Origin of the sequence: Nonomuraea rosea, from assembly GCF_039539705.1 — a bacterium.
Classification (GTDB): Bacteria; Actinomycetota; Actinomycetes; order Streptosporangiales; family Streptosporangiaceae; genus Nonomuraea; species Nonomuraea rosea.
In genome coordinates this window covers 169,635-282,561 of record NZ_BAABDQ010000008.1, presented here as the reverse complement: position 1 = coordinate 282,561, position 112,927 = coordinate 169,635, and the positions used below count along the sequence as shown (strand labels likewise).

Sequence of the window (112,927 nt, the reverse complement as noted above, 5' to 3'; positions counted from 1 at the left end):
CGCGCTGCCCGTCTTGTAGTCGACCACCCGGACCTCGCCGGTCGGCGCCACGTCGAGCCGGTCGACGTAGCCCCGCAGCATCAGCCCGCCGTCGAGGACCGCCTCGACGTAGAGCTCGCGCTCGGCGGGCTCCAGCCGCGTCGGATCCTCCAGCGTGAAGTAGCGCTCCAGCATGCCGCGCGCCTGCGTCAGCCACTCCGCCTGCTCGGCGTCGTCGGCGAACATCGCCGCGTATTGCGGATCGCCGGCCAGCAGCCGCTCCCACTGCGGCTCCAGCAGCTCCAGCGCCGCCCGCACGTCACGCCGCGGCGCCGGCAGGTCGTAGAGTCGCTCCAGGACCGCGTGCACCACCGTGCCCCGCACCGCCGCCTGCGACGGCTTCTCGGGCAGCTGGTCGATCACGCGGAAGCGGTAGAGCAGCGGACATGTCATGAAGTCGCCCGCCCGGGACGGGGAAAGTGCTCCGATGATCACCGGTTCGGTCAACGTCATGCACCGCACTCTAGGTCAAGACCCCGACAGAATAACGCCCGCGGAACGAGGATCGGGTGATCGGGCGCGTAGCATCAAGGCAGCAACAGCACGTAATGGACGTTCAAGGAGTGCGGTGAGCGAGCAGAGCCCGCGGCGTGAGTCCCCCGGTCTGAAAATGGGGAAGCCGTTCGGCATTCCGGTGTACGTCTCGTGGACCTGGTTCATCGTGGCGGGCTTCATCACGATGATGTTCGGGCCGCGGGTGCGCCAGATGCTGCCCGAGCTCGACAGCACGGCCGCGTACGCGGTGGCGTTCGCGTTCGCGGTGCTGCTCTACGTCTCGGTGCTGCTGCACGAGCTGGCGCACAGCGTGCTCGCCAAGTGGTACGGCCTGCCGGTGCGCAGGATCACCCTCTACCTGCTCGGCGGCGTGTCGGAGATCGAGAAGGAGCCGCCCACGCCGGGCAAGGAGTTCATGGTGGCCGCGGCGGGCCCCGCGCTCTCGCTCGGGCTGGCCGGGCTCGGCCTGCTCGCCGACATCTACGTGATCAACGACGGCGGCATCCCCGAGGTGCTCGTCTGGCAGCTCTGGGTCGCCAACCTCATCGTCGGCGTGTTCAACCTGCTTCCCGGGCTGCCGCTGGACGGCGGCCGGATGCTGCGCGCGGGCGTGTGGAAGCTCACCAAGAGCCCCGGCTCCGGCACGATCGTGGCGGCCTGGGGCGGCCGCGTCCTGGCCGTCCTCCTGGTGGTCTCGCCGATCGTGATGTCGCTGTCCGGCGGGCAGGAGCTCGACTTCACCGACCTGGTGTGGCCGCTGGTGCTGGCCTCGTTCATCTGGATCGGCGCCTCGCAGTCGCTGCGCGTGGCCAAGATCCGGGCCAGGATCCCGCAGGTCAACGCGCGCGCCCTGGCGCGCAGGGCGATCCCGGTGACCGCCGAGACGCCGCTGGCCGAGGCGCTGCGGCAGGCCACGGAGCGGCGCGCGGGCGCGCTCGTCGTGGTCGACCACGACGGGGCGCCGGTCGCGATCGTCAACGAAACCGCCGTCCAGGCCACCCCCGAGCACCGCCGCCCCTGGATCAACGTCGGCTCCGTCGCCAAGTCCATCGAGCCCTCCATGGTGCTCGAGGCCGGCCTGGAGGGCGAGCCGCTCATCGACAAGATGCGCGAGGCTCCCGGCAGCGAATACCTGCTCGTGGAGGACGGCGGCGAGATCTTCGGCGTCCTCGCGACCGCGGATGTGAACCGGGTTTTCACCGGCGTCTGAAATGTCCCACTCGTTTATGCGGCGGCCCCCGGATAGGGTCGTGTCCAGCAGTTTCGGGTGGCCGGATCCGACTCCGGCGATTTCTGCGATGCGAGGACTGGCCGATAGTGTGCTGTTTGGCCAGACTTGCACAGTTGCGGGGTTTGTTGCGGTCCACCGGTTCACCGAATCGAGACGGGGCGGCCGCGACATGGCCTCGCCGTCTGGGTATGCGTATGGCTGGGGGCCAGCACGGCAGTGCGGGTGCCGTAACATCGCCGGCTTCCGGGGAGGAGAGTTGAGTGACCGAGCGCAGCGAGGCCACCAATGAGCGCAGCACGGTCGTCATGAGGGAGGACGCATGACCGACCACGGCTTCGGAATGGTGCGTCCGCTTCCCGGAGACGGGCTGGTCGCCTATGTGGGCGGGCTGCTGCTGGTGTGCGACGCCAAGGAGTCCGCCGCCGAGGATCTGCTCAACGCGCTGCGCGAGACGGCCGCCTCCGGCGGCGACGGACGGGCGCTGGCCCGCCGCGCCGCGCAGGTGCTGGCGGCCAACATGGCGGGCGACCCGGCCACGTGCGCCGTCGCCGGTCCCGTCGGAGCCGGCGTGGCCGTGCTGGTCAGCGGCGCCGCCGCGGCCACGATCGGCACGTCGGGTGGCGAGACGCGGCTGGCCGGCAGCGACTCGCTGACGTGGGCCGACCGGCTCGTCACCGGCCCGGTCGAGCGGGTCGAGCTGAGCCTGCCCGGCGCCGGCACCCCGCATCCCGCGGTCCGCTTCGACGGCGGCGTGGTGCACGGCGGCGGCCTCATCGGCGACCTCACCGACCAGCCTTCCGCCCCCGCCGCCCCGTCCAGGCCGCTGACCAGCGAGATGCCCCACACCGCCTTCCACATGGAAGCCGACCTGATCCAGCCGCAGGCCCAGCAGCCGGTCGAGCGCCCGCCCTACCCGCTGGCCGATCAGCCGCCGGTCGTCCAGAGCGCACCCTCGGGTCCCCAGTCCGGCCCTCCCTCTCTGGACCAGCCGCCCTACCTGCCGCCGCAGGAGCCGGCCTACCTCCCGCCGCACGAGCAGCCCTCCTACCACCAGGAGCAGCCGCCCTACCAGCAGGAGCAGCCCCCGTACGGTCAGGAGCAGCCGCCCTACGGCCAGGAGCAGCCCCCGTACGGGCAGGACCAGCCCTATGGGCAGGAGCAGCCCCACTACGGCCAGGAGCAGCCGCCGCCGCTGCCCGAGCAGCAGCAGTTCCCCTCCTACGACGAGCCGCCGCCCTCCGGCAACGGCCTGGCCGACCAGCAGATCCCGCAGCACATGGGCCCGCCCGACCACTACGACCAGCCGGGGCCGCCCGTGCTCGGCCCGCCCGACCACTACGACCACCCCGGCCCGCCGCAGCAGGAGCAGCAGCAGGCCGACCACGGGGACCGGCCGCTGGTCTACGGGGTCGACTGCAAGAACGACCACTTCAACGACCCCCGCGTGCCCTACTGCGCCGTCTGCGGGATCGCGCTGGTCCAGCGGACCCTCGTCCCCTACAAGGGGCCGCGCCCCTCGCTCGGCGTCCTCGTCCTCGACGACGGGACGGCGCTGCCGCTGGAGAGCGACTACCTGCTGGGCCGCGACCCGGAGCGGGCGCCCGAGGTGGCCGGCGGCACGGCAAGGCCCGCCAAGGTGACGAGCCCGGACGGGTCGGTCTCGCGCCGGCACCTGCGGGTGGCGCTGGACGGGTGGGACGTCAACCTGGTGGACCTGGGGTCGGTCAACGGCACCCAGATCCAGCCGCCTGGCGACCCCAACTTCTACGACATCCCGCCGAACGAGCCCGTCACCATCGCACCGGGCACCACGGTGCGGGTGGGCGTCTCCCGCACGCTCCGCTTCGAGGCACACCGGGGATAGACCGTCCCCGCGCGCCCCGCACCCGTTTCCGGGGTGCGGGGCGCGTTCGGATTTGTGCCCGGGTCAGGCGTCGGCTCCCGCGCGTCCCCAGCCCGTCCGGAGGTTCGCCGCGCCCGTTCACCGGCCGTCCTGGTGTGCGGTGGTTCGGGCGGGTCAGGAGGTGGGCGGGGTGAGGAAGTCGCGGGCGCCGCGCAGCCGGGTCCTGAGGCGGCTCTGGGTGGCGGAGCAGTCGAGCCGCACCTCGTACGGCCCGGGAAGGCCGGCGTCGGCGCGGCGGCCGGAGGGCACGCGGGCCGGATCGATCCCGTCCCTGCGGGCGATGAGGAGGCCGAGCTCGTACCGGGTCACGGCATCGGAGCCCGCCACGTGCAGGACGCCGGACAGCCCGCGTACCGCCGTCTCCATGAGCGCCGACGCGAGGTCGCTGACGTGCACCGGGCACTTCACGTCGTCCGTGAACAGCATCCCCTCGCGCCGCCCCATCGCCAGCGCATGCACGAGCGCCTCGTGGGACGACCGGCCGTAGCCGATGATCAGGGACGTTCTGGCGATCGCCGCCCCGGGCGCCACGGCACGCACCGCCGTCTCGGCCGCCGCCTTCGCCGCCCCGTACGGGCTGACGGGGTCGGGCGGCTGCCCTTCGTCGTAACGAGGGGCGGCACCGGAGAAGACGACGTCGCTGGAGACGTGCACCAGATGACCGGACGTGGCGGAGGCGGCCAGGGCCACGTGCGCGGCACCGTCGGCCGTGGTCGTCCAGTCCGCCTGCCGGTAGGCGGCGTTGATCGTCACCTCCGGCCGGAACGCCTCGAAGACGGCCGCCACGTCCGCGCGCGCACGCACGTCCAGCGGCAGCCAGCGGATCCCCGGATGTTCCCCTGGCCCGGTCAGATAGGTCGCGGCCACGTCATGACCCGCTTCGGCGCAGAGTCGTACGAGCTCCATGCCCAGGAACCCGCTTCCACCCACGATGAGAACCCGCACGCCGCGCCACGCTACCCCCTCGGCAGGCCCCCGTGCGGACGAGCGGCGGCGTCAAAGGGGGTGGGGACGCCACCTGAGGGGCCTACCGCCGGAGCTCGCCCGCGCCTGGACCCGCACCTCGGCCGCGAACAGCCGCAGGCCCACACCGTCGAAGCCCGCCGCCGTCGCGAGCAGCGCCGCCAGATCCGCCTCCGCCAGGGCGCGGGCGTGGCGGGCGGCCAGCCGTACGCGGGAGCCGTCCTGAATCCCGGCCAGCTCCGCCAGACGGGGGAGTGCGGCGGCCGGGCGCCCAAGGCGTGCAGCGGCACGGACGTACCTGCCGCTCCGCCGCTCCTCGGGGCAGCGATCCCTGGTCGACTCCCCGTGCAGCGGATGCGCCGGCCGGACGATCTCGCGCCGCCCCTCGGCCGCCACCGTGATCAGCTCCCGCCCCGCCGCCTCCGAGCACAACACCGCCAGCGTCCGAGCGCCCACCGGCTCGCCGAACGCCGCGTACTCCAGCACCTCCGCCACCGGCCCCGGCAACGCCCCCACGCGGGCGCCGATCAGCTCCTCCGGCCCGGACGCGGCGGGCGGGTCCCCGGAGAGCCGCCACACCCCGCCGACCGGCTGGAGCGCTCCAGAGGCGCGCGCGGCCATGACGGCCTCACGCAGCCACAGCGCGTTCCCGCCGGTGATCTCGCCCAGCCGCGCGGCCAGCCGGCTCGTCCCTGCCCCAGGCGGGCCCGCGACGAGCACCCCCTGGGCGGTCGGGTCGCGGGTGAGCCGCAGCAGATGCCCGAGCTCCTCCTCGCGCCCCGGCGAACGGCCAGGTCCCCATAAGGGGAGGTTACGCCCGAGACGCGGAAAGGTGATCGCTTATCTCCCCATTCCATAGGCCATGTGGGCATGAACAAGACATAGCGCCAAGACGGCGGTGAAGAGGATGGTTCTGTCAAGCCTGAGTCAAGGCCATGACAGACCGGTGGAAGGGACAAGAGGGGCGCGGGGGGAGGCGGGCGGCGAGGGCAGGGGCGGGCCGGGAAGGGGCCGGAAACGAGGGCGGGAACGGCTTGCGGTCCGGCAGGGAAGGGGTCGTGCAGGTTGTATTACGCGTAATGCCGAAATATCGCGATTTCGCGTGAATGGCACGGAATAAGCGAAAAATCTTCGGAATTGACTGCCAGAGAAACAGCCGCCGGTAAGGATTCTCCGCGAAATTCGACCCCGGATCCGGCCGGCCGTATTCGGCCGATCCGGCCCGTCTCCTTCGTTGATCCCACGGCTAGACCGGTCGGAAAGCCCGTACGCCCCGTAACAGACGCACCGCCGCCTCCAGCCCGCTAGCCGCCTCCATCGCCCGCCCCGCCGCGGTGGCGAACCGGCTCAGCAGATGCTCGTCCCCGTCACAGAACGCCCTCCCCGCCACCCACACGTACAGGTGGTCCCGCGTCGCCGCCGGCACGGGAGTGGCCAGGAAGCCCGGCTCGCCCACGGACATGTCGGGCGCCAGCCGTACCGTCGCCGGAGATGCCGCCAATTCCTTCAGCACCCCCGATTCGGTCAGCCACCGGCGCACGCGCAGCGGATCGCCCGGCGGCGCGTGCACGTGGACCGGGCACGCCTCCTGGCGCAGCGCGTCCACCCGGACGAACCCGGAGTAGCCGGTGCCGGCGACGGCCGCGGCCGTACGCACGAGTCGGTCGGTCAGGTCCGCGGCCTGCAGGCTGGAGAACGAGGCGATGAGTTCGCGCATGGCGATATCGACACGGTTGTATGGCATCGCGGTGATCCCTCGCCGGAGGGGGTGAGATCGCGCAGCCCGATCGCGCGATACTCAAGTGTGGGTGCCCTGACTATCGCCCCCGACGCGGCCCTTGACTACCCCTCAACTGGAAATCGGGATTTTTGCTCATTTCGGACAGGGCTCGCGTCGTCTCCGCAACGCCCGGCCCACGACCCGCGCGACAAGTCACGTCCTCACACGCCGCGGCGCTACGACGACCGCAGCCGCACCCACTCCACGTCGTCGGCCCGCGTGCCGTCCGCCTTCGGGAACAGCTCCCTGTGCACCCCTTCCCGGGCGAACCCGGCCCGCTCCAGCACCGCGTGCGACGCCGTGTTCGACGCGTCGGTCCCGGCCACGACCCTGTGCAGGGCCGTACGCGCGAACGCCCAGTCCACCAGCAGGCGCACCGCCCGCGTCATGAACCCCTTGCCCCGGTACGCCGGCACCAGCGAATAGCCGATCATCGCCTGCCCGAGCGGCGGGATCACCTGGGTCAGCTGCAGGTGCCCCGCGAACGCCCCCGACGCGGCGTCCCTGATCGCCAGCTCGATCCGCTGCCCCGACATCCACCAGTAGCCCGTGTACCTGCACCGCTGCAGGTCGTCCTCCAGCGAGCTCCCCGGCCCCACCGAGTAGGCGGTCACGCTCGGGTCGGTCATCATCTGGTGGTAGTCGCCCGCGTCCTCCGGCGTCATCGGCACCAGCCGCACCACCCCGTCGCCGAGCTCGCCGCCCTCGAAGAACGGCAGGTACGGCTCCGCCACCGCGGCCGGCTCGCCCGTCAGCCTGGCGAAGGTGACGAAGTCGACGCACCGCCCGTCACGCAGCCGCTTGGCCTCCCGCCTGCGCCCCTCCTCGCGGAAGCCCGCCTTGTACGCCACCCGCAGGCTCGCCACGTTCTCCACCTCGGCCTGCACCTCGACCCGGCGCACCCCATGGTCGAACAGCCAGTCGGTCACCGCCCGGGCGGCGGTCCCCGCCACGTTCTTGCCCCGGGCCCACGGCGCCACCAGGTAGCCGAGCTCCGCCACGTCCCAATGGTCGGGCGGCCGGACCCCGATCGAGCCGACGTACTGGCCGTGCTCGGTGATCGCGAACTCCGCCCCGCCGTCCGCCCAGCTCGCCGCGCAGCGCTTCAGGTAGGCGCGCGCGTGCTCAAGCTTGTACGGGGACGGCAGCAGCGGCATGAACCTGGCCGTCACCGGGTCGTCGCACATCCGCACGATCGCCTCGGCGTCCGCCTTCGCGGGGGGACGCAAGATCAGGGAACCGGTGGAGATCACATCGCGCGGGAGCATCTCCCATAGATATCGTGCGTCCGGACCTGCTCGAAAGCCCTATAACCTTGCCGCCATGGGTTTCCGCAGGCATGGGCCTTTCCAGGCGGGGGATCAGGTGCAGCTCACCGACCCCAAGAACAAGCGCCACACGATCACGCTCAAGGAGAACGGCGAATTCCACACCCACAAGGGCGCCATCCCGCACAGTGAGCTGATCGGGCAGCCTGAAGGCTCCGTGGTGCGTTCCTCTGGCGGTACCCAATATCTGGCCTTCCGTCACCTGCTGCAGGACTACACGCTCGCCATGCCGCGCGGTGCGGCCGTGATCTACCCGAAGGACGCCTCGATGATCGTCGGCATGGCCGACGTCTTCCCCGGCGCCCGGGTGATCGAGGCCGGAGTGGGCTCGGGCGCGCTCACCTGCTTCCTGCTGCGCGCCGTCGGCCCTGAGGGACGCGTCACCTCCTACGAGCGCCGCGAGGACTTCGCCGACGTCGCGCGCAAGAACGTGGAGAAGTTCTACGGCGGGCCCATGGACGACAACTGGCGCCTGGTCGTGGGCGACCTGGTCGCCTCCATCGACGAGGCCGACGCCGACCGGGTCATCCTCGACATGCTCGCCCCCTGGGAGTGCGTCGACGCCGCCGCCAAGGCCCTCACGCCGGGCGGCGTGATCTGCTGTTACGTGGCCACGACGACCCAGATGTCCAAGACGGTCGAAGCGATTCGCGATCACGGGTGTTTCACCGAGCCACATGCGTGGGAGACCCTGGTTCGCGACTGGCATGTCGAAGGACTCGCAGTAAGACCCGATCATCGGATGATCGGCCACACGGGGTTCCTCGTCTCCGCCCGCCGCATGGCCGACGGTGTGACACCGCCGCCGCGCCGTCGACGACCGAAGGGGACGACCGAAGAACTATGACAATTTGGCCACGAGGGTGCGTTGGTGCGTGACACGGGAACAGATCGCCGTGTTCATATGCTGGGAGTATTAAACGCACCATTGGGGATTATTCAACGAATACTGAATGTCACTCGACGAACACTGCCCGGCCAGGTTACGGAGGGGCCCGAGATAGGTAAGGTCCTAAGTAGTCGCCCTCGACTGGGAAGGAGGTGACGGGGCGTGGCAGCTCGCGATGATGCTGAGGCTCGAGCCGCGCAGCGCGAACGGGAGGTCGCTGATCTTTCAACACAGGTCTCCTTCCTCCAGGAGGAGATCACCGCGCTGAGGCGGAAACTGGCCGAGTCACCCCGTCAGGCCAGGGTCCTCGAAGAACGTCTTCATGAGGCACAGGCGAATCTCGCGGCCGTTACCGGCCAGAACGAGCGTCTGGTGGCAACCCTCAAGGAGGCCAGGGACCAGATCGTCGCCCTCAAGGAGGAAGTCGACCGGCTGGCGCAGCCGCCATCCGGCTTCGGCACCTTCCTGGAGGCCAGAGAAGACGGCACGATCGAGGTGTTCACCGGTGGCCGCAAGCTCCGGGTGAACGTGAGCCCTGCCGTCGACGTCGACTCGCTGGCGCGTGGCCAGGAGGTCATGCTCAACGAGGCGCTCAACGTGGTCGAAGCACTCGGCTACGAAGAGGTCGGCGAGATCGTGATGCTCAAAGAACTGCTCGACGAGGGCAAGCGGGCCCTGGTCATCTCGCACGCCGACGAAGAACGCGTCGTGCGACTGGCCGAGTCGCTGGTCGGCCAGCCCATCAGGGCCGGCGACTCGCTTCTGCTCGAACCTCGCTCCGGCTACGTCTACGAGCGCATACCCAAGTCCGAAGTCGAAGAGCTCGTGCTCGAAGAGGTCCCCGACATCTCCTACGAGGAGATCGGCGGCCTCATGCGGCAGATCGAGCAGATCAGGGACGCCATCGAGCTGCCCTATCTGCACGCCGACCTGTTCCGCGAGCACAAGCTGCGGCCACCCAAGGGCGTGCTCCTTTACGGCCCGCCTGGTTGTGGCAAGACGCTCATCGCCAAGGCCGTCGCCAACTCCCTGGCCAAGCAGGTCGCGGAGAAGACCGGCCAGTCCGGCAAGAGCTTCTTCCTCAACATCAAGGGACCGGAGCTGCTCAACAAGTACGTCGGTGAGACCGAGCGGCACATCCGCCTGGTCTTCCAGCGGGCCCGCGAGAAGGCCTCAGAGGGCACCCCGGTGATCGTGTTCTTCGACGAGATGGACTCGATCTTCCGGACCCGAGGCTCAGGCGTGTCCTCCGACGTCGAGAACACCATCGTCCCTCAGCTGCTGTCGGAGATCGACGGCGTCGAGGGGCTGGAGAACGTCATCGTGATCGGCGCCTCCAACCGCGAGGACATGATCGACCCGGCGATCCTGCGGCCCGGCCGTCTGGACGTCAAGATCAAGATCGAGCGGCCGGACGCCGAAGCGGCGAAGGACATCTTCTCCAAATACCTCATTTCCGAGCTGCCCCTGCACCCCGATGACCTGACGGAGCACTCCGACTCCCGCGAGGCCACGATCCAGGGCATGATCCAGAGTGTCGTCGAGCGGATGTACACCGAGAGCGAGGAAAATCGCTTCCTCGAGGTGACCTACGCCAACGGCGACAAGGAAGTCCTCTACTTCAAGGACTTCAACTCCGGCGCGATGATCCAGAACATCGTCGACCGGGGCAAGAAGATGGCCATCAAGCAGTTCCTCGAAAGCGGCCAGAAGGGCCTGCGGGTGCAACACCTGCTCGCGGCCTGCGTGGACGAGTTCTCCGAGAACGAGGACCTGCCCAACACCACCAACCCCGACGACTGGGCCCGCATCTCCGGCAAGAAGGGCGAGCGGATCGTCTACATCCGCACGCTCGTCTCCGGCAAGCAGGGCACCGAGGCCGGCCGTTCCATCGACACCGTCGCGAACACCGGTCAATACCTGTAGATCCCCGAGACGGGAGGGCCGCCCGGCCCTCCCGTTTCGCTGCCCCCACCTGCGGCGGGACACTTTCTCCAGCCGGCGCGCGCCGACACGGCCGATACGCATGCGCGCCACCCCGATGAGGCGCACACTAGGCCAATGACCGCGCTCAAACGGATAGACGTGCACGTCGAAGGCATCGTCCAAGGCGTGGGCTTCCGCCCGTTCGTCTACACCCTCGCCAACCGGCTGGGCCTGGCGGGGCGGGTGCGCAACGACGTCGACGGCGTGTTCATCGAGGTCGAAGGCGCGCTGTCCGGAGTCGAGGAGTTCCTCACCGCGCTCGAACGCGACGCGCCCGCACTCTCCGAGATCGAACGCGTCACCGTCGTCAACGGCGAGCCCGCCGGGCACAGCGGCTTCACCATCGCCGCCAGCGATCCTTCGGGGCTGCGTCGCGCCCTGGTCTCGGCCGACAGCGCCACGTGCGACGACTGCCTGCGCGAGCTCGCCGACCCGGCCGACCGCAGGCACCGCTACCCGTTCATCAACTGCGCCAACTGCGGGCCCCGCTTCACCATCGTGCGCGGCGTCCCCTACGACCGGCTGCTGACCACGATGGCCGGCTTCGGCATGTGCGCCGCGTGCGCCGCCGAATACCACGACCCCGGCAACCGGCGCTTCCACGCCCAGCCCGCCTGCTGCCCGGTCTGCGGGCCGCGGCTGCGGCTGCACGACGCCCGCGGCACCGAGCTGTGCGGCGACCCGATCGCCGGCTGCGCCACCCTGCTCCGCGCCGGCCGCGTCGTCGCCGTCAAGGGGCTCGGCGGCTTCCACCTCGCCGTGCCGGCCGCCCACGAGCAGGCCGCCGCCACCCTGCGCGGGCGCAAGCACCGCGAGGACAAGCCGTTCGCGGTCATGGTGGCCGACCTGGCGCAGGCGCGGCGGCTGTGCGAGATCGACGACGTCGCCGCCGAGCTGCTGACCAGCCGCGCCCGGCCCATCGTGGTGCTGCCCCGGCTGGCCGGCGCCCCCGTCGCGGCGTCCGTCGCGCCCGGCAACCGCGACCTCGGCCTGATGCTGCCCTACACGCCGCTGCACCACCTCCTGCTCGGGGAGCTGGCCGAGCCGATGGTCCTGACCAGCGGGAACGTCTGCGACGAGCCGATCGCTTACGAGGACGCCGACGCGCTGACCCGGCTCGGCGGCATCGCCGACGCCTTCCTCCTGCACGATCGCGCCATCCACGTACGCACCGACGACTCCGTCCTGCGCCCTGAGCCGGGCACCGTCGCGCTGGGCCCTGTCACGGCGGGCGCTGTCACGGCGGGTCCTGTCACGGCGGACAGGAGCGTTGCGGGAAGGCCCGCGCCAGAGAAGGCCAAGGCGAAGAAGACCGGGGCAGAGAAGGGGACGTCAGAGAGGGCGACGGTAGAGAAGGCGCCGGGTGAGAAAGCGACGGGGGAGAAAGCGACAGGTGAGACGGCGGCTGTTGGCGGGACGGCGGTGGACGTGACGTCGGGCGTGGTCGCCGCAGACGGAGGGACGGTCGCCGTGGCCGGGATGGTGGCGTCCGCGGGGACCGTGACCGTGCTGCGCCGCGCCCGCGGGTACGCGCCCGAGCCGCTCGCGCTGCGCAGGCCCGCGCCCCGGCCCGTGCTCGCCTGCGGCGCCGAGCTGAAGAGCACGTTCTGCCTGGCGAAGGGCTGGCGGGCGTTCGTCTCCCAGCACATCGGCGACCTGGAGAACCACGAGACGCTCCGGTCGTTCGTCGAAGGCATCGACCACTACTGCGGGCTGTTCGACATCCGGCCGGAGGTGGTGGCGCACGACCTGGACCCCGGCTACCTGTCCACCCGGCACGCCCTGGAGCTCCCCGACGTCGAGCTGGTCGGCGTACAGCATCACCACGCCCACATCGCCTCCTGCCTGGCCGACAACGGCGACCCTGGACCGGTGCTCGGCGTCGCCCTCGACGGCCCGGGCCACGGCACGGACGGCACCGTGTGGGGCGGCGAGTTCCTCCGCGCCGACCTGACCTCCTTCGAACGCCTCGGCCACCTCGCCGCCGTCCCCATGCCGGGCGGGACCGTCGCGACCCGGCAACCCTGGCGCATGGCCGCCGCCTACCTGGGCGACGAGCATCCCGGCCTGGACGTCGTCCGCCGCAACGCCGAACGCTGGGCCGACGTGCTCGCCGCCGCCCAACGGCCGGGGTCACTGCGGACGTCCAGCGCGGGCGGCCTGTTCGACGCCGTCGCCGCGCTGCTCGGCGTGCGGGACACGATCACGTACGCGGGGCAGGCGGCGATCGAGCTCGAACAGCACGCCGACCCCGCCGAGCCCGGCGCCTACCCCGCCGCCGTGACCGCCGGGGATCTGCTCGTGGTGGACGGCGCCGACCTGGTGCGCGCGGCCGCCGGGGACCTGGCGGTCGGGGTGGACTCCCGCGTGATCGCGGGCCGCTTCCACAACGGGGTGGCCGACGCCGTCGCCCGTTCCTGCGTCACGCTCAGGCAGGCCACCGGCCTGTCGGCGGTGGCACTGTCCGGGTCGCTCTTCCAGAACGCGCTGCTGCTGGAACGTACGGGGACGCGGCTGCGGGCGGCCGGGTTCCGGGTGCTCACGCACGTACGCGTGCCGCCGAACGACGGCGGCATCAGCCTCGGTCAGGCCGCCGTCGCCGCCGCCCAGGACCGAGCCCGCCACACCGGCTGACCCACGCCACGCCCGCGCCCGGGATCGCTCCCACGTGAGCGCCATGTCCGCGCCGGGGCGCTAGGTCGACGTCCTGGGCCACGCCCACGTCTGCGCCTGGGATCGCGCCCAGGTCCGCGCCAGGTCCGCGCCTGGGGCCGCGATCCCCAGCGCCCGGGGTCGCGCTGCGGATCGCGTCCGGGGCCGAGCTCCGGATCGAGCGCAGGATCCATTCCGGGCGCTCGTGGATGACGAGGGTCGTTCACACCGGCTCGCCGCGCGGCGGAAGGCGCTTCAGAGCGTTCGGCACACCGCTCGCCGCACCCCGGGCACCGGCGGGAGCGGCGAGCCGCGTACGGTGGCGCTCACCGCTGGGGGCGGGGCTCTCTCCGGCCCGGCGCGCCGGGCGAGGGCGGTTCGCAGTCCTAGCATGGCGATCATGGACTACCTCAACCCCGCCCGCACGCCCTACACCGCGGCGGACCGGGCGCTCATCGGGACCGAGCACGCCCGCCGTGCCCGCGCTCGCTTCGCCGGGCAGCCCGCCTACCGGCCCACGCCCCTGCACGCCATCCCGGAGCTGGCCGGGACCGGAGTCGTCCAGGTCAAGGACGAGAGCGGGCGCATGGGGCTGGGCAGCTTCAAGGCGCTCGGCGGCGCCTACGCCGTGCACCTGCTCGATGAACGCGAGCCCGGCGGCCCGCCGTTCGTCTGCGCCAGCGCGGGCAACCACGGGATCTCCGTCGCCTCAGGCGCCGCCGAGGCCGGCGTGCCCTGCGTCGTGTACCTCAGCGACGGCGTTCCCGAGCCCTTCGCGGAACGGCTGCGCGCGCTCGGCGCGGACGTGCGGCGCGCGGGGGAGGACTACGACACCAGCATGGCCGCGGCGCAGCAGGCCGCGCAGGAGCACGGCTGGCGGCTCGTCGCCGACAGCTCCTGGGACGGCTACACCACCATCCCGCTGGACGTCATGCGCGGATACACCGTCCTGTTCGACGAGGTCGCGAACCAGATCGCCGGCCGGCCCGAAGCCGGATCGGGCGAGACCGGATCGGGTGGGGTGCCGACCCATGTGTTCGTGCAGGCGGGCGTCGGAGGGCTGGCCGCGGCGGCGGCCGGGTACGTGCGCGACCGCTGGGGCGAGCAGCCCAGGATCGTCGTCGTCGAGCCCGAGGCCGCCCCCTGCCTGCTGGAGAGCGCACGCGCGGGCGAGCCCGTCCGCGTACCCGGCGGCCGCACCACGCTCGGCCGGCTCGACTGCCGCGAGCCCTCCCTCCTCGCCTACCGCCTGCTCGGCCACCTCACCGACCTGTTCATGACGATCACCGACGACCAGGCGGACGCCGCCGCCGAGCTGCTGGCCGGGCACGGCGTCGCGCTGTCCGCCTGCGGCGCCGCCGGAGCCGCGGGCCTGCTCGCCCTCGGCCCGGCCGCCCGCGACGCGCTGGGACTCGACGACGGATCACGCGTGTTGCTCGTGGGAACAGAAGGACCAGTGGAACCAAAGTGATCAGAGTGACGTCTAAGGGCCGTGCATCAACCCAACCGGCCGAAGCATGCTCGGGGTGACGGCCGGTTGGCCGAACTCGACCTCCTGCGATTCATCGCCGCCCTGGCCGTGGTCGCCTTCCACTACCTGGTCGCGTACGCGTCGGTCTGGGGAGACCGGCCCGCCGAGCTGTTCCCCGCGTTAGCCCCCATCGCCGGACTGGGCATCCTGGGCGTCGAGCTGTTCTTCATCATCAGCGGATTCGTCATCCTCATGACCGTCTGGGGGCGCGGGCTGGGCGGGTTCGCCCGGTCGCGGCTGGTCCGGCTCTACCCCGCGTACTGGCTCAGCCTCGCCGCCATCGCCGCCGTCTACGGGCTCACCGGAGCCAAAGCGCTCGATCCAAAACTTTCCCCAGGCGGATACCTGCTGAACGCCACCATGTTCCAGCGGCTGTTCAAGGAGCGGTTCGGGGTCGCCGACGCGAGTGGCGTCTACTGGTCGCTGTGGGCCGAGCTGCGCTTCTACCTCCTGATCTCCATCCTCGTGATCGTCGGCGTCACCTACCGGCGCGTCCTGGTGTTCGCGGGCGTCTGGCTGGTCGCCGCCGTCGGCGCCGAACTGCTCGGGAACGAGGTCGTCAACGAGATCGTGATGCCCCGCTACGCGCCCTACTTCGTCGCCGGAATGGCCCTCTACCTGATCCACAAGTACGGGAGCGCCTGGCTGCCGTGGCTGTACGTGGTGGCCGGGTACGGCATCTCGATCCACTCCGCGCTCGAACGCGTGCACGACCGCATCGACCTCGCCGGGTTCAAGAACATGCCCGTCACCGACCTCAGCGTGATCATCGCCATCACCGTGATCTTCGGTGTGACGGCGATCGGCGCGCTCGGGCTGCTCAGGCTGAAACCCTCCAGGACGCTCACCGCGCTCGGGGGCATCACATACCCGCTTTACCTGTTCCATGGCGTCGTCGCGGTGCTCCTCATCCCGGCGCTCACCGGCGAACTGCCCCCCTGGGCGGTCGCCACCGTCACCTTCCTGGCCGCCGTGGTGCTGTCCTATCTCGTGTACTCCTTTGCCGAACGCCCCATCCAGCGGCTACTCAAGCCCCGCAGATCAACACAAACCACATCAGCTCCCGCCGTACAGGTTGAAAAGGCGTCGGTGCCATAACTCTGTGGCCTTGGGGCACTGTGAAGGGCATAGGCTCGGGCATATAAACGGCGGATAGACAGACCCGGACGAACAGAGGGTGTTGCATGACGGTGCGTCGGGTGATGGGCATCGAGACCGAGTACGGCATCTCCGTACCAGGTCAGCCAGGCGCCAACGCGATGGTGACCTCCTCACAGGTCGTGAACGCCTACCTGGCCGCCTCGGCGGCTCGCGCGCGCAGAGCACGGTGGGACTTCGAGGAGGAAAACCCGCTCCGCGACGCGCGCGGCTTCGACCTGGCCAGAGAGGTGGCCGATCCCAGCGCGCTCACCGACGAGGACCTCGGCCTCGCCAACGTCATTCTGACCAACGGCGCCCGGCTCTACGTCGACCACGCCCACCCCGAATACTCCGCGCCCGAATGCACCAACCCCCGGGCCGCCGTCATCTGGGACAAGGCAGGCGAGCGGGTCATGTACGACGCCGCCACCCGGGCCTCCGCGATTCCCTCCAACGCGCCCATCCAGCTCTACAAGAACAACACCGACGCCAAGGGCGCCTCCTACGGCTGCCACGAGAACTACCTGATGCGGCGCGCCACCCCGTTCGCCGACATCGTCAGGCACCTGACACCGTTCTTCGTCTCCCGCCAGGTCGTCGTCGGCGCCGGCAAGGTCGGCATCGGCCAGGACTCACGCGGCGAAGGCTTCCAGATCAGCCAGCGGGCCGACTTCTTCGAGGTCGAGGTCGGCCTCGAGACCACGCTGAAGCGCCCCATCATCAACACCAGGGACGAGCCGCACGCCGACCCGGAGAAGTACCGGCGGCTGCACGTGATCATCGGCGACGCCAACATGTCGGAGATCTCGACCTATCTGAAACTGGGCTCCACCGCCCTCGTCCTCGCCATGATCGAGGAAGGCTTCCTCAGCCGCGACCTCGCCGTCGACAACCCCGTACAGTCACTCAGGGCCGTCTCGCACGACCCCACCTGCCGCTACGAGATCCCCATGCGCGACGGCCGCAAGCTCACCGCCGTTCAGCTCCAGATGGAATACCTGGAGCAGGCCCGCAAATACGTCGAAGAACGCGGCACCGCCCAGGACGAGATGAACAAGGACGTCCTCGACCGGTGGGAATCCGTTCTCACCCGGCTCGCGGAAGACCCCATGCAGCTCGCCCGCGAGCTCGACTGGGTCGCCAAGCTCGAGCTCCTCGAGGGCTACCGCACCCGCGACGGCCTCGCCTGGTCCCACCCGCGGCTCCAGCTCGTCGACCTGCAATACTCCGACATCCGGCCCGACCGCGGCCTGTACAACCGGCTCGTCGCCCGCGGCCGCATGCAGCGCCTCGTCACCGAGGAAGACGTGCAGCGCGCCGTCGAGAGCCCCCCGACCGACACCCGCGCCTACTTCCGCGGCCGCTGCCTGAGCCAGTACAGCGAATCGGTCGCCGCCGCCTCCTGGGACTCCGTCATCTTCGACATCCCCGGCAGGGAGTCGCTCCAGCGCGTACCCACCCTTGAGCCGCTGCGCGGCACCAAGGCCCACGTGGGCGAGCTTTTCGACCGCTGCCGCACCGCCGCCGACCTCGTCGCCGCCCTCACCGGCGGCGACTAACCGCCCGGGCCCTTTCACCGCGGCTAACCGCCCTGGGGCAGGCCTTCCACCGGCGGCGCCTGCCCGCTCGCGCGCTCACCGGCGGGCGCTCGACCGACCGTGCGGCCGCTCAGACGGTCACCAGGCCGATGCCCAGCGTCAGCGTGCCCACGGCCAGGCACACGCCGCCCGCCACCGTCAGCCAGATCAGCCGGCTCGGCTTGGTGTCGCTCGGGCGCACCACCGACAGGAAGAACCCCAGCGGCATCAGGATCGGGGCGGCCACGATCAGCGTGCGCGCCAGGCCCCTCATGCCGTCCGACAGGTTCGCCTGGTCCACGTAGAGCATCGCCACCAGGCCGAACAGCACCAGCACGCCCGCATGCGCGTGACCGGCCCGCCACAGTCCGCGACGAACCGGGTTGTCCAGGTAACCGGGGACGTTCTTCATCAGGAACGAGAGCAGCGAGACGCCGCCGAAGGCCACCAGCGGGACTGTGATGAGGAGCACACCTGCCGTGCTCAGGGACGATGGGGACATCTGGACCTCCTGTGTGTAGGGAGTTCCATTATTGGATAGGAGCACTATCTAGTCAACCCGGCAAGATCACTGGTCGATCGGCGCGAAATGTCGCCCGGTTCGGGGAAGATATGCCTAGAGGCAGTCCCCCAAGCGGAGGTAGGACATGGCAACCAAGGACACCGGCGGGCAGAAGCAGGCCGGTAAGCGCGAGTCCGAAGTCGAGGAGACCGAGGCCTCGGCGCAGCCCGACGTCCAGGAGCGGCAGGAGAAGCTCACGGACGATGTCGACGCGATTCTGGACGAAATCGACGAAGTTCTCGAAGAGAATGCAGAGGAATTCGTGCGGTCGTATGTACAGAAAGGCGGACAATAGGGGATAAATCAGGACATCGTAGGGGGTTGTGGTGGAGGGGCCGGGAGATCTCAAGCGGTGCCCGGACTGCGGAGAGGAGAAAGCGGCCTCCGAGTTCGGGCGTAATAAGCGCATGGCCGACGGGCTGGCGCGCTATTGCAAGGCCTGCTTCCGGCGGCGGTCCACTGAGAGTTATCGCAAGCGCAAGGCCGAGCAGGGCAAGACCGTGCGTGAAGCGATCTTCGTTCCTGAGGGGCACAAGTATTGCCCTCGGTGCGAGGAGATCAAGCTCGTCGAGGAGTTCGGGGGTAATCGGGCCAAGAAGTCCGGCCTGACCGACTACTGCAAGCCGTGCCACAACACTGTGATGCGCGAGGAACGAGTCAAGGGTCACGGCAGTACTCGCAACTACCATCTGAAGCGCCGCTACGGCATCACCGAGGACGACTTCGAGCGCATGCTCGCCCGGCAGGGCGGGCTCTGCGCCATCTGCAGGAAGGTGCCGGGCACGTTCGTCGATCACTGCCATCGGAGCGGGCAGGTCCGGGGCGTGCTCTGCTTCAACTGCAACAACGGGCTGGGCCACTTCGGTGACAACCTGGTGCTGCTGGAGCTGGCCGCGCTCTATCTGGACGGGGATGTTCTCTGGCCGGAGTTCGTGGTTCTTCCTGAGCGCCGCGATGCCGGGAAGGTGGCGCGTACGCGGGCTCATCACCTGGCGCAGCGTTATCGGGTGCGGCATGAGGATGTCGAGCGGATGATCTCGGCTCAGCACGGGTTGTGCGTGGTGTGCTGGGATCGGCCGCCCGAGCATGTCGATCATTGTCATCGCTCGGGTGATGTGCGGTTTGTGTTGTGCCTGCCGTGCAACACGGGGATCGGGCAGTTCCGGGATGATCCGGCGGTGGTGTGGCGGGCGCTTTCGTACGTGGGGGTGAGCGTGGGGGAGTGTGACGAGGTGGAGGTTTCCGAGGAGGAGCTGGCGGAGCTGGTCCGGGCGGAGTTCTACGGCACGGTCTCGAGGGTCGCCTGAGATCTTCCTGATCGGCGCCCCCTATGCGTCGGGCCCTATTGGTCGGGCCCTATTGGTCGGGCCCTATTGGTCGGGCCCTATTGGTCGGGCAGGGTGTAGTCGACGGCGACGCCGAGCAGGCGTACGGGGCGGTCGAGGTCGAAGCGGCCGAGGACGGAGAGGGCCGCGGCGGACAGGACGCCGGCGTCGGTGGTGGGCGCGGGGAGCTTCGACTGGCGGGTCCGGGTGAGGAACGGGGCGAAGCGGACCTTGACCGAGACGCGGATGACCTCGCGTCCCGCCGCGGCGGCGTCCTGGGCGACGTGTCCGGCGAGCCCCGCGACGTGGCGGGCGATCTCGTCCCGGTCGGTGAGGTCGTGCGGGAAGGTGGTCTCGCGGCTGTGGCCGCGGGCGATCCACGGGGTGGTGACGACCTCGGCCTCGCCTTTGCCGAGCGCGAGATAGCGGTACCAGGGGCCGTTGGTTGGGCCGAAGTGGCCGGCCAGCTCGGCGGGGTCGGCGGCGGCGAGCTGGGCGACGGTGTGGAGGCCGAGCGCGGCCAGTCTCTTGGAGATCCTGGCGCCGATGCCCCAGAGGGCGTCGGTGGGGCGGTCGTTCATGACCTCGGCCCAGTTCGCGCCGGTGAGGCGATAGATCCCGGCGGGTTTGGCGAAGGCGGAGGCGAGCTTGGCCTGGTGCTTGTTCTCGCCGATGCCGACGGAGCAGGACAGCTCGGTGCGGTCGTGCACGGCCTGCTGGAGGGCGGCGGCGAGGGCTTCCGGGTCGTCGATGGCGGCCCCGACGAAGGCTTCGTCCCAGCCCCACACCTCGACGCGGACGGGGAAGTCGCGCAGGACGGCCATGACGCGCTCCGAGGCGGCCTCGTAGGCGGGTGGGTCGCTGGGCAGGAACACGGCCTCTGGGCAGCGTCTGAGGGCGGTGCGGAGGGGCATGCCGGAGTGGACGCCGTGTTCGCGGGCCTCGTAGGTGGCGGTGGCGGCGACGGTGCGCGGCTGCGCGGGGTCGCCGGAGCCGCCGACGACGACGGGTTTGCCGCGCAGCTCTGGGTGGCGCAGGATCTCCACGGCGGCGATGAACTGGTCGAGGTCGACGTGCAGGATCCAGTCCCTGGTGGACATGCCGTCCAGTATGCCCGTCAGGTCAGGAGGGCGCCGTCGCGGTAGAGGAGGGCGCGGCGGGGGACGGCCCAGGCGTGCGTGCCGAGCTCGGGCTCTTCGCCTTCCTGGACGACGAGCTGGACGATGCCGCCGGGGGATTCGAGGGTGACCAGGGTGTGGGTGCCGAGGTTCTCCAGGACGGAGACGACGCCGGGGATGGCGTCGGGGCGCTCGGTGGTGGACAGGTCCAGGTATTCGGGGCGTACGCCGTAGGTGAGGTCGCCGTCGCCAGTGAAGTCACCCGTGAGGTCGCGGTGGGCGGGGAAGGTGGCGCCGGCGACGCGCAGGCCGGCGGCGGTGGCGTGGGCGGGCAGCAGGTTCATGGGGGTGGAGCCGATGAACGAGGCCACGAACGTGGTGGCGGGCCGGTGGAAGATCTCGGCGGGGGTGGCGACCTGGATCATGCGGCCGTCGGACATGACGGCGATGCGGTCGGCGAGCGCGAGGGCTTCGGCCTGGTCGTGGGTGACGAAGACGGTGGTGACGGCGAGCTCGCGCTGCAGGCGTTTGAGGAAGGTACGGGCTTCGAGGCGGAGGCGGGCGTCGAGGTTGGACAGGGGTTCGTCGAAGAGGAACGCGGCCGGGTGGCAGGCGATGGCGCGGGCGAGCGCGACGCGTTGCTGCTGGCCGCCGGAGAGCTCGGCGGGGCGGCGGCGGAGGAGCTCGGTGAGGCTGAGCCGGGCGGCGACCTCGGCGGCCTTGGCGGTGCGCCGCTCGCGGGGGACCTTCTTGATGCGCAGCGGGTAGGCGATGTTGGCGGTGACGTCCATGTGGGGGAAGATCGCGTAGTCCTGGAAGACCATGGCGACGTCGCGGTCGCCGGGCGGCAGCCGGGTGACGTCGGTCCCGTCGAAGCGGATGTGCCCGCCGGTGGGGGTCTCCAGGCCGGCGATGGTGCGCAGGAGTGTGGTCTTGCCGCAGCCGGAGGGGCCGAGCAGGGCGAAGAACTCGCCGTCGGCCACGGTGAGGTCGATGCCGTCGAGGGCGCGGACGCCGCCGGGGAACACCTTGGTCAGGCCGTGCAGGCTGATCACCGTTTGATCCCTCCGTGGAAGCGGAAGCCGTACCGGTGGGAGACGAACAGGTACATCGCCACCACCGGCAGCGAGTACAGCAGCGAGAACGTGGAGATCAGGTCGAGCCTGGGCGCGCCGCCCTCGGTGTAGAGGGTGTAGAGGATGACGGAGCCGGGCGCTTTGCCGGGGTCGCGCAGCAGGATGAACTGGAACAGGAATCCGCCCCAGACGCTGGCCAGCGCCCACACGGCGATGGTGGCCAGCCCCGGGCGCACGAGGGGGACCACGATGTGGCGCAGGATCTGCAGGGGTGAGGCGCCGAAGACGCGGGCGGACTCCTCGTACGAGGTGGGGGTCTCGTCCATGAAGTCCTTCAGGATGAAGATCGCGGCGGGCAGGAGGCCGCCGGAGACGACGAGGATGACCCCGAGGTGGGTGTCGATGAGGTCGAGCCGGGTGGCCAGTTCGAAGATCGGCACCATCGCGGCCGTGCCCGTGACGACGGACGACAGCAGGAGCAGCAGGTACAGGAGCGCGTCGCGGCCCGGCACCCGGACCCTGGACAGGGCGTAGGCGGCCAGCGCGGCCAGGACGACGACGAGCGCGGCGCCGCCGCCGCCCTGGATGAGGGAGTTGCGGATGGAGCCGAGCGCGTACGGGTTGTCGAGGATGGCGGCGAAGTTGCGCAGCGTGAACTCGGGGATGGACGTGGTGATCGACGGGGTGTCGTCGAAGGGGGCGCTGGCGAGCCAGAGCATGGGGAGCGTGAAGAAGGCCAGCACGACGGCGATGACGATCGTGGCGGCGAGCCGGCCGAGTGCGTGACGGATCATGCGGGCGGCCCTCCGGCGGCCGCGATCTCGCGCTCGCGGCGCCGGCCGCGCAGCAGCCGCAGGTACGCCAGCGCGAAGAGCAGGTTGATCAGCAGGATCAGGAAGGAGATGGCGGCTCCGACGCCGAGCTGGCCGTCGCGGAGCGCGACGCGGTAGACGTACACGGGCAGGATCTCCGAGCGGCCTTCCGGGCCGCCGCCGGTGAGGACGAACGGCGTGAAGTCGTTGAACGTCCACAGGCTGATCAGCAGCAGGTTCGTCAGGATGTGGCGCCTGATGGCGGGCAGGACGACGTCGCGCAGCTGCTGCCACACCCCGGCCCCGGCCAGGCGCGCGGTCTCCAGGTGGGAGGGCGGCACGTTCTCCAGGGCCGCCGAGTAGAGCATCATGCTGAACGCGGTGCCGCGCCACACGTTGAACACGATGATCGACAGCAGCGGATAGTCGAGCAGCCAGGCGAACCCGGGGGTGTGCAGCAGGGCGTTCAGGGTGCCGTCGTCGCGGTCGAGCAGCGCGAACCACAGGAAGCCGACCACGGTGCCCGGCAGGATCCACGACAGGAGCACGACGCCTTCGACGACGCGGCGCACGGGGCCCGCGCGGGTGCGCAGGATCCAGGCGAGGGCGAAGCCGAGGCCGGCCTGGCCGATGATGGCGGACCCGCCGACGTAGAGCAGGGTGAGCCAGAGCGAGGACAGGAAGCGGGGGTCGCGGAGCGCGGCGGTGTAGTTGCCGAGCCCGACGAACGCGGGGTCGGCGGCGGCCAGGCCGGTGAGCCGGTAGTCGGTGAGCCCGAGGTAGACGGTCCACAGGGCGGGGAAGATCAGGAAGACGGCGATGAGGACGAGGGCGGGCAGGACGAACGCGACCGCCCTTCCCCTGCCGAGTCCCGCGGCGTCAGCCGCCGACGTTGGCCGCGCCACCGACCAGTCCCTCCAGCTTCGCCTGGTAGGCGGCGGCCGCCTCGTCGGCGCTCTTGCCGCTGACGACGGCCGCGGTGGCCTCCTGCAGCGCCGTGGAGACCTGCGGGTAGACGGCCAGCCCCGGGCGGTAGGCGGTGATCGGCAGGACCTCGTCGGCGATGTACTTGAGCATGGGGTCGGCGGTGAGCACCTCGGCGTTGACGTCGCTGCGGGCGCTGATCCGCGCCTGCCCGGCGAGCTGCGACTTCGTCGCCGCCGCCGAGTGCATGAAGGCGAGCAGGTCCCAGGCGAGCTTCGGGTTCTTGGAGAACGGGTTGAGGACGCGTACGGCGCCGCCGGACATGCTGACGAAGTCCTGGCCGCGCAGCCCGCCGCCGGCCTGCTTGGCGGGGATCCTGGCGTAGCCGACGACCTGGTCGCGGTCCTTCATGGGGGCGACGCCCGCGGTGGGCTCGACGACCGAGCGCCAGAAGTAGTCGCTCTCCGCGAGGACGCCGATCTTGCCCTGGGCGAACTGGGCGAACGACTTGTCGCGGCCCTTGGCCTCCTGCTGCAGCCGGGGGTCGCCGAGTCCGCTGCCGCCGTAGATCTGCTGGTAGAAGCCGAGCGCGTCCTTCAGTGCCTGGGAGGCGCCGGTCCACTTGCCGGCCGTGTAGATCTCGGATCCAGCGCCGGCGAGCAGCGGCAGCATGCCCTGCATGGTGGTGGCCTCGCCCATGGCGGTGCCGGCGTTGATCTGGATGGGGGTGGGCACGCCGGCGGACTTGAGCTTGGCGCCGGCGTCGATGATCTCCTGCCAGCTCGCTGGCGCCCAGGTCTCGGGCAGCCCGGCCTTCTTGAACAGCGTCTTGTTGTAGAACAGGACGCGGCCGTCGGTGCCCTGGGGCAGGCCGTACTTCTTGCCGTCGAAGATCCCGAGGCCCTGCACGGCCTGCGGGATCTGAGCCCAGCCCTCCCACTGCTCCACGGTCGCGCCGCCGACCTCGGTCAGCGGCTTGATGTAGCCGGCCTGGGCGAACTCGCCGACCCAGATGCCGTCCAGGTCGATGACGTCGGCCCCGGTCCTGGACTTGAGGTCGAGGGCGATCTTCGTCTTGTACTGCTCGTCGTCCACGCCGCTGGGCTGGAACAGGACCTTGACGTTCTGGTGCGTCTTCTCGAACTCGGGGATCACCCACTGCTTGATCCAGTCGGCCGACTCGGCGTTCTTGCCGCCGGAGATGCTGTTGGCCGCGATGGTGAGGGTGACGCTGCCACCGCCGGACTCCGTACCGGTTCCGCAGGCGGTGAGCGCGAGGACGGTGATCGCCCCGATCACCGCAGGTCGGCTGGGGAGTCTCATGTCGGCCTCCTGTTCAGGACGTGCAGACATACCGACAATCGCATGGGTGGTGGCGGGCGTAAAGAAACGATCTGAACACGGAAGCACGGGGGTGCCCGCGTCAACGTGTGGGGTTCTGGGGCCAAGCGGGGCCCGGGTCTTGTGGGTGGGATTCTGGAGGTTTCAGGGGAAGACGGGGGTGAAGCTCTCGCCGGGGTGGTTCGCCGTGAGCTGATCGTGGGAAGTGCAGACAGCAACGCAACATGAGTAGGGTCGCCCTAGGAACACTGATGTTTGGAGGGAGTCGCGTGGCATCGCACAGGGATCTGCCCGTCGGCTTGGTGAACCAGTTTTTCCGCAACACCGGAAATTCCTCGTTCACGGAGTTTGTCAGCTCGTATGCGCCTGAGTTGCTGCCCCAGCGGGATGAGGTTCTGGCCACCCCGATCGGCGACCAGGTTCCGCACGCGACCACGATCGTGGCCGCCACCTACGCCGGTGGCGTGATCATGGCGGGTGACCGGCGGGCGACATCGGGCAACATCATCTCGCAGCGTGACGTGGAGAAGGTGTTCCGCGCTGACGACTATTCGTGCATGGGCATCGCGGGCACGGCCAGCACCGGGATCGAGATGGCCCGCCTCTACCGCGTCGAGCTCGAGCATTACGAGAAGCTCGAGGGCCGCACGATGTCGGTCGCGGGCAAGGCCAACCGGCTGGCGACGATGATCAGGGGCAATCTGGCCATGGCGATGCAGGGGCTCGTGGTGGTGCCCCTGTTCGCCGCGTACGACCCGGGCAAGGACGAGGGACGCATCTTCAGCTACGACGTGGCGGGCGGGCCCTACGAGCGGGACCGCTACGACGCGATCGGGTCCGGCTCGATCTTCGCCCGCGGGTCGCTGAAGAAGCTCTACCGGGACGGCGCCTCGGCGGACGACATGGTGATGACGCTGATCCAGTCGCTCTATGACGCGGCCGACGACGACTCGGCGACCGGTGGTCCCGACGTGACCAGGAAGATCTGGCCGATCGTGTCGGTGATCGACGCCGACGGTTTCCGCCGCCTGCCCGACGAGCAGATCGCCGGATACGTCGAGCAGATGCTCGCAGCCCGCCTGATCTCGCCCGACGGCCCCATCGCCCCGCTGCGCTAGAAAGGACCACCGCACGTGTCCATGCCTTTTGGATATGCGTCCCCTGAGCAGATCATGCGGGACAAGGCCGACTATGCGCGCAAGGGCATCGCGCGGGGCCGGTCGGTCGTCGTGTTGCAGTACGTCGACGGCATCTTGTTCGTCGCGCCCAACCCGTCGCGGGCGTTGCACAAGATCAGCGAGATCTACGACCGCATCGGCTTCGCCGCCGTGGGCCGCTACAACGAGTTCGAAGAGCTGCGGCTGGGCGGCATCCGCTACGCCGACATCAATGGCTACACCTACGACCGCTCCGACGTGACCGGTCGTGGCCTGGCCAACCTCTACGCCTCCAACCTGGGCCGCATCTTCACCGAGTCGATCAAGTCGCTCGAGGTCGAGGTCGTGGTGGCCGAGGTCGGCGAGAGCCGTGACGGCGACGCGATCTACCGGCTGACGTTCGACGGGTCGGTGTTCGACGAGCACGGCTTCGCGGCCATGGGCGGTCAGGCGGAGGCGGTGTCCGGGCGGCTGAAGGAGCGCTACCGGGAGTCGATGTCGCTGGCGGACGCGCTGGAGGTGGCGCTGACGGCGCTGACCGAGCCGGGTGGTGAGCGGCCGCCGGTGGGGCAGCTCGAAGTGGCCGTGCTCGACCGCAACCGGGAGCACCGCAAGTTCCTGCGGCTGACGGGCGCGCGGCTGGAGCGGCTGCTCGGGCAGACCTCCAGCCCGCCGCCCGCGGCCACGCCGCCGTCGGAGGCGTCCTCGTCCGCCGACGACGCGCCCACGGGGCCGCCGCCGCCGACGGGCCCGGCGGGCGACGGCGACGTGGACGACGGAACCTCGCCTCCCCTGTAGAACGGGCCCTGTAGGAAGGCGCTGTAGAAAGCAGGGGTTTGACGGCGTTGTAGACGGTGACGGCCTTTCGGGCTGCGCATCCGGGCGGGGGCTGCTCTCGGGCGGCCCCCGCCGGCGTTTCCCGGCTCGCGTGGGGCTTTTGCCGGGCGGCCTCGCCGGCGTTTCCCCGGTTTACCTGGGGGCTGTCCTCAGGCGACCCCACTGGTGTTCTCCGGCTGCCGTCGGGCGGCCCCGCCGGCTTCCCGTATGGCCTGGGACTGCTGTCGGGCGGGCTTTCGCCGGCTCGCGTGGGGCTGGGAGTGTGACCTGTTTCACTCTGGTTCGTACGAACTCGGGTGGGTGATCGTGGATCTTACAACCCGTGAACACACCCATGCGTGGCCTCCTGGCCGGCGGTGCCGCCGTCGCCGTGATGCTGACGTCCGGCGTGGCCGCTCAGGCCGCCACCGCCACCCGCCCGGCCGCCGTGAGCGCCGCGGCCGCGTTCCCGAAGTACAAGGCGCCGAAGACCTTCGGCACGACCTTCCAGGCCGATCCCCAGCACGACTTCACCAAGGGCATCCACTCCCGGCATGACGGCATCCTGCGCGGCTGGGTCACGTACGTGCGGGGCAGCGTGGCCGAGTACGAGCCGATCAAGTGGAAGAAGGGCACCCAGACCGAGGGCTACTTCGTCGGCCGGCCCGAGGGGGACGCCATGGCGTACGCCTCGCCGATCGCGAAGAACGTGGTGTTCCTGTCGGCGTACGGGTGCAAGCCGTCGACGGGGAATCTGACGACCGGCAGGAACAACAGTCTCGGCGCCAAGCGCTGCTCCCGGTCCGTGCTGATCAAGCGGCACGGCGATCACCGGCAGCCGGCGCTCATCACGGTGCACAAGGGGAAGATCGTCCAGGTTCAGGAGATCTTCACCCCCTGATCCCGCCCGGAGACGACCCGCGCCCCGTGGGGGCGGGCGCGGGAAATCGCGGCGCGAGAGGATCAACGGCCAAGGGGCCGCAGCGGGCGGGTGCCGGGCGTGGGGATCCGGGGCGCGGAGGTGCGGGCTCCGGACGTGGGGGTCCGGGGCCGGAGGTGTGGGGTCCGGAGCAGGGGGCGGGAAGCTCAGTACGGGGGAGTAACCGGGCATAAAGGACGCCGTGGGAAAACACCCGGGAAGATCTCTCCCGCTTGCCGATCCGTGGGCATAGTGTGAGGTGATGGATCGTCGCATCTTCGGGCTGGAGAACGAGTACGGCGTGACCTGCACGTTCAGGGGCCAGCGCAGGCTGTCCCCCGACGAGGTCGCGCGCTACCTGTTCCGGCGGGTCGTGTCCTGGGGCCGATCGAGCAACGTCTTCCTCCGCAACGGCGCACGTCTCTATCTGGACGTGGGCAGCCATCCTGAATACGCAACACCCGAGTGTGACAACGTCATCGAGCTCGTCACCCACGACAAGGCCGGGGAGCGCATCCTCGAGGGCCTGCTGGTGGACGCCGAGAAGCGGCTGCGCGAAGAGGGCATCGCGGGTGACATCTATCTGTTCAAGAACAACACGGACTCAGCCGGAAACTCCTACGGCTGCCACGAGAACTACCTGGTCGGCAGACACGGGGAGTTCGGGCGGCTGGCGGACGTGCTGATCCCGTTCCTGGTGACGCGGCAGATCATCTGCGGGGCCGGCAAGGTGCTGCAGACGCCCCGCGGCGCCGTCTACTGCGTCTCGCAGCGCGCCGAGCACATCTGGGAGGGCGTCTCCAGCGCCACCACCCGCTCCAGGCCCATCATCAACACCCGGGACGAGCCGCACGCCGACGCCGAGCGGTTCCGCCGCCTGCACGTCATCGTCGGCGACTCCAACATGAGCGAGACCACCATGCTGCTCAAGGTCGGGGCCACCGACCTGGTGCTGCGCATGATCGAGTCGGGCACCGTGATGCGCGACCTGTCGCTGGAGAACCCGATCAGGGCCATCCGCGAGGTCTCCCACGACATGACCGGCCGGCGCAGGGTGCGCCTGGCCAACGGCCGCGAGGCCTCCAGCCTGGAGATCCAGCAGGAATACCTGTCGAAGGCGAAGGACTTCGTCGAGCGCCGCGGCGGCGACGCGATCGCGCACCGGGTGCTGGAGCTGTGGGAGCGCACGCTGCACGCGGTCGACACGGGCAACCTCGACCTGGTCTCCCGTGAGATCGACTGGGTGACGAAATACCAGCTCATCGAGCGCTACCGGAAGAAGTACGACCTGCCGCTCTCCTCGCCGCGAGTGGCGCAGCTCGACCTCGCCTACCACGACGTGCACCGTAAGCGCGGCCTGTTCTACCTGCTGCAGAAGCGCGGCTCGGTGGAGCGGGTGGCCACGGACCTGAAGATCTTCGAGGCCAAGTCGGTGCCGCCGCAGACGACCAGGGCGCGGCTGCGCGGCGAGTTCATCCGCAAGGCGCAGGAGAAGCGCCGCGACTTCACCGTCGACTGGGTGCATCTCAAGCTGAACGACCAGGCCCAGCGCACGGTGCTGTGCAAGGACCCGTTCCGCAGCGTGGACGAACGGGTCGACAAGCTCATCGCCGGCATGTAGGCCCGACCTGTAGCCAGCCGGGGCCGGGGAGCGCGGCATGTGGTTTACCTCGGCCCTACCCGGAAGTCGGGTAGGGTGACGCGAATCTGACGTCTTTCCGAGGGACATCCATGCGCCGCGCTCTGGCCGTACTGGCCGCCGTGCCTTTGATCTTGTTCGCCGCCGCGTGCGGGTCCGACGACGGCGCGGCCCCGAGCGCCACGCCCGCCGGATCGGCCGGAGTCAAGGTCACCGGGAATGTGGGCGCCAAGCCCACGGTGACCTTCCCCTCCGGCTCGCCCGCCACGAAGTCGTCGTACGAGGTGATCCAGCCCGGCACCGGCGCGGCGGTCAAGGCCGGTGACAAGCTGATCCTCAACCTGACCGTCTACAACTGGGACGGCAAGGGCAACGCGGTCCAGGGCTCCTCCTACGACACCAAGGCGCCGGAGACGATCGCGGTCAACGAGCAGCTCCCGCAGGTGCTCCAGGAGGGCTTCACCAAGGTCAAGCACGGCGGCCGGCTGCTGGCGGTGCTGGCCAACGACTCGGTCGCGCAGCAGCCGACGGCCACCGCGCCCGCCGAGCCGACCAAGGTGTTCGTGCTCGACATCGTCGGCGCCCAGCCGCCCGCGCTGAAGGCCGCCACCGGCAAGGAGACCGGCGACAGCATCAAGGGTGTCAAGGTGGTCAGCCCCGGCGGGGAGAAGGCGCCGACGCTCACCACGAAGACCGGTGAGAAGCCGTCCAAGGAGCTCGTCGTCAAGACGCTCATCACCGGCACCGGCGCGAAGGTGCAGGCCAACCAGACGCTGACCGTCCACTACACGGGCAAGGTCTGGGGCACCGACAAGCAGTTCGACTCGAGCTGGGAGCGCGGTCAGCCGGCGGAGTTCCCGCTCGGCAACGTGATCCAGGGCTGGCAGAAGGGCCTGGCCGGGGTGCCGGTCGGCAGCCGGGTCGTGATGAGCATCCCGCCGGACCTCGGCTACGGCGACCAGGCGCAGGAGAACATCCCCGCCAAGAGCACGCTGGTGTTCGTCGTCGACATCCTGGCCGCCTACTGATCGATATGCCGGCTTACTGACGTGTGATCTGATACCGCGGTAGCATCGCGAGGCCCGGTGGCGCAGCGCCGCCGGGCCGCTCCGCGTGGGAGGACCGATGCGCCGCCGTACCGTCGCGCTGCTGCTGGCGTCACTGCTGCCGGCCGCCTGCACGAGCGAGGCGGCTGGAGCTCTGGACCTGAAGGTGGGCGGCACGTTCGGCGCGCGCCCGTCGATCGTCTTCCCTGGCGGCAAGCCCGCGGCCGGCCTCCAGGTGGACGAGCTGGCCACGGGCAAGGGCGCGCCGCTGCGCAAGGACGACGTGGCGATCGTCCAGTACACCGCCCACGTGTGGGACGGCGGGGAGAACCGCCTGGTCGACTCCAGCTTCAACCGGGGCACCCCGGCCGCGTTCCCGGTGGGGGAGCTGCTGCCGGGGCTGGACAGGGCGCTGCAGGGCCGCACGGTGGGCAGCAGGGTCATCGCCGCCATCCCGCCCGAGGACGGCTTCGGCGCGAACCCGCCGCAGGGCGTCGAGCCCGGCGACGAGCTGTTCTACGTCGTCGACATCCTCGGCGCCCATCCCAAGGGCGTGTCGGTCGAGGGGCACGGCGGCTCGCTGGCCGGCGTGCGCGTCACCGGGGGCGCCCGTCCCGGGCTGGCGGTGCCGGCCGGCCCGCCGCCCGCCGGGTTCACGGCCAAGGTGCTCGACAGGGGGACTGGGCGCAGGACGCAGGCGGGCCAGCTCGTGGTCACCCAGTACGAGGGGGCGATCTGGAGCGGGCGCCGCATCTTCGACGCGACCTGGTCCACCGGCCGTCCGAAGGCGTTCAAGATCGGCGACGGCAGCGTGCTCAAAGGATGGGACAAGGCCCTGGTGGGGGTGCCCGTCGGCAGCCGGGTCCTGATGATCGTCCCGCCCGCGTACGGCTACGGGGCCTCGGGGCAGCCCGCGTACGGCATCAAGGGCTCCGACACGCTCGTCTTCGTGGTGGACGTCATAGCCGCGTACTGACGTGGTGATCCTGCGGCAGGATGGGGCCATGATCCGTGTCTTTCTGGGTGTCTTGTCCGCGTTAGTCGTCCTGCTCGGCCCGGCGCCCGCCGCGTCCGCCGCCACCGACACGGCCAACCCGCCGTTCTGCAAGGGCGTGAAGCCCTGCGTCATCGGCGGGGACGCGGGCCAGACCTGGGTGCACGCCTCCGCCTCCTCCGCCCGTAAGGGGCGCGCCGTGGCCGCGCGGCTGCTGCGCAACGCCAAGGCCGTGCACAAGGGCTACGGGGCGCCCGAGTACATCGACATCTGGGTGATCAAGAAGGGCGCGTGCTGGCGCAAGTACGGCAACGCGACGGTCGAGCCCAGCCGCAGGTGCGCGTACAAGCACGTCGAGCGCAAGCTTTCATAGACTCCCGTTGTGAGTAGCGACGACCTGGATGCGCTGGCCCTGTTGCACGACCCCGTACGCCGCAGCCTGTACGAAGCGGTCGTGGCCGGCGGCGGCGACGTCGGGCGGGGAGAGGCGGCCGAGGCCGCGGGCGTGTCCAGGACGCTGGCCGGGCACCACCTCGACCGGCTCGTCGAGGCCGGGCTGCTGGAGAGCGGCTTCCGCCCGCAGGAGAAGAAGGGGCCGGGCAGCGGCCGGCCCGCCAAGGTCTACCGCAGGGCCAGGGGCGAGCGGTCGGTGAGCCTGCCGGCGCGCGACTACGCCGCGCTCGGCTCGGTCCTGGCCGACGTCGTGGACCTGCTCGGCGCCGAGGAGCAGGCCGAGGAGGCGGCCCGCCGCGCGGGCGCCAGGCTGGCCAGGCGGCATCAGGGCGAGCCGGTCGAGCGGGTGCTCGGCGAGCGCGGCTACGAGCCCTACGCCGAGGACGGCACGCTGCGGCTGCGCAACTGCCCGTTCCACGCGCTCGCCGAGGAGCAGCCGCTGCTGGTGTGCTCCATGAACCTGGCGCTGTGCCAGGGGCTGCTCGAAGGGCTCGGCGACGACCCGGCCAGGGCGGGGCTCGATCCGCGGCCGGGGGAGTGCTGCGTCTCTCTAAAACAAACGAGCATTGACATAGAAGGTGAGTGATGGTGTGCTGAGCCCCATGCACCTTGCCCAGCTCAACATCGCCCACCTGCGCGCGCCCGTCGACGGCCCGGAGCTCGCCGAGTTCGTCGCCCTCCTGGAGCCTGTCAACGCCATCGCCGACGAGGCCCCCGGCTTCGTCTGGCGGATGAAGGAGAGCGAGAGCGACCCGACCGCCACCGTGATCCACGAGTACGGCGACCACCTGCTGATCAACTTCTCGGTCTGGGAGGACCTGGAGACGCTGTGGAACTACGCCTACCGCAGCGCCCACCTGGGCGTGCTGCGCCGGCGCAGGGAGTGGTTCCTGCGCATGGCGGAGCCGTACATGGTGATGTGGTGGGTCCCCGAGGGTCACATCCCGTCGCTGGCCGAGGCGATGCGGCGGCTGGAGCTCCTCAAGGCGGAGGGCCCGAGCCCCGAGGCGTTCACGTTCAAGGACTCCTACGCCAGCAGCGAGGCCGTCAGCCTGCCCGCCGCCGCCGAGGCCAGGAAGTAGGGCAGGTCCTCCTCCAGGCCCCTGCCCATCGTCGAGAGCCGCACCGGGGAGTCGCGCAGCGCGTCGTGCAGGCCGTCCACCGGGACCGGCACCAGGCGATGCCGTACGGCCAGCAGCTCGGCCTGATCCCTGACCCGCTCGCCGAACTCGCCGGGCAGCTCGGGCACCGGCACGTCGGCGGGGGACAGGGCGACCCGGCCGTAGGCGGTCAGCGAGTGGTGCGAGACGCCGTAGTGGCGCTCGCGCAGGTCGCCCTCGCTGACCCGCAGCGCCGCCACCGGCCGCCCCAGCAGCACACCCGCCGCGTTGATCGCCTCGCCCGCGGACACGCCCGAGAAGCCCCACCGGGTCCCCGTGCCCAGGTTGCCGGGGCCCTGCGTGACGATCGCCACGTCCGCCTCCAGCACATGCCTGGCCGCCAGCAGCCCGGTGTGCACGGTGACCGCCTCGACGTCCCCGCCGAACGACTGCCCGACCGTCACCACGCCCGCCAGCCAGCCGATCTCGCGCAGCCGCGCCGCCGCCATCGAGAACCACACCGGCAGCGCGCCGCCGTCCAGCATCACGTACGCCACCCGGGCGCCGGGCGCCGAGGCGAACAGTCCGCACAGGATCGGCGGCAGCGCCGAGTGCAGATCGGCCACCACGACCGGCATGCCGTCCAGTGAGTCGGCCTCCCGCAGGAGCGCGTGATACGGGGAATCCTGCTCGTCCGCGCCCAGCACCGTGGCCTGCAAGGGGGTGTACCGGGCCTTCACCAGGTGCCCCGGTCCCTCAGGATCTTGCGGCAAACGGTTCGGGACGGCCACCACCATGGCGTAACCTCCCGTACCGAGACCCATCGCGAGCGCGGTCGTGTTGAGCAGCACCTCGTCGCCAGGTTCCGGGCGCCCCACCAGGGGCGGATACGCCAGCGCCCGGCACTCCCCCTCGGGGACGGCGACGTCCAGCTCCACCGCTCCCGGCCACTCGCGTCGGATCCGGACAACTTCGCCCTTGCGCCATCTGATCACGGGGGCAGGGTAGCGTCGATGAAGGAGGAGTGAGGCAGATGTCGCGCCGGAAGACGGAACGGTTGCTCAATCTGGTGATCTGCCTGCTCGCCACCCGGCGCCCGCTGTCGGCCGAGCAGATCCGCCAGGCCGTGCCCGGTTACGACCGTGAGGGCGACGAGGCGTTCCAGCGCATGTTCGAGCGGGACAAGAACGAGCTGCGCGAGATCGGCATCCCCATCGACGTCGTACGCGACCCGTGGGAGGACGAGCCGGGCTACCGGATCGAGCGGCAGTCGTACGAGCTGCCCGAGATCACCCTGGAGCCCGACGAGGCCGCCGTGCTGGGCCTGGCCGCCCAGGTGTGGCAGCGGGCGAGCCTGGCCGAGGCCGCCTCCGGGGCGCTGCTGAAGCTGCGCGCCGGCGGCGTGGCCACCGACCAGCCCGTCGGCGGGTCCATCGGGGGCGGCGCGCTGGAGCTGCGGGTCGACACGCGCGACCCGGCCTTCCCCGCGCTGTGGGACGCCGTGCGCGACCGGCGGGTGGTGCGCTTCGACTACCGGGCCTCCGGCAGCGAGAGCGTGCGCAGCCGCACCGTGGAGCCGTGGGGCGTGGTCAGCCGGCGCGGCCGCTGGTACCTGGCCGGGTTCGACCGCGGCAGGGACGCGCCGCGCGCCTTCCGGCTCAGCCGCATCACCGGGCAGGTCGCCTCCGTCGGCAGGCCGGGGGCCGTCGAGGTGCCCGAGGGAGTGGACCTGCGGGCCATGGTCGGCTTCCCCGACGAGCCGCTGGACGAGCGGGTGGCCGTCGTCCGCGTGCGCCAGGGAGCCTGCGAAGGGCTGCGCACGCTCGCCAGGGCCGTGCACCAGGGCGCGGACGGCTGGGACGAGGCCGAGCTGGCCTTCGCCGACCCGGAACGGCTGGCCGGCTGGATGGCCAGCCTCGGCGCCGACGTCGAGGTGGTCGAGCCGCCGGACGCCCGCGAGGCGGTCATCCGCAGACTGAAGGGGGCTGTCACGTGAGAAGAGCGCGACGGGACGGGAGGCTGTCATGAGCGGTTCCGCCGACCGGCTGCCGCGGTTGCTGGCGCTGGTGCCGTACCTGATGTCCCATCCGGGGGCGCAGCTCGGCGAGGTGGCCGGGGTGTTCGGGCTGAGCGAGAAGCAGCTCATCGACGACCTGCAGCTGGTGTGGATGTGCGGGCTGCCCGGGCACACTCCGGGCGACCTGATCGACGTGTCCTGGGACGGCGGCGAGATCCTCATCGACAACGCCGACACCATCGCCAGGCCGCTGCGGCTCGGCATCGACGAGGCCAGCGCGCTGCTGGTCGCGCTGCGCATGCTGGCCGCCATGCCCGAGCTGGCCGAGGTGCCGGGCGACGCGCTGCCCCGCGTCGTGGCCAAGCTGGAGCGGGCCGCGGGCGAGGGCGCGGCGACCGTCAGCAGCCAGGTCGCCGTCGACGTGGACGCCGCGCCCGACGCGCTGCCGCGCGTGCGCGAGGGCCTGATCAGGGGGCGCAGGCTCTCGCTGCGCTACTACGTGCCGGGGCGCGACGAGGTGACGCCGCGCGAGGTCGATCCCATGCGGGTCGTGGTCGTGGACGGGCGCGCCTACCTGGAGGGATGGTGCTACCGGGCCGAGGCGATGCGGCTGTTCAGGCTCGACCGGGTGCTCGGCGTGGAGGTGCTCGACGTGCCCGCCGACCCGCCCGCGGAGGCCGAGCCCATCGACGTCACCCAGGGCGTCTTCCGCCCCTCGCCGACGGACGAGCTGGTCGAGCTGGAGGTCAGCGCCGCCGGCCGGTGGGTGGCCGAGTACTACCCGTGCGAGCAGGTGGCCGAGCTGGGCGAGGGCCGGCTGCGGGTGACGCTGCGGGCCCGCGACGAGGACTGGATCGTCAAGCTGGCGCTGCGGCTGGGCGACACCGGCCGGGTCGTCGCGCCGCCCGCGATGGCCGAGACCGTACGCCAGGAGGCCGAGCGCGCCCTGGCCCTGTACGCTCACCAGTCATGACGTGGATCCTCCTGGCGGCCGGGCTGTGCCTGGCCGGGCTGGCCGTGCTGGCCGTCGCGGTGGCCAGGGTCGTCGTGGCGGCCCGCGCCCTGAACCAGCAGATCGCTCATGTTAACCAGCAATTCAGGGTTAAAGAGGACGCCAAGGGATGAGGCAGCGCCCCCGGCAGCGTACGATCGTGCTGAAGGACAGCAACTCGCTCACCATGAAGGACGTCACATGAACCTGGGAGCTCCGGAGATCATTCTGATCTTGGTGGCATTGGTCCTGCTCTTCGGTGCCAAGAAGCTGCCGGACCTCGCCCGTGGCGTCGGCCGGTCCCTGCGCATCTTCAAGGCGGAGACCAGCAAGATGACCGATGACCACGACGACGACAAGCCGACCGTCGTGCAGGCGCACGCGCAGCCGCAGCCGCCGGCACCGCCGCAGGAGATCTACGCGGCCCCGCCCGCACCGGAGCCGTCCGCCGAGGAGCAGGCTCGCCGGCTGGAGGAGCAGGCCGCCCGCCTGCGCGCGAGCGCCCAGGCCGACAAGCGTCCCTGACCCCCCGTCTCCTCATCCCCTGGACTGCTGATGGCGCTGCTGAAACGGTCGGGCCCCAAACAACCGCCTGAGCGGGACCCCGAAGGCCGGATGCCGCTCATGGAGCACCTGCGCGAGCTGCGCAACCGGCTGCTCATCGCGTTCGCCGCCGTGGCCGTGGGCCTGGTCATCGGGTGGATCGTGTCCACCCCGGTATGGGAGATCCTCAGGGAGCCCTACTGCTCGACCACGCAATCGCATCAGCTCACCGGGCGCTGCAGCCTGACCTACAACGGCATCTTCTCCTCCTTCTTCATCACGCTGAAGGTCTCGCTGATGGTCGGCCTCGTGGTGTCGTCGCCCGCCTGGCTCTACCAGGTCTGGGCGTTCGTCACCCCGGCCCTCTACCGCACGGAGAAGCGCTACACGCTGGCCTTCCTGGCGCTGGCCATCCCGCTGTTCACCCTGGGTGCGGCGCTGGCCTACATCATCATGGACACCAGCCTGGCGTTCCTGCTGAGCTTCTCGCTGGACGACACGGTCGCCACGATCTCGATCGACGACTACCTCGACTACGTCCTGATCATGTTGCTGATCTTCGGGGTCTCGTTCGAGCTGCCGTTGCTGCTGGTGTTCCTCAACATCATCGGGGTGCTGTCGCACGCGACGATCGGCAAGCACCGGCGGCTGGTCATCTTCCTGATGTTCGTCTTCGGCGCCGTGGTCACGCCCGGCGGCGATCCGATCACCATGATGGCGCTGGCCGCGCCGATGATCATCCTGTTCCTGGTCGCCGAGCTGGTCATGTACCTGCGGGAGAAGAGACGGCCGCAGAGTGAGTTCGCGGGCCTGTCCGACGACGAGGCCTCGCCGCTGGCCGCGGACGACATGCCACTCGACGACGCCGACACCGATTCCGGCACTGTGTCTGACACTGGGTCCGGCAGTGGGTCCGGCACTGTGTCTGACACTGTGTCTGGCACCGACTCCGGTCCCGGGCGGCCAGAAGAGGATTCCGGTTCCGCGCGATAGGCGATAAGTTCCGGGCGTGTCCCCACAACTCGCCCTGCTCGTCAACCCCGCCGCTCGCGGCGGCCGTACGCTCCGCCTGCTCGAGCCCGTGGCGCGCCGCCTGCGGGCCGGCGGGGCCGAGCTGTCGGTGATCGTCGGCGACGACGCCACCGACGCGCTCGAACGTGCCTGCACCGCCGTCGCCGAGCGGCCCGACGCGCTCGTGGCCTTCGGCGGCGACGGGCTGGTGCACCTGGCCGTGCAGGCCGTGGCCGGCACGGACGTGCCGCTCGGCATCATCCCCATGGGCACCGGCAACGACATCGCGGCCGCGCTCGGCGTGCCGTGCAAGGACCCCATCGCGGCGGCCAGGACCGTGCTGCGCATGAAGACGCGCCCTGTGGACGCCGGCCGCATCGTGGCCGGGCGGGCCGACGAGCTGTTCGCCGGGGTGGTGTGCTGCGGGTTCGACTCGCGGGTCAACGAGCGCGCCAACCGGCGCACCTGGCCGCCGGGGATGGGCCGCTACCTGGTCGCGATGGCGGAGGAGCTGCGCTCGTTCCGGCCGATCCCGTTCCGGATCACCTTCGACGGGGGCGAGGTCGTCGAGCGGGAGGCCATGCTGGTGGCCGTGGCCAACACGTGCTCCTACGGCGCCGGGATGCGGGTCTGCCCGGACGCCAGCCCCGACGACGGGCTGCTGGACGTGATGATGCTGGGCGCGGTGTCCAAGGCCGAGTTCCTGCGGGTGTTCCCGAGCGTCTACCGGGGTACGCACGTCACTCATCGGGCGGTGTCGGTGCGGCGGGTGCGCAGCGTGCGGCTGGAGGCCGAGGACGTGGTCGCCTACGCCGACGGCGAACGCGTGGGGCCGGTGCCGGTGGACTGCGAGATTCGGCCGGGGGCGCTGCAGGTCATCGTTTGAGATCTACAATGTAAAGGCGTCCGGTCGGAGGGCTGCCGGCCGGAGCCCGCGCCCAGCAAGGCCGGGTCGCGCGCGGCAGGCGATGGCGGGGGCAGGGGAGTGGTGGAATGGCCGGGACGGACCGGAATGGCGATTTCGGTAGGCTGACGGGTATGACAACGCCAGCGGAACGCTACGCGGCCTTCCGTCAGAAGTTCGGGGACGACGGGGCCGCTCTCAGATCGTTCCGAGGTCTCTACGACTTCGCGCTGGACGACTTCCAGCTCGACGCCTGCCGCGCCCTTGAGGCGGGCGACGGCGTCCTGGTGGCGGCGCCCACGGGGTCGGGCAAGACGGTCGTCGGCGAGTTCGCCGTCCACCTGGCCCTGGAGCAGGGCCGCAAGTGCTTCTACACCACGCCCATCAAGGCGCTGTCCAACCAGAAGTACAACGACCTGGTCAAACGCTACGGCACCGCCAAGGTGGGCCTGCTGACCGGCGACAACAGCGTCAACGGCGAGGCCCCGATCGTGGTCATGACCACCGAGGTGCTGCGCAACATGCTCTACGCCGGCTCGGCCACGCTGGCCGGGCTCGGGTTCGTCGTCATGGACGAGGTCCACTACCTGGCCGACCGCTTCCGCGGCGCGGTGTGGGAAGAGGTCATCATCCACCTGTCCGAGTCGGTCAGGCTGGTGGCGCTGTCGGCGACGGTCAGCAACGCCGAGGAGTTCGGCGAGTGGATCGGCGAGGTGCGCGGCGAGACCACGGTGATCGTCGACGAGCACCGCCCGGTCCCGCTCTGGCAGCACATGATGATCGGCAACCGGATCTACGACCTGTTCGTGACCGATGAGCTGACGCCGCGGATCAACCCGACGCTGATGCGGGTGACGCGCGACGCCGAGCGGCTGACGGCGGGGCGCGGCCGGCGCGGCTACGGCAGGCCGCAGCGTTCCAGGCCGCCGGACCGGGTGCAGGTGATCGAGAAGCTCGACTCCGAGGGGCTGCTGCCCGCGATCTCGTTCATCTTCTCGCGCGCGGGCTGCCAGGCGGCCGTGCAGCAGTGCCTGCACGCCGGCATCCGGCTCACCACCGACCGCGAGCGCCACGAGATCAGGCAGCTCGTCGACGAGCGCACCGCCCACCTGCCCGACGAGGACCTGGCGGTGCTGGGCTACCTGGAGTGGCGTGACTGCCTGGAGCGCGGCCTGGCGGCGCACCACGCGGGGATGCTGCCGGCCTTCAAGGAGGTCGTGGAGGAGCTGTTCACGCGCGGGCTGGTCAAGGCCGTGTTCGCCACCGAGACGCTGGCGCTGGGCATCAACATGCCGGCCCGCAGCGTGGTGATCGAGAAGCTGGACAAGTGGAACGGCGAGACCCACGCCGACCTCACCCCGGGCGAGTACACCCAGCTCACCGGGCGGGCCGGGCGGCGCGGGATCGACGTCGAAGGCCACGCGGTGGTGCTGTGGCAGCCGGGCATGGATCCGCTGTCGGTGGCCGGTCTGGCGAGCACCCGTACCTATCCGCTGCGCTCCAGCTTCCAGCCGTCGTACAACATGGCGGTCAACCTCGTCGGCCAGTTCGGCCGGGAACGCGCCAGGACGCTGCTGGAGGAGTCGTTCGCGCAGTTCCAGGCGGACCGGGCGGTCGTGGGGCTGGCCAAGCAGCTGCGCAAGCACGAGGAGGCGCTGGAGGGCTACCAGGAGGCCATGACATGCCACCTGGGGGACTTCCCCGAATACGCGGCGCTGCGCCGGCGGCTGTCGGACCGGGAGGCGGAGCTGGCCAAGCAGCGCGGGTCCGCCAGGCGGGCCGCCGCCGTGCGCTCGCTGGAGGCGCTGGAGCCCGGTGACGTCATCAGGGTGCCGGGCGGCCGCAGGGCGGGCCTGGCGATCGTGCTCGACCCGGGACGCAACCCGCGCGGGCGCGGGGCGGGGGCGGGGCCGAGCCCGCTGGTGCTGACGATCGGCAAGCAGGTCAAGAAGCTCGACCCGGCCGACTTCCCCGTTCCGGTGGAGCCGCTGGAGAAGCTGCGCATCCCGAAGAACTTCAACGGCCGCTCGCCCAAGGAGCGTGCCAACCTGATCTCCACGCTGCTGGCCAAGATGGGCGACCGCGACCTCGGCAAGCCGGCCAGGGCGCGCGACCATGCGGTGGAGGACGACGAGGTCAACGAGCTGCGGCGGCAGATCCGCCAGCATCCCTGCCAGGGCTGCGACGAGCGCGAGGACCACGCCCGCTGGGCCGAGCGCTACTACAAGCTGCTGCGCGAGACCGAAGGGCTGCGCCGCCGCGTCGAGGGCCGTTCGCACGTCATCTCGCGGACGTTCGACCGCATCTGCTCCGTGCTGGAGCAGCTCGGCTATCTCGACGACGAGGCCGTCACCGACGAGGGCCGCCGCCTGGGCCGCCTCTACACCGAGCTCGACCTGCTCACCGCCGAATGCCTGCGCGGCGGCCTGTGGGAGGAGCTTGAGCCGGCCGAGCTGGCGGCGTGCGTGTCGGCGCTGGTGTTCGAGTCGCGGGCGGCCGACGACGCGCGCCGGCCGAAGATCCCGGCGGGCAAGGCCCAGGACGCGCTGACGGCGATGATGCGGCTGTGGGGCGAGCTGGAGGGCATCGAGTCCGACCACGCGCTGTCCACGATCAGGGAGCCCGATCTGGGGTTCGCCTGGGCGGCGTTCCGCTGGACGAAGGGGCACACTCTGGACGCCGTCCTCATGGAGGGCGTCAACGGCAACGAGCTGGCGGCCGGTGACTTCGTACGGTGGATCAAGCAGTTGATGGACCTGCTGGGGCAGCTCGGGAACGCCGCCCCCCAGGGCAGCAAGATCAAGGCGACGGCGGGCAAGGCCATGGACGCCATGCGGCGCGGTGTGGTGGCCTACTCCTCGCTGACCTGAGGTGATCCCCGGCGTCCGCGCCGGGGATCACGACTTCTCCTCGGCGCGGACGCTGAGCACCGTCACCACCAGGCCCAGGAGGCCCACGGCCGTGCTCGCGGCCGTCAGCGTGCCGCCTTCGAAACACAGGTGCAGCAGGCCGAAGCTCTTGTCGAAGAAGTAGCCGGCGATGAGGCCGCCGAAGCCCTGGATCATGAGCAGAACGCCGAGAAATGCCATGGATCCATCGTGTCGGCGGGGGCGGCACGGGTCATCGAACCAAAGTATCCGGCGACATACACCTTAGAACCAGTTCTGAGTAGCATCTTTGGCGGTCGCCTGACCTTCTTGAGTGCTTTTACTCGTTGGCATGTGTTTTAACCGGCGTCCTGGATCGCCTTTCTACGCTGGATTCACCGGTCAAGTCTCTTTTAAATCGAAGAATATCTCGTGCTTTATCGCAATTCGGGTGCTAGCGTCCGAATTGTGGCATGTATCCACCAACGGGGGAGGAATCATGGCAAGCACGAAACTAGCTCAGAACGGCTTCCAGCAAGGATGGGGCTGCCGTCGGCGTCGTAGGTGCCGCAGTCGCTGGTCCTGCGGTCGTCGCCGGTGGTGGGGGTGCTAGATAGGCCCCATGAGAGCCGGCGGCCTGGCCGCCGGCTCTCATTGACTGTCTCCGGCCGTGAACTCGCGCCGGCGATTTCCATTCGCCGGACATTCCGCGAGTTCTGGCCGGACACTCGCGGATTGCGGCGGCTATTCGCGGCCGGAGTGGTGTTCGCCGTTCTGGCCGCACTGTGCGAAGTAGCCGCGATCCGCCTGTTCGGCCACATCACCGACGAAGTGCTCACCACACGGGATCTAGGGGCGTTCTGGACGCCCGCGCTCATCTGGCTCGGGCTCGCCGCGATCGCCGGCGTGGCGTCTTTCGCCGGCGCGTACTCCACCGCGCTCGGCGCGGAGCGTTTCCTGCTCAGATTGCGGGACCGGGTGTTCGCGCACCTGCAGACGCTCGCGCCGGACTTCTCGGAGAAGCGCCGGCTGGGCGACCTGATGGCCAGGCTGACCGACGACATCGAGGCCATCGAGGAGCTCGTCGGCTCGGGCCTGGTCAAGGCGGTCACCACCGTCGCCAGCGTGATCTTCTTCGCCGGTGCGGCCTTCTTCGTGCGCTGGGACCTCGCGCTGCTCACCATGGCGCTGATCCCGGCGTTCCTGGTGGTCTCGAAGGTGTTCGCGAGCCGGTTCAGGACCGCGGCGGCGCGGGAGCGCTACAGCAACGGGGCCATGAACAGCGTCCTGGAGGAGGGGCTGGCCAACCAGCCGCTCGTGCAGGCGTACAACCGGCAGGGGGCCGAGTCGCGCCGCCTGCACGGGGAGGGGCGCGGGTGGCTGCGGGCCAACATGACGCAGGCGTGGCTGTCCGGCCTGTACGGTCCCGCCGTCCAGGTCATCGAGACCGTCTGCCTCATCCTCATCCTGGGGTTCGGGGCGTGGGAGATCGCCGCCGGCCGGCTGACGCTCGGCGGCCTGCTGTCCTTCGCCGCGTACCTGGCCCTGCTGTACCCCGCCGTGCAGGGGCTGGGCGAACTGGCCCTGACGGTGTCGGAAGCCGCGGCCGGGTCCGACCGGGTCGTCGAGATCCTGCGGGCCAGGCCTCTCGTCAACGACGCGGCCGACGCCGTGCCGGCCGGCCGGAGCCGGGGGAGCGTGGCGTTCGAGGGGGTCGGGTTCGCCTATCCGGGGCGGAGCCGGCCGGTGCTGCGGGACCTGTCGTTCAGCGCGGAGCCCGGCGAGGTGGTCGCCTTCACCGGTCCCAGCGGGGCGGGCAAGTCCACGATGGCCAAGCTGCTGCTGCGCTTCTACGACCCGGACGCGGGGCGCATCCTGCTCGACGGGACCGACCTGCGCGGGCTGACGAAGGAGTCGGTGCGCGCGAACATCACCATCCTGCACCAGGAGACGATGCTGTTCTCGGGGTCCGTACGCGACAACATCGCCTACGGGCGGCCGGAGGCCAGCCTGGACGAGGTCATCAGGGCCGCCGAGGCGGCCGGGGTGCACGACTTCGTCAAGCTGCTGCCCCAGGGGTACGACACGCCGGTCGGGCAGCGGGGGCGGCTCCTGTCGGGAGGTCAGCGGCAGCGGATCGCGATCGCCAGGGCCCTGCTCAGGGACGCGCCCGTGCTGGTGCTCGACGAGCCCATGAACGGGCTGGACGACGCCACGGCCGCCCAGGTGATGAAGCCGCTGCGGCGGCTGATGGCCGGGCGGACGACGTTGCTGATCACGCACGATCTGCGGCACGTGCCGGAGGGGGCGCGGATGGTGGAGGTGGAGCCGGTGCCGAGGGAGGATCGGATCCGGCTCAAGCGGGTCGGCGTCCAGGCCCGCGCGCCCCGCCTGCCCGCCCCTCCCTGACCGGCCTCCGGCCCCGCCCCGGCCGACCGGACCTTCGAGTCCGGTCGGCCGGCTCTTGTGTTCGATCCACTGGGCCTTGGGTCCGGTCGGCCGGCTCTTCGGGTCCTGTCCGCCGGCTCTTTGGATCTCGTCGGCCGGTCCTTCGGGTTTGGTCCGCTGGCTGTTCGGGTCCGGTCCGCCGGTCCTCCGAGACACCCGCCTCACTGTGGCGGGTGTCTCGACTTGTGGCGGCACACGCGATCAGAGTCGGGCGGGAGAGCCGGGGGCAGAGCAGGAGCCGCGTTGGGGGCGGGCGGGGATCAGCGCGGTGGGTCAGGGTCGAAGCGGCGCTGGGGCAGGAGCCGAGTTCGGGATCAGGGTGGTGGGTCGGGGTTGTAGCGGGGCTGGGGCGGGAGCCGCGTCCGGGGCAGGGGGTGGGTCAGGGCCGGGGTGGGGAGGAGAGGAGGGCGCCGGCGGCGGAGGCGCCACCTCCGGGTCGGCGCAGTCGTGCACGGTGGCCTCCGCCCGCCGGACGTCCAGGGCGGCGGCCAGGCCGTCGGCGGCGCGCTCGCTCATATGGGCCTCGATCCGCGCCCGGCCCTCGATCCGCTGCGGCGTCCCCGGCAGGGCGAACGGGACCTCGTAGACGGGGTCGTCCGCGAACAGGTTCTATGCCGTCCAGGCCGGCGCGGATGCGTTCGGCAACCTCTGTGGGGGTGCGTGGCATATTGTCTCCTCGCTAGAATCGGAGAAGTCTCTCCGTTTCGACCGAAGATGCGGAGAGCTCTCTCCGTTTGTCAAAGGCAGGGTGCATGTCATGGGCGACGACCACACCTCGGCCAGGCCGTTGCGCGCCGACGCCAGGCGCAACCGTGAGCGGGTGCTGCAGATCGCGCAGGAGGCGCTGGCCAGCGACGGCCTGACCATCTCCTTCGACGAGATCGCGCGGCGGGCCGGGTTCGGCGTCGGCACGGTGTACCGGCACTTTCCGACCAAGGAGGCGCTGTTCGAGGCGGTGCTGCTGGGGCGGATCGAGCGGTTCGTGGCCGACGCCCGCGCACAGTCGACGGCGGAGGACGCGGGGAAGGCGTTCTTCGGCTGGTTCTCGCGCGTGGTCGAGCAGGCTTCGGCCAACCAGGCGCTGTGCGACATGCTGGAGAGCGGCTCGGGCATGACGTTCAGGCCCGGCTCCACGCTGGAGGACGACTTCGCCGACGCGCTGGGGCGGCTGCTGGCCAGGGCGCAGCGGGCCGGCGTGGTGCGGCGCGACCTGGCGGCGGCGGACGTACTGGATCTGCTGCGGGGGTGTCTGGCGGCTGAGCGGCGGGCGCGGGCCAGGCCGGGTGCGGTGCGGATGGCGGCGGTGATCTGCGACGGGATGCGGGCGAAGGCCGACTGACCGCCCGGTCAAGATGCTGTCGTCGTTTGTTCACGCAACGTCACCTTGGCGGCAGTTTCTGCGCTGATCGTGCTGGAAATCCCCATGTCAGAGACATCTGGCTCATCGGACGCATCCGCCGGCCAGGCCGGTCGGCTCCTTTGCGGAGCAGGCCGGTCTCGGCTCCCCGCGGGTGCTCGCGTCCGGCCGACCCCGTTCGGAGGTTGTCCATGTTCGCCGTCATCGCCGCACTGTTCTTCGCACTCGCCCTCGTCTTCGAGCTCGCCGGCCTGGCCGTCGGCGGCGTGCTCACCGTCACCACGCTCGGCACCGCCGGGCTGCTCTGCGTCGCGCTGCACCTGATGGGCCTGGGCGCGAGCTGGAGCCTGCTGAAGAAGTGACCTCTCGGCGGCCGGGCCGCGCGCCCGCACCCGGCGTGCGGCCCGTTCACGGGGCATGAGGCCCGATGCCGTCCCTTGGCACGGCCGGGATCGCCCCGAGCTGGCCGGCTCCTGCGGCACCGCCTGGATCGCTCAGCGGGCCGGCCCCCGTGGCGCGGGCTGTGGTGCTGCGCTTTCAGGCTGCGTGGTGCCGGTACCAGTCGAGGGTGGCGGCGATGCCGTCGGCGTGCGGGGTGACGTCGACCGGTCCGAACGCCTTGCGGAAGGCCGAGTCGTCGGCGACGAACGGGCGGTCGCGCTGGTACCAGGTTTCGCCGAGCTCGCGCACGATCGGGTTGAACAGGCCGATGAGGCGCTGTGTTCCCCGGCCGAGCGCGGCGATCTTGGGCTGGCCGCCCGCCGCGGCCTGCACGAGGGCCAGGAACTGGCGGCCGGTGATCGGCTCGGCGGCGGGCAGGTGCCAGAACCGCCCGTCGGCCTCTGCGTGCTCGCCGAGCGTGACCAGGGCGGCGGCGATGTCGGGCAGGTAGGCGACGGTGTGCGGCTGGTCGAGGTCGCCGACCCAGCGCATCGTCTTGCCCGCCAGGGCGGCGGCGAAGATGGTCGGGCCGATGGCGGTGTTGACGCCGCCGGGGCCGTAGTAGTCGGAGGCCCGGCCCAAGGCCGCGCGGATGCGCCCTGACCGGTGGGAGTCGAGGATCAACCGGTCCACTTCGGCGCGGGCGAGGCCCTTGGGGTTGGTGGCGGCGTGCGGCAGATCTTCGGTCATCGGTACGCCGACCGGCCCGTAGACGTACAGGTTGTCGGCCATGACGAGCTTGGCCCCGGCGGCTTCGACCCCGGTGAGGATGGTGCGGATGAGTCCGGGGAATTCCTTGGACCAGCGCTCGTACTTCGGCGCGGCGCACTGGTAGACGACGGCGGCGTCCTGGCAGGCGGCGATGGCGCCCTCGGTGGTGGTGACGTCGGCCCGCAGAGAGCCGGGGCCGGTGGCGGCGCCCCGGCTGACGGCGCGCACGCGGTGGCCACGGGCGGTGAGCTCGGCGACGACGGCCGCGCCGACCCCGCCGGTGGCACCTAGGACTACATGCAGGTCAGACATATGGTGCCTCCTGAAAGCTCATTTCCAAACGGCGTTATATAACAACGTTATGGTATAATCGCTCTCATGGCAAGGCCGAGAAACAGGGATTATCACGAGCTTCGCCGCGAGCTCGTCGACGCGGGCGGTCGGCTCCTGGCCGCCGAGGGCCCGGCGGCGCTGACCACCCGCCGCGTCGCGCAGGAGGCGGACGTGTCGACCATGGCCGTCTACCAGCTCTTCGGCGACAAAGCGGGTCTGGTCCGAGAGATGTTCCTGGCCGGGTTCGAGCGCCTCGCCGAGGCGTTCGCCGCCGTCCGCCGCACGGATGACGCCGTCGCCGACCTGCTCGCGCTCGGCCACGCCTACCGCGCCAGCGCCCTGGCCAACCCGCACCTGTACGAGCTCATGTTCGGGCGGCCGATCCCCGCGTTCCAGCCCGACGCCGAGACCGCCGCGCTGATCCAGCCGACCTTCGACACTCTTGTCGCGGCCGTCGTCCGCTGTGTGGAGGAGGGCGACTTCGCGCCGGCCGAGCCCTTCGGCCTCGCCGTACGGATCAACGCCCTGGCGCACGGGCTGTGCAGCCTTCAGCTGCGCGGCGCTCTCGGGGACGCCGAGGAGGCGCGCCGCCACTGGGACGGCGCCTTCGACACGATGATGCGTGGGTTGCGCGGCGGGTGAGGCGATGTCGGTACGGACTTCAGTCGCCGGTGATCGTGCGTGCGCGGCAGGGTCCGTCGCTGAACACGTCGGCCAACGTGGAAGGCCTTGGTGGGCTGTTGAGATCGCGGAGTGCTGGTGGGGCCTGAGTGGCGGTGTTCGTCCAGGAAAGCCTGAATGGCATGCCTTGTCGCGTACATGGCCGGGATGTGGCTCGTAGGGTGAGCGTCCATGGGACACCAGCGCGAGGCCTGGGACGCCGCCGGTGCCTACGAGGCGTACGTGGGCCGGTGGAGCCGTCGTGTCGCCGAGGTGTTCGTACGCCTGCTCGGGGCGCCGGCCGGTGGGCGGTGGCTGGACGCGGGCTGCGGCACCGGGGCGCTGACGGAGGCGGTGCTGGCGACGGCGGATCCCCCCCGGGTGGTCGGCGTGGACACGTCGGCGCCGTTCGTGGCGCACGCCCGCGCGCGGGTCGCGGACCGGCGCGCCGGATTCCTCGTCGGCGACATGCGCGCGCTGCCCCTATCGGACGGCGGCCTCGAGGTCCAGCGAGCCCCGCGTTCCGGTGCGGGGTCGGGGGTAAGGCTGGGTGCGCAGCCTGGTGCGCGGTCTGGTGCTGGAATCGGTGTCGTGGTGAGTGGGCTGGCGCTCAACTTCGTGCCTGAGCCGGAGCGCGCCGTCGCCGAGCTCGCCCGGGTCGTCGCGCCGGGTGGCGTCGTGGCCGCGTACGTGTGGGATTACGCCGAGGGCATGGGCATGCTCCGCGCCTTCTGGGATGCCGCGGCCGCCCTCGATCCCGCCGCGGCCACGTTGGACGAGGGGCGGCGCTTCCCCCAGTGCCGCCCGGAGCCGCTGGCTCGCCTGTGGGCCGGGGCCGGGCTGGACGAGGTGGGCGTGCGGCCGGTCGAGGTGCCGACCGTCTTCGCCGGGTTCGACGACTACTGGCAGCCGTTCCTGGGTGGTCAGGGCCCGGCGCCGGGATACGTCTCGTCCCTTTCCGGGGAACGCCGCGCCGCCCTGCGCGACCTGCTCAGAGCTCGCCTGCCCGTCGACGCCTCCGGTTCGATCCGCCTCGTCGCACGGGCTTGGTCGGTACGTGGCCGGCGAGCCTGGCGCTGAAGCGACCGGGTATTGGCACCCCGGATGGTACCGAGCGGTTCGATGTTTGTTATCGTACCGATCGGTTCGATCTAGGAAGGGATCATCATGAGAGCCAGCACCCCCGCAGTGACGTTCGACAGCGGCGGCACGACCCTCGCCGGGCTGCTGCACCTGCCGGCCGGTCCGGGTCCGCATCCCGTCGTGCTGCTCCTGCAGGGCTTTCCCGGCAATGAGCGCAACCTGGACCTGGCTCAAGCGCTCCGCGCGGCTGGTTACGCGGCCATCGCCTTCCACTACCGCGGCGCGTGGGGGATGGGCGGCACGTGGTCGTGGAGCAACGCGCTGGAGGACGCCGCCGCCGTGGCCCGCACCGTGCGCGCCGCCCCCTTCGCCGCGGCGCACCGGCTCGACCCCACGCGGTTCGCGCTGTTCGGGCATAGCTTCGGGGGTTTCGTCGCGTTGATGACCGCCGCCGCCGACCCGTCTGTCGCCGCGGCCGTGTCGGTGTCGGGCTTCAATTTCGGTGAGGTGAGCCGCTCGCTCGACCCTGGGGCCCGTGCGCGGTACGTCGCGGCGTTCCAGGAGGAGTTGCTGGCGCTGCGGGGGACGAGCGGTGAGGAGCTGGTGGGCGAGATGGAGCGGGCGGGCGAGCGGTGGAGCCTGGCCGGCCTGGCGCCCCGGCTGGCCGGGCGGCCTGTTCTGCTGATCGGCACCGCTGCCGACGATGTCACCCCGGCGGTCGTGCACCATCGGCCGGTGGTGAAGGCGTATGCGGACGCGGCGCTCGAACATCACGAGTGGGACAGTGACCACGCCCTGTCCGATCACCGGGGGCGGCTCATCGAGACCGTCCGCGAGTTTCTCGACCGGCGGTTGTGAGCCCGTCCGGGGCTGCGGTTCTGCTGTGGCCTGGGCCCTGTGCGGGCGCTGCCGTTCAGGTGTGGCCCAAGCCCTGTGCGGGTGCCGTCGTTCAGGTGGGCTGAGCTTTGTACGGGCGCTGCCGTTCGGGTGTGGGCTGAGCTTTGTACGGGCGCGGCGTCGTTCAGGTGAGGTGGGCGTCCAGGCCGGTGATGCGCAGCAGCCGTTGCATGGCCGGTGGGACGCCCGCGATCCGCAGAGGGGTGCGCTGGCGCAGCGCGTGGTTCTGGACGGCGACGAGGATGCCGAGTCCGGCGGCGTCGATGAACGACAGCTTGCTGACCTCTATGACCAGCGTGGCCTTGTGGCGGTGGTCCGCCTCCTGCAACACCTCAAGAAGGTGGCTGCGGAGGAGCTCGGTGGTGGCGATGTCGAGCTCGCCCGACACGCTGACGGTCAGGGTTCCGTTGTGGCGGCTCGTGGTCAGATGAAGTGGATCCATGTCCGGCTCCGCGCTCTGTCAGGGCCGGGAACATCCTGTCACTGCCACGGACCCGCCCTTGCCGTAGACACCAGATGCCATGCTTGAGTCACTTAGAGCGACTGTGTGCATTCGGAATGGAGTGTACATGCCTGACCGTCTACGTCGAGAGGTCAGGATCGATTCGGGTGGACAAGAGAATTACTCAGGAAAACAATTCCGATTACCGGTTGAAAAATCCTTATACGTCAGCGCGGCTTCAAGCCCAGGAGAATCAGGTCGCACACGGCGGCGAAGTCGTCCTCGACGCCTGGCACGCTCCATCCGGCCGCGTGGGCGGGGTCGTGAAAGGCTCTCGTGGCGAGCAGCACGGCGCGGGCCGCGACGGCGGGGTCGTCGGCGGCCAGCTCGCCGCGGGTCACGCCGGTGGAGATGATCTCTTCGAGCTGGTCGACGAGGCCGGCGACGTGGCGTTCGATGACCTGGCTGGCCTCGTCGACCAGCACCGTGTAGGTGGCGAACAGCTCCGGGTCGTCGAGCGCCTTCTTGCGCTTGGCGCTGAACAGGGCCGTCAGCCAGTCGCGCAGCCGGTCGGGGGCGGGCGCGGTGGAGGCCATGACGATGCCGAGCGGCGTGTGCGACTCGTCCAGCCAGCGCTGGGTGACGGCCTCGCGCAGCGCCGTCTTGCTGGGGAAATGCCGGTAGACGCTGCCGTGGCTGACGCCGAGCGCCCGTGCGACGTCCACGACGGTCGCCTTGGCGGGACCGTAGCGGCGCAGGACGTCTTGAGCCGTCGAGAGGATCTGGTCGGCTGTCAGGATGCCATCGGTCATATTTCCAATTCTGTCAGTTGCCGGGGTATGCGAAGGCGGTGGCCCGTTATGTGGCTTTCTACGTGTTGCGAGTCGCCTATTTCTGACCTACTGGGACTCGCGGCGAGGCTTCGGGGTCGCCGTAGATGGTGGCGGGTGCGCAGCGACGCGCTTGACGGGGGCGTGCGCCGGCGCCCGGTCGCCATCCCATGAGCCATGCGGGAAAAGGGGGAGCCGCCCCTCCGGTGAAACGCCGGAGGGGCGGCTGGGCGTTTTTTGGGGAAATTTGCGGGATTGTTGGGATAGATCACACTACGCTGCTAGCCCTGTCAGGAACGAGGGGAAAGTAGCGCATCGTGGGGATCGCAGTCGCTTTGCTGGCCGCCGTGGTGGTGGGCGTCGTGGGGGGCGCGGTGGGGTGGTGGCTCCGGCGCGGTTCGGCCGGAGCCGGAGCTTATGACGGGGCTGGTGCCGGGTCGGGTGCTCGGGCCGGTGCTCGGGCGGCCGGTGTGGATGCCGGGGGCGGGTTGGACGGGGAAGGGGAGTGGGGCTGGGTATCGCGTCTCGCTCCAGAGGTGCGGGCCGCGTTCATGGAAGGGCTGCGTGCCTACCACGACGGCGGCAACGTGCTGGTGGGGGCGGAGCAGGGGGTGCTCACGATGTACGACCCGCCGCGGTTGATCTCGCTGTACCTGCTCGCGGACGGTTTCGCGGCCAGGGGGGACGGCGCGCTGCACGATCCGCAGGGCACGGTCGCGGCGCTGCTGGAACGGCTGCCGGCGGCCGAGCGGCCGGGAGTGCTGCACCTGCGGGCCGGGTGGCTGGACGGCGAGGTGGACGGGATGGATCGCGCCGCCTTCGCCGGGGCTGTGCGGCGGGTGGTGTGCGGTGAGCCGGTCGAGGGTGTTGAGAGCTGGTCGAGCGACGAGCGCATTGGAGCGTTGCAGGTCACCGTCCGCGGCAAGCGGCCGGAACGGGCCGGCCTGCCGGAACGTCCCACCGCTGAGGTCGCTGAGGTCGCTGAGGTCGCTGAGGTCGCTGAGGTCGCTGAGGTCGCTGAGGTCGCTGAGGTCGCGGGCCTTGCGGCGGTGGACTCGGTTGAGCTGAGGGAGGCCGGGGGTGAGCCATGCGCCGACGGTGCCGCTGCCGACGGGGGTAAGGCGGTCGGTGGCATGGCGATCGACGGGACCGCTGGCCCGGTGACGCTTGGGCCGCTGGGCGAGCGCGGGAGGTCGTCCGTCAACACGATGATGCTGGATCTGGCCCGGGTGCTCGACGGCTACACGGATGCCCGCGAGAAGCAGCCGGACGCGGCGGCGGAGTCACTGCTGCGCGACGTCGCCGCCGGACTGATCGCTGCCGGTGGTCCCGGCCTGACCTGGACGAAGCCGCCCACACAGGCGGAGCTGCGGATCGTGCTCACCGCCGGAGGCGAGCCCGAACCCGCGTCCGAGCAGCGGGCTACTTCCGAGGAGAGGGCCGTTTCCGACGAAGGAGCGGCGGTTGTGTCCGACGAAGGGGCCGCTTCCGAGCAGAGGGCCGTGTCCGAGCCCGCCTGAGCCCAGGTATGACCCCCGGGTCTGGGGTCTGAGCCCGGGTCCAGGTCTGAGCCCGGGTCCAGGTCTGGGGCCGGGGGTGGGGTCATGACCGAGGCTGGGCCGCGCTGAGGCGGCTCAGGGTGGGCGGCGGCTGTCGTGGGTTCGCCCGTGGTGGGGCCGAAGTGTGGCCCGAGGTGGGGCCGTGGTGTGCCGGCGTTCTACTCGTTGTGTTCTGAGCGGCCCTGCCGCCAGTAGCCCATGAAGGCCACGGCGCGCCGGTCCAGGCCGCGCTCGGCGACCAGGTGACGCCGCAGGGCCTTGATCACGGCGGCCTCGCCGGCCAGCCATGCGTACAGCGGCCCGTACGGCGTCTCCTCCTGCGGCACCTCCCACAGCTCTTCGGCGTCCACGTCCACGTCGTCGAAGGTGTCCGGGACGGGGAGCGGCGGGAGCAGGTGCCGGGCGGCGGCCTCGACGGCGGGCACGAGGAGGTCGCCGCGCGGAGAGCCGTTCCTGGCCAGCCAGGAGACCTTGACCGACGCGGGGGCCTGGACATCGAGGAAGTCGTCCTCGCCCGGCACCTCCATCAGCACCTCGCCCGCCAGGCCGGCCGGCATCCGTTCCAGGACCGAGCAGATGGCGGGCACCGCGGTCTCGTCGCCGGCGATCAGCACGCAGCCGGTGCCCTCGGGCGGCCGGAACTCCAGGCCGCCGTGCCGGCCCTCGTGGCGGGAGTCGGGGCCGTAGAGGGCGGCGATGTCACCGGGGCGCACCTCTTCGGCCCAGCGCGCGACCGGGCCGCCGTCCGGGTGCATGACCACGTCCACGTCCACCTCGGCGGCCTCCGGGCGGACCAGCCTGGCCGTGTACGTGCGCATCGGGTTGCGCTTGGCGTCGTCCAGCTCCCGCCAGCGCGGGAACCAGTCCGAGCCGGTGGGCAGGTAGGTCATGCCGTGGTCGGGGAGCGGCAGGATGAGCTTCAGCCGCTGATCGAACCCGTTGTCGGCGAAGTGGTGCAGGTCGTCACCCGTGAAGGTGACCCGCAGGAACGACGGGCTCAGCCGCTGGAGCCTGTCCACCCGTACGTCGAACATGCGAAAGGGCTCGACCATCCCCGGAACTCCCATCCATAAATTTAGGTGAGCCTAACCTAATCGATCAGATGGGGGTTGGACAACAATGGACGATCACTCAGGGTTGCCGACCAACTGCGATATATCGGATAAGCGCAGGTGGATGCCGGTTCTCACAGCAGGGAAACGGCGCGGTGCTGAAAGTTTCAGCGCTCATTGACAGTGGGAAAGCGCTTACCTATGTTGTCGGTTGTTCGCTCACACGTATGGCAATCACGTATGTGAACGACTGCTCGCTGGGGGATGCCATTTCGCAGGTCCCAGGGCCTGCCCGGTCCAGCAAGGAGCTTGAATCGTGCGACACAGACTGAACGGCAGAACAGCGGCAGTCATCGCGGGCGTCATCGCCCTGATCGGGACCGCGGTGGCGGGCGTGGCGGCGGCCACATCGGCGGCGGCCGCGCCGGCGCCGGGCGCGTACACCGTGGTGAACAACGGCAGCGGCCTGTGCCTCACCGTACCGGGATCCAGCTCGTCCGACGGCGTCCAGCTCACCCAGACCGGTTGCGGCGGCGCCGCGCAGACCTGGAACCTGACCGCCAGCGGCAGCGGCTACACGCTGAAGGCCGCCCACAGTGGCAAGTGCGCGGGCGTGCGGGACGCGAGCACGTCCGCGGGCAAGGCCGTGCAGCAGGAGAGCTGCACCGGCGCCTCGTCCCAGACGTGGACGCTGCCCGAGTCGGGCACCACGGTGCGGGTCGTCAACGCCAACGGCGGCAAGTGCCTGAACACCGCGGACAACGCGACCGGCTCCGGCGCCCTCGTGCAGCAGAACTCGTGCGACTCCGTGGCCACCAAGCAGTGGCGGCTCGTCGCCGCGGGCGGCGGCAACCCGACCCCGACCGTGACGCCGACCGTGACCCCGACCGTGACGCCGCCCCCGACCGGCAACCCGACCGGCCTGGTCGGCTGGGCCACGCAGGGCGGCGGCACCTCCGGCGGCGGCAACGCCTCGCCGACCACCGTCACCAGCGCCTCCGCGCTGACCAGCGCGCTGTCGGCGAGCGGCACCGCGGTGATCAGGGTGTCGGGCACGATCTCCTGCTCGGGCATGCTCCGCGTGGCCTCCAACAAGACCGTCCTGGGCAACTCGGGCGCGGCCATCGTCGGCTGCGGGTTCAACATCTCCGAGGCCTCGAACGTGATCGTCCGCAACCTCACCTTCCGCGGCTGGAACGACGACGCCATCAACGTCCAGTACTCCACCCGCGTGTGGATCGACCACAACTCCTTCAGCGCCGGCTATGACGGCGCCGTGGACATCAAGCGGGCCAGCGACTACGTCACCGTCTCCTGGAACAAGGTGTCCAACCACGACAAGAGCATGCTGCTCGGCCACGACGACGGCAACGGCAGCGAGGACGTGGGGCACCTGCGCGTGACGTACCACCACAACTGGTTCGACGGCACCAACCAGCGCCACCCGCGCGTCCGCTTCGGCAACCCGGTGCACGTCTACAACAACTTCTACGGCAACGTCGGCAGCTACGGCGTGGCCTCCACCGAAGGCGCGGGCGTGCTCGTCGAGGGCAACTACTTCGAGAACACCGAGGACCCGTACCACCTCGGCGAGGGTGACTCCGGCCCCGGCACGCTGGTGGCCCGTAACAACCACTTCGTCGGCTCCGGCACCGGCCAGACCGGCGGCAGCGTCGCCTCGATCCCCTACTCCTACTCACTCGACACCGCCTCCAACGTCAAGTCCGTCGTGACCGCGGGGGCCGGCGCCGGCCGGATCTCCGTCTGACCGCCTGATCTCCATCGGCCCTCCGGCGTCCGCGCCGGGGGGCCTTCTTCTGCGCGCACCCCAAGATCGGGACGGCGACCGGGGTTCGGGTAGCGTCGGATCGCTGAGCCGATCCACGACAGGCGCAGGACCGCGGGTGCCGTTCCTGCCCTGCTCGGAGTAAGGAGCCCGACCTTGTCCCCCCTCATCCCGTCCCCTCTCGTCCTGTCCGCCGCGGGCACCGCCCTGGTGCTCGACGGCTCCGGTCCCGGGCTGCCCCGGGTCCGTCACTTCGGCGCGGACCTCGGCCCGGTCAGCGGGTCCGAGCTCCTGCCCGCGCTGGCGTCGCTGACCGCCGCGCCGCCGCTGCTGCCCGCGCAGGGCGACGGCTGGTACGGCCGGCCGGGCCTGTCGGGCGCCAGGCCGGGTGAGCACTGGCCGGTCAGGTGGACCCTCGACGGGTTCGACGTCGATGCCACCCCCGGCGCGGGCGGCACGGTGACCGTCACGGCGTCCGACGACCGGGCGGGGCTGGCGCTGGTGAGCGAGCTGGCCATGGACGCCGGCGGCCTGGTGACCATGCGGCACACGGTGACGAACACCGCCGCGTCGCCGTACCGGCTGGAGGGGTTGACCTGCGCGCTGCCCCTGCCCGCGCGGGCGGGAGAGCTGCTCGACTTCACCGGCCGGTGGGCGCTGGAGAAGGTGCCGCAGCGCAGGGCGTTCGAGCACGGCGTGTGGTCCAGGGAGAACCGGCGGGGGCGCACCGGCCACGACGGCACCGGGCTGCTGGTGGCGGGGACCGCCGGGTTCGGCTTCCGGGCCGGCGAGGTGTGTGCCGTGCACGCGGGCTGGAGCGGCGACCACGTCCACTACGCGGAGCGGTTGCAGGAGGGCGCGGCGCTGCTGGCCGCGGGAGAGCTGCTCGCGCCCGGCGAGGTCACCCTGGGGGAGGGGGAGAGCTACCGGACGCCGTGGGTGTACTTCACCTGGTCCGGCGGCGGCCTGGACGAGGCGAGCGGACGCCTGCACGACCACCTGCGCGCCGCCCGCCCGCTGCCGGTCCGGCCCGTCACCCTCAACAACTGGGAGGCCACCTACTTCGACCACGGCCTCGACCGGCTGCTGGAGCTGGCGGGCCGGGCGGCGGAGGCCGGGATCGAGCGGTTCGTGCTCGACGACGGCTGGTTCCGCCACCGCCGCCACGACCGGGCCGGGCTCGGCGACTGGTACGTCGACGAAGGCGTCTGGCCCGGCGGCCTGCACCCACTGGCCGATCGCGTGCGCAAGCTCGGCATGCAGTTCGGGCTCTGGTTCGAGCCCGAGATGGTCAACCCCGACTCCGACCTGGCCCGCGAGCACCCCGACTGGATCCTCGGGCGGTCGGAGCGGATGCCGCCGCCGCAGCGCAACCAGCAGGTGCTCGACCTGGCCAGGCCGGAGGCGTACGCGTACCTGCTCGAACGGCTGGACACCCTGGTCGGCGAGTACGCCATCGACTACATCAAGTGGGACCACAACCGCGACATCGCCGAGCCGGTGCACGACGGCGTCCCCGGCGTGCACGCGCAGACGCTGGCCGCCTACCGGCTGCTGGACGAGCTGCGCCGCCGCCATCCCGGGCTGGAGATCGAGTCCTGCTCGTCGGGCGGCGCGCGCATCGACTACGGCATCCTGGCCCGTACCGACCGGGTCTGGACCTCCGACAGCAACGACGCGCTCGACCGGCAGTCGATCCAGCGCTGGACCGGCCTGCTCGTGCCGCCCGAGCGGCTGGGCTGCCACGTCGGCGCGCCGCGCGACCACTGCACCGGCAGGTCGCTGCCGCTGGCCTTCCGGGCCGCCACCGCGCTGTTCGGGCACATGGGCGTCGAGTGGGACCTGACCTCGGCGAGCGAGGACGAGCTGACGGAGCTGGCGGCCTGGATCGCGCTGCACAAGCGGTTCAGGCCGCTGCTGCACGCGGGGCGCGTGGTGCGCGCGGACCATCCGGACCCGTCGGCGCTGGTGCACGGCGTGGTGCTGCCGGAGCGGGCGCTGTTCGCCTACGTCCAGCTCACCTCCAGGCTCGACACCGGGCCCGGCCCGATCCGGCTGCCGGGCCTCGACCCCGCCGCCCTGTACGAGGTGCGGCCGGCGGGCCCGCTGCCCGAAGGCGCGGGGCTGCCGCAGTGGGCCGTCACCTCGGAGAACGGGCCGATCCGGCTGCCCGGCGCCGCGCTGGCCGAGCTGGGCCTGCCCGCTCCGGCGCTCCGGCCCGCGTCGGTGCTCCTGGTGGAGGTCGAACGGGTCTAGCCAGAGCATCCGGGGCGGGCTTCGAACCGCTGCGCGGCACGCTAAGATCACCGCATTATTCCTCAAATGCGTCGCTATCGCTTCGGCCGCCTGGCCATGGCCGCCACCGTGATCTACCTGGCCGCCGTGGCCGCGGCCACGGCGGCCCACGTCGCCATCGGCCAGACGTGGTGGCTCTCGGCCGTCACGATGTGGTTCAACGGGGACGACCTGACGGACGACCGGACAGGCATCGACTGGGACGTGGCCGGGCTCCTGCTGTCCGGGGCGCTCAAGGCCTGGCTGCTCTGGCACTTGCTCCGCGGCCCCGCCGTCCCGTCCGGAGGGCCGGACGGTGGGCGGGGCGCCGGACGGGACGTCGTGTGGCTGCGGCGGCTGCTCTATCTGGGCGTCGCAGGAGACCTGTTCGCCTGGATCGTGATCGGCGCGCTGAACAGCGTCGCAGGCGCCGCCGGCGTCCTGGTGCTCACGGTGGCGACGACGGTCATGTTCCTGCGGGTGCTCGGGCGGCTCTGGACCGTGTTCGGCGTGCTCACCCTCGGGTTCGGCCTCATGAACGGATCGGCCCCGCTCCTGCTGGAGCTCACGGGGGTCGCCACCTCCGAGTCGTTCCTCCAGGTGATCACTCTGGCGGGGCTGACCGTCTACGCGTGGCTGGCGATGCTCGTCATCGGCCAGCGGCGCGATGCCAGGTGGAGCGACGCCACCGTGCGGACCGGCGGCGTCACGCTGGCGCTGATCCCGGTGTCGCTGCTGTCCGGCGCGCTGACCTCGATCGGGTACGGAGAGCTCGCGTCCCACCTGGCGGAGGCGATGAGCGTGCTGTTCATCGTGTGGCGGGTCCGCTCGGCGCACGACCTCGCCGGCACGGGCCCGCAGGAGACGGCCGAGCCGAAGCGGCGGCAGGGACCCAGGACGGCCGCAGGATCGGCGGCCTCGTGACGGCAAAGGCGGGCTATTTCCCGGTCATGCGGTGAACGCTGTTTAATGCCGCCGCAACCTCGTGACCCGTGATCATGTAACAAGCCGCGGACACACTGGGTGCCATGAGCGATGCACCCAAGGTGATTCATCCACGTTCGAAGCATGACGATCGGCAGGCGCGCTCGTGGCGGCGGGAGCTCGCCGAGCTCGCCGCCTTGTTCCTCGCGGTCGGCTTGGCGCACCTGCTCGCGACGTTGCTCGGGCACGAGGATCCCGGTCCTGTCGTGCTGATCGGGCTGGGGGCGGCGTTGATCGCCGGGGCGGCCATCCATAAGCGGATAGGCCATAAGCGGATGGGCCACAAACGGATGGGCCGCCGTCCCGGCAAGAGGGCCGCCGCGCTTCCGGTGGACGGCGGCGCCGGGTCGCCCATGACGTTGTGGCGCATCCGCATGCGGGTGGTGGAGCGGCCGGGCCGGCTCGCCACCGTGGCGGGCGCGTTCGGCCGTCTGGGCTGCAACATCCTGGCCCTGCACATCGCCCCGACCGGCAGCAGCGCCATCACGCCAGCCGGGTGCGACGCGCTCGACGAGTTCGTCATCGAGGCGCCGCGGGACCTGGCGCTCGACGTGCTGGCCGGCGTGCTGGCCGAGGCGGGCGGGCACGACGTGGTGATCGTGCCCGCGCAGGTCAAGGACCTCACCGACCCGGGCGTCCAGGCGTTCGTGCTGGCGCAGCGGGTCGGCGACGACCCCGACCGGCTGCCCGAGGCGATGGCGGAGCTGCTGCGGGTCTCGCAGGTCGAGTGGCGGCGGCCCGGAGACACGGTGGACGAGGGCGCCGAGCTCAACACCACCATGGTGATCTCGGTGAACCCGGATCGCGCCCTGCTGATCAGGCGGCCCGGGCTGCCGTTCACCCCGACGGAGGCGGCCAGGGCCGCGGCCCTGACCACCGCGGCCCGCCAGGCCCGCTACAGCGGCGCCTGATCTACAGGTACCCCTTGGCCAGGACCTCTCGCGTCTCGCGGGTGATCTGGGCCGCCTGGCCGGGCGACAGTGCGGTGCGGGGCGGCCGGCAGGCGCCGCCCTTGCGCCCGGCCAGGTCCATCGACAGCTTGATGGACTGCACGAACACGGTCTTGGAGTCCCACCGCAGCAGCGGGTGCAGGTCGCGGTAGAGGGGCAGCGCCTTGGCGACCTCGCCGGAGGTCGCCAGCCGGTAGAGCTCAACCGAGGCTTGCGGGATCATGTTCGGGTAACCGGCGATCCAGCCGACCGCCCCGGCGATGCCCAGCTCCAGCAGCACGTCGTCCGACCCGATGAGCAGGTCGAGGCCCGGCGCCCGCTCGGCGATCTCGTACGCCCTGCGCACGTCGCCGCTGAACTCCTTGACCCCGACGATCAGCCCCTCCTGGTGCAGCTCGGCCAGCAGCTCCGGGACCAGGTCGACCTTCGTGTCGATGGGGTTGTTGTAGGCCACGACCGGCAGCCCGGCCTTGGCGACCTCCCGGTAATGGCCGACGACGGCCGCGCGGTCGGCGCGGTAGGCGTTCGGCGGCAGCAGCAGCACCGAGGAGGCGCCCGCCTCGGCCGCCTGCTCGGCCCACCGCCTGGACTCGGCCGCGCCGTAGGCGGCCACGCCCGGCATGACGCGGAAACCGTCGGGCGCGGCCTCGACCGCGGTGCGCACCACGCGGGCGCGCTCCTCGTCGGTGAGCGTCTGGTACTCGCCGAGCGAGCCGTTGGGGCAGACGCCGTCGCAGCCGCCCGCGGCCAGGAATCGTACGTGCTCGGCGTAGCCGTCGTAGTCGACGGACAGGTCGTCGTGGAAGGGCAGCGCGGTGGCGACGTGCACGCCGTGCCACACCTGTGCTGTGCCGGTCATGATCTCTCCTTGTTCCAGGTCTCCAGGCCGCTGGCGTCGATCGGCAGGGCGTCGGAGAGAATCTCCGCGCCGTCCTCCGTGACCAGCAGGTCGTCCTCGATGCGCGCACCGATCCCGCGCAGCTCCGGCGGGACCGTGCGGTCGTGGGCGTGGAAGTACAGTCCGGGCTCGACGGTGAGCACCATCCCCGGCGCCATGTCGGCCCCGTGGTAGGCGGCCACGCTGGACGCGGCGCAGTCGTGCACGTCCAGGCCCAGGTGGTGGCCGATGCCGCAGATCAGGTAGCGGCGGTGGTGCTGGCCGCGCTCCGACAGGGCCTCGTCCACCGAGACCGGGAGCAGCCCCCAGTCGTCCAGCCCGCGGGCGATGACCTCCATGGCCGCGTGGTGGAAGTCGGTGAACCGGCGGCCCGGCGCGACCTGCGCCAGCCCGGCCCGGTGGGCCCGCTCCACCAGGTCGTGCACCTGCCGCTGGGCGGGGGAGAAGGTGCCCGACGCGGGGAAGGTGCGGGTGACGTCGGCGGTGTAGTGGCTGCGCGTCTCCACGCCCAGGTCCAGCAGCAGCAGCTCGTCCGGCAGCACCGGGCCGTCGCAGCGCACCCAGTGCAGGGTGGGGGCGTGCGGGCCGCTGCCGACGATGCCCGCGTAGCCGGGGCCGTTGCCGTACGCCCTGGCGTACCGGTCGAAGGTGCCCTGCAGCCAGCGCTCGCCGGGACCCGCGATCGCGGCCGGCACCTCGGCGAGCACCGCGGCGAAGCCCTCGACGGTACGGTCCACGGCCTCGCGGAGCTGGCCGACCTCCCACTCGTCCTTGATCATGCGCAGCTCGGCCAGGGTCTGCCGCAGCTCCGGCGACGGGTTCGCCCAGCCGGTGCCGGCCAGCAGGGCGCCGGCCGGCGGCCCGCCGAACTCCGGCAGCGGCCGCACCGTGATGCCCAGCGCCGCCGCCCACTCGGCCAAAGACGGCGACGGGCCCACCCACAGCTCTCCGTAGGCGGCGTCGGCGTAGAACCCGCTCTCGCCGGGGCGGGCGGGCGGCGGCAGGTACAGCGTGGCGTCGCCGCCGCCGACCACGGCCACGGCGTTCTCCGCCGAGCAGCCGATCAGCCAAGAGAAGTCGCTGTCCACCCGGAAGTCGTAGGCGGTGTCGTTGCTGCGGACGGGCGCCCGCCCGGCCGCCACGACCACCGTCCGCCCTGGCAGCGCCGCGGCGAGCCTGGCCCGGTGCGCGGCCGCGGCCTGCGCCGCCCCGGGGACCAGGTCCGGGGTGCGGGCGGGGGAGTCCCAGCCTTGGGCGATGTACTCGGTGAACGCGGGGATCTCGGTCAGCTTGGGCAGCCTGCCGTCAGTCACCGGTGATTCCTCCTCCAATGTCGCGGACGAGCCCGGTCAGCCGGTCGAAGACGCGTTCGTCGCCGATGCCGTCGTGCTCGTACTCGTTGGTGACCCAGGTCTGGGCGTTGCCGACCTTGGACGCGGTGTCCAGTTGCAGGCCGGAGTCGACGTACATGTCGTCGAAGTAGACGACGGCCGCCAGCGGTACCTCGTTGGCGGCCAGCCGGTCCAGGTCGTACAGGGGCGGCCAGTCGCCGCGCGCGGCGAGCAGCTCGACGGCGGGACGGAAGGGCCGCAGCGCGCGGATCTCCTCGAACATCCAGGGATAGATCATCTCGCCGGTGAACAGCAGCGGCCTGGCGTCCTCGGCGAAGGCGGGATGCCGGGCGCGCTCGCGCTGCGCCGCCCACGAGGTCGCGCCGGGCCCCGAGCCGTAGATGCTCTCCTGCAGCGCGGCGAACAGCGGGTTGTCGGCGTAGGACGAGCGGGCCAGCACCTGGTGCAGGAACGTCTCCGTGAGCTCGTCCGACCCTTCCGGCAGGGCCTCGTCCAGCAGCCAGTGCATGCGCTCGTAGCCCGGCTTCATGCCGAAGTCGATGCCCAGGGACTGCAGCCGCCGCACGGTCAGGGTGTCCCCGTCGGGCAGCAGCACGTCGCCTTCGGCCAGCCGGTCGGCCAGGCGGCCGACGCCGTCCGCGTGGTGCGGGTAGCGGCGGTAGAACTCGGCGTTCTTGGCCGCGACCCGCGGATAGGTGCGCCGGTAGACCTCGGCGGCGTCGGGCGTCACCGAGGGCAGGCCGCCCGCCACGTAGCAGGCGCTCAGCCCCTCGGGCGCGGCCGACAGGTACGTCAGCGTCAGGAAGCCGCCGTAGCTCTGCCCCAGCGTCGACCAGCGCCGGCCGCCGAAGACGGTCTTGCGCAGGTGCTCGGCGTCGGCCACGATCGAGTCCGCGCGGAAGCGGGCCAGGTGGGCGGCCCCGTCCTCCGGGCTGAGCGCGCTCATCACCCGCCCGTCGATGCGCGAGCTGCGGCTGGTGCCGCGCTGGTCGAGCAGGATCACCCGGTACGTCTCCAGCGCCTTCCCGAGCCAGCCGCCTCCGCCGACCGGGCGCGGGCCCTTCCCGCCGGGACCGCCCTGCAGGTACAGCAGGTACGGCAGGTCCTCGCCGTCGCGGGCCGGATGGACCAGCTCGCGGGCGAACACCGTGATCGTGCCCCGTGCCAGGGGCGCTGCGGCCTGCGGATCGGACCAGTCGAGCGGCACCTCCGCGACATGGTCGCGCACCCGCATCCCGGGAATCGTGTAGCTCGCGGTGATCAAAGCCTCTCCCTCCTGCGGCGGTCCCATTCGGGGTCGATCCGTGGGACGGCCGCCAGCAGCGTGCGCGTGTACTCGTCCTGCGGGGCGCCGAACACCTGCTCGGCGGGACCCTGCTCGACGATTCTGCCTTGGCTCATGACCGCCACCCGATGCGCGATCTGCCGCACCACGGCCAGGTCGTGGGCGATGAAGACGTAGCTGAAGCCGCTCTCCCGCTGCAGCCGCCGCAGCAGCTCGATGACCTGCGCCTGCACCGACACGTCCAGCGCCGACACCGCCTCGTCGCAGATCACCAGCTTGGGGTTGACGGCCAGCGCGCGGGCGATGCCGATGCGCTGGGCCTGCCCGCCGGAGAACTGCGCGGGGTAGCGCAGCGAGTGGTCGGGGTTGAGCCCGACCCGTTCCATGAGCTCCTTCGCGTGCGCCCGCCGGCCGCCGTCGGGCGCGATGCCCTGGTAGGCCAGCGGGGCCATGAGGATGCGCTCCACGGTGTGCCGGGGGTTCAGCGAGGAGAACGGGTCCTGGAAGACGACCTGGACGTTGGCGCGGAAGCGGGCCAGCGCCGCCCCCGCGACCTGGGTGACGTCCTCGCCGTCGAACTCCAGCCGCCCCTCGCTCGGGTCCATCAGCTTGGCCACCATGCGGGCGGTCGTGGACTTGCCGCTGCCGGACTCGCCGACCACGGCCAGCGTCTCGCCCAGCCGCACCTCGAAGCTCACCCGATCCACGGCGGTGAACTCGCTCTTCGCGCCCAGCGGGCCGCGCGCGGTGAACCGCTTGGTCAGGTCCGTGGCGCGCAGCAACGGCTCGCTCATGAGATCACCTGGTCACTCGCCGGCTCGGCCAGCGGGTCGTCGATGCGGGGGATGCTCTCCAGCAGCATCCGGGTGTAGTCGTGGCGCGGCTCGGCGAAGATCTGCTCGGCGGTGCCGTACTCGACCGGCTCGCCCTGGCGCATCACCAGCACGCGGGTGGCGATCGAGCTGATCACCGCCAGGTCGTGAGTGATGAACACCATGCCGGTGCCGCTCTGCCGCCGCAGCTCGGCCAGCAGCCGCAGGATCTGCGCCTGCACGGTCACGTCCAGCGCCGTGGTCGGCTCGTCGGCGATCAGCAGCTCGGGGGAGCACACCAGCGCCATCGCGATCATGACGCGCTGCCGCTGCCCGCCGGAGAACTGGTGCGGGTAGTAGTCCACCCGCCGCTCGGCGTCCGGCAGGCCCACCTGCCGCAGCGCCTCGACGGCGACCTTGCGGGCGGCCTTGCGGGAGCGGCCCCTGTGCGTGCGGTAGACCTCCTCGATCTGCAGCCCGACCGTGTAGTACGGGTTCAGGGACGACAACGGGTCCTGGAAGACCATCGACATCCGGTCGCCGCGCAGCCGCCGCAGCTCCCGGTCGGGGCGGCCGAGCAGCTCGGCGCCGTTCAGCCGGATGCTGCCGCTGGTCCTGGCGCCCTTGGGCAGCAGGCCCATGATCGCCAGGCTGGTCATCGACTTGCCGGACCCCGACTCGCCGACGATGCCGACGGTCTCGTCCCGCCCGACGGTGAAGGAGACGCCCTTGACCACGTCCACCGGGCCGCGCGTGGTCGGGAAGGTGACGGTGAGGTCCTCCACGACAAGCAGCTCGCTCATTTCGCCGTGATCCTCACTCTCGGGTCCAGCCTCGCGTAGACGAGGTCCACCACCACGTTCCCGATCACCACGAAGAACGCCGCCAGCAGCGTCACCGCCATGATGACGGGCTGGTCGTTCTTGGCGATCGAGTCGGCGGCCATCTTGCCGACGCCGTTCAGCCCGAACACGGTCTCGGTGATCAGCGCGCCGCCGAGCAGCGCGGCGAAGTCCATGCCGAAGATCGTGGCGATCGGCGTCAGCGCGGGACGCAGGGCGTGCCTGCGCATGGTCAGCACCGGGTTCAGGCCCTTGGCCCTGGCCGTGCGCATGAAGTTCTCGGCCAGGGTGTCGATCACGTTCGCGCGGGTGAGCCGGGCGTACAGGCAGGCGTAGCCGGTGGCCAGCACGATCCACGGCATCAGGTACGACTGGAACCACAGCACGGGATCGTCGGAGAACGCCACGGCCTGCGGGAACGGCAGCACCTGGAACTGCACCACGAGCACGTACTGCAGGGCCAGCGCCAGCACGTAGTTGGGGATGCTGGAGCCGCCGAGCGCCAGCCCCATCGCGGTGCGGTCCCACCACGTGCCCTCCTTGACCGCGCTGAGCAGGCCGGCGGCGATCCCGAAGAACAGCCACAGCACCGCGGCGCCGATCGCGACCGTGGCGCTGACCGGCAGCCGCTCCACGACCATGTCCCACACGGACTGGTTGGTCTGGAAGCTGTAGCCCAGGCACGGCGCGGCGCAGTGCACCAGGTTCGCGCCGGAGCCGTAGTCGCGCCCGGCGAAGATGCCGAGCAGGAACGTGCCGAACTGGGTGAAGAACGGCTGATCCAGCCCCAGCACCGTGCGGATCTGCTCGATCCGCTCGGGCGTGCACGTCTTCCCGCAGATCATCACCGCCGGATCCGCCGACAGCGTGAAGAAGATGACGAACGTGAACAGGCACACCAGGAAGAGGATCAGCACCACTCCCGCCGCCCGTCCGGCGATGTAACGCGCCATCACGACGCCTCCCCCGCGTCGAAAGCGGCCCGCAGCCGGTCACCGAGCACGGTCAGCGACAGCACCGTGCAGAATAGGAACGCGCCGGGGATCGCGAAGTACATCGGGTCGACGGCGTACCAGCCGACCGAGCTCGAGATCATCTGACCCCACGACGGCGTGGGCGGGCTCACGCCGACGCCCAGGAACGACAGCCCCGCCTCGGTGCCGACGTAGCCGGGCACCGACAGGGTGGTCATCACGATCAGCGAGCTGCGCAGGTTCGGCAGGATCTCCTTGAACACCAGCGCCCCCGTGGAGGCGCCGGAGGCCCGCGCGGCCTCCACGAACTCCCTGTTCACCAGCGCCAGCGTCTGCCCGCGCACCACCCGGGCCAGGTACGGCCAGCCGAACACGCTGATCACCGCGACCAGCAGCACGGGCCGGTTGCCGTCCTGCAGCGAGGACAGGATGGCGATCATGAAGATGAGCGCGGGGAAGGCCATCAGGAAGTCCATGACCCGGCAGATCACCTGGTCGACCCAGCCCTGGCGGAACCCGGCCAGCATGCCCAGCACCACGCCGAGCAGCGTGGTGAGCGCGGTGGCCGCGGTCGCGATGAGCAGCGACACGCGGGCGCCGTAGGCGATGCGGGCCAGGATGTCGCGGCCGTTCTGCGGCTCGACGCCCAGCAGGTGCTCGGCGCTGATCCCGCCCAGCGACCCGTGCGGGATCCCGCCCAGGTCGGTGTTGACGGCCGCGCTGTCGAAGTCGTTCGGGCCGTGCCCGGTGATCGCGCTGATCAGCGGCGCGAAGACGGCCATCAGCACGATCAGCGCCAGGAACGCGGTGCTGAGGATCGCGGCCTTGTCATGCAGCAGCGCGCCCGCGATCCGCCGGCCCGAGGTGGCGGGCGGGCCCGCCACCTGTTGTGGATGAGCGGCGACGGTCATTTACTTCGACGGCTTCGCCAGGCCGACGGAGACCAGGTCGATGCCGCCGGAGAAGGAGTTCGACAGGTAGGCGCCCGCGATGTTCGAGCCCGTGATCGTGACGACCTTCTCGTAGGCGAGCGGCACCATCGGCGCCTGCTCCATGATCGTCTTGTCCAGCTCGCCGTAGGCCGCGTTGGCCTGCTCGACGTCCGGGATGGCCGCGATCTCGTCGATCTTCGCGTTGATCGCCTTGTCGTTGATCTGCGCCAGGTTCTGGTTGCCCTTGGCGGTGATGTTGCGGCCGTCGAACAGCGGCGGCAGGAACGTCGCCCCGGACGCCCAGTCCGGGCACCAGCCGGTGATGGCGGCGTCGTGCTGCTGCGCCGGCGTCCCGATCACCTCGTAGAACGTCGAGGTGTCGATGTTCTTGATCTTGACATCGATGTTCACCTGCTTGAGCGCCTCCTGGATCGCCACCGCCACGGCCTGCATCTTCGGCACCGGCCGGGTGTCGAGGGTCAGGGAGAACCCGTTCGCCAGGCCCGCGTCGGCCAGCAGCTTCTTGGCGGTTTCCACGTTGTACGGGTACGGGTCGTACTCCACCCGGCCCGCGATCGTCGGCGGCTGGATCGCGGTGCCCTTGGCCGCCAGCATGGAGCCGCCCATCCCGGCGACCACGGTGTCCTTGTTGACGGCGTAGTTGATCGCCTGGCGCACCCGGACGTCGTCCAGGTTGTCCTTGGTCATGTTCAGGGACATGTAGGTGGTGCAGCCGGTCAGGCCGCTGAGCGTGCGCGACTTGATCTGCGGGGCCTGCGCGCGGGCCACCGTCGCCGACTGGATGATGCCGGTGATCGCGTCCGCGTCGGTGCCCTGCCCGGCCAGCATGCGCTCGTCGATGGTGGCCGGGTCCAGGCCGAACGTCCACTCGAAGGAGTCCGGCAGGGCCTTGCGCACCGTGTCCGTGCTCGCCTTCCACTGCGGGTTGCGGACCAGCTTGAGCGAGGCGTTGCGCTTGTAGCTCTCCAGCTTGTACGGCCCGCTGGCGATCGGCTTGGTGTCGAACGCGGCCGCCGCGCCGGTCCCCTTGGGGAAGGGGACGAAGTTCGGCTGCGTCAGCGCGCTCGGGAAGTCGGGGTAGGACTTCTTGAGGTGGAAGACGACCGTCTTGTCGTCGGGCGTCTCGATCGTGTCGAGGTCACCGGACTCGTACGGGCCCTTGTAGTCCTTCGGGGCGTCCAGCAGGATCTTCGCGTACGGGGAGCCGATCCCCGCCTCCGGGTCGAACGCCCGCGAGACGCCGAACTTGACCGCCTCGCTCGTGATCGGCGTGCCGTCCTCGAAGAACAGGTCGTCCTTGAGCGTGTACGTCCACGTCTTGTGGTCGTCCGACGGCTTGCCGGTGTCCGTGGCCAGGTCGGCCACGATCTTCGTGCCCTCCGCGCCGGGACCGGCGCCGACGGTCGTCAGACCGCGGTAGATGAGCCGGTAGAAGTTGTTCACGCCGCCGTCCCAGCCGCGTACCGGGTCAAGGTGGGAGAAATCCGCGTTGAGCAGGAACCGCACGGTGCCGCCCTTGACGGCGGCCGCGCCCGACGTGCCCGCCCCGTTACCCGCCCCGTTGCCCGAGGCAGGGGTCGCGCCGCCGCCGCCTCCGCCGCACGCGGTGAGCGCCAGCACGGCGGTCATGGTGACGCTCGCGAGCGCCGCCGATCTCCTCATGTCGCCTTCCTTCCGTTGGTTCCCGTGGTCGGGGTCCTGACCCAGACCCGCATTGCTTCGGGGCCGCGGTTGCCCCACAGGAAGTAGGGGACGAAGGTCACCGGCGATGTGCCGGTGGCCCCCGTCTCGGGGTGTGTCTGCTCCAGGGGCAGCTCGGGGTAGAGCTCGGCGGACGGCGGGGGAGCCGCGGCCGTCTCCACGCGCAGCACGACGGCCTCGTCGCGGCGCTCGATGTTCGCGCTAACAATGTCCGCGTGCCCGATCTCCGCGTGCCCGATCTCCGCGTGCCCGATCTCGGCGTGCCGGATCTCGGCGTGCCGGATCTCCGGTACGCCGACGAGCAGGTCGTCGACCGGGGTGGCCGGGCTGTCCTGCTGCTCGACGCAGTAGACCAGCGGGCCGCGGGCCAGGCTGACCGCGCCTCTGGTGGCGTCCAGATAGGGGTGCGAGCCGTGCGCCCTGACCGGCATCGGCAGGCCGAGCCGTACCTCGTCGCCCGCCGACCAGCGCCGCTCCAGCGTGATCCAGCCGTCGGCCGCCGCCGCGTCGCACGGCTCGCCGTTGACGGCCACCGTCACGTCCCGCGCCCAGCCGGGCGCCCGCAGCACCAGCGCGTACGGCCCGTCCGGCGCGCGCGAGACCGTGAGACGCACGTCGCCGTCCCACGGGTAGGCGCTCTCCATCGCCAGGTCCAGCTCCGCGCTCTCGATCACCGCCGAGGTGTAGTGCGCGACGATCAGGGCGCCGTCCCGCTGGGCCGCCACGTAGTCGGCGAGCTGAGCCATCCACCGCACGATGTTCGGCGGACAGCACGGGCAGCCGAACCAGGAGCGCCGCAGCGGCTCGCCGCCCGCCTCCGCCCCGCTGCGCTGCTCGTGGTCGGGGCGGCGCTGGAGCGGGTTGTCGTAGAAGAACGCCTTGCCGTCCGCCGACAGGCCCACGGCGTAGGCGTTGTAGAGGACGCGCTCGAACACGTCGAGGTATTTCGCGCCGCTGGTGGCCAGGAACATCCGCCACGCCCACTGCATGACGGCGATGGCGGCGCAGGTCTCGCTGTAGGAGCGCTCGGACGGCAGCTCGTACCGGTCGCCGATCGCCTCGTCGGAGTGCCGGCTGCCCAGGCCGCCGGTGATGTACAGCTTGGTCGCCACCATGTCGTCCCAGAGCCGCTCCAGCGCCTCGAACAGCGAGTCGTCGCCGCTCTCCAGGAACACGTCGGCCGCGCCCGCCGCCAGGTACGCCATCCGTACCGCGTGCCCGGTCACCGAGGGCAGCTCGCGGAAGGGCAGGTGGTCCTGGAAGTAGTCGCCGGGGAAGATGCTGTGCTTGAGCGCGCCCGTGCCCCTGCGGTCCACGAACTGCGCGGCCTGCCGCAGGTAGCCGCGCTCGCCGGTCTCCCGGTAGAGCTCGACCAGCGCCATCTCCACCTCGGGATGCCCGCAGACGCCCGTCTCCCCGAACCTGGACACCACCAGGTCGGCGAACCTGGCCGCGACCCGCAGCAGCCGGTCGTCGCCCATCCTGCGGTTCGCGGCGACGGCGGCCTGGATGAGGTGGCCCAGGTTGTACAGCTCGTGTCCCCAGGCCAGGTCCTCCCACGGCTTCTTGGCCGCGGCCGGGTCCTGGAAGAAGGAGTTGAGGTAGCCGTCCTCGGCCTGGACCTTTTCGAGGAGGCCGACGACCTCCTCGTAGAAGCCGCGCACCGCGTCGTCATCCGCGTCGCCGAGCTCGTACGCCAGCCCTTCGAGGGTCTTGTACAGGTCGGTGTCCAGGAACGGATAGCGGCCGCGGTACGGGGCTGGGTCCCGCTCCAAGAGGCGGCTCAGGTTGGCGACGTTGCCCGCCGCCCGGAGCTGCTCGATGGTGTGCGGGATCGTGGCCGCGCTGTTCCGGCGCTGCCAGTGATGGAGCAGCCCGCCGGTGATGTGCACCCTGGACAGCGGTCGCACGGCCCCGGCGGCAGTGCGTACGGCGCCGAACTGGGGCTTGACCTGCTTAGACGTCATGAACCTTCCCAGTAATGTGTGGCATTGTACTGAACCATAGGTGTCTGGGAGGTGTGTTGCCAAGGGTTGCGGACGTACTTTGAGAGAACGAAACAGGACCGAAACACCCGTCCCGGTTCTGTCGATCAAGCGGTCGTCACCCGTCGTGGCGCATGCGTCTGAGTACGCGGTACTCAGGCGTCCGCCGCGCTTCCGCGGTCCAATGGCGGTGACCATCGGAGCTCTGGAGGCGGCCATGAACGCCCAGCACGACCACCATCACCACCACCCGGAGACGTTCGACGTCCACGGCATGCTGCTGTTCGGGGACGGCCCGCTCTACTTCTCGCACCTGCCGATGTTCGAGCACCCGGCGCACCGCTTCCAGGTGCTCATGGAGGTCGGCTTCCGCGACGACGTGCTGGAGGTGCTGCGCGCCCACCGCAAGGACGGCGACATCCAGACGTTCGTGCCCGAGCGGTTCGACATCCTCGAGCTCGACCCGTCCGGCGGCGGGCCGGCCAGGACGTCGGTGGCCGGCACCGTCTTCCAGGGGCACTTCGAACGCGGCGGCACCCCCATCGCCGAGGACGTCACGGCGCGGATCGAGCGGGTGTCCCGCTTCACCAGGCTCGACCCCGGGCCGCGCCACGACGACGACCGCGCGCTGACCTACCTGTGCTTCGGGCGGGCCGGCGGGCTGCACCTCGCGCACGAGATCACCGCCCGCCCCGACTTCGACCAGGTGCTCTCGGTCCGGATCGTGCCGGGAACCGTCCGCCACGACCCCGGCGTGCTCGTGCCGGGCGACGTGCCGGCCACGAACTTCCCGGCGCCCGTGCCGGCGACGTTCGGCCGGGCGGACACGCCGGCGCGGCGGCTGGTGGCGGGCGACACGCTGGAGGGGGCCTTCTCGCCGGGAGTCACGCGTACCGGGCCGCACGGCTTCACCGCCCGGGTCGAGGTGCTCGGCGAGATCTACATGGAGACCGGCGACCTGGTGTGAACGCTCAGCAGGTCCTGAGCCCGTCGAAACGCTGCGGCCACTCCCACGTGAACTTGCTGTAGCGGCTGCGCGGCTCCTTGTACGTGCAGTAACCGTCCGGGCCGTTGGCCAGCCTGACGCGGAAGCTCACCCCCTTCTTGCAGTTGTTCCAGACCCACAGCTCGTCCTGGGCGCCGTCGTCGTCCAGCGTGTACGCCAGGCACGAAGGGGCCCGCCCGGCGGCGGCGGCCTGAGCGGGGGCGGCGATAGCGACCGTGGCGAGCCCGGCGGCGGCCAGCAGGGCGATGGTGGATGCGCGCATGTCGTGTGCTCCTCGTCTGTGTGTCGTTCCGGGTTTCAGCAGCTCACGAGCCCGTCGAAACGGCGCGGGAACCTCCACCACCAGTGGTGCGGGCTGCTGCTGGGCCGGTCGTAGGTGCACGGCAGGTCGGAGCCGTTGGCCAGCCTGACCTTGAAGCTCTGCGCGCCCTTGCAGGTGTTCCAGACGTACAGGTGGTCCGTGAAGCCCTTGTCGTTGAGCTTGTAGGTGAGGCAGGACGGGGCCGCCGCGCTCGCGGGGAGCGGGGCCAGGGTGAGCGCGGCGGCCGCGACGGCGCCGGAGGCGATGATCGTCCTGATGCGCATGGTTGTTCCTTTCTTCCGATCGGCCTGTGCCGATGACGGGAAGGTAGGTCCGGCGATGTTGAGTAACCGTTGAGTCTCCGTTGGGCATCGTGCTGACAAAAATTGAAATCTGTCAGACCAACTGACATACTCCTGGCATGAAGACTCTGGGAACCGGCGGACCGGTCGTCTCCGACCTCGGGCTCGGCTGCATGGGCATGTCCGACCTCTACGGACCGGCCGACGCCGCCGAGTCCGTCGCCACCATCCACGCCGCGCTCGACGCGGGCATCACGCTGCTCGACACCGGCGACTTCTACGGCATGGGCCACAACGAGCTGCTCATCCACGAGGCGCTCAAGTCCCGCTCGCGCGACGACGTGCGGATCAGCGTGAAGTTCGGCGCGCAGCGCGACTACGACGGCAACTGGCTCGGCACCGACGGGCGGCCCGCGGCCGTCAAGACCTCGCTCGCCTACACGCTGCGCCGCCTCGGCACCGACCACGTGGACGTCTACCGGATCGCGCGGGTCGATCCGGCCGTGCCGATCGAGGAGACCGTCGGGGCCATCGCCGAGGAGGTCGCCAAGGGCCACGTCAGGCACATCGGGCTGTCCGAGGCCGGGGCCGGGACCCTGCGGCGGGCCCACGCCGTCCACCCGATCGCCGACGTGCAGCTCGAATATTCGCTGCTGTCCAGGAGCATCGAGCGCGACATCCTGCCCGCCTGCCGCGAGCTGGGGATCGGCATCACCGCGTACGGGGTGCTGTCCAGAGGGCTGCTCAGCGGCCACTGGTCCAAGGACCGCGAGCTGCCCGCGGGCGACTTCAGGTCCTTCAGCCCGCGCTTCTCGGCCGAGAACCTCGCGCACAACCTGTCGCTGACGGCCGCGCTCGGCACCGTCGCCGAGGCCAAGGGCGTCACGGTCGCCCAGCTCGCCATCGCCTGGGTGCTGTCGCGGGGCACGGACATCGTCCCGCTCATCGGGGCGCGCCGGCGCGACCGGCTCACCGAGGCGCTGGGCGCGCTCGACGTGACGCTGACCGACGCGGAGCTGGCCGCGATCGAGGCCGCGGTGCCTCAGGGAGCGGCGGCGGGTGACCGCTACGACGACGCGCAAATGGCGCATCTCGATAGCGAACGCTGACCCCTGCCGGGTGCCGCGGCGCTAAGGTGGCGCGGTGCACATCGACGAGTGGCTCCAGGTGATCCCCGCCGGGTGGCTCTACGTGACGGTCGCGCTCGTGATCGGGTTCGAGAGCCTCGGCATCCCGCTGCCCGGAGAGATCATCCTGGTCAGCGCCGCGCTCCTCGCGGCCAAGGGCGTGGTGGACCCGGTCTGGGTCGGCGCCTGCGCGAGCGCGGGGGCCATCGTCGGCGACTCCGCCGGATACGCGATCGGGCGCAGGGGCGGCGCCCCCATGTTCGCCCGGCTCGGGCGGCGCTTCCCCAAGCACTTCGGGCCCCGGCACGTGGGCAAGGCCGAGGAGTACTTCCAGCGCTTCGGCGTGTGGGCCGTCTTCGTCGGGCGGTTCATCGCGTTGCTGCGCATCCTGGCCGGGCCGCTGGCCGGGGCGCTGCGCATGCCGTACTGGCGGTTCGCGGTGGCGAACGTGCTCGGCGGGATCGTGTGGGCGGGCGGCACCACCGCGGTGATCTTCTATCTCGGGCTCGTCGCCGAGAAGTGGCTGAAGGGCTTCTCCTGGGTCGCGCTCGTGGTGGCCGTGCTGTTCGGCGTGGCCACAACGCTCTATCTCAAACGCCGGGCCGCCTCAGCGCTCGATGAGGGTGACCTCAAGGGAGTAGTGGGAGGCCCGGTAGACATGTGAGCCGTGCTCGACGGCCCGGCCCTGGTCGTCGTACGTGGTGCGGATCATGGTGAGCAGCGGCGCGCCGCGGCGCTCGTCGAGCAGCTTGGCCTCGGCCGGCGTGGCGGCCCGCGCGCCGATGCGCTGGTTGGCCACCCGCATCCGCACACCCGCGCCGCGCAGCAGCTCGTACAGGCCGCGGCCCTCCAGGTCGGCGGCGGTGAGCTGGGCCAGGTTGAGCGGCAGCCAGTTGTGCAGCACCGCCAGCGGCTCGCCGGCCGCGAAGCGCAGGCGCTCCAGGTAGAGGGCCTGCGCGCCGGTCTCCATGCTGAGGATGCGGGCGACCTCCTCCTCGACCGGCCGCGACTCCAGCACCAGGACCTGCGTGGCCGGCTCCTGGCCCGACCTGCGCAGGTCGTCGTAGAGGCTGGTCAGCTCGACCGAACGCTTGACCTGGCCGTGCACCACCTGCGTGCCGACGCCGCGCTTGCGCACGAGCAGGCCCTTGTCCACGAGGTATTGGATGGCCTGGCGGATCGTGGGCCTGGACAGCCCCAGCTTGTCGGCCAGCAGGATCTCGTTGTCCAGGCGCGAGCCGGGCGCCAGGTCACCTCGCCGGATCGCCTCCGCGATCTGCTCGGCCACCTGGAAATAGAGCGGCACGGGGCTGGATCGATCCAGGTCGATGGCCAGGTTGGCGGTCATGCTGATCAGCTTAACCGAGGTCAGAATGTCCAGACAAATACGCGTCGCGGGTGCGGACCGCGCGCGCGAGCGGGCATGACGGTCCTGACGCGCGAGGACGCGCCGCCGCAGGAGACCCCCTGGAGGAGACATGACCCCTGAACGAGACGCGGCAGCCGGAGCGGGCGCGGACGTGGCGTTGCTGCTGGGCACCGCCGTCGAGGCCGCCAGGGCGGTCGGGCCCATGCTGCGCAAGGCCTTCAGGTCCCGTCCCGAGGTGACCACCAAGCGCGACTTCCACGACCCCGTCACGGAGCACGACCGGGCCGCAGAGGAGATCATCCGCGCGGTCATCGGCGACCGCGTGCCCGGCAGCGCGATCGTCGGCGAGGAGGGCGGGGCGACCGGCTCCGGCGACCTCGTCTGGTACGTCGACCCCATCGACGGCACCGCCAACTTCGCCACCGGGCTGCCGTTCTTCTGCGTGTCCATCGCCGCCGCCGTTCGGGGCGAGCTGGTGGCGGGCATCGTGTACGACCCCGTACGCGACGACGAGTTCACCGCCGCCGCCGAGGGCGCCTGGTGCAACGGCACCCCGATCCGCAGCGCGGGCGCCGCGCGCGACCGGGAGGCGATGCTGCTGTCGAGCTACCCGACGCCGCTCGACCTGGAGACGGACGGCGACCTGGCGCTGCGGCGCCACGGCCGCTTCCTGGAGTCCTTCTCCGCCGTGCGGCGGCCGGGCAGCGCGGCGCTCAAGCTCGCGCACGTGGCCGCCGGCTGGTCCGACGCCGCCTTCGGCACCCGCGCCAACCCGTGGGACGTGGCGGCGGGGGCGCTGCTGGTGCGCCGGGCGGGCGGCGTCTACCTGGGCGACCCGCTGGCCAAGGGGGACTATCTGGCGCACGTCGGCGGCTTCGACCTGGCCGCCTCCGCGCTGGCCGAGGTCGTGCCCCGCTGACGGACGCCACCGGGGTACGTGGCCGGCCCGGTCAGCGCCGATGGACGAGCGGGGGCAGGCCGGCCAGGGTGGTGATGCGGGGGAAGCCGGCCGGCGGCGGTTCGGCGCCGAGCCGGTCGAGCCAGACCGATCGCATGCCGGTCGGCGCCGGCCCCGTCACGTCCTTGTCCACGTCGTCCCCCACCAGCAGCACCTCCTGGGGCGCCAGCCCGAGCGCGGCGGCGGCCCCGGTGTAGGAGCCGGGCGACGGCTTGTAGTGGCCGCCCAGCACCTCGCCCGTCAGCACCGGCCCCAGCGCGCCGCCGAGCCCGATCGCGCGCAGCTTGGCCTCCTGCATCCGCTGCGCCCCGTTCGTCAGCACCCCGAACGCGAGCCCGCCGAGCGCCGCCAGCGCGCCGGCCACGTCCGGGTAGGCCGCCCACCCCTGCCGGTAGCGCTCGGCGAAATCGGCGTAGGCACCGTCGAGATCGCCCGGCTCGGGCACGGCCAGCTCCCGGCACAGCGCGCGCAGCCGGAGCCGCCGCTGCTCCTGCCAGGAGCACTCGCCCGCCTGCCACATCGCCAGGTACGGGATCTCCAGCCCGGCCCACAGCCCGGCCACCTCGCCCGCCCGCGCGTGGCCGGGGGAGTGCGCCGACATCCAGGCCGTGATCGCGGCGTCGGCGGCGCCCCGGTGGTCGAGCAGGGTGCCGTCCAGGTCGAACAGGACGCCCTTGATCACGACTGCGCCTCGACGGCGATGCGGGCGGCCGTCTCGCACGGCGGATAGCCGAGCGTGAGCCCGCGCACCGACAGCGGCGCCCGCGCGAAGCGGATCTCGGCGTCTTCGCTCAGGATGTAGTGCAGGGCGGGGGAGTGGCAGCGGTGCAGGTCGAGCGCCGCCGCCTCCGGCTCGGCCAGCTCGGGCGGCAGCGCCTCCAGATAGTCGGCGATCAGCGCGTCGAGGTCGAAGAGCTGCGCGTAACTCTCGGCCGTGCCCGCCACCACCCTGATCCGGTCGCCGTCCGCCCGCGCCTGGTAGACCAGCCCGGTGCCGCCGCTCTTGGCGAACCAGCGCAGCGCGTCGTCGGCGGGCAGCGTGAACGCCCCGTACGGCTTGCGCCCGTACAGCAGGGCCTCGGCGATCCACCGGTCGCACCACGACTCGTCGCGGTAGGGCGCGGGCGAACCCGGCTCGACGGTCAGGCCCTGAGCCAGCACCGGGTTCCAGGGTGAGACCATGGGGCTGGCGAAGCGGGGCATGCGCGGGCCGAGCCAGTGACTGAGCGCGTAGCCGTACCATACGGTGACGATCTCGACCTGCCGCTCGGAATGGCGGCGCTCATAGGCGCCGTTCATGATCTGGCCCCCGTCGGGGTGCCGCCACGGACCCGGGGGGACGCCTGCCGTGGGGACCGGAGGGGTCCGGTAGTCGGGATGCAGGATCCACGCCGCCACAGCCTCGCCCTTTCCGATCGGCGTATGCATAACGCGTCAGACCACTAGAGTGGCCATCGTGCATCACCCGTCACTCTGTTGCAATAGACCAGGTGTAACCGCTGGCTGTGGTCACCGAGCACAAATGACCCCTATATGCAGCTGAGTGTGGTGGCGGCACGGCTCTCCGCTCTGCGTGCCGCCTGTGGGTTGTCGATGAAGTCCGCCGCGCAGGCCGCCGGGCTCAACACCTCCACGATCTTCCGCATCGAGCACGGTCTCGTCGCGCCGCGCGAGTCCACCGTACGGATCCTGCTGGACCTGTACGGCGAGGGCGAGCACGCGCCGCGGCTGCTGTCGCTGCTGCGGGAGGAGCGCGTGCCCGGCTGGTACGACGCGCCGGACGTGCCGCTGGGGCTGTCGGAGTTCCTGGCGCTGGAACACCAGGCGCAGGTGATCTACACCTACGGCCCCGGGCAGGTGCCCCCGCTGCTGCAGACCCGCGCCTACGCCGAGTCCGCCGCCCGCGCCGCGCTCCAGCCCGGTGCGCCGTCCGAGCGGATCGGCCACGCGGCCGACCTGGTCGCGCGCCGGCAGGAAGGGCTCGACCGGCACGAGGGCCCGCACCTGTGGACCGTGCTCGACCGGCGGGCGATCCTCGACCCGCCCCTGGACCTGCCGGAAGACCGGCTCGCCCAGCACGACGCGCTCGCGCTGGCCGCCAAGCAGCCGCACATCGCGGTGCAGGTGGCCCGGCCGAACGCCGAGACCGGCTACCTGTACCAGGGGGCGCCGTTCACGCTGCTGCGCTTCCCGGAGAGCGGCCGGCCGGACGTGCTGGTGCTGCACCTGCTGCACGCCCCGGTGATCGTCCAGGACCGGCGGCGGATCGAGGAGCACCAGCAGGCGTTCGCGCGGCTGTCGCTGTCGGCGTTCCCCGTGGACGCCACCGCGGAGGTGCTGGACGGGATGCGCCCGCCCGATTGAGGGAGATTTCCGGCACCGGTTCGGGCGCAGCGCCGCCCCGGCTGGCAGGATGAACCTGGTCGATCGGGACGGAGGTCCCCAGGTGCCTGAAGACGACGGCCCGCTCGCGTCCCTCGGGGCCGCCAGCACCGCCCGCATGTACGACGCCGCGCAGGGCGGCAAGCAGAACTTCAGCGCCGACCGCGCGGCGCTGCGGGCGGCCGAGCGGCTCAGCGCCGACGCCGGGGGCGCGCTCGTCGCCCACCACCAGCACGTGCACCGGGTGGTGCGGCATCTGGCGGGCCGGGGAGTCGACCAGTTCGTCCTGTACGGGACCGGGCTGCCGAGCACCGGTCCGGCCCACGAGACCATCCACGAGGTGTTCCCGCTGGCCAGGGTGGTGTACGCGGAGAAGGACCCGTACATGCTGGCCCATGCCAGGGCGATCGCCGGCCGGAACGGCGACCGGGTCAGGATCGTCGGCTGCGACCTCGGCGACCCGGCGGAGGTGCTGGACGATCCGATGGTGCGGACGTTCGTGGACTGGTCCGAGCCGGTGGCGGTCGGCGTGCTGTCGGTGCACGAGATCCCCGTGGACGACGCCTCCTGGGTGGCGCGGCTGCGGCGGGCCATGGCGGCGGGCAGCCATCTGTGGCTGACCGCGCTCAGCATGGACGCCTACGAGACGTCCCTGCGCGCGAGCGTCGAGGCCGCCAACCGGGACCTGGGGCTGACCGTGCACTTCCGGGCGAGGGAGCAGGTGCTGGCCCTGTTCGACGGGCTGGAGCTGCTCGATCCCGGGCTGGTCTGGGCGCCGGAGTGGCGACCGGACGGGAACGAGGTGGACATCGTCCCGGAGCGCACCGCCTGGCTCACCGGCGTCGCCAGGGTGACGCCGTGACGCCGTGACGCCGGCCGGCGTCCAAGACAGCGGGGTCATTGCTCCTTGCGGTAGTCGCCGGCCCGCCGGACGTGGTCGATCATGATGCGTTCCGCGGCGTCGCCGTCACCGGCCTCCAGCGCGGCCAGGATGCCCTCGTGCGCCGCCAGCTGGGCCTTGGCCTGGGTGTCGTCCAGCCACAGGGACGCCGCGGCGGGCACGGGCAAGCTGTTGCGCACCGACCTGGCGTGCTCGCCCAGGAAGGCGGGCCCGCCGATGTCCACGATCCGCAGGTGGAAGCGCATGCTCTGCTCCCCGAGCAGCTCGTGCCTGCCCTGCTCGGCGTCCTCCCGCATCGAGGCGTGCAGCTCGCGCAGCCACACCAGGTCGGCGGCGGTGATCCGGTCCGCCGCCAGGCGCGCGCCCAGCCCCTCGACCACCGAGCGCAGCCCGTAGTACTCCGCCAGCGCCTCGTCGCCCAGGTCCACCACGGTCGCGCCGTGGTGCGCCTCGTAGCTGATCAGCCGGTCCTTCTCCAGCCTGCGCAGCGCCTCGCGCACAGGTGTGACCGACACCCCGAGCCGTTTGGCCACCTCCCCGGCGCGTAGGGCCGTGCCCCCGGGGATCCGTGTGCTACGGATCTCCTCCAGGAGCACGCTGTAGACGTACTCGGCCTTGCTCATGGGCGGCCGCGGCTCGCTGGTCGGCATGTCCTCAAGTGTCTCGCAAAATCGCAGTTGATCAGGCAAAAGCTTGACCTATGACATATTTCTTATAAGTTACATGTTCATGACGAGCCTCGCTGACCTGCGGGTCATCGACGCGGCGACGTTGTTCGCCGGTCCCTCCGCCGCGATGATGCTGGCCGACTTCGGCGCGGATGTGATCAAAATCGAGCATCCGCGCCGCGGCGACCCCTCGCGCGGGCACGGCGCCTCCGTGGACGGCGTCGGGCTGTGGTGGAAGACTCTGGCGCGCAACAAGCGCGCCGCGGCCGTGGACCTGTCGCGGGCCGAGGGGCAGGAGATCCTGCGCCGCATGGCCACGCGGTCCGACGTGCTGATCGAGAACTTCCGCCCCGGCACCCTCGAACGCTGGGACCTCGCGCCCGAAGACCTGATGGAGCTCAACCCGCGCCTGATCGTGGCGCGGATGACCGGGTTCGGGCAGTTCGGGCCGATGTCCAAGCAGCCCGGGTTCGGGACGCTGGCCGAGGCGATGAGCGGGTTCGCGGCCATGACGGGGCAGCCCGACGGGCCGCCCACGCTGCCGCCGCTGGCCCTCGCCGACGGGATCGCGGGCCTGGCCATGTCGTACGCGATCATGGTCGCCCTGCACGCCCGCGAGCAGACCGGCCGCGGGCAGGTCATCGACATGGCGATCATCGAGCCGATCCTGGGCCTGCTCGGGCCGCAGATGAGCGCGTACAAGGCCCTCGGGGTCGTGCCCAAGCGCACCGGGAACCGGTCGAGCAGCAACGCGCCGCGCAACACCTACCGCACCCGCGACGGCCGCTGGCTGGCCATCTCCACCAGCGCCCAGCCCATCGCCGAGCGGGTGGTCACCCTGGTGGGACGGCCTGACTTGGTCGAACAGCCGTGGTTCGCCAACGGTCACGGGCGCGTCCAGCACGTGGACGAGCTGGACGAGGCGGTCTCCTCCTGGATCGCCGAGCGGGACGCCGCGGAGGTGATCGCCCGCTTCGAGGAGGTGCACGCCGCCGTCGCGCCCATCTACGACGTCACCGACCTGGCCGAGGATCCGCAGTACGCGGCGCTGGAGACGTTCGTGGAGGTGCCGGACGAGGAGCTCGGCTCGGTCACCATGCAGAACGTGCTGTTCCGGATGTCGGAGACGCCCGGCGAGATCCGCTGGCCGGGGCGGCCGATCGGCAGGGACACCGACGAGGTGCTCGGGGAGCTCGACTACTCCGGCGAGCGGATCGCCGCGCTGCGCGAGGACGGGGTGATCGCGTGAACACCGGGTCCTGGCTGCCCGTGACGTGGCTGTATGTGCCCGGCGACCGCCCCGAACGGTTCGGCAAGGCCGTGGCGTCCGGCGCCGACGTGGTGATCATCGACCTGGAGGACGCGGTCGCGCCCGTGCGCAAGGACGAGGCCCGCGCCAACGCCGCCGCCTACCTGCGCGCCCGCCGCGAAGAAGGGTCTGGGGCGGTGCAGGTGCACGTCCGGGTCAACGACCTGGCCGGGCCGCGCGGGCTCGGCGACCTGGCCGCCGTCGGTGACCTGGCCGACGCCGTGCGGCTGCCCAAGGTCGAGTCGGCGGAGGTGCTCGACGCCGTCACCGGCGCGCCGGCGTACGCGCTGCTGGAGTCGGCCGCCGGGATCGTCGCGGCACGGGACATCGCCGCGCACCCGCGCGTCGCCGGCGTCGCGCTCGGCGAGCAGGACCTGGCCGCCGAGCTGTCCATCACCGACGAGAGCGCCATGAACCACCTCAGGCTCCAGGTCGTGCTCGCCGCCGCCGCGGCGGGCCTGCCGCCGGTGCCGATGTCGGTCTACCCGAACGTCAAGGACGAGGCCGGGCTCCTGGCCTCCTGCCGGGCGGGCCGGACGCTCGGCCTGTTCGGCAGGACCGCGATCCACCCCCGCCAGATCCCCGTGATCAGGCAGGCGTTCCGCCCGACGGAGGAGGAGACGGCCAGGGCCGCCGAGATCGTCGAGGCGGCGGAACAGGCCGAGCGGTCGGGGACCGGCGCGGTCGCGCTGCCCGACGGCCGGTTCGTGGACGCCCCCATCGTCACCAGGGCCCGCCGCACCATGGCACTCGCCCACCGTCTCACCGCTCCACCCGACAGACCCCAGCCCGCCTCCGACGTCTAGCCGCCGGTGCGCCGAACCACCCCCAGCCCTTCCCCCCATTGGAGGTCATCTCGCCATGGGAATCGCCGTCTGGGCGCTCGTCGCCTACATCGCCATCATCGTCATCTGGAACGGAGTACTGAAACGCAACATCGGTGAAGCGATGCTCATCGGTTTCGCCGGCGTGTGCCTCTTCGGCGGCGCCGACTTCCTGAGCCTCGCCTGGGCGGGCATCGCCGACGCGCTCGCCGAGGAGGTCGTGTTCGCCGCGCTGGCCTTCGTGTTCATGGGCTACCTGCTCACCAAACTGGGCCTCATCCAGGAGCAGGTCACCGTGCTCAACTCGGTCTTCGGCCGGCTGCGCGGCGGCGCGGGATACGTCTCGACCTCCGCGGCGGCCCTGCTCGGCGGCCCCGCCGGGTCGGGGTCCGGGATCGCCGCCTCCGTCGGCTCCGTGACCATCCCCTGGATGACCCGGTCCAACTGGCGGCCGGACCTGGCCGCCTCGCTGGTGGCCGGCAACGCGGGGCTCGGCATCTCGATCCCGCCGAGCTCGTCGATGTTCCTGCTGCTCGGCTCGGCCGCCGTGGCGCCCGTACTGACCGCCGACCAGCTCTTCGTGCCCGCGCTCGTCGGCGGCGTGTGGACGGTGGCCTACCGGTTCGTGGTGGTGTTCGTGTGGGTGCGCCGGCACGGCATCGCGGCCACCGACGCCGCCGACATCGTCCCGCTGCGCGCCGCGCTGCGCGCCGGATGGACCTCGCTCCTGGTGTACGCGGGCATCCTGATCCCGGTCCTGATGACCCTCGACTTCGGCGTGAAGCTGATGGAGTCGCGCGTCGGCGAGGCGGCCGACGACGTCAGCATCGTCGTGTGGATCCCGGTGCTCACGGTGCTGGCCACGTTCGCGGTCGCCTGGAAGCGGCTGCCGCGCACCGGGCGCGCCTGGAGCGAGCTGCTCGGCGACATGGCCCCCAGGTACGCGGTGATCGGCGCGACCCTGTTCTTCGCCTTCGCCGCCGCCGCCAGCCTGGGCGAGCTGGGCCTGGTCGACCAGCTCACCGCCATCATGCAGGCCCTCGACGCCCCGGCCGCCGTCATCGCGACCCTGGTCGGCCTGCTCATCGTCGTCATCGCCGCGCCGCTGACCGGCACCGCCACCATCGCCGCGGTCGGCGGCGTCGCCTTCAGCGCGCTGACCGCGGCAGGGGTCGCCCCCGCCGCCGCGGCCACCGCGATCATGATCTTCGCCTCGACCGAGGGCGCGTCCCCGCCCGGCGCCGCCCCGATCTACATCGCCAGCGGCATCGCCCAGGTGGACCCGGCCAGGACGTTCGGCCGGCTGATCATCTGGTTCGTCATCCCGACCCTGGTCATCGGCGTGCTGGTGGCGACCGGCCTGCTGCCGATCTGAGAGGAAGCCCATCATGAACACCGTCAAAAGCCTCATCATGGCGCTCTTCAAGGTCGGCGTCGTGCTGTTCCTCGCCCTCGGCGTCATCGTCGTCCTGGCCCAGGCCGTCGGCCTCGTCGCGGGGAACCCCGGCCTGGTCTCCGGCGCCGTGTCCGCGCTCGGCATGGCGATGACCGTGGCGGCCGGGGTGACCGGCCTGCTCGGCTTCCTGATGTCGTACCTGTTCCACTGGCAGGCCGGCGAGGACTGAGAGGCTAAGCCGAAGGGCTCCAGCGGGCGGAGAGCTCCTCGTCCGTGGTGGGCGGGCCCGGCAGGCCGCGGTGGGCGGGCGGCACCCGCAGCCCGTCCATCGCCAGCGCCAGGAAGCGGTGGCGCAGCTCCGAGGCCCGCTCCTCGCCGCCCAGCTTGATCGAGGCGATCTGCTCGAACAGCAGCGCGATGTCCGACACCGTCACGTCCGGCCGCAGGACGCCCGCCTCGACCGCCCGGCGGTGGACCTCCGTGGCCACGACCGCGGACCTGGCCGCGTCGTGGTACAGCTCCTCCGTCGGCTGGAACGTGCCCGCCAGCTTGATCGTCAGGGAGTTCGTGTCGGCGTCCACGATGCCGCGCAGGTATCCGGCGAACGCCTCCCACGGATCGCCGTCGTCGGCCAGCGCCCGCTCGGTGACCTCGATGTAGAGCTTGAGCCCGTCGCCGCAGAGCTTCTGCAAAAGGGCTTCCTTGCTGGGATAACGGCGATAGAGTGCGCTGATCCCGACGCCCGCCCGCTCGGCCACGGCCGCGATGGGGGCGCCCGGGTCGGCGGTGAAGACCGCCCGCGCCGCCTGCAGGATCAACTCGTCGTTGCGTGCGGCCTGTGCCTTGCGGCCGCTCATGGGTGCGCTCGTCATGACCCCACTATACGGGAACGTAAGATTCCGTTCTACTATCGCGGCCGTCGCGCCGTCGCGGCCCGAGCATAAGTCAGCATGTCTATACAAAGAGATGACATTGAGGTACAACAGGGCCAGCCCGTTGGTCTTGGAGGTGTCCTGTGAGACGTACCCCGATCGTGCTGGCCCTGTTGGGCGCGCTCGCCATAGCCGGTTGCTCCTCCTCAGGAGGGCAGAGCGCGCAGAGCGCCCAGCCGAGCACCGCCGCCGCCCCATCAGGCGGCGGCGCGAATTTCGCCGTCATCACCCACGGAGCGCCAGGCGACTCCTTCTGGGACGTGGTCAAGAACGGCGCGGAAGCCGCCGGCAAGCAGTACGGCGTGACGGTCACCTACCAGGGAGACGGAGATCCGGCCAAGCAGTCCCAGCTCATCGACCAGGCCGTCTCCGCGAAGGCGGACGGCATCGTCGTCTCCCTGGCCAACCCCGACGCGCTGAAGGAGGCCATCGGCAAGGCCGTCGCCGCGAAGATCCCCGTGGTGACGATCAACTCGGGGGCCGAGTCCTCCAAGGCGTTCGGCGCCATCACGCACGTCGGCCAGTCGGAGGACGTGGCCGGGCGCGGCGCGGGCGAGCAGCTCAAGGCCGCCGGCGTCACCAAGCTGCTGTGCGTCATCCACGAGGCCGGCAACGTGGGCCTCGACCAGCGCTGCAAGGGCGCGCAGGAGACGCTGGGCGGCACGGTCGAGCGGCTGCAGGTGGACGTGAGCAACCTGGCCGACGTCACCTCCAAGGTCACCGCCAAACTCCAGTCGGACAAGCAGGTCAACGGCGTGCTCGCGCTGAACCCGGCGATCGCCGTGGCCGCCAGGGACGCGATCAAGGACTCCGGGTCGCAGGCGAAGCTGGGCACGTTCGACCTGTCGGGTGACGTGGTGACCGCCATCAAGGACGGCGAGATCCTGTTCGCGGTGGACCAGCAGCAGTACCTGCAGGGCTACCTGCCGATCACCTTCCTCAACCTGTACAAGGCCAACCTCAACACCGTCGGCGGCGGGCTGCCCGTCAACACCGGCCCCGGTTTCGTGACCAAGGACAACGCCGAGCAGGTGGCCAAGCTGGCAGAAGCGGGCACGAGATGACGGTGGCGGCCGACGAACGGCTCGCCCAGGTGGGCCTGGCCCGGCGCCTGTTGATCAGGCCCGAGCTGGGCGCGGTGGTCGGGCTGATCGTGGTGTTCGCGTTCTTCGCCGCGCAGTCGCCGGTGTTCAGGTCGCCGGAAGGCATCGCCAACTGGCTGGACCCCGCCGCCACGCTCGGCATCATGGCCGTGGCGGTGGCCCTGCTGATGATCGGCGGCGAGTTCGACCTGTCGGCCGGGGTGCTCACCGGCACCAGCGGGCTCATCCTCGTCACCCTGGCCACCCGCTTCGGGTTCAGCGTCTGGCTGGCGATGCTCGTCGGCCTGGTCGTCGCGCTGGGCATCGGATTCTTCAACGGGATGATGGTGACCAGGACCCGGCTGCCCAGCTTCATCGTCACGCTGGGCACATTCCTCATGCTGCAGGGCGTGAACCTCGGCGTCACCAAGGCCATCACCGGTACCGTGCAGGTCAGCGGCCTGCGCCGGGCCCCCGGGTTCGAGGGCGCGAGCGCGATCTTCGCGGGCACGATCGAGATCGGCGGCACGTCGTTCCGGGTGGCGATCCTGTGGTGGATCGTGGTGACCGTGGTGGCCACCTGGGTGCTCATGCGCTCCAAGGCCGGCAACTGGATCTTCGCGGTGGGCGGCAACGAGCAGGCCGCCCGCGCGGTGGGGGTGCCCGCCGCCCGTACGAAGATCGCGCTGTTCATGACGACGGCCGTCGCGGCCTGGCTGGTGGGCTCGATCCTGGCGCTGCGCTACACCTCCGTGCAGGCCAACATCGGGATCGGCCAGGAGTTCATCTACATCATCGCCGCCGTGATCGGCGGCTGCCTGCTCACCGGCGGGTACGGCTCCGCCGTCGGCGCCGCCATCGGCGCGGTGATCTTCGGCATGGCGGACAAGGGCATCGTGTTCCTGGGCTGGGACGCCGACTGGTTCAAGTTCTTCCTCGGCGCGATGCTGCTGCTGGCGACGCTGGCCAACCGCCTGGTCAAGCGGTACGCCGAGGAGGTGAAGCATTGATACTCGAGACCCGTGGCATCGGCAAGACGTTCGGCTCGGTGCTGGCGCTGCGCGACGTGTCGATGCAGGTGGAGGCCGGCCGGGTCACCTGCGTGCTGGGCGACAACGGCGCGGGCAAGTCCACGCTGATCAAGATCCTGGCCGGGGTGCACCAGCACGACGCGGGCTCGTTCCTGGTGGACGGCGCGGAGGTGCGCTTCGGCAGCCCCCGTGACGCGCTCGACCGGGGCATCGCCACCGTCTACCAGGATCTGGCGATGATCCCGCTCATGTCGATCTGGCGGAACTTCTTCCTCGGCTCCGAGCCGCGTAAGGGCCTGGCCTTCGACGTGGGCAAGGCCAGGCGGGTGGCCCGCGAGGAGCTGCGCGCGATGGGCATCGACATCCGCGACGTGGACCAGCCGGTCGGCACGCTGTCCGGCGGCGAACGCCAGTCGGTGGCCATCGCCAGGGCCGTCTACTTCGGGGCCCGCGTCCTCATCCTCGACGAGCCCACCTCGGCGCTGGGGGTCAAGCAGGCGGGCGTCGTGCTGCGCTACATCGCCAGGGCCCGCGACCGGGGGCTCGGGGTGGTCTTCATCACCCACAACCCGCATCACGCCTATCCCGTCGGGGACCGGTTCCTGCTGCTCAAGCGGGGGACCAGCCTGGGCGAGTACGCCAAGGCCGACATCACGACCGAGGAGCTGACGACGCTCATGGCCGGCGGGGCGGAGCTGGAGGAGCTGACGCACGAGCTGAAACGGGAGTGAGCTTGGCGGGAATTTGACGGATTACGGCGATCGGCCGGACCTGGGGGGCGGGCACGTACCCCTTGAGGGGCGCCTTTGACGCCCTGGGCCGAGAGGCGGGGGATCGCCGTGATCACGATGAGCGCCGGGGCTCCACGTACGAGATCTACAAAGTAAAGGCGCTCGGGTGGAGCTGTGGCGCGGAAAGCCCCCGGGGCCGTTATTACGCCGCGACGAGCGCATTCCGGAGGCCCGTCGCGGGGCCTCCGGGCGCCGTCGCCCCGGGGCACGGTCATCGGAACGGGGCGGTCGGCACAGCCGGGCGGGGTGCGCAGGGCGGTGTGCACAGGAACGCCCCAGGGTGGCGGCCTTATGGTGCGGCAATACTTCGCGCCCCCCTCCGAGGAGCTTCCATGACCGCTGTCGACTCCAGGACGATGCCGATCGGCGCGGCGTTCGAGCGGATGCCGTTCACCCGCAGGCACGTGCTCATCGCGCTGGCGCTGTTCATCGCGTTCGTCATCGAGTCGTGGGAGCAGCTCGCGCTGGTCTACGTCTCCGGGGATCTGGGCACGAGGTTCGGGATCGACGAGGCGGGCGTCGGCGTGGTGCTGTCGGCGGTGGCCTTCGGCATGATCCCGGGCGTGCTGGTGTGGGGGCCGGTGGCCGACCGCATCGGGCGGCGGCCGACGGCGTTCTGGTCGCTGCTGGTGTACGGGGTGGTCGCGTTCGCGTCGGCGTTCGCCCCGAACATGGCGGTGCTGGTGGCGCTGCGGGTCGTCTCCGGGCTGGCGCTGGCCGGCGTGTACACGATCACGTTCCCGTTCTTCCTGGAGTTGCTGCCGACCAGGCATCGCGGCCGGGCGGCGGTCTACCTGTCGATCGGGTGGCCGATCGGGATGCTGGCCGCGATCGGCGCGTCGGTGACGCTGGGCGACCTGGGCTGGCACGTGGTGGTGATCGCCAGTGCGGTGGCGGGGCTGTGGGCGTTCGCGATCAGGGCGTGGGTGCCGGAGTCGCCGTACTGGCTGGCGGCGCGCGGCCGGCAGGAGGAGGCGCGGGCGGTGCTGCGCTCGCTGGGTAGCCCGGACGCCGGTGCCACGTTCACGGTGGCGAGCACGCGGATGGGGCGGCCGTTCGATCTGTTCCGGGGGCGGCTGGCGCTGATCACCGTCCTCATGCTGGTGCTGAACTTCGTCTTCAACTGGGGTTACTGGGGGCTGCAGACGTGGCTGCCGACGCTGCTGCAGGAGCGGGGCCTGACGTTGTCGGCCTCGCTCGGGTTCGCGGCGCTCAGCGCGCTGATGATGATCCCCGGGTACGTGAGCGCCTCCCTGCTGACCGGCCGCTTCGGCCGCAAGAAGGTGTTCCTGTTCTACGTCGTGGCGGCGGTGCTCGGCGGGATCTGGTTCGCCACCGCCGGCTCGTTGACCGGCCTGTACCTGGGCAACTTCGTCCTGTCCTTCTTCAGCCTCGGCGCGTGGGGGGTCTGGAACACCTGGAACGGCGAGCTCTACCCCACGGCCCTGCGCGGCACCGGCTATTCGTGGGCCACGGCCGCGCAGCTCGTGGCCACGACGGTGGCGCCGTCGGCGGTGGGCGCGCTGCTGGCGAACGCGACGGGCTTCACCGCCACCATGCTGATCATCAACGCGTTCATGGTGGCCACCGCGCTGCTGGCCGTGCCGCTGCCGGAGACGGAAGGACGCGAGCTGGAGTGATTCTCGGCGTCGCTCTCGGACGGCACGCGCCGGTGGTGGTGGCGGTGCGGGACGGCGTTCCCGAGTGGCCGGTGGCCAGGGCTGTCGCCCGTACGGCGGCGCGGGCCTGCGTGGCGGTGGACCTGGGCGGGGCGAGGACGGCCCCGGTGGCGGTGATCCGGGTGGGCGGGCCGTGCCCCGAGGTGCTCGGGCCGCTGGTCGGGCGGCCTTCGAGCGCGGGGGTGGCGACGATCGTCCGGGGCGGCCACAGCCTGACGGGCCGGCCGCTCGCGCCGCTGGACACGGAGGCGGTGCGCCGCTTCGCCGGGTCGTGCGGCCTGGTGGACTTCGCGGTGACGGCCACGGGGTCGCCGATGCTGGCCGATCACGAGCTGGCGGTGGCGGAGATCGTGGCGGCGGAGGTGCCGGGGGCCCGGATCACGTTGTCGTACGAGTTCGGGCGTCCTGGGTTGCGGGAGCGTGAGGACGACGCGATCCGCAACGCGGCGCTCGGCCCTGAGGCGGGGCGGATCGCGGACGAGGCGGCTCGGGAGTTGCCGGGGGTGCCGGTGTATTTCGCCAGGTCGGAGAGTGGGCTGGTGTCGGCGCATTATTTCCGGCGGTATCCGCTGACGTGTGACGCGGGCAGAACGGCGAGCTTGGCCAGGGGGTGGACGGCGTTCGGGGCGGGCGCCTCTGAACGGCCGGGCCTCGGCGGGTCGCCGGGCTCTGGTGGGTCGCCGGGTTCCGGTGGGTCGTCGGATTTCGGTGGGGAGGGGGTCTCCGATGAGGTGGCGGCTGCTTTCGGGGCGGCGCTCGGGCGGCCGGAGGCGCAGGTGGAGCGGATCGTGCAGGCGCGGGGGCGGGCCGAGCTGGACAGGGTGCTCCAGGACGTCAGGGACGAGGTGCTCACGAGGGTGGTCAGCGCGGGCGCGGCGCCCGGTTCGGCCAGGATCGCGGAGACCACGGTGAACCCGCTGTCGTACCTGCCGGACGGGTTGTATCGCGTGCGGGTGACGGCGGAGGGGGCCGTGCCGTGAGCCGGGTCATCGATGCCGCCGGGCTCGGCCGGTTCTCGGCGGGGTCGCGGTTGTACGCGACCGGGGCGGCGGAGTCCTCGTACAGCCTGACGTTCGCCTGGGCGGGGTCGGTGCTCGGCGAGGGCGTGGAGCTGGTGACGGCCGGGGAACTGGACGCGGGCACGCTGTGCGTCGCGATCACCCTGGTCGGCTCGACCACCGCGCTGGGTGAACAACTGCCGGTCGGGGATGAGCCGGTGCGGGCCGTACGGGCTCTGGAGCGCCGGCTGGGCGAGCGGGCCGGCGCCGTGGTGGCGCTGAACCTGGCGGCGGAGAACGCGCTCATCCCGCTCATCGCGGCAGCCGGGCTGGGGGTGCCGTTGGTGGACGGTGACGGGTCTGGGCGGGTGTTCCCGCTGGTGGAGCAGACGACGTACACGCTGGGTGGGGTGAGCGCGGCCCCGCTGGCGCTGGCGGGCGCGTCAGGTGAGGTGGTGGTGCTGGAGACGGCGGCCGATCGGGTGGAGGAGCTGGTGCGGCCGGTGGTGCTGTCGGTCGGCGGGTGGGCGGTGGCGGCGTGCTACCCGATGACGGCGGGCGACCTGGCCGGGGTGCTGGTGCCGGGCACGGTGAGCCTGTTGCTGCGGGCGGGTGAGCCGGGCGTGCCGAGGTCGGTGGCGGCGCCGTACGGTGTGCGGGCCCTGTGCTCGGGGCAGATCCTGGCCGTGGAGGGCAGCACCGGGCACGGCGCCGACCTGGCCCTGCCGTCGCTGCCGTCGAGCATCGTGGTGCAGGAGTCCGAGGGGTTGCGGCGGCTCGTACGGCTGGAGGCGCACAACGAGATCGTGCTGGCCCTGGCCGACGGCGCGCCGGTGGCGATGGCGCCGGACCAGATCTGCATGATCTCAACGGCGGACGGGATGGTCGTGGACGTCGACAAGGCGGAGCCGGGGCTGGAGGTGGAGGTCATGGTGGTGAAGGCCGCACCGGTGTGGCACACGGACAGGGGGCTGGCGTTGGGCGGGCTGAGCGCGTTCGGGATCCCGCTTTGAGCAGCGGGGTCCGGTCGCCGGGGTGGGAGGCGCCGGTCACGGTGGCCGAGCTGGTCAACGCCGGGCCGCTGGCCGGGGCCAGGATGTACGGCAGCGGGGAGAAGCCGGTGCGCCAGGTGCGGATCGTCGATGAGCTGTCGGTGTTCGGGTCGGTCACGCCGCACACGGCGGTGGTGCTGATCGGGACGGCGGCCAGCGGCGGGTGGGCGGTCGAGATGGCCATGCGCCGGGCCTGGGAGCAGGCGGCGGCCTGCGTGATCGCGCCGTCGAGCGGCCTGAGCGAGGGCTCGGGCGAGGTGCTGGCTGAGCGGCTCGGCGTCACGTTGATCTTCGTGGACGAAGATCCGCTGATCATCGCGGTCCGGGTCGCCTCGGTCGCCTCGCGCCCCGACGCCGCCCGCACGCAGCTCGTGGCCCGCTGCGCGACCCGCCTGGCGGAGGCCGGCACGTCGCCGCGCCGGGTGCTGGGGGTGCTGAACGCCGAACTGCCGGGGACGTCGGTGGCCTTCATCGACCGGTACGGCCGCCACTTGGCCGGCCGCCAGAGCGTCGTCAACCGCCCCGCAGCCGGCCCCGACCCCGGCGACCCTCCAGCCGCCCCCACCCCGGTCGAGAACCCCGAACCACCGACCGGCCCCGGCGAATCGTCGGTCCAAGGCACTGGGCCGTCGGTCCGGAGCACTGGATCACCGCTCCGGGGTGCTGTACCGCCGGTCGCGCATGGAGGGTCTTCAACTGAAAGCGGCGGCCCCACGACTGGGAGTGCTGGATTGGCGGCCGAGGGCGGCGAACCCTCGGCCGGGAGCGCTGAGTCGTCGGCCGGGGGCGGAGAGGCGCCGGTTGATGGTGGTGGATCCTCACCCCGAGGCGGTGGGTCGTCAGCCCGGGGTGGGGAAACGGCGACGCAGGGTGGTGGCTCGCCGGTTCAGGGTGGAGCGCGGGGCACTGGGCCGCGGTGGTCGGCTGAGGTGGAGGTGCTCGACCGGGACGGCGCGCCGCTGGGTGCGCTGGTGGCCGGTGGCTCGTCGCGTTCCCCGGGGTGGCCGTCGGTGGTGCGTACCGTGCTGGGGTTGGCGGTGGCTCCGCTGACCGCTTGGGTCGCACAGGAGCGGCTGCGGGCCTCCCGGGACTTCGCCATGCAGGCGGCCCTCGCGGAACGCCTTCTCGCCGACGCCGAGGCCGCAGCCACCACCTCCGCGCCCACTTCAGCCGGAACCCGTGCCGCAGCTTCAGGCGCGACCTCGACCACAACGTCAGCGGCGACGTCAGCCGCAGCCCCAGGCGAGACCCGTGGCGTCACCTCAGCGGGAACCCGTGGCGCGGTCTCACCGGCGACGTCAGCAGGGGGAACCCGCGGTGCAGCGTCACCGGCGACGTCAGCCGGGGCAACCCGTGGCGCGGCGTCACCGGCGACATCAGCCGGGACAACCCGTGGCACGGCCTCACCCACGAGCCGTCCCGCAACCTCTCCCACGACGCGGGCCGGGGCCTCAGCCGCGCCCCGAGCCGCGACCTCAGCCGCGACCCGGGCCGCTCGCTCAGCGGTGGCCGCTGCCGCGACCGAGTTGGAGGAGGAGGGCGGGCCCAGGACGGTTGCGATCGCGCTGGGCTGGACCGTGGAAGGCCCCATCACCGGCTACCACGTCCGGCCCTTGCCGGCGGTGGATGACACCCCACTGGCCCAGGCACTGATCACGGCCGCCGTCGGTGAGGTGCCGGTGTTGCCCAGGGGCGAGGGCTGGGCGGGCTGGTCGGCGCTGGAGCCCGGCAAACTGGCCCAGCGGCTGGAGCACTGCCTGGAGATGCTGCCGTGGCCCTGCGCGGCCGGGGTGGGAACGCCCGTGGACGATCTGGCGGCGGCGGGGGAGTCGTTGCTCGGTGCGGAGGCGGCCGCGTTCGTCGCAGGACCCGGTACGGTGGCCCGCGCCGACCAGATGGGCCCTGCCGAGCTGCTCGGAGCCCTCCCGGCAGGCGTGCTGCGCGCTCCTGCAGCCGTGGTGCTGCGGCCGTTGCTGGAGATCGACAAGGATGGGACGCTGCTGGAGACGCTGGCGGCGGTGCTGGACGAAGGCGGGGCGCTGAAGGCGGCCGATCGGCTCGGCGTCCACCGCAACACGATCACCACCCGGCTCGACCGGATCAAGTCCGTGGGCTTCAACCTGGACGACGCCGCGACCCGCCTGGCTCTCCAACTGGCGTGCCACGTGATGTTGCGCTGAGCCCACCCCCGTCTTCTGCCTGGGTGGGTAGCGGGCCGAGTTCGTGTGCTGCGGGCTGTGTGATGTTGCGTTCGGCTCGGCCGTGACATGCTCGTACCACGCGGAAGGAGGTATGCCCGTTGCCCGCGCCCCAGGACGGTCAGCCCGTACGAGGTGAGAGCAGACTGCTGGCGGTCAGCGACCTGCACGTCGCCTACCCCGAGAACCGAGCCATCCTGCAGGAGCTGAAACCGGCCACGCCCGGCGACTGGCTGCTGGTCGCCGGCGACGTCGCCGAACGCATGGCCGACATCACGTGGGCGCTGCGCCTGCTGGCCGCCCGCTTCGAACGCGTCATCTGGGTCCCGGGCAACCACGAGCTGTGGAGCCCGCACGGCGACGAGCCGGACCTGCGGGGGGTCGCCCGCTATGAGCATCTGGTGGGCATCTGCAGGGATCTGGGGATCCTCACCCCGGAGGACGCCTATCCCGTATGGGAGGGCTCGGGGGGACCTGTCAGGATCGTGCCGCTGTTCCTCCTCTACGACTACACGTTTCTGCCGCCCGGCCACCACACCAAGGACAGCGCTCTCGCCTACGCCCAAAGCACCGGAGTGGTCTGCACCGACGAATACCTGCTGCACCCCGACCCCTTTCCGAGCCGGGAGGCGTGGTGCCGGGCGAGGGTGGAGACGACCGAGCGGCGGCTGGCGGAGCTGGACGACGACGTGCCGCTGGTCTTCGTGAACCACTACCCCCTCGTACGCGAGCCGACCGACATCCTGCGCTACCCCGAGTTCGCCCAGTGGTGCGGTACGACGGCTACCAGGGACTGGCATCGGCGCCACCGGACAGCGGCGGTGATCTACGGGCACCTGCACATCCCGCGCGTCACCTGGTACGACGGCGTCCGCTTCGAGGAGGTGTCGCTCGGCTATCCCCGGGAGTGGCAGCCGAGGCCCGGCGGGCGCCGCCTGCTGCGGGACGTCCTGGTCGAGAGCGGGGATTAGCGCGGCGTCCAGGACGGTACCCGGACCATGGTGCGGCCCTCCGGACGGGGGCCGAGTCCTGGCGCGGGTTTCCAGAGGGGGCCGTGCGCTGACACGGGTCCCGGGCGGTGGCCGAACCCTGACACGGTGTCCCGGACAAGGGCCGTGCGCTGGCGCGGTGCCGGGCCGGGCCAGCGCGATGCCCCGGGCGGGACCGAGCGCTGGTGCGGTGCCGGGAAGGGGTGTGCGGGGCAGGGTCAGAAGGTTGTGGTCATGCCGCCGTCGACCGGGATGGTCTGCCCCGTGAGGTACGACGCGGCGTCGCTGGCCAGGAACGCCACCACGCCCGCCACCTCCTCGGGCCGGCCCCAGCGCCCCAGCGCGGTGCGCCGCTCCAGCCAGGACGCCCATTCCGGGTCGGCGGCCAGGTGGGCGTTCGCCTCGGTCGCGAACGTGCCGGGCGCCACCCCGTTCACCGTGATGGCGTGCCGTCCGAGCTCGGCCGCCAGGGCCCGGGTCAGGCCGTCGAGCCCGGCTTTGGCGACCGCGTAGCCGACGTCGCCGGCCCGGCCGAGCCTGCCGATCACGGAGGAGACGTTGATGATCCGGCCGGGCGCACCCCGCCGTACGAGATCGCCCGCCACCAGGCGGCTCAGCCCGAACGCGGAGACGAGGTCGACGTCGAGCAGCCGGGCCAGCTCGGCCGAGGTGAACTCGGCCATGCCCCGCCGATCCCGCTGACCCACGTTGTTGACCAGCACGTCCACGGCTCCGCCGCGCCCGGCCACCGCCTCCAGCGCCCGGGTGGCCGCGTCGAGGTCGGTCACGTCGAAGGCGGCGAACTCGACCTCCATCCGCTGGGCCAGCTCGGCGAGCTTGCCGGGGTCGCGGCCGTTGATCACCACCCTGGCGCCGGCTCCGGCCAGCGCGCGGGCCATCTCCAGCCCGAGCCCGCGCCCCGATCCGGTCACCAAGGCCGTACGTCCTCGCAGTGAGAAGCCCGGCATGGCGTCACCCTTTCCCACTGGAACAGTCGTTTCAGTTGAAGGATATCCGAACGCACGTCGATCGCCTCGTCGTCGCAGTGCGGCGTCGCTCGAAACCGCAAACAGTTCTTCGCGAACAACTATTTGCGAAGAACTGTTTGCGGTTTAGCCTCGGAGTATGACTCCACCCAGCGAGAGCGTGGTCGTCCTCGACGCCAAGGGCCTGCGCGCCCTGGCTCACCCCGTCCGGGTGCAGCTCGTGGACCTGCTGCGCAAGCACGGCCCGTCCACCGCCACCCGCCTGGCCGAGCGCCTCGGGGTGAACTCCGGCACCGCCAGCTACCACCTGCGCAGGCTCGGCGCGGCCGGGTTCGTGGAGGAGGACGTCGAACGCGGCAACGCACGGGAGCGCTGGTGGCGTTCGGTCCACCGGACCACCCGGCTCAACGACGTCGAGCTGGCCGATCGCGAGCCGGAGGCGGTGCTGGCGTACATGCAGTCCGTGGCCGCCCTCTACAACCTGCGCGTCCAGCAGGCCCTGAACGAGATGCAGACGACGCCGCGGGAGTGGCGGCGGGTGCTCGACCTCAGCTCCCAGGCGCTGCGGCTCACGCTGGAGGAGGCGCAGCGGCTGCGCGAGGAGATGGGCGCGGTCGTCGCCCGCTACCGGCGGGACTCGCCTGAGGAGGCGGCGCCCGACGACGCGGTGCGGGTGTATGTGATCACCGAGGTCCTGCCGGAGTTCGACGAGCCGGGGCCGGACGCGTCCGGAGAAGACGGGGTGCCGGGACCCGATGAGGGCGCGTCGTGACGCGGGAAGAGGCGCGCCGGTCCTTACGCCCGATCGCCGGAGTGCTGGCCACCATGGCCGTGTCGCACACCGCGACCCGCGTCTCCGCCATCGCCCTGCCCTGGTACGTCCTGGTGACCACCGGCAGCGCGGCCCAGACGGGGCTGGTGGCGTTCGCCGAGATGGCGCCGTACGTGCTGGTCAAAGCGCTGACCGGGCCGCTCGCCGACCGGGCGGGGCCGCGCCGGATCTCGTGGGTGACCGACGTCGTGAGCGCGGTCGCGGCGGCGGCCGTGGTCCTGCTGGACGCGTGGGGCCGGCTCCCGCTGGGCGCCCTGCTCGTTCTCGTCGCGGTGATCGGCGCGGCGCGCGGGCCGGGAGACCTGGCCAAGGAGATCATGGTCCCGGAGGCGGCCGAGCGCGGGCGGGTGCCGCTGGAGCGGGCCACCGGGCTGATGGGCGTGACGGAACGGCTGGCCCAGACCGTGGGACCGGCGGCGGGCGGCGCGGCGGTGGCGCTGCTCGGGCCGCTGACGAGCCTCGGCATCAGCGCCGCCTGTTTCGCGCTCGGCTCCTTGATCGTGGCATGGGCGCTGCCGCGCGGCATGGGACGCCGCGCGCCCGCGCCGGAGGGCGAGCGTGAGGCCGAGGGGTACTGGCGGCGCTTCAGCCAGGGGCTGGCGTTCCTGCGCGGCGAGCCGCTGCTGCTCACCGTGGTCGTCATGATCGGCGTCACCAACCTGCTCGACGCCGCCTTCAGCCAGGTGCTGCTGCCGGTGTGGGCGAAGGAGTCCGGCTGTGGGCCGGCCGTCGCCGGCCTGAACAGCAGCGTGATGGGGCTGACCGCGGTCGGCGGCAGCCTGGTCGCGGCGGCGGTGGCGCACCGGATGCGGCGCAGGCCGGTGTTCTTCCTGGCGTTCCTGCTCGCCGGGCCGCCGCGGTTCCTCGTCCTGGCGGTGGACGCGCCGGTGTGGGCGATGGTGGCGGTGTTCGCGGTGGCCGGGTTCGGCGGCGGGTTCCTCAACCCGATCCTGGGCGCGATCTCGTACGAGCGGGTGCCCCGGCACCTGCTGGGCCGGGTCAGCGCGCTGACGACCTCGCTGGCCTGGACCGGGATCCCGCTCGGCGGCCTGCTGGGCGGGGTGGCGGTGGCCGCCGCCGGGCTGACGCCGGTGCTGCTGGCGTGCGGGGCGGCCTACGGGCTCACCACGAACCTGACGGGGCTGCGGCCAGAATGGCGGGAGATGGACCGGCTGCGGGGGCGCGCTCAGCCGGTGGTCATGCCCCGGGCGAGGTCCTCGGCGGCGGCCGAGGGCGAGCGCCGCTCCGGCGGGCCGTAACCGCCGCCGCCGCCCGACTCGCAGCGCAGCACGTCGCCGGCCCGGACCGGCAGCGCGTTCGCCTTCAGCATCGCCCGCTCGCCCGGCGCCCCCGGGTTGAGCGTGACGCGCGGCGGGGCGCCGGCCGCGCCGCCCGCCAGCCCCCACGCCGGCGTGACCGACCGCTCGAACCACAGGGACAGCGAGGTGTCCCCGCAGAACTCGTACTCCCTGATCACCCCGTTCCCGCCGCGCCACTGCCCGGCCCCGCCGGTGTCCGGCCGGACCTCGTAGCGGGTGACGCGCACCGGGAACAGCGTCTCCAGGACCTCGATCGGCATGTCGCGGAGCGAGCCGTTGACGTTGTTGATCAGGCAGGTCTCGCCGTCCCCGCCCTCCCACGCGCCCCAGCCGCCGACGGTGGCCTCCTGGGAGACGTACAGCTTGCCGGTACGCGGATCCGTACCGGTGAACTGCACGATCATCGAGTCCCCGTACGAGGCCGCCGCCGCCTTCTCCGGCAGCACCGGGGCCAGCGCCCTGACCACCAGGTCGATGAGCAGCCCCAGATGCGAGTAGTAGTACTGGCACGCCGCGGGCGACTCGGCGGCCAGCATCGAGCCGGGCCGCGTCTGCACCGACAGCGGCCGGAACGAGCCCCCGTTCAGCGGCACGTCACCGGAGACGAGCAGCTTGTAGCCGACCCGGACGGCGGCCACGGCCTGCGCCGCGCCGCAGTTGACCGGCCCGAGCGCCTGGTCGGCGCAGTCGCGCAGGTCCACGTGCATCGACTCGCCCGACACCGCGACCCGCACGGTCACCGGCAGCGGCGTGTCCAGGTCGATGCCGTCGTTGTCCAGGAACCCGGACGCCTCGTAGACCCCGTCGGGAATGGCCGCGATGGCGGCGCGCTCCAGGCGCTCGGTCTGGTCGAAGATCTGGTCGCGGGCCGCCGTCACCGTGTCCAGGCCCCACCGGGAGACGATCTCCTTCAGCCGCCGCTGGCCCGTCATCGCGCAGCTCACCTGGGCGCGCATGTCGCCGAGCGTGGCGTGCGGGAAACGGACGTTGCGGGCGATCAGCTCGTGCAGGTCGCGGCACGGCTCGCCGCCCGCGTACACCTTCACCGGGCCCATCCGCAGGCCCTCCTGGAAGATCGACGTGGAGTCCATGGATCCGCCAGGGTCCTTGGAGCCGACGTCCAGCCAGTGCGCCCGCGACGCGGCGAACCCGGCCAGCTCCCCGTCCGCGAAGATCGGCCCGTAGACGGTGACGTCGTTGAGGTGGGTGCCGCCGATGTAGGAGTCGTTGAGCGCCCACACGTCGCCCTCCTGCCAGACCTCGCGCCCGTACAGGCGCTCGGTCTCGCGGGTGCACACCTCCAGGTTGCCCAGGAAGATCGGCAGCCCGGACGACTGGCCCAGCACGTTGTGCTCGCGGTCGAGGAGCGCGACCGCGCAGTCCTTGGCCTCGTAGATGACGGGGGTGTAGGAGCTGCGGATGAGGGTGGTGTTCATGTCCTCCGCCGCCTGCAGCAGCGCGCAGCGGATGATCTCCGTCGTCACGGGGTCGATCACTGGTCCACCTTCACGATGAGAAAGCCGTTGTCGTCCACGGTGGCCAGGCACCCGGGCGGGATGACCGTGGTCGCGGTCTCCTCGACCACGATCGCGGGCCCGGTGAGCTCGCCGTCGAGGCTGGAGCGGCGCAGCACCGGCGTGCTGTGCACCGCGCCGTCGAAGATCACATCCCGTACGTACGCCGCCTCCTCGCCGTGGGCCGGGAGGACCGCGGCGGCGCTGCGCGGGAACGAGCCGAACCCGGTGCTGCGCAGCATGACGAACTCCACCGGCGCCTCGGGCGTTGCGTGCCCGTAGCGGGAGGTGTGCGCCTCGGCGTACCGGGCCGCGATCGCCGGCAGGAAGCCGGGCCCGGCGGGCTCGGCCGCGTCGCGCAGCGGGATGGTGAGCGTGTAGTCCTGTCCCTCGTAGCGCATGTCCACGGCGTGCTCGACCCGGCGCCGCTCCTCGGGCACGCCCTGGCCGGAGAGCGCCTCCAGCGCCTCCCGCTCCAAAATCACGAGATTTCTGGACATGTCGTCGCCGTTGAGCGCCTCCTGCGGCCGGAAGTACGGATGCGTCAGATCCCTGCGCACGTCGGCCTCCAGCATCCCCCACGCCGAGAACGCCCCAGGGAAGCGCGGCACCACCACCTCGGAGATCCCCAGCTCACGGGCGATGAACACCGCGTGCATCGCCCCCGCGCCCCCGAACGCCACCAGCGCGAACTCCCTCGGCTCCACCCCGTGCTCCACGGTCAGCGTCCTGATCGCCTGCGCCATCTTGGCGTTGGCCACGTCGCAGATCCCCTCGGCGAGCTGCAGCGGGTCGAGCCGCAGCTCCTCGGCCAGGGTGGCGACCGCGGCGCCCGCCGCCTCCGCGTCCAGTGTCATCAGCCCGCCCGCGAACCACGCCGGGTCCACCCGCCCGAGCGCCACGTTGGCGTCGGTCACCGTGGCCCGCGTGCCGCCCCTGGCGTAGCAGGCCGGCCCGGGCACCGCTCCGGCGGACTCGGGCCCGACCCGCAGCGCGCCCGCCTCCGCGTACGCGATCGAGCCGCCGCCCGCGCCGATCGTGTGCAGGTTCACGATCGGCATCAGCACGGGATAGCCCTCGATGTGCGCCTCGGCGCTGACGTCGGGCCGCCCGTTCACCACGAGCGACACGTCGAAGGACGTGCCGCCCATGTCGATGCAGATCGCGTTGCCGCCGCGGCTGCCCAGCAGGCGGGTGGCCGCGACCCCGCCCATCGTGCCGCCGACCGGCCCCGACAGCAGCGTCTGCAGCGGCCTGCGCATCGCGTACGAGGCGTTCACCAGCCCGCCCGACGACTGCATGACGTGTACGGGCACCGCCAGGCCGCGCTCGGCGAACCGCCGCTCGATTCTGGCCAGATAACGCCGCACGACCGGCCCCGTGTACGCCTCCAGCACCGCCGAGGAGGTCCGCTCGTACTCGCGCCACTCCCGCGCCACCTCGTGCGACAGCACGACCAGCACGTCGTCGCCCAGCTCGGCGCGCAGGATCTCGCCGGCCCGCACCTCGTGCGCCGGATCGGCGAAGGAGAACAGCAGGCACACCGCCACCGCGTCGAAACCCTCGTCGCGCGCCCGCCGCGCGGCCCGCCGCACCGACTCCTCGTCGAGGGGGACGAGCTCCTGGCCCCGGTAGTCGAGCCGGCCGCCGATCTCCATCACGTCCTGGCGCGGCACCAGCGGCGTCGGCTTGCGGTAGCGCAGGTCGAACATGCGGTCCCGGTTGCCCCTGGCGATCTGGTAGACGTCCCGCCCGCCCCGGCCGGCCAGCAGCAGCACCCGGGCCCCCTTGCGCTCCAGCAGCGCGTTGAGCCCCTGGGTGGTCCCGTGCACGAAGAACGAGATGTCCGCGGGGTCCGCCATGACCCGGCCGAGCGCGGCGAACACCCCCTCGGCGAGATCTCCCGGCGTGGTGGGCGCCTTCGAGGCCGTCACGGCCCCGCTCCGCTCGTCATAGCAGACGACGTCGGTGAAGGTGCCCCCGATGTCCATGGCGACGCGATAGCTCATGCGCTGCACCGTACGCGGCATCGGCCGCGGCCCGCATGTGCGGGCCGCACAGAGCGACCCCCCGCCCAGTGCATGACGCAAGGACGGCTCAGCGGGGCGCTTCGGCCCGCTCGCCGGCCGCCACCGCCTCCCTGGGCAGCATCGCGGCCACCTCCCGCGCCAGGAAGGGATCGGCCTGGAACGCCTCCATGATCGCCAGCTTCAGCGCCGCGTGGCTGGGCTCGTCGTCCGGCTTGGCGTCGGCCACCCGGCCGATCACCAGCCTGGAGTAGGCGTCGCCGCGGCCGAAGACGCGCTGCAGGATGCGGGTGCCGCGGGCGACCTGGGTGTCGGCGGCCAATTCGCTGGTCTTGGCCAGGGCCGCGACGCCGTAGGCGCCGATCGCCGAGGTGACATAGGGCATGACGTCATTCACTGTGTCCATGAGAGCCTCCCTTAGGTCCTGATGGAATGACGAGATGGTAGCCCGCGGAGTTCCCGGGCCGAGGGCATACCCTGGCGAATGTGCCTGCGCCGTACCTGACCCTCACCTCCATCGTCGAGCACGAGACCGAGGCGCGGCGCTCGCGTTTCATCTGCGCCCTCGCGCCCGCGCGCACGGTGGAGGAGGCGCAGTCCTTCATCGGCGAGCGGCGCCAGAAGCATCCGGGCGCCGGCCACCACTGCACCGCCTACGTCATCGGGCAGCGCCTGCAGAAGGGCGACGACGACGGCGAGCCGGGCGGCACCGCGGGCACGCCGATGGTGCAGGCGCTGGTGGGCAGGGGCATCAACGACGTGGTGGCGGTGGTGACCCGCTATTTCGGCGGCACGCTGCTGGGCGCGGGCGGCCTGGTGCGTGCCTACGGCTCGGCCGTGACGGAGACCCTCGACCGGGCCGAGCCGGTCAGGATGGTCCCGGCCAAGCTGATCGTCGTCGCGGTCGCGCACGACCAGGCCGGCCGGGTGGAGAACGATCTGCGGGCCTCCCGCTACGCGGTGCGCGAGGTGACGTACGCGAGCGACGTCACCTTCGCCGTCGCGGTGGGCGAGGACGAGGTGGCGGCGTTCGCGGACTGGGTGGCCACGCTGACGGCCGGCCGGGCGCGCGTGGACGTCGGCGACGACCTGCACGTGCCCGGCTGACCGGCGCTCAGCCCTCCAGGGCGTACTGACGCGAACCTGACCGGCGCTCAGCCCTCCAGGGCCTCCCGACGCGGAACCTGGCCTGCGCCTCAGCCCTCCAGGGCGTACTGCATGACGCGGAACTTGGCCTGCGCCTCGGCCAGCTCGGCGGCCGGGTCGGAGTCGCCCATGATGCCGCCACCCGCGAACAGCCGCGCCCTGCGGCCCTCCACCAGCCCCGAGCGCAGCGCGATGCCCCACTCGCCGTCGCCGTGCGCGTCGATCCACCCCACCGGGCCCGCGTAGCCGGCCCGGTCCATGCCCTCCAGCTCGCGGATGACCTGGATCGCGGTCGGGGTCGGGGTGCCGCCGACGGCCGCCGTCGGGTGCATGGCCGCCACCACGTCCAGCACCGAGGCGCCGTCGGCCAGGCGCCCGCTGACGTGGCTGGCCAGGTGCTGCACGTTGGGCAGCACGAGCAGCTCGGGCTCGTCGGGCGTCTGCAGGGACGAGCACAGCGGGGCGAGGGTCTGGCGCACCGAGGCGATCGCGCACTCGTGCTCGTGCCGGTCCTTCTGCGAGGCGAACAGCGCGGCCCCGCGCGCGATGTCGTCGGCCGGGCCGGTGCCGCGGGCCGTCGTGCCGGCCAGCACCAGCGACTCGATCTCCTGCCCCGTACGCCGGATCAGCAGCTCGGGAGTCGCCCCGACCAGCCCCGCCACCGAGAACGTGTAGCACTCGGGATAGCGCTGGGCCAGCCGGCCGAGCAGCAGCCGCACGTCGATGGGGCGCTCGGCGGTGGCCACCAGGTCGCGCGCGAGCACGACCTTCTCCAGCTCGCCGTCGCGGATGCGCTGGGCGGCGCGGGCCACCACGTGCTCCCACTGAGGAGCGCTGAGGCTGCCGTCGCCGTAGCTGATGCGGCCCGGCTCACGGATGGGGGAGAACCTCTCCAGCGGCGCCTCGCCGATCGTGGTGAGCCAGGCGTGGCCGTCGCGGCGGGCCAGCACGGCCCGGGGGACGACGAGGACCGAGCCGTGGGCGTCCTCGTCGAAGGTGAAGCTGCCGAAGGCGACCGGGCCCGAGCCGGGGGTGCGGACGGCGTCGTCCACGGCGGCGTCGCCGAAGACGGTCGCCAGCCACTGGCGGGCCCACGCGAACCGGCCGGGACCTGGGGGCACGGCCACCCGGGCGGCCTGTCCCCAGCCGACGAGGCCCTCGCCGTTCTTGACCCAGGCGTAGGGAGCCGTCCTGGGCAGGGAGGCCAGCAGGTCACCGGGGTCGCCGACAAGGGTGGTGCGAACCGGCAGCGGGCGGGTTGTTCCGAGCGCGACACTCACTCAAGACACTCTATGCGGGAACTGAACACGTTCGACTCAGACCCCCGTGAATGCGAGGTTACGGTCAATGAACCCGGAAAAAACCGGACGCCATGGTTGTTTGGGTGCAACCTGATCGCCTGAGGTCTGTCAAGCTGCGATATGAAGTGGGTCCTGAAATGGCAGACCTTGCCGCAACGCCATAGTGGGCCCTTGATCGGCTCCCTACCTTGGGCACCATGATCGGTCGTCTGGGGCCCGTCCTCGCCGCAGTGGTTGTCCTTTCCGGTTCCGGTGCGGCGCACGCCGCCGCCGCTCAGCCCGTACCCGAGATCATGGCCGCGCTAGGAGACTCGATCTCCACCGGTTTCAACGCCTGCGGCTGGTACGTCTCCTGCACCTCGCGCTCGTGGTCCGCCGGCGACCACCGGGACGTGACCAGCCACTACCTCCGCCTGTCCCGCCTGTCGGGAACGCTCCAAAAACACAACCTCAACTTCGCCGTCCCCGGATCGACCAGCGCCGACCTGCTCGGCCAGGTGCGCAAGGCGGTGGCGGCGAAGGCCGACTACGTGACGATCCTCATCGGCGCCCTCGACGCGTGCGTGCGCACCGAGGAGGCGATGACCCCCGTGCAGGTCTACCGCAAGCGGCTGGACACGGCGCTCGCCGAGCTGCGGGCCGGGATGCCCCGCGCCAGGGTGCTCATCGCCAGCATCCCCGACCTGCGCAGGCTGTGGCAGGTCGGCAAGGGCAACCCGCTGGCCCGTACGTTCTGGACGGCCGGCCGCATCTGCCAGACCATGCTGGTCAACCCCAGCTCGACGAAGCGGGCCGACAACGAGCGCCGCGCCAGGGTGCGGGCGCGGGTGATGGCCTACAACCGGGCGGCCGCCGAGGCGTGCGCCGCGTACGGGCCCGCCTGCCGCACCGACGGGGGCGCGGTGTTCGCCTTCCCGTTCACCCTCGACCACGTCAGCAAGTGGGACTTCTTCCACCCCAACGCCGACGGCCAGCGGGTGCTGGCCGAGCAGACGTTCAAGCACGGCTTCGACTGGCTCGACCCGCGCTGACGGCGCCGCGCCGCCATCAACGGCCCAGTGCCGCCATCAACGGCGCAGTGCCGCCATCAGCGGGCGCAGTGCCCCCATCAGCGGCACTGCGTCGGCATCAGCGGCATTGCGCCAGCATCGCCTTCTTGTCGGCGGAGGTGACGGGCAGGTCGTACTTGACCGCGACCTGCGCGAACCGGGTGACGTAGGGCAGCGGATGCCGCGGCGCGGGGGCAGCCAGCTCGCCGGGCCGGAGGCGTCCTTCTCCTCGTTGGCGTCCCCGTCCACGGGCAGCAGGTTGAGCGGGTCGTTGGCGAAGTCGAGCCGCTTGGCCATCGCCCAGCGCGGCGCGCCCATCCGCCATCCGTAGTTGAGGGGCACAACGTGATCGACCTGCACCTCGTCGGCGTTGTCCTTGTGCCAGTGGATCACTCTGCCGGTGTAGGGATCGGTCAGCTCCATGGAGACGACCTCACAGCTCGACCCCGGCCGGTACTTCACCTCCTGCCCGTCGCGGGCCAGCAAGTCGTCCCTGGTACGGCAGCCGTTGCGCGCGTACGGCACACCGGTGGCGTCGTCGGCCCAGTTGGCCCCGTACCTGGCGCGGTCGTAGCCCGTGTTCGGGCCTAACCCCTTCACCCGCAGGCTCTTGATGAGGCCGCGGGCCTTGGCCTTGTCGGCATCCGAGATGATGGGGGCCAGACCCGGCAGTGTCCCGCTGACGTTGCCCAACGGGCTGGCAGCGGTGGCCGGCGGGGTCTTGGCGGTGCCGACGAAGGAGACGACGATGATGGCTCCGGCAAGGAAGGCGATCGCGTCCTTCGTGCTCAAGAAGTCCTCCGAGGGCTCCTGGTTGTCTAGAGAGATTCCCGGCATCGGCATTTCCGACACAGGGAGGATTGTGTGACTGATCGTCCCATCGGCCAGGACGGCGATCGACCCCGTGAGCCCCTGGCGCCCGTGCTCGCCGTGATCGCGGCCGGTGGCGCGCTCGGGGCGCTGGCCCGGCACGGCGCGCAGGCGGCGCTGCCCGCCGGTCCCGCGGACTTCCCGTGGGCGACGTTCTGGGTCAACGTGTCCGGCTGCCTGCTGATCGCCGTGCTCATGGTGGTGATCACGGAGGTGCGCCGGGCGCACCGGCTGGTGCGGCCGTTCCTCGGGGTGGGGGTGCTGGGCGGCTACACGACGTTCTCCACGTACGCGGTCGACGTCCAGCGGCTGGCCACGGCCGGCCGGGCGGTGACGGGGCTGCTCTACCTGGCCGGGACGCTGGTCGCGGCGCTGGCCGCGGTGGCCGCGGGCATGTGGCTGACCCGGCGGCTGACCAGGCGGCCGACCAGGCGGCTGGCGGGAGTGCGATGACGCTGCTGCTGATCGCGCTCGGCGCGGCCGTGGGGGCGCCGCTGCGCTACCTGGCCGACCGGGCGGTGCAGGCCAGGCACGGCACGGCGTTCCCGTGGGGGACGCTGTCGGTCAACGTCGGCGGATCGGCGCTGCTGGGGTTCCTGGCCGCGCTGCCCGCGGGCGACGCGGTGATGGCGCTGGCGGCCACCGGGTTCTGCGGGGCGCTGACGACGTACTCGACGTTCGGGTACGAGACGGTGCGGCTGCTGGAGGACGGGGCGCGCTTCCACGCGGCGGCCAACGCCGTGACGAGTGTGGTGGCCGGGCTGGGAGCCGCCTTCTGTGGCGCGATGCTGGCGCGGGCCCTGGCCTGAGGGTGTATCAGGCGGGCGGCGGTGCTCTCAGAGAGAGGTGACAGTCCCACGTCGAGCGCCTAAGAGGCGGCCATGATCACCGCGAGTAGCGCCATCGACAACCTTTTCACCCTGCAGAACCCGCTGGGCCCCATCGCCGTGTCCGACCGGGAGAAGACGCCGGTGCTGCGGGCGATCTACGACACCCGCGTCCAGCTGCACCTGCGCTCCACGGACAACCCGCCCACGTTCATCGTGGGGCGGCGCGGCTCGGGCAAGACCGCGCTGCTGCTCTCGCGCGAGTTCGACGCGCGCAACCTCGTGGTCAGGCTGAGCGCGCACGGTGTGTTCTCCCGGGTGCAGGCGGCCACCGAGCTGGTCGCCAAACCCCTGGTGCTCACCGTCGAAGGGGTGGCGCAGCTCTGGGAGATGCTCCTGTGGGCGCCGGTCATCGGCCGGCTGGCCACCGAGCGGTGCGAGGGCGACCCCGACCGGGCGTGGCAGATCCTGTGGGAGGAGACCGGCGAGCTGCGCGAGGAGAACGCCGGGCCGATGGGCCTGGACGACGCCGCGCTCGACCTCGTGACCACCCGGCTGATCGCCCACGTGAACTACTTCGACAACCTGGTCAGCCTGGAGAAGCTGGGCCGCGACTTCCGGCTGGCGCGCCGTCCGTGGAACGACGTGATCAACGCGGCCAAGGCCGTGCTCCAGGCGCGCGGGACACCGGTGTTCGTGCTGATCGACTCGCTGGAGAACATCGGGGACCACCTGGAGCGCATCCAGCGGGTGCTGCAGGGGCTCTTCCACCTGGTGGGCCAGCTCGGGCTGCGGACGGAGCGGGCCTACTTCCGCATCCAGTGCTGTTTCCCCAGCGAGCTGTGGCCGGCACTCGACCGCGTCTCGGCCAACCCGATCAAGGACTTCAGCGGGCGCATGGTCCTGCGCTGGGACTGGCGCGACCTGCTGCGGGCGGTGGGGACGCGGCTGCGCCCGTTCCTGGAGCAGCACTATCCCGACCTGGTGCGCGACGTGTCGCCGCACGAGCACGCCCGGCTGCTCGACCGGGTGGTCGTGCCCAACCTGCGCAGCCCGGCCGGCCTGGCGGAGAGCTCCGTCGCCTACGTGCTGCGCCACACCCAGCTGCTGCCGCGCCAGGTGCTGTACATCTTCAACGAGGCCCTGCACCGGGCGATCGCCGCCACCAAACGGCCCATCGTGCGCGGCGAGCACATCCTGGAGACGGTGGCCGAGGCCGAGGCCACGCTGTGCCCGGAGATCTTCTCGGCCTACAAGTTCCGCCATCCGAAGGCGCACGACGTGGCGCGCCGGCTGATCCCGTACCTGCCGTTCCGGTTCGACGACGGCTACCTGCACCAGATGTGCAACAGGGCCGCCATCAAGGCGGACTTCGGGCTGGACTACCGCGAGGTGCGGGAGATGTTCGCCGACGTGGGCATCGTCGGGCGGTACAAGGACGAGAGCGAGCGCTATCTGCGGGCGGAGTTCGCGTACTCGATGGAGGGCCAGATGAACCTCTCGCCCGAGGAGGAGTACTGCCTGCACCCGCTGTTCGTGCGCCAGTACAACTCGCGCGACTCGCTGCCGTCGGCGCAGCCGCGCAAGCCCGTCTACCCCTCGGGAACGCCGGAGCCGATATGACCGCGCACGCGTCCGGATACCGCTACCTGAGCGAGCCCACGGGGCTCGACCAGATCGGCATCGCCCTGGCCGGCGGCGGGGTGCGGGCCGCCTGCCTGGGGCTGGGCGCGCTGCAGGCGGCCGACGAGTCCGGGCTGCTCGGCCGTACCCGCTACGTCTCGGCCGTCTCCGGCGGCAGCTACACCGCCGCCGCGTTCATCGCGGCCAGGGCCGAGGCGCGGCGCGTGCCGCTGCCCGAGGGCTCGGCGCCGCCCTGGAGCAGGGGCTCGCCCGAGGAGGTGCACCTGCGCAGGAACCTGCGCTACCTCGGCGAGGACTGGTCGGACCTGTTCCTGTTCTGCGCCAGGTACACGCTGACGCTGCTGGTGAACCTCGTCCCGTTCGCCGCGGCGATCGTGCTGGCCGGATCGCTGCTGGGCGCGGTCTACCAGCTGGCGCACGTGCTGGCGGTGCAGGACGACGTGCTGTCCAGCCGGTACGCCGGCCAGCGCTGGGCGGCGGCGGCCATCGTGGCATTCGTGCTGGCGCTGGCCGAGACGCGGCTGCGCAGCAGGCAGGCCGAGCTGTACGTCCGGCGGGCCGCGCTGGCCCTCGTGGCCGGGCTGGCCCTGCCGGACGTCATCGCGCTCAGCACCCGGGTGCTGGACAGCCGCACGTTCGACATGTCCGCCACCACCCGCCTGGCGGGGCTGCTGGCGGTGGCGGCGGCGATCACGGTCTACCTGTTCAGGTCGCAGTGGGGGCTGTCGTTCAGCGTGCCGCGCCAGCTGCTGCGCCGCGCCCTGTGGCTGCTGTTCTCCGCGGCGATCAGCGCGGCCCTGCTGCTGCCGCTGCTGCTGGTCGCCGCCCAGGCCAGCCAGGCCGGTTACGCGGCGACGGGCCTGGTCGCGCTGGCGGCGGTGGCCCTGCTGCTGGTGTTCGCGATGACCGTGCACGCCAACAGCACCTCGCTGCACCGGCCGTACTCGCGGCGGCTCGACCGGGCGTACGTGGTGCGCACGGGGCTGGGCACGGGGACCGGCGAGGGCGCGCTGCGCCTGTCGCAGGTGCGGCTGAGCGACATGCACGCGGAGGGCCTGCCCCACCTGCTCGTGTGCGCGTCGGTGAACCTGCGCGAGGACGAGTCGGCCACGGGGGAGGGGTGCGCGTCGTTCGTGTTCTCCCCTGACTACGTCGGCGGCGTGGCGATCGGGCGGGCGCCCAGCTCGGCGCCGGCGACCGAGCTGGACGCCGCGACGATGGTGGCCACCTCGGGGGCGGCGGTCGCCCCGAACATGGGCCGCTTCACCAACCGCGCCACCCGGCTGGCGCTGGCCCTGATGAACCTCCGGCTCGGCCTGTGGCTGCCGAACCCGGTCCCGAACCGGTCGACGGGCCGGCTGGCGGCGCGCCTCGAGTCGCGGCTGGAACGCCGGGCGCCCCGCTGGGCGGTCGCCCGCTGGCACCGGCCAGGCCCGCTGACGACCTGGCGCGAGGCGCTGGGCAACCTGTCGGTACGGCACCGCAACGTGTTCGTCTCCGACGGCGGCCACTGGGACAACCTGGGCGTCGTCGAGCTCCTGCGACGGCGCTGCCGCACCGTCTTCGCCCTGGACGCCTCGGTGGACGAGCACCGCGTCGGCAACCTGCTGCGGGTGATCGCGCTGGCGCGCACCGAGCTGGGGGTCGAGTTCGAGGCCGACGGACGGCTGCTGACCTCGCACGAACCGGTGGAACGGATCCCCTTCCGCTACCCGGACGACACCCCCGACAGCCCCGCCAGCTACCTCGTCATCATGCGCACCCACGTGAGCGAGGAGATGCCGAGCGACCTGGTGGCGCTGGCCGCCGACCGGGCCGCCTTCCCGCGCCACTCGACGCTCAACCAGTTCCTGAGCGCCCGCGACGTGGACGCCTACGTGGCGCTCGGCCGCTGGCTGCTGGCCCGCGGGCTGGCGGCGGCCGACCTGCCGCCGGGCGCGCCCGGGGCCCGGGGAGCCCGGAACGGCGTTCGCGGAGTTAACGTGTAATTCTGTAAGCAGGTGTGTTCCTGTGCAGCAGAAGGAGTGCACGTGATGGCGGATCCCCTCGACGCCTACTCGCGCGTCGTCTCTTCCGTGGCGGCCGAGCTGCTGCCGAAAGTGGCCAGCGTGCGGGCCGGCCGCGGCAGCGGGGCCGCGGTGGTGTTCACCGCCGACGGGTTCCTGCTGACCAACGCGCACGTGGTCGGCTCAGCCCGGGGCGGCACGGTCGCCTTCGCCGACGGCAGCTCGGGTGACTTCATGGTGGTCGGCCGCGACCCGCTGTCCGACCTCGCGGTGATCAGGGCGCAGACGGCCACCCCCGAGCCCGCCGTGCTCGGTGACAGCGACGAGCTGGTGGTCGGGCAGCTCGTGGTCGCCGTGGGCAACCCGCTCGGCCTGACCGGGTCGGTGACCGCGGGCGTGGTGTCGGGGCTCGGCCGGTCGATGCCCGCCCGCAGCGGCTCGGCCGTACGGCTGATCGAGGACGTGATCCAGACCGACGCCGCGCTCAATCCCGGCAACTCCGGGGGAGCGCTGGCCGACTCGCACGCCCGGGTGGTCGGCATCAACACGGCCGTGGCCGGGATCGGCGTCGGGCTGGCCGTGCCGATGAACGGCACGACCCGCTCCATCATCGCCGCGCTGATCAGGGACGGCCGGGTCAGGCGGGCGTTCCTCGGGCTGGTGACCTCACCCGCGCCGCTGCCCGAGCAACTGCGGCGGCGCACCGGGCAGGACGGGGCGCTGCGCGTGGTGGAGGTGGTGCCGGGCTCGCCCGCGCACCGGGCCGGCCTGCGCGCGGGGGACCTGGTGCTCAGCGCGGGCCGCAGCCCGGTGGGGGACGCGCAGAGCCTGCAGCGGCTGATGTTCGCCGACGCTATCGGGCAGCCGCTGCCGATCACCGTCTACCGCAACGGCGCGCTCGTCGACGTCATCGCCGAGCCGGTGGAGCTCACGGGCTCTGGGGTCTGACCTCGGAGGGCTCCTGAGGTTCCGGCGCGACGGGCTCGGAGGGCTCGGGGGGCTGGGGGCGCTGGGGACGGACGTACGTGCCGTCGCGGCGGGCCAGCAGCTCGGCCAGCAACGCGTCCCACTTCTCCCCGATCACGTCCACGTCGTAGGTATGGGCGGTCTCCACCGCGCGGCCGGCCAGATCACGGCGCAGCTGCTCGTCCTCGATGACGCGGATGATCGAGGACGCGAGGTTGGCGTTCGTCCGCGGCTTGACCAGCAGCCCGTCGACCTCGTCCGTGATCATCTCCTTGGGGCCGTGCGGGCTGTTGAAGCTCACGATGGCCAGCCCCTTGGCCATCGCCTCCAGGATCGTCATCGGGAAGCCCTCGTGACGCGAGCTGAGCACGAAGATCGACGCCTTCTCCAGCTCGGCCCCCACGTCGGAGGTCGGCCCCGGCAGCTCGACCTTGCCCGTCAGCCCGGCCTCCACGATCTGCTGCGCGAGGTTCTCCTCCTGCGGGCCGGCGCCGAAGATGCGCAGCTTCCAGTCGGGATGCGCGGCCGCGACGGTCTCCCAGGCGGTGATGAGCCGGTGGAAGCCCTTGAGGCGGGTCAGCCTGCCGACCGCGACGACCACCTTCGCGTCGAGCTTGGCCACGTCGCCGGCCATCGGCGGCACGGCGTTGGGGATGCGGGTCAGCTTCTTCGGCTTCTTCGGCAGCGCCTCACGGTAGTCGCGCAGGTCGGCCTTGGTGAGGGTGACCAGGGCGTCGAGACGGCGGTAACGCCACTTGATCAGCTCCTGGATCGGCTCGGCCTGGGTGCGCAGCGCCACGTGCTCCTGCCCGATCGTGATGACGCTGGGCAGAGCCAGCTGGGCCACCGCCAGGTTCAGCCCCGGGCGGGTGGCGATCAGCACCCCGGTGTCGAGCGAGCGGATGTAGCGCGCCAGCTTCAGGTCGGTCCACAGGTTGAAGCGGTGGTACGCCGACTCCTCCTTGGGCATGATCTTGCTGGGCATCTTCGACAGCACGGCGCGCAACGGGTCGGCACTCGGATTGAGGCGGTCGTCCAGGAAGCGGAACTTCACGCGCGGGTCGACAGGGAAGAACGGCTCCTCGGCCTCCTTCAGGATGCTCACGATCTCGACGTCATGGTGCTCGGCCAGATACCCGGCCAGGTTGAACACGGTCCTGATCGTGCCGCCCATCCCGTTGGAGTGCAGTAACAGGATGCGTACCTGCTTCGTCGAGGGTGGCGGCGCCTTCTGTACCTTGCGCCGGTTGTACCCCCGATAGAGCCGGACCGCGGCCGACTTTCCCTTGCGTGCCAGTGCGCGCACCTGAGAAATCCCCTTAATCGCTTTCATCGCTGGAAGAAGTCACAACACAGGTGGCCGGTGATGAGGCGTGTCACCCCACCACCGGCCATTGTCTCGCTTCTGATGGAGTGCACCGTTCATCCCCTGTGCGCTATCCCCACCTATGATCATTAGACGCCTGAAAGACACCTAAGGTTGCATGCGCGGCCGATGCCGTGGATCAGGAGTATGCGGCGGCCGCTCGGCCAGCAGCTCAAGCGCGATGTCGATGGCCTTCTCCAGCTGCGTGTCGACGCCTCTGGCGTAATCCTGCGGGGTGATGTCGACCTCGATGTCGGGATCGGTGCCGTAGTTCTCCACCTGCCAGCCCACGTCGTCGAAGGCGAAGGAGAACTCCGGCTGCGTCGTCACCGTCCCGTCGGCGAGCTGGTGGCGCGGCCAGATGCCGATGACGCCGCCCCACGTGCGCTTGCCGACGAGCGGGCCCAGCCGCAGCAGCTTGAACGTGTGGCTGAAGATGTCGCCGTCGGAGCCCGCCCACTCGTTCGTGATGGCCACCAGCGGCCCGCGCGGCGTTTCCGGCGGGTACGGCTCGGGGTCGCCCCACCTCGGGTAGTCGTAGCCGAACCGGCGCCTGGACAGCTTCTCCAGCAGCAGCGCCGACACGTGCCCGCCGCCGTTGAAGCGCACGTCCACGATGAGCGCGTGCCGGTCGTACTCGGCCAGGAACCCCCGGTGGAACTCGCCGAACCCCTCCGTGCCCATGTCCGGCACGTGCAGGTAGCCGATCCGGCCGCCCGAGCGCTGGTGGCACTGGGCCCGGTTGAGGTTCACCCAGTCGCGGTAGCGGGCGGGCTGCTCGTCCGCGATGGCGCGCACGGTGACCGTGAAGATCCGCTCCTCGCGGCGCACGGTCAGCTCGACCTCCTCGCCGGCCTGGTTGACCAGGCGCTCGTTCGGGGTGGCGGCGCCCGTCGACGGCCCGCCGATGGGCGCGCCGTCGATGGCCAGGACCGCGTCTCCCGGACGGACGTCGACGCCGAGCCTGTTCAGCGGCGAGGTGGCCGCCGGATCCCACGGGTCGCCGGTGACGACGGCCCCGATGTGGTAGACGCCGTCGCGGTGATCCCAGTCCACGCCCAGCTTGCCCTGGCTGTAGTCGGGACCCGGCCGGTATTCGCCGCCGCTCTCGAAGGCGTGGCTCGTGGCCAGCTCGCCGTGCAGCTCCCACAGCAGGTCGGAGAACTCGCCCCGGGTCGTGACCCGCGCCACCAGCGGCTGGTAGCGGTCGTAGACGGCCGGCCAGTCCACGCCCGCCATGTCCTCGGTCCAGAAGTTCTCCCGCTGCAGCCGCCACGCCTCCCTGAACATCTGCCGCCACTCCGCCTCGGGGCAGACCGACACCTTGATCCGCGACAGGTCGATCCAGCCGCTCGCGCGCCCCGGCCCGTCGTCGTCGCCCGGCGCCTCGCCCGCCTTGACCACGCGCAGCCGGTCGCCCGCGCGGTAGAGCAGCGTCTTGTGGTCGCGGCCCAGCTCGAAGCTCGTGACGCCGTCGGCGAACGTCTCGCCGGCGCCCTTGGTGAAGTCGAACAGGTGCAGCATGTTCTCGCCTTCGAGCGGGCTGGTCAGGATCAGGGCCTTGCCCTTGAGCCCGGCCACCTGCTCGTAGCGGCCCTCGGGCAGCGGGAAGGCGGTGACGCGGCCGGTCAGCCCGTCCACGTCCACGCGCAGCGGCTCCGGCTCCTCCTCGTCGTCCTCGTCCTTGTCCTCCAGCGGGCGCGGCCTGGGCACGAACGGGTCGGGCGCGTCGGCGCGCAACGCGACCGCGTACGGGCGGGTGCCCAGCGGGAAGCCCAGGTCGAACTGGAGCTGGTCGTAGACGGGGGAGAAGACCCGCTGGCCGATGAAGTAGAGGTAGCGGCCCTCCGGGTCGAACGCCGGCATCGAGTCCTTGAGCACCGGCTCGGTGGCCTGCACCGTACGGCCCGACTCCGGATGGTGCAGCATGATCGCGCTGGTCTGGGCGTTGAGCGGGCTCGCGTAGGCCAGCCACTGCCCGTCGTGCGACCAGGCCGGATCCTCCGGCGGGCCGTGCCGGTTCGCCTCCACCAGCGTCGCC

The 112,927-nt window shown here is 71.4% G+C and carries 105 protein-coding genes (2 of these 105 only partly in view); 64 read left to right on the top strand and 41 right to left on the bottom strand.

Annotated elements, in window-relative coordinates; genetic code table 11:
- Window positions 1-492, bottom strand: the 5' portion of a protein-coding gene (locus ABEA43_RS21480) for a RecB family exonuclease (RefSeq protein ID WP_345564226.1). It extends 399 nt beyond the left edge of the window; only the first 492 of its 891 coding nucleotides appear in the window; its start codon is at window positions 490-492; its stop codon lies off the left edge, out of view.
- A gap of 115 nt (window positions 493-607) precedes the next feature.
- Between ABEA43_RS21480 and ABEA43_RS21475 the strand changes: the two genes are divergently transcribed.
- The gene (locus ABEA43_RS21475; RefSeq protein ID WP_345564224.1) at window positions 608-1,744 is read left to right on the top strand and encodes a site-2 protease family protein; all 1,137 of its coding nucleotides are present in this window, start codon (window positions 608-610) and stop codon (window positions 1,742-1,744) included.
- 340 nt (window positions 1,745-2,084) lie between these two features.
- Complete coding sequence (locus ABEA43_RS21470; RefSeq protein WP_345564223.1) at window positions 2,085-3,629, top strand: FHA domain-containing protein; 1,545 nt, start codon at window positions 2,085-2,087, stop codon at window positions 3,627-3,629.
- A 153-nt stretch (window positions 3,630-3,782) separates the two neighbouring features.
- On the opposite strand, the gene ABEA43_RS21465 is transcribed toward ABEA43_RS21470, so the two are convergent.
- The 4 genes from ABEA43_RS21465 to ABEA43_RS21450 all read right to left on the bottom strand — a co-directional run bounded on the left by ABEA43_RS21465 (window position 3,783) and on the right by ABEA43_RS21450 (window position 7,679).
- A complete protein-coding gene (locus tag ABEA43_RS21465) occupies window positions 3,783-4,613 on the bottom strand; it encodes an SDR family oxidoreductase (RefSeq protein WP_345564221.1) in 831 nt (276 codons plus the stop codon).
- Between the two features lie 51 nt (window positions 4,614-4,664).
- Window positions 4,665-5,351, bottom strand: coding sequence for a hypothetical protein (locus tag ABEA43_RS21460; protein ID WP_345564220.1), 687 nt, complete (start codon window positions 5,349-5,351; stop codon window positions 4,665-4,667).
- Between the two features lie 526 nt (window positions 5,352-5,877).
- Window positions 5,878-6,375 carry a hypothetical protein gene (locus ABEA43_RS21455; RefSeq protein WP_345564218.1) on the bottom strand — a complete coding sequence of 166 codons (498 nt, stop codon included), beginning with the start codon at window positions 6,373-6,375 and terminating at the stop codon, window positions 5,878-5,880.
- Between the two features lie 212 nt (window positions 6,376-6,587).
- Window positions 6,588-7,679, bottom strand: coding sequence for a GNAT family N-acetyltransferase (locus tag ABEA43_RS21450; protein ID WP_345564217.1), 1,092 nt, complete (start codon window positions 7,677-7,679; stop codon window positions 6,588-6,590).
- Between the two features lie 55 nt (window positions 7,680-7,734).
- Here ABEA43_RS21450 and ABEA43_RS21445 point away from each other — a divergent pair, with 55 nt between their 5' ends.
- The 6 genes from ABEA43_RS21445 (at window position 7,735) to dop (ending at window position 17,496) form a co-directional block, all read left to right on the top strand.
- Window positions 7,735-8,586 (top strand): tRNA (adenine-N1)-methyltransferase, encoded by an 852-nt coding sequence (locus ABEA43_RS21445; RefSeq protein ID WP_345564216.1) that lies wholly within the window; start codon window positions 7,735-7,737, stop codon window positions 8,584-8,586.
- Window positions 8,587-8,790: 204 nt separating this feature from the next.
- Complete coding sequence (gene arc / locus ABEA43_RS21440; RefSeq protein WP_345564215.1) at window positions 8,791-10,554, top strand: proteasome ATPase; 1,764 nt, start codon at window positions 8,791-8,793, stop codon at window positions 10,552-10,554.
- 135 nt (window positions 10,555-10,689) lie between these two features.
- Window positions 10,690-13,248 carry a Kae1-like domain-containing protein gene (locus ABEA43_RS21435; RefSeq protein WP_345564214.1) on the top strand — a complete coding sequence of 853 codons (2,559 nt, stop codon included), beginning with the start codon at window positions 10,690-10,692 and terminating at the stop codon, window positions 13,246-13,248.
- Between the two features lie 418 nt (window positions 13,249-13,666).
- On the top strand, window positions 13,667-14,737 hold the full coding sequence (locus ABEA43_RS21430) for a pyridoxal-phosphate dependent enzyme (RefSeq protein ID WP_345564212.1): 1,071 nt from the start codon (window positions 13,667-13,669) through the stop codon (window positions 14,735-14,737).
- Between the two features lie 66 nt (window positions 14,738-14,803).
- On the top strand, window positions 14,804-15,895 hold the full coding sequence (locus ABEA43_RS21425; RefSeq protein ID WP_345564211.1) for an acyltransferase family protein: 1,092 nt from the start codon (window positions 14,804-14,806) through the stop codon (window positions 15,893-15,895).
- 86 nt (window positions 15,896-15,981) lie between these two features.
- Window positions 15,982-17,496, top strand: coding sequence for a depupylase/deamidase Dop (gene dop, locus ABEA43_RS21420; protein WP_345564209.1), 1,515 nt, complete (start codon window positions 15,982-15,984; stop codon window positions 17,494-17,496).
- A gap of 109 nt (window positions 17,497-17,605) precedes the next feature.
- On the opposite strand, the gene ABEA43_RS21415 is transcribed toward dop, so the two are convergent.
- The gene (locus ABEA43_RS21415; protein ID WP_345564207.1) at window positions 17,606-18,016 is read right to left on the bottom strand and encodes a hypothetical protein; all 411 of its coding nucleotides are present in this window, start codon (window positions 18,014-18,016) and stop codon (window positions 17,606-17,608) included.
- 145 nt (window positions 18,017-18,161) lie between these two features.
- On the opposite strand from ABEA43_RS21415, the gene ABEA43_RS21410 reads away from it, so the two are divergent.
- Window positions 18,162-18,371, top strand: a complete 210-nt coding sequence (locus ABEA43_RS21410; protein WP_345564205.1) for a ubiquitin-like protein Pup — start codon at window positions 18,162-18,164, stop codon at window positions 18,369-18,371.
- Window positions 18,372-18,483: 112 nt separating this feature from the next.
- Entirely contained in the window at window positions 18,484-19,383 is a 900-nt protein-coding gene (locus tag ABEA43_RS21405; RefSeq protein ID WP_345564204.1) for an endonuclease domain-containing protein, read from the top strand.
- Between the two features lie 77 nt (window positions 19,384-19,460).
- On the opposite strand, the gene ABEA43_RS21400 is transcribed toward ABEA43_RS21405, so the two are convergent.
- The 5 genes from ABEA43_RS21400 to ABEA43_RS21380 are packed head-to-tail and all read right to left on the bottom strand — an operon-like array spanning window position 19,461 to window position 24,654.
- Window positions 19,461-20,501, bottom strand: a complete 1,041-nt coding sequence (locus ABEA43_RS21400; RefSeq protein ID WP_345564203.1) for a DNA polymerase IV — start codon at window positions 20,499-20,501, stop codon at window positions 19,461-19,463.
- A gap of 17 nt (window positions 20,502-20,518) precedes the next feature.
- The gene (locus ABEA43_RS21395; protein ID WP_345564201.1) at window positions 20,519-21,574 is read right to left on the bottom strand and encodes an ABC transporter ATP-binding protein; all 1,056 of its coding nucleotides are present in this window, start codon (window positions 21,572-21,574) and stop codon (window positions 20,519-20,521) included.
- Entirely contained in the window at window positions 21,571-22,389 is an 819-nt protein-coding gene (locus ABEA43_RS21390; RefSeq protein ID WP_345564200.1) for a carbohydrate ABC transporter permease, read from the bottom strand. Before ABEA43_RS21390 ends, ABEA43_RS21395 begins: the two co-directional genes overlap by 4 nt.
- Entirely contained in the window at window positions 22,386-23,312 is a 927-nt protein-coding gene (locus ABEA43_RS21385; RefSeq protein WP_345564199.1) for a carbohydrate ABC transporter permease, read from the bottom strand. Before ABEA43_RS21385 ends, ABEA43_RS21390 begins: the two co-directional genes overlap by 4 nt.
- Entirely contained in the window at window positions 23,287-24,654 is a 1,368-nt protein-coding gene (locus tag ABEA43_RS21380; protein WP_345564198.1) for an extracellular solute-binding protein, read from the bottom strand. Before ABEA43_RS21380 ends, ABEA43_RS21385 begins: the two co-directional genes overlap by 26 nt.
- Window positions 24,655-24,941: 287 nt before the next feature.
- On the opposite strand from ABEA43_RS21380, the gene prcB reads away from it, so the two are divergent.
- The 9 genes from prcB to ABEA43_RS21335 all read left to right on the top strand — a co-directional run bounded on the left by prcB (window position 24,942) and on the right by ABEA43_RS21335 (window position 32,778).
- On the top strand, window positions 24,942-25,790 hold the full coding sequence (prcB, locus tag ABEA43_RS21375; RefSeq protein WP_425570316.1) for a proteasome subunit beta: 849 nt from the start codon (window positions 24,942-24,944) through the stop codon (window positions 25,788-25,790).
- A 21-nt stretch (window positions 25,791-25,811) separates the two neighbouring features.
- Window positions 25,812-26,627 carry a proteasome subunit alpha gene (gene prcA, locus ABEA43_RS21370; RefSeq protein ID WP_345564347.1) on the top strand — a complete coding sequence of 272 codons (816 nt, stop codon included), beginning with the start codon at window positions 25,812-25,814 and terminating at the stop codon, window positions 26,625-26,627.
- Between the two features lie 361 nt (window positions 26,628-26,988).
- The gene (locus ABEA43_RS21365; RefSeq protein WP_345564196.1) at window positions 26,989-27,546 is read left to right on the top strand and encodes a hypothetical protein; all 558 of its coding nucleotides are present in this window, start codon (window positions 26,989-26,991) and stop codon (window positions 27,544-27,546) included.
- A gap of 280 nt (window positions 27,547-27,826) precedes the next feature.
- Window positions 27,827-29,185 (top strand): Pup--protein ligase, encoded by a 1,359-nt coding sequence (gene pafA, locus ABEA43_RS21360; protein WP_345564195.1) that lies wholly within the window; start codon window positions 27,827-27,829, stop codon window positions 29,183-29,185.
- Between the two features lie 110 nt (window positions 29,186-29,295).
- Window positions 29,296-30,231 (top strand): FKBP-type peptidyl-prolyl cis-trans isomerase, encoded by a 936-nt coding sequence (locus tag ABEA43_RS21355; RefSeq protein ID WP_345564194.1) that lies wholly within the window; start codon window positions 29,296-29,298, stop codon window positions 30,229-30,231.
- Window positions 30,232-30,328: 97 nt separating this feature from the next.
- Window positions 30,329-31,225: an FKBP-type peptidyl-prolyl cis-trans isomerase gene (locus ABEA43_RS21350; protein ID WP_345564192.1), complete on the top strand. Its 897-nt coding sequence runs from the start codon at window positions 30,329-30,331 to the stop codon at window positions 31,223-31,225.
- Window positions 31,226-31,253: 28 nt separating this feature from the next.
- On the top strand, window positions 31,254-31,616 hold the full coding sequence (locus ABEA43_RS21345; protein WP_345564191.1) for a hypothetical protein: 363 nt from the start codon (window positions 31,254-31,256) through the stop codon (window positions 31,614-31,616).
- A 9-nt stretch (window positions 31,617-31,625) separates the two neighbouring features.
- A complete protein-coding gene (locus ABEA43_RS21340) occupies window positions 31,626-32,282 on the top strand; it encodes a helix-turn-helix transcriptional regulator (RefSeq protein WP_345564190.1) in 657 nt (218 codons plus the stop codon).
- Between the two features lie 4 nt (window positions 32,283-32,286).
- Window positions 32,287-32,778: a DUF3291 domain-containing protein gene (locus tag ABEA43_RS21335; RefSeq protein WP_345564189.1), complete on the top strand. Its 492-nt coding sequence runs from the start codon at window positions 32,287-32,289 to the stop codon at window positions 32,776-32,778.
- Here ABEA43_RS21335 and ABEA43_RS21330 read toward each other — a convergent pair.
- On the bottom strand, window positions 32,724-33,791 hold the full coding sequence (locus tag ABEA43_RS21330) for a DUF3866 family protein (RefSeq protein ID WP_345564188.1): 1,068 nt from the start codon (window positions 33,789-33,791) through the stop codon (window positions 32,724-32,726). The genes ABEA43_RS21335 and ABEA43_RS21330 overlap by 55 nt on opposite strands.
- A gap of 38 nt (window positions 33,792-33,829) precedes the next feature.
- On the opposite strand from ABEA43_RS21330, the gene ABEA43_RS21325 reads away from it, so the two are divergent.
- From ABEA43_RS21325 to ABEA43_RS21295, 7 genes are all read left to right on the top strand, one after another.
- The gene (locus tag ABEA43_RS21325) at window positions 33,830-34,792 is read left to right on the top strand and encodes a helix-turn-helix transcriptional regulator (protein ID WP_345564187.1); all 963 of its coding nucleotides are present in this window, start codon (window positions 33,830-33,832) and stop codon (window positions 34,790-34,792) included.
- A 28-nt stretch (window positions 34,793-34,820) separates the two neighbouring features.
- Window positions 34,821-35,786, top strand: a complete 966-nt coding sequence (locus tag ABEA43_RS21320) for a helix-turn-helix transcriptional regulator (RefSeq protein WP_345564186.1) — start codon at window positions 34,821-34,823, stop codon at window positions 35,784-35,786.
- Window positions 35,783-35,938 carry a hypothetical protein gene (locus ABEA43_RS21315; protein WP_345564184.1) on the top strand — a complete coding sequence of 52 codons (156 nt, stop codon included), beginning with the start codon at window positions 35,783-35,785 and terminating at the stop codon, window positions 35,936-35,938. The genes ABEA43_RS21320 and ABEA43_RS21315 overlap by 4 nt, the downstream gene beginning before the upstream one ends.
- A gap of 67 nt (window positions 35,939-36,005) precedes the next feature.
- Window positions 36,006-36,329, top strand: a complete 324-nt coding sequence (gene tatA, locus ABEA43_RS21310; RefSeq protein ID WP_345564183.1) for a Sec-independent protein translocase subunit TatA — start codon at window positions 36,006-36,008, stop codon at window positions 36,327-36,329.
- A 30-nt stretch (window positions 36,330-36,359) separates the two neighbouring features.
- On the top strand, window positions 36,360-37,340 hold the full coding sequence (gene tatC / locus ABEA43_RS21305) for a twin-arginine translocase subunit TatC (protein WP_345564182.1): 981 nt from the start codon (window positions 36,360-36,362) through the stop codon (window positions 37,338-37,340).
- Window positions 37,341-37,356: 16 nt separating this feature from the next.
- Complete coding sequence (locus ABEA43_RS21300) at window positions 37,357-38,244, top strand: diacylglycerol/lipid kinase family protein (protein WP_345564180.1); 888 nt, start codon at window positions 37,357-37,359, stop codon at window positions 38,242-38,244.
- 152 nt (window positions 38,245-38,396) lie between these two features.
- Window positions 38,397-41,132: a DEAD/DEAH box helicase gene (locus ABEA43_RS21295; protein ID WP_345564179.1), complete on the top strand. Its 2,736-nt coding sequence runs from the start codon at window positions 38,397-38,399 to the stop codon at window positions 41,130-41,132.
- Window positions 41,133-41,159: 27 nt separating this feature from the next.
- Here the strand turns inward: ABEA43_RS21295 and ABEA43_RS21290 are convergent, their stop codons facing one another.
- The gene (locus ABEA43_RS21290; protein ID WP_345564178.1) at window positions 41,160-41,351 is read right to left on the bottom strand and encodes a hypothetical protein; all 192 of its coding nucleotides are present in this window, start codon (window positions 41,349-41,351) and stop codon (window positions 41,160-41,162) included.
- Window positions 41,352-41,864: 513 nt separating this feature from the next.
- On the opposite strand from ABEA43_RS21290, the gene ABEA43_RS21285 reads away from it, so the two are divergent.
- From ABEA43_RS21285 to ABEA43_RS21275, 3 genes are all read left to right on the top strand, one after another.
- Window positions 41,865-43,538: an ABC transporter ATP-binding protein gene (locus ABEA43_RS21285; RefSeq protein ID WP_345564177.1), complete on the top strand. Its 1,674-nt coding sequence runs from the start codon at window positions 41,865-41,867 to the stop codon at window positions 43,536-43,538.
- A gap of 796 nt (window positions 43,539-44,334) precedes the next feature.
- A complete protein-coding gene (locus ABEA43_RS21280; protein WP_345564175.1) occupies window positions 44,335-44,916 on the top strand; it encodes a TetR/AcrR family transcriptional regulator in 582 nt (193 codons plus the stop codon).
- Window positions 44,917-45,125: 209 nt separating this feature from the next.
- The gene (locus ABEA43_RS21275; protein ID WP_345564174.1) at window positions 45,126-45,296 is read left to right on the top strand and encodes a hypothetical protein; all 171 of its coding nucleotides are present in this window, start codon (window positions 45,126-45,128) and stop codon (window positions 45,294-45,296) included.
- A 175-nt stretch (window positions 45,297-45,471) separates the two neighbouring features.
- On the opposite strand, the gene ABEA43_RS21270 is transcribed toward ABEA43_RS21275, so the two are convergent.
- Window positions 45,472-46,398, bottom strand: coding sequence for an NAD-dependent epimerase/dehydratase family protein (locus ABEA43_RS21270; RefSeq protein ID WP_345564172.1), 927 nt, complete (start codon window positions 46,396-46,398; stop codon window positions 45,472-45,474).
- Between the two features lie 66 nt (window positions 46,399-46,464).
- Between ABEA43_RS21270 and ABEA43_RS21265 the strand changes: the two genes are divergently transcribed.
- The 3 genes from ABEA43_RS21265 (at window position 46,465) to ABEA43_RS21255 (ending at window position 49,020) form a co-directional block, all read left to right on the top strand.
- On the top strand, window positions 46,465-47,061 hold the full coding sequence (locus ABEA43_RS21265) for a TetR/AcrR family transcriptional regulator (RefSeq protein WP_345564170.1): 597 nt from the start codon (window positions 46,465-46,467) through the stop codon (window positions 47,059-47,061).
- Window positions 47,062-47,271: 210 nt separating this feature from the next.
- Entirely contained in the window at window positions 47,272-48,159 is an 888-nt protein-coding gene (locus ABEA43_RS21260) for a class I SAM-dependent methyltransferase (RefSeq protein WP_345564168.1), read from the top strand.
- An 87-nt stretch (window positions 48,160-48,246) separates the two neighbouring features.
- Complete coding sequence (locus tag ABEA43_RS21255) at window positions 48,247-49,020, top strand: alpha/beta hydrolase family protein (RefSeq protein ID WP_345564166.1); 774 nt, start codon at window positions 48,247-48,249, stop codon at window positions 49,018-49,020.
- A gap of 163 nt (window positions 49,021-49,183) precedes the next feature.
- Here the strand turns inward: ABEA43_RS21255 and ABEA43_RS21250 are convergent, their stop codons facing one another.
- Both ABEA43_RS21250 and ABEA43_RS21245 read right to left on the bottom strand, forming a co-directional pair.
- Window positions 49,184-49,501 carry an STAS domain-containing protein gene (locus tag ABEA43_RS21250; RefSeq protein ID WP_345564164.1) on the bottom strand — a complete coding sequence of 106 codons (318 nt, stop codon included), beginning with the start codon at window positions 49,499-49,501 and terminating at the stop codon, window positions 49,184-49,186.
- A 227-nt stretch (window positions 49,502-49,728) separates the two neighbouring features.
- On the bottom strand, window positions 49,729-50,313 hold the full coding sequence (locus ABEA43_RS21245; protein WP_345564163.1) for a TetR/AcrR family transcriptional regulator: 585 nt from the start codon (window positions 50,311-50,313) through the stop codon (window positions 49,729-49,731).
- Between the two features lie 569 nt (window positions 50,314-50,882).
- On the opposite strand from ABEA43_RS21245, the gene ABEA43_RS21240 reads away from it, so the two are divergent.
- Window positions 50,883-51,851: a hypothetical protein gene (locus ABEA43_RS21240; protein WP_345564161.1), complete on the top strand. Its 969-nt coding sequence runs from the start codon at window positions 50,883-50,885 to the stop codon at window positions 51,849-51,851.
- A gap of 197 nt (window positions 51,852-52,048) precedes the next feature.
- Here ABEA43_RS21240 and ABEA43_RS21235 read toward each other — a convergent pair whose 3' ends face one another.
- Entirely contained in the window at window positions 52,049-52,942 is an 894-nt protein-coding gene (locus tag ABEA43_RS21235; RefSeq protein WP_345564160.1) for a siderophore-interacting protein, read from the bottom strand.
- A gap of 316 nt (window positions 52,943-53,258) precedes the next feature.
- Here ABEA43_RS21235 and ABEA43_RS21230 point away from each other — a divergent pair, with 316 nt between their 5' ends.
- The 4 genes from ABEA43_RS21230 to ABEA43_RS21215 all read left to right on the top strand — a co-directional run bounded on the left by ABEA43_RS21230 (window position 53,259) and on the right by ABEA43_RS21215 (window position 58,897).
- A complete protein-coding gene (locus ABEA43_RS21230; RefSeq protein WP_345564159.1) occupies window positions 53,259-54,710 on the top strand; it encodes a pectate lyase family protein in 1,452 nt (483 codons plus the stop codon).
- A gap of 174 nt (window positions 54,711-54,884) precedes the next feature.
- Window positions 54,885-56,984 (top strand): alpha-galactosidase, encoded by a 2,100-nt coding sequence (locus ABEA43_RS21225; RefSeq protein ID WP_345564157.1) that lies wholly within the window; start codon window positions 54,885-54,887, stop codon window positions 56,982-56,984.
- 66 nt (window positions 56,985-57,050) lie between these two features.
- Window positions 57,051-57,926 (top strand): hypothetical protein, encoded by an 876-nt coding sequence (locus ABEA43_RS21220; RefSeq protein WP_345564155.1) that lies wholly within the window; start codon window positions 57,051-57,053, stop codon window positions 57,924-57,926.
- 104 nt (window positions 57,927-58,030) lie between these two features.
- On the top strand, window positions 58,031-58,897 hold the full coding sequence (locus ABEA43_RS21215; protein ID WP_345564154.1) for an ACT domain-containing protein: 867 nt from the start codon (window positions 58,031-58,033) through the stop codon (window positions 58,895-58,897).
- Between the two features lies 1 nt (window position 58,898).
- Here the strand turns inward: ABEA43_RS21215 and ABEA43_RS21210 are convergent, their stop codons facing one another.
- The 9 genes from ABEA43_RS21210 to ABEA43_RS21170 are packed head-to-tail and all read right to left on the bottom strand — an operon-like array spanning window position 58,899 to window position 69,720.
- Entirely contained in the window at window positions 58,899-59,795 is an 897-nt protein-coding gene (locus ABEA43_RS21210) for a dihydrodipicolinate synthase family protein (RefSeq protein WP_345564152.1), read from the bottom strand.
- Window positions 59,792-61,147 carry an aminopeptidase P family protein gene (locus ABEA43_RS21205; RefSeq protein ID WP_345564150.1) on the bottom strand — a complete coding sequence of 452 codons (1,356 nt, stop codon included), beginning with the start codon at window positions 61,145-61,147 and terminating at the stop codon, window positions 59,792-59,794. The genes ABEA43_RS21210 and ABEA43_RS21205 overlap by 4 nt, the downstream gene beginning before the upstream one ends.
- Window positions 61,140-62,450, bottom strand: coding sequence for an alpha/beta fold hydrolase (locus ABEA43_RS21200; protein WP_345564148.1), 1,311 nt, complete (start codon window positions 62,448-62,450; stop codon window positions 61,140-61,142). Before ABEA43_RS21200 ends, ABEA43_RS21205 begins: the two co-directional genes overlap by 8 nt.
- Complete coding sequence (locus ABEA43_RS21195) at window positions 62,447-63,265, bottom strand: ATP-binding cassette domain-containing protein (protein WP_345564147.1); 819 nt, start codon at window positions 63,263-63,265, stop codon at window positions 62,447-62,449. Before ABEA43_RS21195 ends, ABEA43_RS21200 begins: the two co-directional genes overlap by 4 nt.
- On the bottom strand, window positions 63,262-64,086 hold the full coding sequence (locus ABEA43_RS21190; RefSeq protein WP_345564145.1) for an ABC transporter ATP-binding protein: 825 nt from the start codon (window positions 64,084-64,086) through the stop codon (window positions 63,262-63,264). Before ABEA43_RS21190 ends, ABEA43_RS21195 begins: the two co-directional genes overlap by 4 nt.
- On the bottom strand, window positions 64,083-65,078 hold the full coding sequence (locus ABEA43_RS21185) for an ABC transporter permease (RefSeq protein ID WP_345564143.1): 996 nt from the start codon (window positions 65,076-65,078) through the stop codon (window positions 64,083-64,085). Before ABEA43_RS21185 ends, ABEA43_RS21190 begins: the two co-directional genes overlap by 4 nt.
- Window positions 65,078-66,010, bottom strand: a complete 933-nt coding sequence (locus ABEA43_RS21180; RefSeq protein ID WP_345564141.1) for an ABC transporter permease — start codon at window positions 66,008-66,010, stop codon at window positions 65,078-65,080. The genes ABEA43_RS21185 and ABEA43_RS21180 overlap by 1 nt, the downstream gene beginning before the upstream one ends.
- Window positions 66,011-67,714, bottom strand: a complete 1,704-nt coding sequence (locus tag ABEA43_RS21175) for an ABC transporter substrate-binding protein (RefSeq protein ID WP_345564139.1) — start codon at window positions 67,712-67,714, stop codon at window positions 66,011-66,013.
- Window positions 67,711-69,720 (bottom strand): glycoside hydrolase family 127 protein, encoded by a 2,010-nt coding sequence (locus tag ABEA43_RS21170; RefSeq protein ID WP_345564137.1) that lies wholly within the window; start codon window positions 69,718-69,720, stop codon window positions 67,711-67,713. Before ABEA43_RS21170 ends, ABEA43_RS21175 begins: the two co-directional genes overlap by 4 nt.
- Window positions 69,721-69,928: 208 nt before the next feature.
- On the opposite strand from ABEA43_RS21170, the gene ABEA43_RS21165 reads away from it, so the two are divergent.
- Window positions 69,929-70,705, top strand: coding sequence for a hypothetical protein (locus ABEA43_RS21165; RefSeq protein WP_345564136.1), 777 nt, complete (start codon window positions 69,929-69,931; stop codon window positions 70,703-70,705).
- Window positions 70,706-70,709: 4 nt separating this feature from the next.
- Here ABEA43_RS21165 and ABEA43_RS21160 read toward each other — a convergent pair whose 3' ends face one another.
- A complete protein-coding gene (locus ABEA43_RS21160) occupies window positions 70,710-71,006 on the bottom strand; it encodes a hypothetical protein (RefSeq protein ID WP_345564134.1) in 297 nt (98 codons plus the stop codon).
- A gap of 35 nt (window positions 71,007-71,041) precedes the next feature.
- Window positions 71,042-71,329, bottom strand: coding sequence for a hypothetical protein (locus tag ABEA43_RS21155; protein ID WP_345564133.1), 288 nt, complete (start codon window positions 71,327-71,329; stop codon window positions 71,042-71,044).
- A 137-nt stretch (window positions 71,330-71,466) separates the two neighbouring features.
- Here ABEA43_RS21155 and ABEA43_RS21150 point away from each other — a divergent pair, with 137 nt between their 5' ends.
- Entirely contained in the window at window positions 71,467-72,456 is a 990-nt protein-coding gene (locus tag ABEA43_RS21150) for an aldo/keto reductase (protein WP_345564132.1), read from the top strand.
- A gap of 34 nt (window positions 72,457-72,490) precedes the next feature.
- Window positions 72,491-73,138: a DedA family protein gene (locus tag ABEA43_RS21145; RefSeq protein WP_345564130.1), complete on the top strand. Its 648-nt coding sequence runs from the start codon at window positions 72,491-72,493 to the stop codon at window positions 73,136-73,138.
- Here the strand turns inward: ABEA43_RS21145 and ABEA43_RS21140 are convergent.
- Window positions 73,082-73,822, bottom strand: coding sequence for a GntR family transcriptional regulator (locus tag ABEA43_RS21140; protein ID WP_345564128.1), 741 nt, complete (start codon window positions 73,820-73,822; stop codon window positions 73,082-73,084). The two genes, ABEA43_RS21145 and ABEA43_RS21140, sit on opposite strands and share 57 nt — an antisense overlap.
- Window positions 73,823-73,952: 130 nt before the next feature.
- Between ABEA43_RS21140 and ABEA43_RS21135 the strand changes: the two genes are divergently transcribed.
- Window positions 73,953-74,762 carry an inositol monophosphatase family protein gene (locus ABEA43_RS21135; protein WP_345564127.1) on the top strand — a complete coding sequence of 270 codons (810 nt, stop codon included), beginning with the start codon at window positions 73,953-73,955 and terminating at the stop codon, window positions 74,760-74,762.
- A 31-nt stretch (window positions 74,763-74,793) separates the two neighbouring features.
- Here ABEA43_RS21135 and ABEA43_RS21130 read toward each other — a convergent pair whose 3' ends face one another.
- Both ABEA43_RS21130 and ABEA43_RS21125 read right to left on the bottom strand, forming a co-directional pair.
- Entirely contained in the window at window positions 74,794-75,483 is a 690-nt protein-coding gene (locus ABEA43_RS21130; RefSeq protein WP_345564125.1) for an HAD family hydrolase, read from the bottom strand.
- Window positions 75,480-76,100 (bottom strand): hypothetical protein, encoded by a 621-nt coding sequence (locus ABEA43_RS21125; RefSeq protein WP_345564123.1) that lies wholly within the window; start codon window positions 76,098-76,100, stop codon window positions 75,480-75,482. Before ABEA43_RS21125 ends, ABEA43_RS21130 begins: the two co-directional genes overlap by 4 nt.
- A gap of 234 nt (window positions 76,101-76,334) precedes the next feature.
- Here ABEA43_RS21125 and ABEA43_RS21120 point away from each other — a divergent pair, with 234 nt between their 5' ends.
- Together ABEA43_RS21120 and ABEA43_RS21115 are read left to right on the top strand one after the other, a co-directional pair.
- Entirely contained in the window at window positions 76,335-77,165 is an 831-nt protein-coding gene (locus ABEA43_RS21120) for a helix-turn-helix domain-containing protein (protein WP_345564121.1), read from the top strand.
- 82 nt (window positions 77,166-77,247) lie between these two features.
- On the top strand, window positions 77,248-78,045 hold the full coding sequence (locus ABEA43_RS21115) for an SAM-dependent methyltransferase (protein ID WP_345564120.1): 798 nt from the start codon (window positions 77,248-77,250) through the stop codon (window positions 78,043-78,045).
- A 35-nt stretch (window positions 78,046-78,080) separates the two neighbouring features.
- On the opposite strand, the gene ABEA43_RS21110 is transcribed toward ABEA43_RS21115, so the two are convergent.
- Window positions 78,081-78,734: a GntR family transcriptional regulator gene (locus tag ABEA43_RS21110; protein WP_345564119.1), complete on the bottom strand. Its 654-nt coding sequence runs from the start codon at window positions 78,732-78,734 to the stop codon at window positions 78,081-78,083.
- Window positions 78,735-78,813: 79 nt separating this feature from the next.
- Here ABEA43_RS21110 and ABEA43_RS21105 point away from each other — a divergent pair, with 79 nt between their 5' ends.
- Genes ABEA43_RS21105 through ABEA43_RS21090 form a run of 4 tightly spaced genes read left to right on the top strand, consistent with a single transcriptional unit; the run spans window position 78,814 to window position 82,510 of the window.
- On the top strand, window positions 78,814-80,001 hold the full coding sequence (locus ABEA43_RS21105) for a CaiB/BaiF CoA transferase family protein (RefSeq protein ID WP_345564117.1): 1,188 nt from the start codon (window positions 78,814-78,816) through the stop codon (window positions 79,999-80,001).
- On the top strand, window positions 79,998-80,867 hold the full coding sequence (locus ABEA43_RS21100; RefSeq protein WP_345564116.1) for an HpcH/HpaI aldolase/citrate lyase family protein: 870 nt from the start codon (window positions 79,998-80,000) through the stop codon (window positions 80,865-80,867). Before ABEA43_RS21105 ends, ABEA43_RS21100 begins: the two co-directional genes overlap by 4 nt.
- 55 nt (window positions 80,868-80,922) lie before the next feature.
- Window positions 80,923-82,260, top strand: a complete 1,338-nt coding sequence (locus tag ABEA43_RS21095) for a TRAP transporter large permease subunit (protein ID WP_345564115.1) — start codon at window positions 80,923-80,925, stop codon at window positions 82,258-82,260.
- Between the two features lie 13 nt (window positions 82,261-82,273).
- Entirely contained in the window at window positions 82,274-82,510 is a 237-nt protein-coding gene (locus tag ABEA43_RS21090; RefSeq protein ID WP_345564114.1) for a hypothetical protein, read from the top strand.
- A gap of 4 nt (window positions 82,511-82,514) precedes the next feature.
- On the opposite strand, the gene ABEA43_RS21085 is transcribed toward ABEA43_RS21090, so the two are convergent.
- A complete protein-coding gene (locus ABEA43_RS21085) occupies window positions 82,515-83,153 on the bottom strand; it encodes a TetR/AcrR family transcriptional regulator (RefSeq protein ID WP_345564112.1) in 639 nt (212 codons plus the stop codon).
- 143 nt (window positions 83,154-83,296) lie between these two features.
- On the opposite strand from ABEA43_RS21085, the gene ABEA43_RS21080 reads away from it, so the two are divergent.
- The 8 genes from ABEA43_RS21080 (at window position 83,297) to ABEA43_RS21045 (ending at window position 93,015) form a co-directional block, all read left to right on the top strand.
- Complete coding sequence (locus ABEA43_RS21080; protein ID WP_345564110.1) at window positions 83,297-84,277, top strand: sugar ABC transporter substrate-binding protein; 981 nt, start codon at window positions 83,297-83,299, stop codon at window positions 84,275-84,277.
- The gene (locus ABEA43_RS21075) at window positions 84,274-85,305 is read left to right on the top strand and encodes an ABC transporter permease (RefSeq protein ID WP_345564108.1); all 1,032 of its coding nucleotides are present in this window, start codon (window positions 84,274-84,276) and stop codon (window positions 85,303-85,305) included. Before ABEA43_RS21080 ends, ABEA43_RS21075 begins: the two co-directional genes overlap by 4 nt.
- On the top strand, window positions 85,302-86,057 hold the full coding sequence (locus tag ABEA43_RS21070) for an ATP-binding cassette domain-containing protein (protein WP_345564107.1): 756 nt from the start codon (window positions 85,302-85,304) through the stop codon (window positions 86,055-86,057). The genes ABEA43_RS21075 and ABEA43_RS21070 overlap by 4 nt, the downstream gene beginning before the upstream one ends.
- Before the next feature lie 392 nt (window positions 86,058-86,449).
- Complete coding sequence (locus ABEA43_RS21065) at window positions 86,450-87,757, top strand: MFS transporter (RefSeq protein WP_345564105.1); 1,308 nt, start codon at window positions 86,450-86,452, stop codon at window positions 87,755-87,757.
- Window positions 87,754-88,776 carry a hypothetical protein gene (locus ABEA43_RS21060; RefSeq protein ID WP_345564104.1) on the top strand — a complete coding sequence of 341 codons (1,023 nt, stop codon included), beginning with the start codon at window positions 87,754-87,756 and terminating at the stop codon, window positions 88,774-88,776. The genes ABEA43_RS21065 and ABEA43_RS21060 overlap by 4 nt, the downstream gene beginning before the upstream one ends.
- Entirely contained in the window at window positions 88,773-89,807 is a 1,035-nt protein-coding gene (locus ABEA43_RS21055; protein WP_345564103.1) for a DUF917 domain-containing protein, read from the top strand. The genes ABEA43_RS21060 and ABEA43_RS21055 overlap by 4 nt, the downstream gene beginning before the upstream one ends.
- Window positions 89,804-92,026, top strand: a complete 2,223-nt coding sequence (locus tag ABEA43_RS21050) for a PucR family transcriptional regulator (protein WP_345564101.1) — start codon at window positions 89,804-89,806, stop codon at window positions 92,024-92,026. Before ABEA43_RS21055 ends, ABEA43_RS21050 begins: the two co-directional genes overlap by 4 nt.
- 119 nt (window positions 92,027-92,145) lie before the next feature.
- Window positions 92,146-93,015 (top strand): metallophosphoesterase family protein, encoded by an 870-nt coding sequence (locus ABEA43_RS21045; RefSeq protein WP_345564099.1) that lies wholly within the window; start codon window positions 92,146-92,148, stop codon window positions 93,013-93,015.
- Between the two features lie 236 nt (window positions 93,016-93,251).
- On the opposite strand, the gene ABEA43_RS21040 is transcribed toward ABEA43_RS21045, so the two are convergent.
- Window positions 93,252-94,001 (bottom strand): SDR family oxidoreductase, encoded by a 750-nt coding sequence (locus ABEA43_RS21040; RefSeq protein ID WP_345564098.1) that lies wholly within the window; start codon window positions 93,999-94,001, stop codon window positions 93,252-93,254.
- 157 nt (window positions 94,002-94,158) lie between these two features.
- Between ABEA43_RS21040 and ABEA43_RS21035 the strand changes: the two genes are divergently transcribed.
- On the top strand, window positions 94,159-94,791 hold the full coding sequence (locus ABEA43_RS21035; RefSeq protein ID WP_345564097.1) for an ArsR/SmtB family transcription factor: 633 nt from the start codon (window positions 94,159-94,161) through the stop codon (window positions 94,789-94,791).
- The gene (locus ABEA43_RS21030) at window positions 94,788-96,110 is read left to right on the top strand and encodes an MFS transporter (protein ID WP_345564096.1); all 1,323 of its coding nucleotides are present in this window, start codon (window positions 94,788-94,790) and stop codon (window positions 96,108-96,110) included. The genes ABEA43_RS21035 and ABEA43_RS21030 overlap by 4 nt, the downstream gene beginning before the upstream one ends.
- Here ABEA43_RS21030 and ABEA43_RS21025 read toward each other — a convergent pair.
- From ABEA43_RS21025 to ABEA43_RS21015, 3 genes are all read right to left on the bottom strand, one after another.
- Entirely contained in the window at window positions 96,038-97,666 is a 1,629-nt protein-coding gene (locus ABEA43_RS21025) for a hydantoinase B/oxoprolinase family protein (protein WP_345564095.1), read from the bottom strand. The genes ABEA43_RS21030 and ABEA43_RS21025 overlap by 73 nt on opposite strands.
- Entirely contained in the window at window positions 97,663-99,693 is a 2,031-nt protein-coding gene (locus tag ABEA43_RS21020) for a hydantoinase/oxoprolinase family protein (RefSeq protein ID WP_345564094.1), read from the bottom strand. The genes ABEA43_RS21025 and ABEA43_RS21020 overlap by 4 nt, the downstream gene beginning before the upstream one ends.
- An 88-nt stretch (window positions 99,694-99,781) precedes the next feature.
- Window positions 99,782-100,117: a hypothetical protein gene (locus ABEA43_RS21015; RefSeq protein ID WP_345564093.1), complete on the bottom strand. Its 336-nt coding sequence runs from the start codon at window positions 100,115-100,117 to the stop codon at window positions 99,782-99,784.
- A gap of 80 nt (window positions 100,118-100,197) precedes the next feature.
- Between ABEA43_RS21015 and ABEA43_RS21010 the strand changes: the two genes are divergently transcribed.
- Complete coding sequence (locus ABEA43_RS21010; RefSeq protein WP_345564091.1) at window positions 100,198-100,818, top strand: YigZ family protein; 621 nt, start codon at window positions 100,198-100,200, stop codon at window positions 100,816-100,818.
- A gap of 89 nt (window positions 100,819-100,907) precedes the next feature.
- Here the strand turns inward: ABEA43_RS21010 and ABEA43_RS21005 are convergent, their stop codons facing one another.
- Window positions 100,908-102,137 (bottom strand): isochorismate synthase, encoded by a 1,230-nt coding sequence (locus ABEA43_RS21005; protein WP_345564089.1) that lies wholly within the window; start codon window positions 102,135-102,137, stop codon window positions 100,908-100,910.
- 218 nt (window positions 102,138-102,355) lie between these two features.
- Between ABEA43_RS21005 and ABEA43_RS21000 the strand changes: the two genes are divergently transcribed.
- Entirely contained in the window at window positions 102,356-103,189 is an 834-nt protein-coding gene (locus ABEA43_RS21000; RefSeq protein ID WP_345564087.1) for an SGNH/GDSL hydrolase family protein, read from the top strand.
- A gap of 36 nt (window positions 103,190-103,225) precedes the next feature.
- Here the strand turns inward: ABEA43_RS21000 and ABEA43_RS20995 are convergent, their stop codons facing one another.
- Window positions 103,226-103,999: an HNH endonuclease family protein gene (locus ABEA43_RS20995; RefSeq protein ID WP_345564086.1), complete on the bottom strand. Its 774-nt coding sequence runs from the start codon at window positions 103,997-103,999 to the stop codon at window positions 103,226-103,228.
- Window positions 104,000-104,071: 72 nt separating this feature from the next.
- On the opposite strand from ABEA43_RS20995, the gene crcB (ABEA43_RS20990) reads away from it, so the two are divergent.
- From crcB (ABEA43_RS20990) to ABEA43_RS20970, 5 genes are all read left to right on the top strand, one after another.
- On the top strand, window positions 104,072-104,530 hold the full coding sequence (gene crcB / locus ABEA43_RS20990) for a fluoride efflux transporter CrcB (protein ID WP_345564084.1): 459 nt from the start codon (window positions 104,072-104,074) through the stop codon (window positions 104,528-104,530).
- Window positions 104,527-104,886, top strand: coding sequence for a fluoride efflux transporter CrcB (gene crcB / locus ABEA43_RS20985; protein ID WP_345564081.1), 360 nt, complete (start codon window positions 104,527-104,529; stop codon window positions 104,884-104,886). The genes crcB (ABEA43_RS20990) and crcB (ABEA43_RS20985) overlap by 4 nt, the downstream gene beginning before the upstream one ends.
- Window positions 104,887-104,958: 72 nt before the next feature.
- Window positions 104,959-106,527, top strand: a complete 1,569-nt coding sequence (locus tag ABEA43_RS20980) for a P-loop ATPase, Sll1717 family (RefSeq protein ID WP_345564079.1) — start codon at window positions 104,959-104,961, stop codon at window positions 106,525-106,527.
- On the top strand, window positions 106,524-108,536 hold the full coding sequence (locus ABEA43_RS20975; protein ID WP_345564077.1) for a hypothetical protein: 2,013 nt from the start codon (window positions 106,524-106,526) through the stop codon (window positions 108,534-108,536). Before ABEA43_RS20980 ends, ABEA43_RS20975 begins: the two co-directional genes overlap by 4 nt.
- A 45-nt stretch (window positions 108,537-108,581) precedes the next feature.
- Window positions 108,582-109,502, top strand: a complete 921-nt coding sequence (locus ABEA43_RS20970; RefSeq protein ID WP_345564345.1) for a S1C family serine protease — start codon at window positions 108,582-108,584, stop codon at window positions 109,500-109,502.
- Here ABEA43_RS20970 and ABEA43_RS20965 read toward each other — a convergent pair.
- Together ABEA43_RS20965 and ABEA43_RS20960 are read right to left on the bottom strand one after the other, a co-directional pair.
- Complete coding sequence (locus tag ABEA43_RS20965; protein WP_345564075.1) at window positions 109,483-110,826, bottom strand: glycosyltransferase family 4 protein; 1,344 nt, start codon at window positions 110,824-110,826, stop codon at window positions 109,483-109,485. The two genes, ABEA43_RS20970 and ABEA43_RS20965, sit on opposite strands and share 20 nt — an antisense overlap.
- A gap of 168 nt (window positions 110,827-110,994) precedes the next feature.
- A protein-coding gene (locus ABEA43_RS20960) for a S41 family peptidase (RefSeq protein WP_345564073.1) crosses the window boundary here: on the bottom strand, window positions 110,995-112,927 show its 3' portion. The gene runs 1,187 nt beyond the window's last position; the window shows 1,933 of its 3,120 coding nt (coding positions 1,188-3,120); its start codon lies off the right edge, out of view — the gene reads right to left on this strand; the stop codon is at window positions 110,995-110,997.

What these genes read in the sequence shown, in the direction of transcription:
- ABEA43_RS21470 (WP_345564223.1), top strand. Translation starts at nt 2,085, where the DNA reads ATGACCGACCACGGCTTCGGAATGGTGCGTCCGCTTCCCGGAGACGGG.
- ABEA43_RS21455 (WP_345564218.1), bottom strand. Translation starts at nt 6,375, where the DNA reads ATGCCATACAACCGTGTCGATATCGCCATGCGCGAACTCATCGCCTCG.
- ABEA43_RS21450 (WP_345564217.1), bottom strand. Translation starts at nt 7,679, where the DNA reads ATGCTCCCGCGCGATGTGATCTCCACCGGTTCCCTGATCTTGCGTCCC.
- ABEA43_RS21445 (WP_345564216.1), top strand. Translation starts at nt 7,735, where the DNA reads ATGGGTTTCCGCAGGCATGGGCCTTTCCAGGCGGGGGATCAGGTGCAG.
- ABEA43_RS21435 (WP_345564214.1), top strand. Translation starts at nt 10,690, where the DNA reads ATGACCGCGCTCAAACGGATAGACGTGCACGTCGAAGGCATCGTCCAA.
- ABEA43_RS21430 (WP_345564212.1), top strand. Translation starts at nt 13,667, where the DNA reads ATGGACTACCTCAACCCCGCCCGCACGCCCTACACCGCGGCGGACCGG.
- dop (WP_345564209.1), top strand. Translation starts at nt 15,982, where the DNA reads ATGACGGTGCGTCGGGTGATGGGCATCGAGACCGAGTACGGCATCTCC.
- ABEA43_RS21415 (WP_345564207.1), bottom strand. Translation starts at nt 18,016, where the DNA reads ATGTCCCCATCGTCCCTGAGCACGGCAGGTGTGCTCCTCATCACAGTC.
- ABEA43_RS21410 (WP_345564205.1), top strand. Translation starts at nt 18,162, where the DNA reads ATGGCAACCAAGGACACCGGCGGGCAGAAGCAGGCCGGTAAGCGCGAG.
- ABEA43_RS21405 (WP_345564204.1), top strand. Translation starts at nt 18,484, where the DNA reads ATGGCCGACGGGCTGGCGCGCTATTGCAAGGCCTGCTTCCGGCGGCGG.
- ABEA43_RS21400 (WP_345564203.1), bottom strand. Translation starts at nt 20,501, where the DNA reads ATGTCCACCAGGGACTGGATCCTGCACGTCGACCTCGACCAGTTCATC.
- ABEA43_RS21390 (WP_345564200.1), bottom strand. Translation starts at nt 22,389, where the DNA reads ATGATCCGTCACGCACTCGGCCGGCTCGCCGCCACGATCGTCATCGCC.
- ABEA43_RS21380 (WP_345564198.1), bottom strand. Translation starts at nt 24,654, where the DNA reads ATGAGACTCCCCAGCCGACCTGCGGTGATCGGGGCGATCACCGTCCTC.
- prcA (WP_345564347.1), top strand. Translation starts at nt 25,812, where the DNA reads ATGCCTTTTGGATATGCGTCCCCTGAGCAGATCATGCGGGACAAGGCC.
- pafA (WP_345564195.1), top strand. Translation starts at nt 27,827, where the DNA reads ATGGATCGTCGCATCTTCGGGCTGGAGAACGAGTACGGCGTGACCTGC.
- ABEA43_RS21355 (WP_345564194.1), top strand. Translation starts at nt 29,296, where the DNA reads ATGCGCCGCGCTCTGGCCGTACTGGCCGCCGTGCCTTTGATCTTGTTC.
- ABEA43_RS21350 (WP_345564192.1), top strand. Translation starts at nt 30,329, where the DNA reads ATGCGCCGCCGTACCGTCGCGCTGCTGCTGGCGTCACTGCTGCCGGCC.
- ABEA43_RS21345 (WP_345564191.1), top strand. Translation starts at nt 31,254, where the DNA reads ATGATCCGTGTCTTTCTGGGTGTCTTGTCCGCGTTAGTCGTCCTGCTC.
- ABEA43_RS21325 (WP_345564187.1), top strand. Translation starts at nt 33,830, where the DNA reads ATGTCGCGCCGGAAGACGGAACGGTTGCTCAATCTGGTGATCTGCCTG.
- ABEA43_RS21320 (WP_345564186.1), top strand. Translation starts at nt 34,821, where the DNA reads ATGAGCGGTTCCGCCGACCGGCTGCCGCGGTTGCTGGCGCTGGTGCCG.
- ABEA43_RS21315 (WP_345564184.1), top strand. Translation starts at nt 35,783, where the DNA reads ATGACGTGGATCCTCCTGGCGGCCGGGCTGTGCCTGGCCGGGCTGGCC.
- tatA (WP_345564183.1), top strand. Translation starts at nt 36,006, where the DNA reads ATGAACCTGGGAGCTCCGGAGATCATTCTGATCTTGGTGGCATTGGTC.
- tatC (WP_345564182.1), top strand. Translation starts at nt 36,360, where the DNA reads ATGGCGCTGCTGAAACGGTCGGGCCCCAAACAACCGCCTGAGCGGGAC.
- ABEA43_RS21295 (WP_345564179.1), top strand. Translation starts at nt 38,397, where the DNA reads ATGACAACGCCAGCGGAACGCTACGCGGCCTTCCGTCAGAAGTTCGGG.
- ABEA43_RS21290 (WP_345564178.1), bottom strand. Translation starts at nt 41,351, where the DNA reads ATGGCATTTCTCGGCGTTCTGCTCATGATCCAGGGCTTCGGCGGCCTC.
- ABEA43_RS21280 (WP_345564175.1), top strand. Translation starts at nt 44,335, where the DNA reads ATGGGCGACGACCACACCTCGGCCAGGCCGTTGCGCGCCGACGCCAGG.
- ABEA43_RS21275 (WP_345564174.1), top strand. Translation starts at nt 45,126, where the DNA reads ATGTTCGCCGTCATCGCCGCACTGTTCTTCGCACTCGCCCTCGTCTTC.
- ABEA43_RS21270 (WP_345564172.1), bottom strand. Translation starts at nt 46,398, where the DNA reads ATGTCTGACCTGCATGTAGTCCTAGGTGCCACCGGCGGGGTCGGCGCG.
- ABEA43_RS21265 (WP_345564170.1), top strand. Translation starts at nt 46,465, where the DNA reads ATGGCAAGGCCGAGAAACAGGGATTATCACGAGCTTCGCCGCGAGCTC.
- ABEA43_RS21260 (WP_345564168.1), top strand. Translation starts at nt 47,272, where the DNA reads ATGGGACACCAGCGCGAGGCCTGGGACGCCGCCGGTGCCTACGAGGCG.
- ABEA43_RS21255 (WP_345564166.1), top strand. Translation starts at nt 48,247, where the DNA reads ATGAGAGCCAGCACCCCCGCAGTGACGTTCGACAGCGGCGGCACGACC.
- ABEA43_RS21250 (WP_345564164.1), bottom strand. Translation starts at nt 49,501, where the DNA reads ATGGATCCACTTCATCTGACCACGAGCCGCCACAACGGAACCCTGACC.
- ABEA43_RS21245 (WP_345564163.1), bottom strand. Translation starts at nt 50,313, where the DNA reads ATGACCGATGGCATCCTGACAGCCGACCAGATCCTCTCGACGGCTCAA.
- ABEA43_RS21240 (WP_345564161.1), top strand. Translation starts at nt 50,883, where the DNA reads ATGGAAGGGCTGCGTGCCTACCACGACGGCGGCAACGTGCTGGTGGGG.
- ABEA43_RS21235 (WP_345564160.1), bottom strand. Translation starts at nt 52,942, where the DNA reads ATGGTCGAGCCCTTTCGCATGTTCGACGTACGGGTGGACAGGCTCCAG.
- ABEA43_RS21220 (WP_345564155.1), top strand. Translation starts at nt 57,051, where the DNA reads ATGCGTCGCTATCGCTTCGGCCGCCTGGCCATGGCCGCCACCGTGATC.
- ABEA43_RS21215 (WP_345564154.1), top strand. Translation starts at nt 58,031, where the DNA reads ATGAGCGATGCACCCAAGGTGATTCATCCACGTTCGAAGCATGACGAT.
- ABEA43_RS21210 (WP_345564152.1), bottom strand. Translation starts at nt 59,795, where the DNA reads ATGACCGGCACAGCACAGGTGTGGCACGGCGTGCACGTCGCCACCGCG.
- ABEA43_RS21195 (WP_345564147.1), bottom strand. Translation starts at nt 63,265, where the DNA reads ATGAGCGAGCCGTTGCTGCGCGCCACGGACCTGACCAAGCGGTTCACC.
- ABEA43_RS21190 (WP_345564145.1), bottom strand. Translation starts at nt 64,086, where the DNA reads ATGAGCGAGCTGCTTGTCGTGGAGGACCTCACCGTCACCTTCCCGACC.
- ABEA43_RS21185 (WP_345564143.1), bottom strand. Translation starts at nt 65,078, where the DNA reads ATGGCGCGTTACATCGCCGGACGGGCGGCGGGAGTGGTGCTGATCCTC.
- ABEA43_RS21180 (WP_345564141.1), bottom strand. Translation starts at nt 66,010, where the DNA reads ATGACCGTCGCCGCTCATCCACAACAGGTGGCGGGCCCGCCCGCCACC.
- ABEA43_RS21175 (WP_345564139.1), bottom strand. Translation starts at nt 67,714, where the DNA reads ATGAGGAGATCGGCGGCGCTCGCGAGCGTCACCATGACCGCCGTGCTG.
- ABEA43_RS21170 (WP_345564137.1), bottom strand. Translation starts at nt 69,720, where the DNA reads ATGACGTCTAAGCAGGTCAAGCCCCAGTTCGGCGCCGTACGCACTGCC.
- ABEA43_RS21160 (WP_345564134.1), bottom strand. Translation starts at nt 71,006, where the DNA reads ATGCGCGCATCCACCATCGCCCTGCTGGCCGCCGCCGGGCTCGCCACG.
- ABEA43_RS21155 (WP_345564133.1), bottom strand. Translation starts at nt 71,329, where the DNA reads ATGCGCATCAGGACGATCATCGCCTCCGGCGCCGTCGCGGCCGCCGCG.
- ABEA43_RS21150 (WP_345564132.1), top strand. Translation starts at nt 71,467, where the DNA reads ATGAAGACTCTGGGAACCGGCGGACCGGTCGTCTCCGACCTCGGGCTC.
- ABEA43_RS21140 (WP_345564128.1), bottom strand. Translation starts at nt 73,822, where the DNA reads ATGACCGCCAACCTGGCCATCGACCTGGATCGATCCAGCCCCGTGCCG.
- ABEA43_RS21135 (WP_345564127.1), top strand. Translation starts at nt 73,953, where the DNA reads ATGACCCCTGAACGAGACGCGGCAGCCGGAGCGGGCGCGGACGTGGCG.
- ABEA43_RS21125 (WP_345564123.1), bottom strand. Translation starts at nt 76,100, where the DNA reads ATGAACGGCGCCTATGAGCGCCGCCATTCCGAGCGGCAGGTCGAGATC.
- ABEA43_RS21120 (WP_345564121.1), top strand. Translation starts at nt 76,335, where the DNA reads ATGCAGCTGAGTGTGGTGGCGGCACGGCTCTCCGCTCTGCGTGCCGCC.
- ABEA43_RS21110 (WP_345564119.1), bottom strand. Translation starts at nt 78,734, where the DNA reads ATGCCGACCAGCGAGCCGCGGCCGCCCATGAGCAAGGCCGAGTACGTC.
- ABEA43_RS21105 (WP_345564117.1), top strand. Translation starts at nt 78,814, where the DNA reads ATGACGAGCCTCGCTGACCTGCGGGTCATCGACGCGGCGACGTTGTTC.
- ABEA43_RS21095 (WP_345564115.1), top strand. Translation starts at nt 80,923, where the DNA reads ATGGGAATCGCCGTCTGGGCGCTCGTCGCCTACATCGCCATCATCGTC.
- ABEA43_RS21090 (WP_345564114.1), top strand. Translation starts at nt 82,274, where the DNA reads ATGAACACCGTCAAAAGCCTCATCATGGCGCTCTTCAAGGTCGGCGTC.
- ABEA43_RS21085 (WP_345564112.1), bottom strand. Translation starts at nt 83,153, where the DNA reads ATGACGAGCGCACCCATGAGCGGCCGCAAGGCACAGGCCGCACGCAAC.
- ABEA43_RS21075 (WP_345564108.1), top strand. Translation starts at nt 84,274, where the DNA reads ATGACGGTGGCGGCCGACGAACGGCTCGCCCAGGTGGGCCTGGCCCGG.
- ABEA43_RS21065 (WP_345564105.1), top strand. Translation starts at nt 86,450, where the DNA reads ATGACCGCTGTCGACTCCAGGACGATGCCGATCGGCGCGGCGTTCGAG.
- ABEA43_RS21040 (WP_345564098.1), bottom strand. Translation starts at nt 94,001, where the DNA reads ATGCCGGGCTTCTCACTGCGAGGACGTACGGCCTTGGTGACCGGATCG.
- ABEA43_RS21035 (WP_345564097.1), top strand. Translation starts at nt 94,159, where the DNA reads ATGACTCCACCCAGCGAGAGCGTGGTCGTCCTCGACGCCAAGGGCCTG.
- ABEA43_RS21020 (WP_345564094.1), bottom strand. Translation starts at nt 99,693, where the DNA reads ATGAGCTATCGCGTCGCCATGGACATCGGGGGCACCTTCACCGACGTC.
- ABEA43_RS21015 (WP_345564093.1), bottom strand. Translation starts at nt 100,117, where the DNA reads ATGGACACAGTGAATGACGTCATGCCCTATGTCACCTCGGCGATCGGC.
- ABEA43_RS21000 (WP_345564087.1), top strand. Translation starts at nt 102,356, where the DNA reads ATGATCGGTCGTCTGGGGCCCGTCCTCGCCGCAGTGGTTGTCCTTTCC.
- crcB (WP_345564081.1), top strand. Translation starts at nt 104,527, where the DNA reads ATGACGCTGCTGCTGATCGCGCTCGGCGCGGCCGTGGGGGCGCCGCTG.
- ABEA43_RS20980 (WP_345564079.1), top strand. Translation starts at nt 104,959, where the DNA reads ATGATCACCGCGAGTAGCGCCATCGACAACCTTTTCACCCTGCAGAAC.
- ABEA43_RS20975 (WP_345564077.1), top strand. Translation starts at nt 106,524, where the DNA reads ATGACCGCGCACGCGTCCGGATACCGCTACCTGAGCGAGCCCACGGGG.
- ABEA43_RS20970 (WP_345564345.1), top strand. Translation starts at nt 108,582, where the DNA reads ATGGCGGATCCCCTCGACGCCTACTCGCGCGTCGTCTCTTCCGTGGCG.